Here is a 91,353-nt window from a genome sequence, read left to right as displayed (position 1 = left end):
GCAGGTTCAAATCCTGTCCCCGCAACCAAATGGTCCCGTGGTGTAGTGGTTAACATGCCTGCCTGTCACGCAGGAGATCGCCGGTTCGACCCCGGTCGGGACCGCCATTTTAATAAGGCTCGGTAGCTCAGTCGGTAGAGCAGAGGACTGAAAATCCTCGTGTCGGCGGTTCGATTCCGTCCCGAGCCACCATTTACTTTAATAAAATACGCCGGCTTAGCTCAATTGGTAGAGCAACTGACTTGTAATCAGTAGGTTGGGGGTTCAAGTCCTCTAGCCGGCACCATGTAAGTTTCGGAGGGGTAGCGAAGTGGCTAAACGCGGCGGACTGTAAATCCGCTCCTTCGGGTTCGGCAGTTCGAATCTGCCCCCCTCCACCATTTACATAGGGGCATAGTTTAAAGGTAGAACTGAGGTCTCCAAAACCTCCAGTGTGGGTTCGATTCCTACTGCCCCTGCCAAATATATTTACACAACATGGCGGTTGTGGCGAAGTGGTTAACGCACCGGATTGTGGCTCCGGCATTCGTGGGTTCGATTCCCATCAGTCGCCCCATTTTTATTTTAAAAATTATAAATAATCTAATGGATGCTTACATATAATTAAGTAAGAATTCGATGGGCTATAGCCAAGCGGTAAGGCAACGGACTTTGACTCCGTCATGCGCTGGTTCGAATCCAGCTAGCCCAGCCATTTTTGCGGAAGTAGTTCAGTGGTAGAATACAACCTTGCCAAGGTTGGGGTCGCGGGTTCGAATCCCGTCTTCCGCTCCAGTAAAATTTTATATGGCGGCATAGCCAAGTGGTAAGGCAGAGGTCTGCAAAACCTTTATCACCGGTTCAAATCCGGTTGCCGCCTTTTCTTTTGTGCCGATGTGGCGGAATTGGCAGACGCGCACGACTCAAAATCGTGTTCCTTCGGGAGTGTCGGTTCGACCCCGACCATCGGTATCACGAACGGCGTAATAAAAAGACTCTACACCAAATGTGTAGAGTCTTTTTATATTTTCATCACACTACAAAATAAGCATAAATAGTGTGTTGGTGAAATGGTAGAATTTTTTTGCTAAATTATGTTATATGATTCTAAAATTCGTAATAAACGTAGCAATTCATGTATAATATAACTTGTCGAAAGAACAAAATGATAGTGATTTATATTATGTCTGTAATATGAATCAAAAATGAACTTTTTATATTTCTTTAAAAAATGTGTTGAACACACATGATATTTCATATTAATATTTTTATGTAGATTTAAAACCGGAAAGAGAGTGGAAAGTATGGGTCGTAAATGGAATAATATTAAAGATAAAAAAGCATCAAAAGATGCAAATACTAGCCGTATATACGCGAAATTTGGACGTGAAATTTATGTAGCGGCAAAACAAGGCGAGCCAGATCCGGAATCAAACCAAGCGCTTAGAGTGGTATTAGAACGTGCGAAAACATACAATGTTCCAAGAACAATTATCGATCGTGCAGTTGAAAAAGCAAAAGGTGGTTCAGAAGAAAATTATGACGAGCTTCGTTATGAAGGGTTTGGACCAAATGGAGCTATGGTAATTGTAGATACACTTACAAACAACGTAAACCGTACTGCAGCTGATGTACGAGCTGCATTTAGCAAAAACAGTGGTAACATGGGTGTAAACGGTTCTGTAGCTTACATGTTTGATGCGACAGCTGTTATCGGCCTTGAAGGGAAAACATCAGATGAAGTTCTTGAGATTTTAATGGAAGCAGATGTGGATGCACGTGACATTCTTGAAGAAGAAGATGCTGTTATCGTGTATGCGGAACCTGATCAATTCCATGCAGTACAATCTGCACTTAAAGATGCGGGTGTTGAAGAATTCACAGTTGCAGAATTAACAATGCTTGCACAAAATGATGTAGAACTTCCTGAAGATGCTCAAGTACAATTTGAAAAAATGGTTGATGCATTAGAAGATTTAGAAGATGTACAACAAGTTTACCACAACGTAGACTTAGGAGAATAATACGATAGAAGTCCCTGTTCGTTTAACGAATAGGGGCTTTTTTATGAATATAATTAAGGTGAGGAATTAGTAAAGGTATTTTGGTGTAGACAGGGAATATGCTTATAGGGATATATGAAATATTCATTATTTCTAGGAGGCGTAATATGGAACATAAAACACCAAAGCATATTGTTGCTGTAGCAGGTTATTTAACAAATGAAAAAGAGGAAGTGTTATTAGCTAAAGTACATTGGCGATCGGATACATGGGAGTTACCAGGAGGACAGGTAGAAGAAGGAGAAGCGCTCGATCAAGCAGTTTGTAGGGAAATAAAAGAGGAAACAGGATTAACGGTGAAGCCTATCGGTATTACAGGAGTTTATTATAATGCTTCCATGAACATTCTAGCTGTCGTTTTTAAAGTGGCATATGTGAGCGGTGAAATAAAAATTCAACCTGAAGAAATACAAGAGGCTAAATTTGTTGCTTTAAATGAAGAGAACATAGATGAGTATATAACGCGTCCTCATATGAAATCCAGAACGCTTGATGCGATGAGAGCAACACATTTTATTCCGTATGAAACGTGGGAAGTGCAGCCGTATAACTTAATAGGAAGATTGTAAAGAAAAGAGTAGTCGATTTGAGACATAATCAAATCACTACTCTTTTTTGTATACTGTTTAAGAAAAAGGTCAAAATAATAATAGCGTTAGTATTGATTTAAAGAACGTTTGTTCTGTATAATATATGATATATTATGTACATTTAGATTACTAGATACTCAAAATTATATATATTTGTAGATGATATAATGAAAATAGAGCACTTTAATAGAGAAAGTATAATAGCCTTAAGGTGTAACCTGTTATGGGTTTAATATAATCTATATTCAATATTTCAGATGAATAGTAGATAAAAAAGGACTGTGATACAATACTTTTTTATCCCGCTATTTGCCGGGCAGCCAGATTGGTGGGGTCTGATGAAAGTTTCAATTTATACCTTACAATGATGTAAGGTACATGTAAGAGAAATCGATGGGATATTTTTTTACGACAAGGTATTCTTAAAGTAAGAGTTATACGCTGTGTGGAAAAGAGGTGTTCAAGATGAAAGAACGAGTATTATCTAGGGTGAACTACCATCAAAAAGTTGCATTAAATCCAATGACTAAGTTTTTTTATAAAGCCATTATTTTATTATTATTGTTAAGTTTTACGTTATTATTCATTGGAAATGTAATGATCGAGCAAAGTGATATTAGTAAATTGCATGTACCAGCTAAGTTAGAGGTGCCAGAATCATTAACACATGCATTTATTGCGACAGAAGATAAAAGGTTTTATCATCATAACGGTTTAGATTATATAGCAATTGTCAGAGCGTCTGTTGAGAATATAAAAGCTGGTGGTGTTGTGCAAGGTGGAAGTACAATTACACAACAGTTATCCAAAAATGCTTTTTTAACGAATGAACGTACATTTTCTCGTAAGTGGAAAGAGATTTTCTATACGAAAAAAATTGAACGTACATTTACGAAGGATGAAATTTTAAAATTGTATGTAAGTAATATTTATTACGGAGAAGGAGCATGGGGAATTGAAAAAGCAGCAAACCTATACTTCGGTAAAAAGGTAAGCCAATTAACGTTGGCTGAAAGTGCAATGATGGCTGCTGTAGTAAAGGCACCTGCTTATTACTCACCTGCACAAAATTATGATAAGGCCGTAGAGAGACGAAATGTCGTTTTGAGATTGATGGAGAAAGAAGGCTATATCAATCATGATGAGTATGTGCAAGCAGTTAGTGAGAAGTTAGTCATTCGGCATGATATAAAAACAGAGCAGTCAATGTTAAATAGTGCTCGTGAAAAAGCAGTAAGCTAAAGGAAGTTCCTACATAGGAGCTTCTTTTTTTGAATAAATTGTGACAAATTGTGACACAATATCGTCACAATTGTTGTATTTTTGTAATTTATGTGAGCGTGTTCATTGCGTGACAGATATAAGTATTGATATTATGTGTATTGTGTACAATGCTGTATACAGAATATGAAATTAAAGAGGAATGTATATGAAATCATCGAACAAACTCATGGCTCTTGGTATAGTTTTTTCCATTGCAGTATTGATTGTGATCGGAACGATTGCGTATAGCATCATAAATGACAAAAAAGATAAAGGGAATGAGATGTTTGCTTATTCCACACAACAATCTTTAGGGAAAGATGATGCTCCGGTTAAGGTAGTTGAATTTGGAGACTTCAAATGTCCCGCTTGTCGTACTTGGGATGTAACAGTATTGCCACGATTAAAAGAAGAGTATATTGATAAAGGTAAAGTGCAGTTATACTTTATTAATTTTCCGTTTATTGGGAAAGACTCTGATTTAGGTGCAGCAGCTGGTGAAGCAATTTATAAACAAGATAAAGATTCATTCTGGACTTTCTATGATGAGATTTATCAAAGTCAAAAGAAAGATACGGAAGAATGGATTACAGAAGAATTACTTCTTAACATTGTGAAAGAGAAGCTTCCGAAAGTTGATGTAGATCAATTTAAGAAAGATTTACACAGTAAAGAAATAAAAGAAAAAGTACGTAAAGATTCAGATCGTGCTCAAAAATTAAAAGTTCAAGGTGCTCCTTCAGTATATATAAACGGAAATCTTGCAAACCCTGATTTCGATAGTATGAAGAAGGCGATTGATAAAGAATTGAAAAAGTGATGAGCTACTCATCACTTTTTCGACTTTTTTCGATAAAATTCTTGCTTCCGCTTTTTTTACATGCTATACTACTTTACATAAGTTATTCTAATATCTTATATGTATTTCATATTTGCGGGTGTAGTTTAGTGGTAAAACAAGAGCCTTCCAAGCTCTGGTCGAGAGTTCGATTCTCTTCACCCGCTCCAAATTTTATTAAATGTTTTTCTATAAATTGTGATCAACGCAGTGTTTCGTTTCCGAGATAAACGAGGCATTGCGTTTTTTAATGTTTGGAAAACGTAATTGTATGCGAAAATAGAAGTAAAGAATAGTATTCCGAAAGTGAATTGCTAACTAATAGATCGTTACATAAAGGATGGATTCATCTGAGGAGGCGATTAGGAATGGATTTTGAACAATTAAAGCAAGATGTTATTGCGTATAGTAAAACGATTGGTATAGATAAAATAGGCTTTGCTAGTGCTTCACCATTTGAAGAATTAAAGCAGCGGTTAATCCAGCAGCAACAATTAAATTATCAATCTGGATTTGAAGAGCCTGATATAGAAAAGAGAACGAACCCACAGCTTCTATTACCTGGTGCAAAATCAATTATTGCGATTGCATTAGCGTATCCTTCAAAATTAAAAAATGCACCATTAAGTAAACGCGGAGAACGCCGCGGGATTTTTTGTCGTGCCTCTTGGGGACAAGATTATCATCTCGTTTTACGAGATCGTTTGCAAAAATTAGAAGCATATTTAATTGAAAAACTTCCAGATATAGAAGTTAAGTCCATGGTTGATACAGGTGAATTAAGTGATCGAGCTGTTTCGGAGCGCGCCGGTATTGGATGGAGTGGTAAGAATTGCTCTATTATTACACCAGAATTTGGTTCGTATGTATATTTAGGAGAAATGATTACAAATGTTCCATTCCCACCAGACCAGCCGATAGAAGATCAATGCGGAAGCTGTACAAAATGTATTGATATTTGTCCTACAGGTGCTTTAATACAAGGAGGACAGTTAGATTCGAAGAAATGTATTGCATTTTTAACACAGACGAAAGGATTCCTACCGGAAGAATATCGCGACAAAATAGGAAATCGTATTTATGGATGTGATACGTGTCAGACAGTTTGTCCGAAAAATAAAGGAATGGATTTTCATAATCATCCTGAGATGGAACCAGATCCTGAGTTAGTTAAGCCGTTATTAACACCGCTTTTAACAATTAGTAATCGTGATTTTAAAGAGAAATATGGAATTATGTCTGGTTCATGGAGAGGTAAAAAACCGTTGCAACGAAATGCGATTTTAGCACTTGCACATTTTAAAGAAGCATCAGCAATTCCAGATTTAATAGGTGTTATGAAAGATGATCCAAGACCAGTACTTCGCGGAACAGCAGCGTGGGCGCTTGGGAAAATTGGTGGAGACGGCGTCGGCGAAGCTATTGAAAAAGCGATGCAACGTGAGAAAGACGAAGAGGTTCTTCATGAAATGAATCGCGGACTTGAATTGTTAGCGCAGAAAAAAGAGTAGATAATATCTCCCTTTTTCATATTGTAATATGGGAGGGAGAAGAAATGGTTGTAAAAATAAATATTGAAAAGCAAGTCCAACAATTTTTAGCATATATAACAGAGAAACGAACAAATGTAGATGGTATTGCTGAAGATTTATTACAAATAGCAAAGAGAAAGAAACAATTATTTCAAAAGCGTAATGCAGAGATAGTAAAAGCAACTGCGGATGTTTCTTTTATGAGGCAATTAAATAATAGCAATCATCAAGAAATTGATTATCAAATACATTTTAAATATTTAATTAAGCATAAAGAATTATTTTATATTGAAGAGGAACAATTAAAACGAAGAGTTTGTTTAAATAATAGCCGGATAATAGGTGATTATGCTATTGAAGTGCCAGAAGCAGTTGGAATGAGTGAGACATTAGAAAGGGAAGTTACAAAAGAGAAGTACGGTTCCTATCAGTACAACCGTTTAGAGGCAGTTAAATATGCAGAGCGTTGGTGGGATGATCGAAACCCTGCATATCGTAATTTCCCTGATAATTGTACGAATTTTATTTCTCAATGTCTTCATACTGGAGAAGTACCAATGAATGGATATCCTAATATTCGTAAAGGATGGTGGCAAAGGGAGAATCAGTGGAGTTGGAGCTGGGCTGTTGCACACTCTTTTTATTGGTATTTGTCAGGTGCTACATCAGGACTTCGAGCTGAAGCTGTAGAAAGGCCAGAGGACCTTATTCTTGGTGATGTCATCGCTTATGATTTCGAGGATGATGGTAGGTGGAACCATACGACGATTGTAGTAGCAAAAGACGCAGATGGTATGCCACTTGTAAATGCACATTCAGCGAATAGCCGTCGGCGTTATTGGAACTATGAAGATTCTAGTAAATATACACCACAAATGAAATATAAATTCTTTCATATTATTAATGGGTAGAGATTTTTCGCTCAAGTGGTATAATACGTAGTAGACAAAAAACAGAGGTGAATATCGCGTGGGAGTACATGTTGTTTTATATCAACCAGAAATTCCAGCAAATACAGGGAATATTGCTCGTACTTGTGCAGCAACTGGAACAGAATTACATTTGATTAGACCGCTTGGATTTTCAACGGATGATAAAATGTTAAAGCGTGCAGGATTAGATTATTGGCAGCACGTGAAAATTACGTATTATGATTCAATTGAAGAGTTTTATGAGAAAAATAAAGACGGTGAATTCTTCTATTTAACAAAGTATGGCGAGAAAGCTCATACAGCGTTTGATTATAGCAAACGTGAGAAGGATTACTATTTTGTATTTGGAAGAGAAACGAACGGCTTACCAGCTAATGTAATCGAAGAAAATTTCGATCATTGTTTACGTATTCCAATGACTGATAAAGTGCGTTCATTAAATTTATCTAATACAGCAGCTATTTTAATTTATGAAGCATTCCGTCAACAAAATTATCCAGGATTAGATTTAGAAATTGTTTATTAAAAGTCGCCATATGGCGACTTTTTTTCTAAAAATAAAAATAATATGTAATCATACATTTAAAAAAGGATACATATTCATATAAAATGGGATATATGAATAAAAATAGATCAGACGGGTTGAGATAAATATGAAGGAACAATATAGTAATCAAAATACCTTTTTAAGTATGATAGATATGGATTTAATAAGAAGAGGATTATTACATGCTATTCAAGATTTAGTATTTATTGTTAAAGTTATTGATGATGAAACATTTACATATATTTATGTAAATAAGTTAGGTATGGATTATGCGAAGCTAAGTGAAGAATGTTATGGAAAAACTTTTGCAGAAGTATTACCGGAAGATACGGCGGAAATATTGCAAGTGCAATATGCAAAAGTAGCGAGCGAAGCGAAAGCACATACCTTTTGTGATGTAGTTAGTTTACCAACTGGTAATTTACATTATGAATCTTCACTTAATCCTGTATTTGATGAAGAAGGAGTATGTCAGTTTATTATTTGTATTACAAGGGATATCACAGCTCAAATAGAGGAGAAGATGGAGATAGAGGAAAAACAAATGCTGTTTAAGTCATTACTAGAATATAATAATGACTCCATCATATCTATAGATTCTATAGGAAGAATTACATATGCAAATCCAGCAACGTATGAAATATTTGGATACCGATTTGAAGAATTAAATAATAAGTTTATTTTTGAATTTATTAATAAAGAATATGAAAAAGATTTTCAAATTATATTTAAAGAAGCCATGCAAGGAAGGGCAAAGCAAATTGTTTCAAAGAAATATGTTCATAAAGAAGGGTACGAGCTCTATATTTCCTTGAGAACTATCCCGATTATTGTAAATGGTGAAATTGTTGGAGTATATATTGTTACAAGGGATGTTACAAAGCAAATATTAAATGAAATGAGAACGGAATATTTAGCTTATTATGATCAGCTAACAGGATTAATGAATAGAATTTCATGTACAAATAAGTTAAATGATTTTTTAAATGAGAAGGTAGCTTTTGCGTTTATCTTTATAGATTTAGATGAATTTCACCTTATTAATGATACGTTTGGTCATAAAGAAGGAGATAAAGTGTTACAAAAAGTTACAGAATGTTTAAGCAGTTTTCAAATACCCGGTATACACTTATTTAGAGAACACGATGATCAATTTGTTATGTTAATAGAAAATATAACGAAAGAACGTGTAGAGGGAGTTTCCAAAAACATACTGAAAAGGATTAGTGAACATTTTGTAATCGAAGAAGAGGACGTGTATTTAAGTGCTTCAATCGGAATTGTAATGGCTCCAACAGATGGAGAAGATGAAAAGATATTATTCCAAAGAGTTGATGCTGCTTTGGAAAAAGCAAAAGAAAAAGGAAAAGGGCATTATCATTTTTATTGCAGTGGGTTAGATTGTGAGCGTGAACAAAGATTTATAATAGAAAACCAATTACATCGTGCTATAGAAAAAAATGAATTCTTCTTATATTATCAGCCGCAAATTAATATTGAAACGAAAAAAATAGCTAGTATGGAGGCTTTAATAAGGTGGGAGAATAAAGAATTAGGATTTGTCTCTCCCAATCAATTTATTCCGCTAGCAGAAAGAACAGGATTTATTATTAAGCTTGATGAATGGGTAGTAAATGAAGTGTGTCGACAAATACGCGAATGGTTAAATAAAGGATATGAAGTTGTCCCAATTGCAGTTAATATTTCAGCCAGGCATTTTCGCTCTATTACATTAATAGAGATGATTACACGAGCTTTACATAAGTACAATGTACCAGCTCATTTATTAGCGATAGAGGTTACAGAAGGAGCCCTTATACATAAAGATATATCGAAAAGAGTATTGCTACAATTAAAAGAACAAAATTTAAAGATTCATTTAGATGATTTTGGTACAGGGTATTCATCTTTGAGTTATTTAAAAACGTATCCAATTGATACTTTGAAAATTGATCGTTCTTTTATGGAAGGTATACATGTAGATGAACGCGATACGAATATTACGGCTGCAATTATTCATCTAGCTCATACGTTGGAATTGAATGTAATTGCAGAAGGGGTAGAAAAAGCGGAACAAATACAATTTTTGAAGGAAAAGAATGTGAAGTTTGTACAAGGTTATTATTATAGCCGCCCTTTATCAAAATATGATGTGGAAAATGTGTATTATAAATAATCGATAAAAAAAGTGATGTGCTAAGAAGCACATCACTTTTTATGTGTACCGGGTTTATCATTGTAACCAGATGTAAAAATAGCTGTAAGAAATGTGAGTGATACACCTAAAATTAATAATAATTTCATACTAATATCCCTCCTATTTTTTCAGTTTACGAATCTGAAATATGAATCGAAATGTATGTAATGTTCTTGGAAGAAAAGAATTTATTTAAAGTGAATAGAGGTGTAAAAACTTTAATACCTATATTATACAGAATTTTCTTTGAATTTTGGAGAGAATTTTATAACACTACTGTATATTTCATTTTGATTTAAAGAATGTTTAAGGACATCCTAGCATACCTTTTATAATAATCCGATTGAACAAGGAGATGGGGGAGGAGCTATAATGGATATTCTAAAAAAAATTGAACAGCATCGAGAAGCAGAAGAACGCTTACAATGGGAAGGTACGTTTGCGGAGTATTTGGAGCTTGTGAAGGAAAGACCATGGGTGGCTCAAACAGCACACTCTCGCATTTACAATATGATAAAGGATGCTGGAATTGAAGAAGTTGATGGTAGAAGAAAGTATAACTTCTTTAGTAATCAGCTATTTGGGTTAGAGGATGCTTTAGAACGTCTTGTAGAGGAATATTTTCATCCGTCTGCAAAACGATTAGATGTTAGAAAACGTATTTTATTATTAATGGGTCCTGTTAGTGGAGGGAAATCAACATTAGTTACGATGTTGAAACGAGGATTAGAAACATATTCACGAACAGATCGAGGAGCAATTTTTGCAATTAAAGGATGCCCAATGCATGAAGATCCACTTCATTTAATTCCGCATCATTTACGAGATGATTTCTTTGATGAGTATGGGGTTAGAATTGAAGGGAATTTATCACCACTCAATGTTATGCGTCTAGAACAAGAATATGGTTCAAGAATTGAGGATGTAGTTGTAGAGCGTATTTTCTTCTCGGAAGATCGCCGTACAGGGATTGGTACATTTAGCCCGTCTGATCCTAAATCACAAGATATTGCTGATTTAACAGGCAGCCTGGACTTTTCCACAATCGCAGAATATGGTTCAGAATCAGATCCACGAGCGTATCGCTTCGATGGGGAATTAAATAAGGCAAACCGTGGGATGATGGAATTCCAAGAGATGTTAAAATGCGACGAGAAGTTTTTATGGCATTTATTATCGCTTACGCAAGAAGGGAATTTCAAAGCGGGAAGATTTGCTCTTATTTCAGCAGATGAATTAATTGTAGCGCATACGAATGAAACGGAGTATCGCTCTTTCATAGCAAATAAGAAAAATGAAGCATTACATTCACGTATTATCGTAATGCCGGTCCCATACAATTTAAGGGTTAGTGAAGAAGAACATATTTATGAAAAAATGATTCGTGAAAGTGATGTGTCCAATGTTCACATTGCACCACACACACTTCGAGTTGCAGCAATGTTTACGATTTTAACTCGTTTAAAGGATCCGAAGCGTCCGGATATTGATTTAATTAAAAAGATGCGTTTGTATGATGGAGAAACAGTAGAAGGTTATAATGCGATTGACGTAGAGGAGCTGCAACGAGAATATCAAGATGAAGGTATGAAAGGTATTGACCCTCGTTACGTTATTAACCGAATTTCTTCTACAATTATTCGAAAAGAGGTACCATCTATTAATGCATTAGATGTACTTCGCTCTTTAAAAGATGGATTAGATCAGCATCCATCGATTAGTAATGAAGACCGAGAGCGTTATATGAATTTCATCTCATTAGCGAGAAAAGAATACGATGAGATTGCAAAGAAAGAAGTACAAAAAGCATTCGTGTATTCATATGAAGAATCAGCGAAGACACTTATGGATAATTACTTAGACAACGTTGAGGCGTACTGCAATAAGTCGAAATTACGTGATCCGTTAACAGGTGAAGAAATGAGCCCAGATGAAAAGTTAATGCGCTCGATTGAGGAGCAAATTGGAATTTCAGAAAATGCTAAAAAAGCATTCCGGGAAGAAATATTAATTCGCATCTCTGCTTATGCACGTAAAGGAAAACGCTTCGACTATAATTCGCACGAACGTCTTCGTGAAGCGATTCAGAAGAAGCTATTTGCTGATTTAAAAGATATAGTGAAAATTACAACATCAACGAAAACACCAGACGAAAATCAGCTGAAGAAAATTAATGATGTTGTTGCACGTTTAATTGATGAGCACGGCTATAATTCTTCTTCAGCAAATGAATTATTACGCTATGTAGGTAGCCTGCTAAATCGATAGTTTGATAACAAAACGCTGTCTCTTGTATTTTGCGGGACAGCGTTTTATTATCCAGTCATATGTGTAAAGTGTCATACCTTGTCCAAATGTAATAAATTAAGATGCAATTTTATGAATTTATTGTCAATTATTTTTACAATATGCATATGATAGAGTAACCAACCATTCATACGAAAAAAGCCAACACAATACAATATGTTGCAAAGTGTAAATGTGTGCAACTATGCATTGTGTTTCTTTCTTATCAAAGGCTGAATGATTCTTTTCTAGTATGTGAGTGGCAAAATTTTGTTTAGGATGCTCGGAGTATTATATGAAAAACGTTATATATGTTTATGGGATGATTTTCGATGGGCAGTTACCTTTCATTCTAGCTGGTACAGTATAAAACAAAATTTCTAGCTTGCTGTTCATATAGGAAGACAATTACAGTAAGGAGGGAAAGAAATGGGTGAAGAAAACCAACCAAATTATACGATTTCACAGGAAAACTGGTCCCTCCATCGCAAAGGATATGACGACCAACAACGCCATCAAGAGAAAGTACAAGAGGCAATTAAGAATAATTTACCCGATCTTGTAACAGAAGAAAGCATTGTTATGTCTAATGGTAAGGATGTTGTAAAAATACCAATTCGTTCTTTAGATGAATATAAGATTAGGTACAATTATGATAAGAACAAACACGTTGGGCAAGGAAATGGTGACAGCAAAGTTGGTGATGTCGTTGCGAGAGATGGATCAGGTGGTCAAAAGCAAAAAGGACCAGGAAAAGGGCAAGGAGCAGGGGATGCGGCTGGAGAAGATTATTATGAAGCTGAAGTCTCTATTTTGGAATTAGAGCAAGCATTTTTCAAAGAATTAGAATTACCTAATTTAAAGAGAAAAGAAATGGATGAAAACAAGATTGAACATGTTGAATTTAATGATATTAGAAAAACGGGATTATGGGGCAACATCGATAAGAAAAGAACGATGATATCCGCATATAAACGAAATGCGATGCGTGGTAAAGCATCTTTCCATCCAATTCATCAAGAAGATTTAAAGTTCCGCACTTGGAATGAAGTATTAAAGCCAGATTCAAAAGCTGTTGTATTAGCGATGATGGATACGAGTGGATCGATGGGCATATGGGAGAAATATATGGCACGTAGTTTCTTTTTCTGGATGACGAGATTTCTACGTACAAAGTATGAAACAGTAGATATTGAATTTATTGCCCATCATACGGAGGCAAAAGTAGTTCCAGAAGAAGAGTTTTTCTCAAAAGGAGAAAGTGGCGGAACAATTTGTTCTTCTGTATACAAAAAAGCACTTGAGCTAATTGATAATAAATATTCACCAGACCGCTATAATATTTATCCATTCCATTTTTCAGACGGTGATAATTTAACATCAGATAATGCTAGATGTGTAAAACTTGTTGAAGAATTAATGAAGAAGTGTAATATGTTTGGATATGGGGAAGTGAATCAGTACAATCGCCACAGTACACTTATGTCAGCCTATAAAAATATTAAAGATGAAAACTTCAGATATTATATTTTAAAGCAAAAAGCAGACGTATTTCATGCGATGAAGAGCTTCTTTAGAGAAGAATCAGGAGAGAAAATGGCATAACCCCTTTTTGAGGGGTTATTTTTTTGTAAACTTTTTATTTTTTTAGTTGACAATGATAATGAAAATCATTATCATTTATTCGAGAAATGATTACATTTTGAATTATATATTTTGGAGGAGATGTAAAGTTGAAAAGAAATAAAAGAAAACATATAAATGCAATGATTATAGCGGCGACGTTATCACTTCCGTTTGCTGTTTATTCAACACCTGCTTTAGCGGCAGTAGCAATTGAGGCGAATAAAACGGGACAAGGTTTAGAAGATGGTACATATGACGCTGTTATTAAAGCGTATAAAGATAAAACAAATGAAGAGTCTATGGCAGCTGTTTATATAAAAAATCCGAAATTAACAGTTGAGAACGGAAAGAAAATTGTAACAGCAACGTTAAGTGATAGTGATTTCTTTCAATACTTGAAAACAGAGGATATACATACTCCAGGTGTGTTTCATGATGTGAAAGTAATATCAGTAGATAAAAAGAAAAATGGAACGAAAGTGATTCAGTTTGAAGTAGGGGAATTAGGAAAAAGGTATAATATGCAAATGCATATTTATATTCCGACAATAGCCTATGATAATAAGTATCAAGTACAATTTGAAGTAAATACATTGAATTTAGAAAATAATGTTCCAGAAGCACAAAAGGAAAATAAAGAGGATAAAGTGGATCAACAAGATGAAAATGGAAATGTAATATTAGATAAGCAATTACAAAAGCATATTAATAAATATAACTTGAATAGAGAAAATTTAGATACCCCAATAACTAAGGAAGATTTATTAAAAGTTAAATCTTTAATAGTCGTTGAAGCTAAAAGTAAAGGAATAAAAGACGTAAGCGGTCTAGAATATATGAAGAACTTAGAAAACTTAACGTTGGAAGAAGTTAAGTTAGAAAATATAAAATTTATCTCGAATTTGAGGCAATTGAAATCATTAAGTATAACCTATGGCGAACTTGAAGATATTGGACCTTTGGCTGAGTTAGAACATATTGAGAGTTTAAGCTTGAGAAATAATAAAATTTCAGATTTAAGCCCACTAAGTCAAATGAAGAAGATTAAATTGCTAGATTTAAATAGTAATTATATAAAAGATATTAAACCATTATTTACAGCGAAATCTTTAAGGACTTTGACTGTAGCAAATAATCAAATTAGTAATGCTAATCTTGCTGGGATTGAGCAACTGAAGAATGTGAAGAGTTTATCTTTAAGTAACAATGGACTTACTAATATTGAACATATTACAACAATGAAAAAATTAGTAGAGTTAGACCTTTCTAAAAATGAATTAGAAAACATCGAACCTTTATCAAGAATGTCTACTGTACAATCACTTAATTTAGAAGAAAACTATATTTCAGATATAACACCACTTAGTCAATTAACAAGTTTATATGATTTAAAGCTAGCGTCAAATGAAATTCGTGATGTTAGACCGGTTCAAGAGTTAGGAAAAAGAATGTACATTGACGTTCAAAGACAAAAAATCTTTTTAGATGATGTAGAAAAAGATAAGGAAGTTAAAATACCTATCTATAATTTACAAGGCGAGCCACTCGATACTATTCAATTAAAGAATGGAGATGGAATAGTTAATAATGGTTCTGTTAAATGGAGTACTACCGGTGAAAAAACATACGAATTTATATTAGATATAAAGCCAGAAGAAAATCGTATTAAGTTTAATGGAACAGTAATTCAAAATGTTGTTGAAAGGTTAGATGAAATAAAAGAGGATAATGAACAAAAGGAAAATGTAATTCTCGATAAAACTTTACAACAACATATTAATAAAGAGAATTTAGGTAGAGAGAATTTAAACGCTCCTATCACAAAAGAAGATTTATTACAGATTAAAAAATTAGAGATCCTTAAAGAAAAAGGAAAAGAGATAAAAGATATAACAGGCTTAGAATACATGATGAACTTAGAAAAACTCACTTTGGAAGGAGTAGGTCTGAAAAATATTGAGTTCATCTTAAACATGAAACAATTGAACAATTTGAATGTATCTCATAATCAAATTGAAGATACTACTCCATTATCTTCATTAAAAAATTTACAATGGTTAAATCTTACAGATAATCGTATTAAAGATGTGTCAGTTCTTGGATCAATGTTAGACTTACTTAGTTTAAAATTAGCTGAAAATGAGATTCGTGATGTAAGGCCGTTAATACAATTAGGCCAGTGGGGAACAATTGATGTTAGAAGGCAAAAGGTCATTTTGGATGATGCAGAAATAAATAAAGAAGTGAAAATACCTGTATATGATTTAGAAGGGGAACGAATTGAAAAGATTACGTTAAAGAGTGCAGGTGGAATGCTTACTGATGAGGGAATCATTTGGAGTACTCTAGGAGAAAAAATATATGAATTTGACTTGGATGCAGATCATTATGAGACGGGCATATTATATAGTGGCATCGTCATGCAGAATATAGTAGAAAAATTAATACCGAAAGAAGAAGTAAAAGAGCCGGAAAAAGAAGTTGAAGAAACAAAAGAAGAAGTGAAAGAAACGATAAAAGAAGTTGAAGAAGAGCAAGAAGAAGTAAAAGAGCCGGAAAAAGAAGTTGAAGAAACAAAAGAAGAAGTGAAAGAAACGATAAAAGAAGTTGAAGAAGAGCAGGAGGAAGTAAAAGAGCCGGAAAAAGAAGTTGAAGAAACAAAAGAAGAAGTGAAAGAAACGATAAAAGAAGTTGAAGAAGAGCAAGAGGAAGTAAAAGAGTCAATAAAAGAAGTTGAAGAAGAGCAAGAGGAAGTAAAAGAGCCAATAAAAGAAGTTGAAGAGGCGAAAGCTGAGATAAAAGGAACAGGAAAAGAAATTGAAGGTTCAAAAGACGCAGTAAATCAATCCACAGTAGTCCAAGAACAAAACGTGAATAATCAAGTTGTGAAAGAAAATAAACCAGTTGTTAATAAGCAAGAAGAAAGTAAGAAATCATTAGGAGCAACAGGTGGACAAGAGAATACCTCAACATTACTTTCAGGCATAGCGTTAGTTCTTTCAGCATTGAGTATGTTTGTATTTAGAAAGAGATTATTTAAGAAATAAAAAACGTTTTATTTTATTATAACGTAATATGATTATATGAGTTTTTAAGAAGACATTATCATGGCGATTTCATTTTGAAATATACTTATGATGATGTCTTTTTTAGAAGGAGATAAATGGAAAAGGTGTCGGAGAGCGGTTATTACAAGCTTCAATTCAATATATTTTCTCCTTCCAAGGGATGAGAGAGATAGAACTATGTTTGAATACGAATTATGATCGTGCGATGAAGTTGTACAAGAAAGTAGGTTTTGAGGAGAAGGCATGTTTACAACACTATATAATAGAGTGAAAAACCCTATTCGTATGAAAATTATATTTCATACGAATGGGGTTTTTTAATTTACTTTTTTCCTCATTTATCATGGATTTAGAAATGATTTGAGGTGCCAATCGTTACATAACCTTTTTTATTTTTTGCGGAACTTCTTTCGTTTGCAAATTAACATCTTCTTTTCGTAGCTCTTTAAAGAGTGAAGTAACCATAAGGACGACTACGATAGAAAATGGTAGTGCTGCGATGATCGCTGCAATTTGCAGTGCATTTAATCCTCCAGCTTGTAATAAAATAGCTGCGATGATCGCGATTGTTAATCCCCATATAAGTTTTAAACTATTTTTTGGTGATAAGCTTCCGTTACTCGTTTGCATAGAAACGACAAATGTTGCCGAGTCAGCAGAAGTAACGAAAAATGTGGCTACTAAAATTAACCCGATAATTGTTAAAAATGTAGAGAACGGTAGATGTGAAATAACAGCAAATAATCCAATCTCTGTACCATTTTTTGCGATTTCATCAGCTATACCAAGCGATTGGAACATTTCCATATGGATAGCGGTACCGCCAAATACTGCAAACCAAAATGTGCAGATGAGAGTTGGGACTAATACAACTCCAAAAATAAATTCTTTTATTGTGCGTCCTTTAGAAATACGGGCGATGAATGTACCGACGAATGGGGACCAAGAGATCCACCATCCCCAATAGAAAATAGTCCAATTTTCTATCCAAGAAGAAGATTTTTCATTAAATGCTCCTAAATTTAATCCCATACTAGGTAAAGCTCCAATATAAGAACCGAGTGTAGATGTGAAATATTTCATAATAAATACAGTTGGTCCTAAAAGTAAGAAGGAGACGAGTAATATACCTGCAAGAGAGAAATTTAAGTTACTCAAATATTTAATCCCACGATCTAAGCCTGTTTGTGCACTTGTTAAATATAAAACAGCGAAGATAGCGATAAGTACGAGCTGTGTAAGTAAAGTGTTATGAATAGAAGGGAATAAATAGCTTAATCCTCCAGCAATTTGTTGAGCACCAATCCCAACAGAGGGCACAATACCAAATACTGTGGCTAAAACAGCTAAAATATCGACTGTTTTTCCGATAGGAGAATTTTTCGATCGATTAAATAATGGAGTAACTGTAGCCCCAATTGTGCTACCTTTTTGTTTGCGGAATGTGAAATATGCAATTGTTAAAGCAACCATTGCGTATAGTGACCATGGAAAGAGACCCCAGTGGAAAAATGAATATTGCATAGCGAGCTTGGCGCTTTCCTCTGTACCTGCTTTTCCTGTTAGTGGATCTGTAAAGTGTGAAATCGGTTCAGCGATTCCATAAAAGAGGAGTCCAATTCCCATTCCTGCCCCAAATAACATGGATAGCCAAGATGGATAACTATACTTTGGTTTTTCTCCATCTTTACCAAGACGAATAGAACCGTACTTAGAAAATGCTAAATAAGCGGCTAAAATAATCATTGCAGTCATAAGTAGAGAGTAAAACCATCCAAATTTATTGAGGATAAATGAGTTTAAAGAAGATGTAACGCTTTGTAAATCATAGCCTTGTATCCAACTTGCTGGGGTAATTCCCCATATGATGAATAATGTTGTTAGCAAGATGGAGATATAGAATACACTGTTTTCTTTTTTTATCATAGAATCCCACCCTTGTTTAATAAAGTTAACAATTATATTAATCATAACAATTGAAAGGGTAATTGTCAAAAAATTCGATTTTTAACATGTGTAAAAGGACTGTTTAATCGCTAAAGATTCATAACTATTGGCGGCTAGATAGTGGGGAGATTGTTCACGATATGTACAAAATGTAAGAAGAAATAATATGAAATATTGCATTTTATATTGTTGCATCTAGATTTTATGTTAAATTCTTGGATGGAATATTAAAATAGGGGGCAAAGATATGAACAAGAAATCAAAGATCAATAAAGTGATGCTTAGCATTAGTACAATGGCTCTATCGCTGGGGGCAATTCAAACTCATGCATCAGCAGAAGAAAAGGTGCCATATAATGTATTGCATTCGAAACCAGTAGGAATTGAAAAGCCAGTAGATGAGATTGGACACGTTTCTAAAGCGGAGGAAATATTATCGTTTCAAGAACGGTTAAAAGTAGGAGACTTTTCACAACGACCAGCATCTATTCCGAACAAAGCGGCAGTAAAGCAAGTTAAAGAAAGCTATTCAATGGCTGATTTAAACAAAATGAATGATCAAGAATTAGTCGAAACGTTAGGTAGTATTAAGTGGCACCAAATTACAGACTTATTCCAGTTTAATGAAGATGCAAAAGCTTTTTATAAAGATAAAGGGAAAATGCAAGTCGTTATAGATGAATTAGCTCATCGGGGTAGTACATTTACGAAAGATGATTCAAAAGGAATTCAAACGTTTACGGAAGTGCTACGTTCAGCTTTTTATCTGGCATTTTATAATAACGAATTAAGTGAATTAAATGAAAGAAGTTTCCAGGACAAATGTTTACCTGCTTTAAAATCTATCGCAAAAAATCCAAACTTTAAGCTTGGTACAGCTGAACAAGATACAGTCGTATCTGCATACGGAAAATTGATTAGTAACGCTTCAAGTGATGTTGAAACGGTTCAATACGCAGCTAATATTTTAAAACAATATAATGATAATCTTCATACGTATGTAGACGATCGTATGAAAGGACAAGCTGTATACGATATTATGCAAGGGATTGACTATGATATACAGTCTTACTTAATTGAGGCTCGTAAAGAAGCGAATGAAACGATGTGGTATGGAAAAGTAGATGGGTTTATTAATGAAATAAATCGTATTGCTCTTCTAAATGAAGTAACACCAGAAAATAAGTGGCTCGTTAATAATGGAATTTACTTTGCGAGTCGTTTAGGGAAGTTTCATAGCAATCCAAATAAAGGTTTAGAAGTTGTTACACAGGCAATGCATATGTATCCGCGCTTAAGTGAGCCGTACTTTGTCGCAGTAGAACAAATTACAACAAATTATAATGGAAAAGATTATAGCGGGAATACAGTAGATTTAGAGAAAATACGTAAAGAAGGAAAAGAGCAGTACTTACCAAAAACGTATACATTTGATGATGGATCTATCGTATTTAAAACAGGAGATAAAGTATCGGAAGAAAAAATTAAGAGACTATACTGGGCTGCAAAGGAAGTAAAAGCACAGTATCATCGTGTAATTGGGAATGATAAAGCGTTAGAGCCGGGCAATGCAGATGATATATTAACGATCGTAATTTATAACAGCCCAGAAGAGTACCAGTTAAATAGACAACTGTATGGATATGAAACGAACAACGGTGGAATTTATATTGAAGAAACAGGAACATTCTTTACATATGAGCGCACGCCAGAACAAAGCATTTATAGTTTAGAAGAGTTATTCCGTCATGAGTTTACTCATTATCTTCAAGGGAGATATGAAGTGCCAGGTTTATTCGGAAGAGGAGATATGTATCAAAATGAAAGGTTAACTTGGTTCCAAGAAGGCAATGCAGAGTTTTTCGCAGGGTCTACTCGAACAAATAATGTAGTGCCGAGAAAGAGCATCATTAGTGGATTATCATCTGATCCTGCAAGCCGTTATACAGCAGAGCGTACATTATTTGCTAAATACGGTTCTTGGGATTTCTATAATTACTCGTTCGCATTGCAGTCTTACTTATATACGCATCAGTTTGAAACATTTGATAAAATTCAAGATTTGATTCGTGCGAATGACGTAAAAAATTATGATGCATATCGTGAAAATCTAAGTAAAGATCCTAAGTTAAATAAAGAGTATCAAGAGTATATGCAGCAGCTAATCGATAATCAAGATAAATATAATGTACCGGCAGTAGCAGATGATTATTTAGCTGAACATGCCCCAAAATCATTAACAGCAGTAGAGAAAGAAATGACTGAAATGTTGCCGATGAGAGATGCAAAAATGACAAAACATAGCTCCCAATTCTTTAATACATTTACATTAGAAGGTACGTATACAGGTAGTGTAACAAAAGGTGAATCAGAAGATTGGAACGCAATGAGTAAGAAAGTAAACGAAGCTTTAGAACAACTTGCGCAAAAAGAATGGAGTGGCTACAAAACTGTTACAGCATACTTCGTCAATTACCGTATAAATAGCTCAAATCAATTTGAATATGATGTAGTCTTCCACGGTATCGCAAAAGATGACGGAGAAAATAAAGCTCCAACAGTTAATATAAATGGCCCTTATAATGGACTTGTAAAAGAAGGGATTCAATTTAAAAGTGACGGCTCAAAAGATGAAGATGGAAAAATCGTTTCTTATTTATGGGACTTTGGAGATGGAAGCACAAGTGCAGAAGTAAATCCGGTACATGTATATGAAAGAGAAGGTTCATATAAAGTAGCGTTAATAGTAAAAGATGATAAAGGAAAAGAGAGCAAAAGCGAAACAACGGTTACGGTTAAAGATGGAAGTTTAACAGAATCAGAACCAAATAATCGCCCAGAGGAAGCAAATCGTATTGGACTAAACACTACTATAAAAGGTAGCCTTATCGGCGGGGATCACACTGATGTTTATACATTTAATGTAGCATCAGCGAAAAATATTGATATTTCCGTTTTAAATGAGTATGGAATCGGGATGACATGGGTACTTCACCATGAATCAGATATGCAAAATTATGCTGCTTACGGTCAAGCAAATGGAAATCATATAGAGGCAAACTTTAATGCAAAACCAGGTAAATATTACTTGTATGTATATAAATATGATAATGGCGATGGAACATACGAATTATCAGTAAAATAAGTGCCTTTCCAATGTATGTTTAACTTTACTTTTTGTGGAAAATAGTATATTATATAGATATATAATATATCGGTTATTTTCTAGGAGGAGCCTGTCACAATAGGCTTCTCCTGTTCTTTTTTAGAGGCCTGTACTGCAGGCTTTTCTTTAAAGAATAAATAACTGAAAATTAAGAACAATAATCTTTGAAAGAGGTGGGGCATACACATAACAAAAAAGGGATTGTTTAAGAGAGGGGGATAAGAAATGGTTTTGTTTGGTTATCCACTTGAGACAATTTATTTATACGGATTTATTATTGCTACTATACTCACTGTGATTTATATCTTTTTTGGGGATATATTTGAATCCATATTTAGTTTTGGAGGCGGATCTGTATCCGTTGTTACTTTATTACTTAGTTTTTTCGCTATGTTATGTGGACTTAGTTATATAGGAGAATATTTATTTTCCTTTAATAGTATTCTTATTTTCGTGGCTGCATTTGCTATATCCTTTATTGGTGTATTCATAATGAAAATATTAATTTTAAAACCGATTGCAGAAGCAGAACAAAATACTGTGCAACGTATGGATGAATTCATTGGTTGCAAGGGAGAAGTCATTACGACAATTCCTACAGAAGGATTTGGTGAAGTATTAATATCCTCCCAATTTGGAAGTAATGCAATTCCAGCTAAAACAATTGGGAAAAAAGATATTTCACAAGGAACTGAAGTTATTATTGAGGGAGTCCAAGATGGTGTTTTGCTTGTACAAAACATCGCTTATTCTTTAAAAAAACCAAAATTATAAGGGGGAATTCACATGACGATTCCATTAATTATTGGTGGAGTTTTACTCGCAATTTTAATTCTACTCATTTTAGTATTCATTACGAAGTATCGAACAGTTGGACCAGATGAAGCGTTAATTGTGACAGGGAACTGGCTTGGTGGTGGGAAAAATGTAGTGACCACTGATGATGGAAAGAAGATTAAGATTATTCGCGGTGGCGGTACATTCGTAGTGCCAATCATGCAAAGAGCAGAACCTTTAAGCTTACTAAATTACAAGTTAGAAGTGGGCACACGCGATACGTATACGAAGCAAGGTGTTCCAGTTACAGTAAATGGTGTTTCTATTATTAAAGTAGGTTCTACAATTGAAGAAGTATCGACAGCAGCTGAGCAATATTTAGGAAAAGAAACAGAAGAGTTAAAAGTAGAAGCGAAAGAAGTTTTAGAAGGTCATTTACGTGCGATTTTATCTTCTATGACAGTAGAAGATGCGTATAGTAATAGAGAGCAATTTGCTCAAAAGGTGCATGAAGTAGCTTCTACAGATTTAAAGAAAATGGGTCTTCGCATCGTTTCCTTTACAATTAAAGAAATTATGGATAAGAACGGTTACTTAGATGCACTTGGTCAGCCACAAATTGCGACGGTTAAGCGTGATGCAACAATTGCAAATGCAGAGCGTGAAAAGGAAGCTCGTATTGAAAAAGCTCGTGCTGAGAAAGAAGCGAAAGAAGCTGAATACCAACGTGATGCCCAAATCGCTGAAGCTGAAAAACATAAAGAATTAAAAGTACAATCTTATAAGAGAGAGCAAGAACAAGCTCGTGCAGATGCGGATCTTTCTTACGAATTACAACAAGCGAAAGCGCAACAAGGTGTTACAGAAGAGCAAATGCGCGTTAAAATCATTGAGCGTGAGAAACAAATTGAATTAGAAGAAAAAGAGATTGCGCGTCGTGAAAAGCAATACGATGCAGAAGTAAAGAAAAAAGCAGATGCAGATCGCTATGCTGTTGAGCAATCAGCGGAAGCAGAAAAAGTAAAACAAATTAAAAAGGCAGATGCGGATCAATATAAGATTGAAGCTGAAGCGAGAGCACGTGCGGAAGAAGTACGTGTGGAAGGTTTAGCGAAGGCGGAAATCGAAAAAGCGCAAGGTCAAGCAAAAGCGGAAGTACAAAAAGCACAAGGTACGGCGGAAGCAGATGTTATTAGGTTAAAAGGTTTAGCAGAAGCAGAAGCGAAACAAAAAATTGCAGAGGCATTTGAGTTATATGGCCAAGCGGCAATTATGGATATGGTACTTAAAATGCTTCCAAGTTATGCGAAGGAAGTTGCCAGTCCACTTAGCAACATTGATAAAATTACAGTTGTCGATACAGGCGGCGGTGGTAAAAATAGCGGCGCTGGAAAAGTTGCAGGCTATGCGACTGATTTAATGGCAACGATGCAAGAAACATTAAAAGCTTCTTCTGGTATTGATTTAAAAGAGTTATTAGAAGGGTTTGCTGGAAAAGGAGCAGTACAACAATTATCAAACGATAAACCGGTTGTATCTGTAGTAGAAGATGAGAAAAACGAAGTAGAAAAAGATAAAGAATAGTATAGTGGGAAGAACCTCTAGTAAGTGAGATACTAGAGGTTCTTCTGTGAATTATTCGAATAATGTACATTTTAATATATTGTTTTAATTATTTAATTTATATAGAATGAAAAGGGTATGTATTAATTCTTTAATAGAAAAAGAGATAAAGAGTTGATACATTTTAATCGTATAATTTATATAAAGAAATTAAATGTAAGGTAATTACATTTAAAACGGTATGGAGGGGTAGAAATATGCTTCAAGGGAAATTAAGGAGAACTAGTTTAAAAGCAAAGTTACTTGTATCATTTGTTATTGTTTTAATTCTTCCAAGTATTGTAATTGGTTGGACGTCTTATCAACAAGCGAAGACAAATTTTAATGAAACAATTTTACAATCAGCGGAAGATAACGTAAAGATTTTAAATAATGTTATTAATAAAGAGATAGACAGTAAAAAGGTAGACGCAGTATATTTTACAAAGTTATTTAATGGAGTAAGTTACGGAACTGATCAGCTTCAAAATGTGCAAAATAAATTAGAAGAATATAATAAGTTACATCCAGAAATAGAAGCAATTTATACGGGGGCTAGTACGGGACAATTTATTCAATCACCGTCTATTCAAATGCCAGATGGGTATAATCCTACCGAAAGAGATTGGTATAAAGAAGCAGCGAAAAAAAGCGGAGAAGTGGTTATCACAGCCCCATATAAGTCAAGTACAACAGGGAATATTGTTATTACAATAGCAAAACAAAATGAGGATAAGAGCGGTGTTCTCGGTATTGATTTAATTATTAATGATATTGTAAATACTTCAAAAATGGTCAATATCGGCAAAAAAGGATATGTAGCAATCTTCGACCAATCTAAACATGTAATAGCACATCCGACGATGAAACCGGGTGACAAAATAGAAGAAAAACTGGAGAAGGAATTGTACAAACAGGAAACAGGTGATTTTAAATTCAAACTCGATGGTGATGATCGCAATATTACCTTTATAACAAATAAGCAGACTGGATGGAAAATAGCAGGAATTATGCCTTCAAAAGAAATTATTGAAGCAGCTAATCCTATTTTCTATAAAACGCTAACTGTTATTGGTATTTCATTAATAATTGGTGGGATTTTAATTTACTTCATAATTGCTTCTATCATTAGTCCGTTAAAACAACTTGTTATATCATCGAAAAAGATTAGTGAAGGCGATTTAACAGAAACAATTACAGTTCATTCTAAAGATGAAATTGGACAGCTAGGAGAAAGTTTTAACGAGATGGCGACATCATTACATCAGGTCATTTCTAATATAAATACTTCAGCAAGTCATGTGGCGGCATCTTCAGAAGAATTAACAGCTAGTATGAAGCAGACAAGTGAAGCGACGGAACAAATTACACAAGCAATAGAGCAAGTGTCGAGCGGGGCTGAAATACAAACGAAAGAAGTTGAAGAAGGTGCAACATTATTAGAAGAAGTTACAGAAGGAATTCAGCGTGTTGCAGATAGTTCTTCATTAGTATCCACAGCATCGATGTATACGAAGAAAAAGGCTGAAGATGGTGGAAAGTTAGTTGAACAAACTGTGAATCAAATGCAATTAATCCATGAGTCTGTTTCACAATCAGATAAAGTTATTGTTTTGTTAGATGATAAATCAAAACAAATTGGAGCAATCCTTGAGGTGATTCAACATATTGCAGAACAGACAAATTTATTAGCGTTAAATGCGGCAATTGAGGCTGCGAGAGCTGGAGAGCAAGGAAGAGGATTTGCAATTGTAGCAGATGAAGTACGAAAATTAGCTGAGCAATCAGGACAGTCTTCTACGGAAATTGGAAAACTAGTGAAAGAGATCCAATTTGATATCAAGGAAACGGTAAGTTCTATGAAGCTAGTTGGGACAGAAGTACAATCAGGGCTTGTAGTTGCAAATGAAACGAAGCAAAGCTTTGCTGAAATATTGAAATCTACGGATGATACAGTAGTACAAATTGATAACATGGTAGGTGTAGCGAAGCAAATGACGGTAGATGCCAGACAAGTAAGTGCATCTATTAATGAAATTGCAGCTACGATTGAAGAAAATGCAGCAAGCGTTCAAAATATTGCTGGTTCCTCTGAAGAACAATTAGCTTCAGTAGATGAAATAAATGCAGCAGCAGTTCATTTATCGCAAATGGCAGAAGAATTACAAGAGATGATTGGTAAGTTTAAAGTGTAATAATGATTGTTAAGAAACGGGGTAATAATTTTACTTCGTTTCTTTTTTTATGAAGAGAAAAAGAAAGAAATATAGAGTAACCGTGTTATGATTAAGTATAATTAAAGAGACTGTATATTCTTTAAATTCTATCTTTAATCATGTTAGGGGAATGGTTTTGAAATTTAAAAAATTAAAACTCCAACCGAGAATCACATTAACTATTAGTACACTTATTCTTGTTGTACTTATGCTAACGAGTTATTTATTTTATTACATATTATCTGAAACGGTAGAAGAGCAAATTGGCAAAAGAGCTTTGCATGTTGCGAAAACAGTTGCTGCTATACCAGAAATCAAGGAAGCTTTTCAAACAGAAAATCCAGCTTCTATTATTCAACCGATTGCGGAAAAAATTCGAATTGATACAGATGCTGATTTTATTGTAGTTGGAAATAAAGAAGGGATTCGTTATGCACATCCTAGGAAAGATAAAATAGGAGAAGCAATGGTTGGTGGAGATAACAAAGGAGTTTTATTAGAAGGGAAATCTTACGTTTCGAAAGCAACTGGATCATTAGGCCCTTCATTACGCGGAAAAGTTCCAATCCATAATCAGGAAAATGAAATCATTGGTGTGGTATCTGTTGGATTTTCAATGGATGATATTCATGGAGCGGTAGAAGTGTATGGAAAGCGTGTGTTTTGGATTACAATAATAGGTCTATTAATTGGAGTAATCGGCTCTATATATTTAGCTGGCAGTATAAAAAGAATGATGTTTGGGATGGAGCCAGAAGAAATTTCATCTTTATATGAAGAGCATAGTACAGTGATTCAATCTGTACGTGAGGGGATTATTGTCATTGATCAACATGGCATAATTAGTTTAGTTAATCAAGCAGCCTATGATATTCTTTCGCTAGATGAACAACGAAATATTATTGGAGAATTTATTTTAGATATAATTCCTAATTCAACGATATTAGATGTACTTCAAACTGGTGAAGAACAGTTTGACCGCCAATTAAATATAAAAGGGCAGGCTGTTATTGCGAACCGTCTACCCATTAAAGTAAAGAATAAAGTAACTGGCGTTGTATCGAGCTTACGTTTGAAATCTGAAATGGATCAGTTAACAGCAGAATTATCTCAGACGAAGCAATATACAGAGGCATTACGAGCGCAAACGCATGAATATAACAATTTGTTGTATACGCTTTCAGGTCTTATCCAGCTAGAATTATATGAAGATGCTTTGGAGCTTATTCATAAGGAAACAGCGGTATATCAAGATTTTGTTCAATTTATTATGAAACGAATTCAAAATCCATGGTTAGGAGGGATTTTAATTGGATTCTATAATAGAGCAAGAGAGTTGAAGATTGAGTTTATGCTAGATAGAGAGAGTAGCTTAGACAAATTAAGCCCGCATATTGAGAGTAATTATGTCGTTTCTATTTTAGGAAATTTAATTACGAATGCATTTGAAGCGATTGAAAGAAATGAAGAACATGATAAGAAAGTAAGAATGTTTGTAACTGATATCGGAGAAGAAATAGTCATTGAAGTGGAAGACTCAGGACAAGGGATTCATGATGAGGTCATTACTAGCATATTCTATAAAGGTTTCTCGACGAAAGAAGGCGAGAAGCGAGGGTATGGATTAGCAAAAGTGAAAGAGTTAGTAGAAGATTTAAATGGAAGTATCGCAATCGAAAAAGGGGATTTAGGTGGTGCATTGTTTATTATTGCATTACCAAAAGAGAGAGGCGAATTGTAATGGGTGAGGAGATTGAAGTATTGATTGTAGAAGATGATATTCGAATTGCAGATATTCATCGTCGTTTTACTGAAAAGATTAAGGGATTTAAAGTAATTGGAACAGCGACGACTGGGGAACAAGCGAAAGAATGGCTAGATCTTGTGAAGCCACAGCTCGTTTTATTAGACGTGTACTTACCTGATATGCAAGGAACGGAACTTGTCACATATATTAGGCATAACTTGCATGATACAGATATTATTATGATTACAGCTGCATCGGAAACAGATGTAGTGAGACACGCCCTGCGGGGCGGAGTAACAGATTATATCGTAAAGCCACTTATGTTTGACCGATTTAAAGCAAGTTTGGAAAATTACCAAAAAAAGCTTGTGCAGTTAAAGAAAAATAACCAATTATCTATCGAACAAATAGAACATTTATGGTCTCAAAGAGGCGTAAAGGGAAATGAAATAGAATATGCCCCGAAAGGTATAGACCCCTTAACTTTAGCAAAAATAAAAAAGCATATGTTAACAGTGAATGAAGAAGGTATTACTGCGGAAGTGCTAAGCTCAATGGTCGGAGTAAGCAGATCGACAGCGAGGCGTTATTTAGAATATTTAATATCAGGAAAGAAAGTTCATGCGGAGCTTATATATGGGAGTGTTGGGAGACCAGAAAGAAGATATTTTCTTATTCCTTCATAATAAAAAACAGTAGAGGATATATGTCCGCTACTGTTTTTTTATTTTATATTGGAATAACCCCAATTAAAATTCCAGTAATCAACATGACCATTGTCGTTCCAACTGCCCACAATAAAGTAAAACGTTGATGTTCACCAAAATCAACCTTTGCCATCCCAACTAATAAATAAGTGGATGCAACAAGAGGGCTTAATAAGTGAACAGGTTGCCCGAGTAAGGAAGCGCGTCCCATTTCAGCTGCACTAATTCCATAGGTAGCAGCAGCTTTTGTTAAAATAGGTAATACTCCGAAGTAAAATGCATCATTGGACATGAAGAATGTGAATGGCATACTAAGAAGAGCTGTAATAATTGGTAGTTGTGGGCCAAGAGCGTCTGGTATAAGAGTTACTACACTTTTAGCCATTGCATCTACCATTTTTGTTCCTGATAAAATTCCAGTGAAAATCCCAGCGGCAAATACGAGAGAAACAACTGCTAATACGTTTCCTGCGTGAGAAGCAATACGCTCTTTCTGTTGCTCTAAGTTCGGATAGTTAATCATAACAGCAATAGCGAAAGCGATTGTAAATAAAACAGGTAATGGCATAACTTCTAGTATAAGACAGACAAGTAAGGTAGCAGTTAATAAAAAGTTAATCCATAGAAGTTTAGGGCGCTTATGAACAGCAGCTTCTACTGTTGCAGCTTGCTCATCTGTTGTTTGCATTTGTTTTAAATATTGTATATCCATAATTCCTAAACGTTTTCTTTCTTTTTTTCCAAGATAGTAAGCAACGAAAACTACCCAAAGTGCACCAGCAATCATTCCTGGTATAAGTGGTGTAAAGAGCTCTGATGCGTCTAGTCCAAGTGCACTCATAACACGAGCTGTCGGTCCACCCCACGGTGTAAGATTTGTCACGCCTGCACCTAACATAACAACCCCAGCTAATATAAGTGGATTCATTCCAAGGCGTTTATATAGTGGGTACATTGCGGAAACAGTAATCATATACGTTGTCGTTCCATCCCCATCTAATGAAACGATAATTGTAAGAATCGCTGTACCAACAACAATTTTTAAAGGATCTCCTTTTACAAATTTCAAAATCCTACTAATGACAGGATCAAATAAACCGCTATCAATCATAATTCCAAAATATAAAATAGCAAACATAAGCATAATACCAGTAGGTGCTAGTTTTTGAATGCCCTCTAACATCATAGGTCCCATGTTTGCATAAAAGCCTCCAATTAATGCGAACGTAATTGGAATTAATATTAATGCTACTAGTGCTGACATACGTTTCGTCATAATTAAAAACATAAAGACAAATACCATCGCAAATCCAAGTAGTGCTAACATGTAATCTCCCCCTCAAAAATGATTGCGCTTTCAAAATGAAATAAAAATTCAGAAAAAAGTTTTTTTGTTTATCATAAAAGCATTCATTCGAATGGTAAATAATTTGAAAAATAACATCATTAGAAGCATAATTTTTATTTTGGTCATTTTGTTCACGGTAGTTAATTTGAATTTTTAAAAAGTAAGCTGCTCTCCATAAGAATGGTAGAATAAGATGAAAATATTGAAGTGTGAAATAGGGAGTAGATTTTATATGAAAACAAGAATGGAAGAGATTTGTAGTTCTTATGAAGGAAAAGTAGAAGAGATTTTTGTTAATGAATCTTCTTACGTATATGAGTGGGAAAAATTAATGATGATCCGAAAAAATAACGGTGAACTTGAAAAGGTTGCAGTCGGCATCAGTGGAAATATAAGATTAGTAAATGTAGTTGTTGGGCAGCAAATTCATACAGATACATTATTAATTAAAATAGAAGATGATTTAGTAATTACAGGTTGTGAATGATGAGAGGTGTGTAGAGAGGACTACACATCTTTTTTGTTCCATATATTACAAAAGACACATCATTTTTTCACAAATCGCACACAAGTTTTTGATATGCTCCTTGTAGAAGATACGGTTAGGGAGGAAATACAATGAGAACAAAGTATGTGATGCTTGCTATATGCTTATTCTTTGTCTTTACAATTGTAGGATGTGGTAAGAAACAAGCAGAGGCTGTGGCAATTGATGAGAAGCATGATAAGTGTGATATTTGCCAAATTGGGGTAATGGATAATCAATTTGCAACAGAAATCATTTTAGAAAATGGAAAAGCATTAAAGTTTGATGATATCGGTTGTATGTATAAATGGATGGAGATTAATCCAGGTGAAAAGACGAAAGAAAAATTTGTTCGAGATTATGATTCGAAAGATTGGGTTTCGTTAGAAGACGCTACTTATGTATATGATAAAACAATTACAACACCAATGGCTTATAATGTCATTTCATTTAAAAACAAAAAAGATGCAAAGAGCTTTGTATCTAACTATAAGGGGAAAGTTCTCTCGTATAAAGAGCTAGCAGAGCATAAATGGGAAATGAATAAAGAAATGATGGGGAACACGAAAAAGGGAAATCACGGTGGGCATCATTAATACTAGAAAAAGACAACTGCATAGTTGTCTTTTTCTAGTATTATTCAGGTGCAAATATAGAAAAGGTGTAAAATTTTTAGAAGAACGGTTACAATGGAATGTAGTGACCTAAAGCAACCATGTATGTACTTTTTAGAAATGTATACAAATGCGGTGAAAACGTGCTAAACTAATTGCTTCATAATGCTAATGATGAGGCCATCAGGCGTATCATTCCAATAGGTTGAGAAACATCATATAAGTTTAAGATAATCCAATTAAAGAAGGAATATAAAGTGCTTATGGATAAATGTACTCAAGAAGAGTTATTGTATGTGATGGAGGAATGGTTAAGAAAACATTATCTTTCATAGGAGCTGTAGTTGTGAGAAAACAAAAAATTTTATTATGTATGTTATTAGGACTTTTAATGACGGTAGTAGCTTGCGATAAGCAAGAAGAGCCAGAATCGAAACCGGTTCATGTGAAAAACGAAAAGAAAAAAGAGAAGCATAAAGAACAGGAAGAATCTAAAGAAGAAAAAAGTATAAATTTAATGGACAAACAGTTGCTACTTTCTGCAACTCTTGGAGATACAGAAACAGCTATGAAGTTGATCCAAGATGGAGCGAATATAAATGTAGAAGGTGACAACGGAGAAACACCTGTCCTTGCAGCAACGTACCAAAATCATGTAGAGACAGTGAAAGCATTAATTGGTGCAGGTGCTAATATTGAAATTAAAGATGAGAAACAAAGTAATCCACTTCTTTATGCGAGTAGAGAAGGCTATACGGATATTGTAAAAGTATTAATTAATGCAGGAGTTAATACGAAAGAAACGACTAAGTCAGGTGGAACAGCACTTATTTCTGCATCTGAGCGTGGCCATGTAGAGGTCGTAAAAGAATTGTTAGAGCATACAGATATTGATGTCAATTATAAAAATGCTCGTGGTGGAACAGCTTTAGTAGAAGCAATTGTATTAGGAAATGGTAGTGAAAATCACAAGAAAGTAATTCAAATGCTTATTGACCACGGGGCAGATGTAAATATGGCCAATAAGGAAAATATTACGCCACTGCAATATGCTGAAAAAAGAGGTTTTAAAGATATTGCAAATATGTTGAGGGTAGCTGGAGCGAATGAAGTAGTACAGCCACAACCGCAACCGGTAGAATAACAAGTATGAAATAATCCCATTTAGATAGACAGAATGAAGAAGTCATTGAGTATGATGGATTCAGTAATGTGTATTTGAATGGGATTTTTGTTTTGGGCATGAAAAATAGATTATGAATGGTATATGGAGTAACTAAGGAGAATATAAATGAGGCTCTCAGAACTTGATTTAATAGCAATTCAGGTAGAGGTTTTATTTGTTCATAATCAAGTAGGAAAAATGAAATATGTAAATGAACAAGGAAATCCGAAAGCACCACGCTGTTTTCTTGGCAGAACTCGTAAAGGGAGTATAACGAGATATCATTGTGATCTGGATGATGAAACGGTAGGTAAGATTGAGAAATTAATTCGAGAACCTTCAAATCATATAGAGATAGCAAAGATTATCCATGTATTAAATGAAGAAAGAACAGTAAAAAATATTTGGATGGGCCCTGCTTTCATGTTCTCTAATAATTTACATAAGCCAACTAGAACAATACAGATAACAGAGAAGAATAAAGAGCTTTTGCGAGAAAATTTTCCTAATCTAATAGAACAGATGGAGTGGAGGCAACCTTACTTTGCAATTGTAAAAAATGAAAAGGTAGTTTCTATATGTTGCAGTGCTAGGAGTACACCTGTAGCTGCTGAGGCGAGTGTGGAAACTTTAGCGGAGTTTCAAGGGAATGGGTATGGTACTGATGTTGTTACAGCCTGGGCGATATCAATACAAGAAGAAAACCGCATTTCACTTTATAGTACTTCTTGGGATAATTATGCCTCACAAGAAGTTGCGAGAAAACTAAAATTGATTAACTATGGAATGAATTTGCATATTACTTAAATTTTAAAGATAGTTGTTTGCTGTTGGGGGTTATTCGTATATCTAGATTAATGTTAAGAAAATATGGTGAATATTAACATTCGATTAACAGCTAATTAACAATCTATCAAAACTGACTTAATAAATGCATACTATAGTAAAGGTAACAAAATAACTAGGGTAGAGAACATTTGAGAACACCCGCTTACATATAACGTGCCACTTTCTTAGGTGTGCTCTATTCCCTAGAGTTCAAATAAGGAGAAAGGTGTTCTATGTAAGTAGGTGTTTTTAGTTTGGATAAAAACAGAAAAGCTAGGTGGAATGAATGTTTAAAGAACCTTATATTGCGATGATAAAGGATTGGAAAGGATACAACACATACAAAAAATTACCGAAAACAGTTTTTCTTATGACGGGTTCAATGCTGGAGTTACCAGAGCGTGTATATGAATTACAGAAACATGGACATGATGTCTTTCTTCATTGTGATTTTATACAAGGTTTAAATACGAATACAGAGGAAGCACTTTTGTATATTCAAGACGTTATCGGAGCACAAGGTATTATTTCAACAAAAGGATCGACAATTCGAAATGCCAATAAAATTGGATTAAAAACGATCCAACGTATTTTTATTGTCGATACTTTATCTCTTACAAAATCAATTGAAAATTGTAAAACGACTAAACCGAATGCAGTAGAGATTATGCCTGGTATTATGCCTTCCATTATTAAGCAGTTAGCAGAGGAAATAGAATTTCCTATCATTGCAGGCGGACTGATTCAAACACGAGAAGATGCGGAAATTGCTATTCGTGCAGGCGCAAGTGCAATTTCAACGAGTCATTATGAAGTATGGATACAAGAAGAAAAAAGGAGTGCAACTTTGTGATTGAATTGAAAAATGTTTCAAAGGTATATAAAAATGCAGAAGAGACAGCGGTTAAGGGGGTATCGGTTCACATTAAAAAGGGTGAGTTTTTTGTTTTAGTTGGGCCTTCAGGATGTGGGAAAAGCACATTATTACGAATGATCGCTGGCCTAGAAGAAATTTCTTCGGGGGATTTAATTATTAATGAACGTGTTGCAAATGATTTAGAGCCGAAAGATCGTAATCTATCAATGGTATTTCAAAATTATGCACTATACCCACACTTATCTGTAGAAGAAAATATTTTATTTGGACTTAAGGTAAGGAAAGTACAAAAAGAAGAGCGGCAAAAGAGATTAATGGAAGCTATTGAAATGGTAGGGCTGAAAGAGTATGTGAAAATGAAACCAGGTCAATTATCAGGTGGACAAAGACAGCGTGTTGCGCTTGCTAGAGCGATTGTGAGCCAAGCACCGATTTGTTTAATGGATGAACCACTTTCGAATTTAGACGCGAAATTACGTGCGCAAATGAGAATTGAAATTAGAGAAATTCAGCAGCGTTTAGGAATTACAATGATTTACGTTACTCATGATCAAATAGAGGCGATGACTATGGGAGATCGCATCATGGTTTTAAATAAAGGAAGCATACAGCAAGTTGGAACACCGCTTGACATCTATAACGAACCAGCAAATGAATTTGTTGCAAGTTTTATAGGGTCTCCTTCGATGAATATAAATGATGGAGAAGTAAACAAAGAAAAAGGTGTATTACATATAGGGCAATTGCAAATTCCGTTATCTATTGGACAGTTAAAGCAATTACCAGAAGGAATAATTCGCATAGGCATGCGTCCTGAGCATATTGCCCTGTCTGAGGAAGGACAAGAAGTTACGCTACAATCTGTAGAAGTATTAGGCAACGAATCTATATTAAACTTCGCAATAAATGGAACAACTTGGAGTGCAAAAGTCATTGGACAGTTAATCCTGAACAAAGGTGACAAAGTAAAATTATTATTCTCACAAGATAAGTTATGCTTCTTTCATCAAAATACGAATGAACGATTAAAAGTGGTAGCTGAAGAAGAGTTGAAAGTGGTGGCGAAATAATGATTGAAGTAGGCAAGTTACCAGCCCAAGCAAAGGTGGCAAAAAAGAAGAATTTATGGAGTAGAACGAAAGATTTAAGAATAGGATTATTATTTTTAGCGCCATCTATTTTATTGTTCTCGATTTTTCTTTTTTATCCATTATTTAGGACGATTTACTATAGCTTTTATTTAACAGATATACACGGAGAAGCTAATCTTTTCGTTGGCTTAGAAAATTATCAATACTTATTTTCTGATCCTGCTTTCTACAAAAGCATAAAGTCAACTTTATTATTTGTTGTATATACAGTGCCTACGAGTATTATACTCGCTTTATTTCTTGCATTGATTGCAAACGGAAAGGTAAGAGGTATTGGGTTATTTCGAGTTCTGTTTTCTTCGACAATGGGAATATCAGTAGCTGCTAGTGCAGTGATTTGGTTATTTTTATTTCATCCAAGTGTCGGGTTATTCAATAATATATTAGCTTCTATGAATCTTCCTGCAATTGCATGGTTAACGAGTCCGGACTGGGCACTATTCTCTGTATCAGTTACAACGGTTTGGGTGAATACAGGATTTGCATTTTTAGTTATATTAGGTGGTTTACAAAATATTGATACGTCTTTATATGAGAGTGCATCTATAGATGGTGCTAGCTATTTATATAAGCTTCGTCGTGTTACATTACCGATGCTATCACCAACTTTATTCTTTATCGTGACAGTAACGTTAATTAGTGCGTTCCAAAGCTTTGGACAGATTGATATTTTAACGCACGGTGGACCAAATGATGCAACAAATTTAATTGTATATTCGATTTATAAAGAGGCATTTGTGAATCATCAATTTGGGACAGCAAGTGCACAAGCGATGGTACTATTTGTTTTCATTTTCATTGCTACATTACTTCAATTTAAGTTTGCTGAGAGAAAGGTGCATTATAAATGATCGTTAAACAGTGGAAACAAAATTTCCTGCTATACATGCTGCTCATAATTAGTGCAGTAATGGTATTTTTTCCTGTGCTGTATGCGTTTTTAATAAGCTTTATGACACCAGACGATATTCAAATGAGAAGGATATTTCCAACTCAATTTACTTTTGATAATTTCATTAATATTTTTCAGAAAGTACCACTTTTTACATATTTATATAACAGCTTAGTTGTATCGACAGTTGTTATGATTGGACAACTTATTGTGTCAAGCTTAGCGGCGTATGCTTTCGTCTTTCTTCAGTTTAAGGGAAGAAATCTTATTTTTTTCCTGTTTATTTCAACGATGCTTATTCCGTGGGAAGCGACGATGGTACCTAACTTTTTAACGATTCAAAACTTTGGCTGGATCAATAGTTTCGCTGGGATGACAGTGCCGTTTTTTGCAACAGCTTTCGGTATTTTCTTGTTACGCCAACATTTTATGACACTTCCGAATGAACTGAAAGAAGCTGCTTTCATTGAAGGGATTGGAAATGTAAGATTTTTGTTCAGCGTTGTAATTCCGTATTGTAAAACGAGTTTTATTACGCTTGGCGTATATAGTTTTTTAACAACATGGAATATGTACTTATGGCCACTTTTAGTGACCACTGATGAAAAGGTAAGAACAGTTCAAATTGGTGTGAAGCAGCTTCAATCTCAAGAAGTTGCAACTGATTGGGGAAGCGTAATGGCTGGCGTTACGGTTATCGTTATACCAACATTGATTCTATTATTTTTAGGACAAAAGCAATTACAACAAGGATTAACAAAAGGTGCAATTAAATAACTAAGAGAAGGTGAGATTAAAATGAGTCTAGTTAAAAAAGGTGCTGCTCTATTAATGGTAGCAACAATGGCATTATCTAGTGCTGCTTGTTCAAATAGTAAAACAGAGGGAAAACCTGAAGCACAGGCAAAAGTAGCACCAGTTGAAAAAAATGGTGATAAAACTGTAATTCGTTTTTGGCATGCGATGGGTGGAAAAACACAAGGTGTACTAGATGGGCTTGTTGCAGACTATAATAAGTCACAAAATAAATATGAGATAAAGGCAGAGTTCCAAGGGACATATGAAGAGTCTTTAACGAAATTTAAAACGATGTCTGCTACGAAAGAAGCGCCAGCTCTTGTTCAGTCGAGTGAAATTACAACAAAATATATGATTGATAGTAAAAAGATTACGCCAATTGATAGTTGGATAAAAAAAGATAAGTACGATACTTCAAAGCTGGAAAAAGCAATTACAAATTATTATTCAGTTGATGGAAAAATGTATTCTATGCCATTTAATTCATCTACACCAGTATTAATTTATAATAAAGATGCTTTCGCAAAGGCGGGCTTAGATCCAGAGAAAGCTCCAAAAACATATGCGGAATTGCAAGAAGCAGCGAAAAAGTTAACGATTAAAGAAGGCGGAAATGTAAAACAATATGGATTTTCAATGCTGAATTATGGTTGGTTCTTTGAAGAATTGTTAGCGACACAAGGCGCTTTATATGTAGATAATGAAAATGGTCGTAAAGATGCTGCAAAGAAAGCTGTATTTAACGGTAAAGAAGGACAGAAAGTATTTGGGATGCTAGATGAGTTAAATAAAGCTGGTGCACTAGGAAAGTATGGAGCAAGTTGGGATGATATTCGTGCCGCGTTCCAGTCTGGACAAGTTGCTATGTATTTAGATTCTTCAGCTGGTGTTCGCGACTTAATTGATGCATCTAAGTTTAATGTAGGCGTGTCATATATTCCATATCCAGAGGATTCGAAACAAAATGGTGTTGTTATTGGTGGAGCATCATTATGGATGACGAATATGGTTTCAGAAGAAACACAACAAGGTGCTTGGGACTTTATGAAATATTTAACGAAGTCAGACGTACAAGCAAAATGGCATACTGCAACAGGTTATTTCTCTATTAATCCAGATGCATATAATGAACCATTAGTAAAAGAGCAATATGAAAAATATCCACAGTTAAAAGTAACAGTAGATCAATTGCAAGCGACGAAACAATCTCCAGCAACACAAGGTGCTTTAATTAGTGTATTCCCAGAATCACGAGATGCAGTTGTAAAAGCATTAGAAGCAATGTATGACGGAAAGAATAGTAAAGAAGCGTTAGATGAAGCCGCCAAAGCGACAGATAGAGCAATTAGCATTTCAGCTCGTACGAGTCAAAAATAAGAGAAAGCCGTATCCGAAAAAGGATACGGCTTTCTTTAGGAGATAAGGGATCAAAAAAATGAAGAAGTCTTATCTCTTTTATATGAGTAAAGGGTCTAGAATGAATCTTGTCCTTTTCATTATTTGTTTAACTCCATTGCAACTTGTTTACCATTTACGAAAACCTCTGCCACTGCTACTAAAACTTCCATCACTTTTTTCATTTCTCATCTCTCCTTGTTTTTTGTTTCATTTCTTACTTTTAGTATAAGGAAATATAGCAATTGCAACTATCGAATTGAATGACAAGAGACTTACATTGTTGTAAGGATAATCGTTGTATCTGTAATAAATACGGTTTTAAAATACAATTCTGAAGTTTCTGTCGTTTTGAATTATAATTAGAAAGAGGGGTGATAATATGAAAAGAATTCTTGTTATTAGTGATATTCATGGCGAAATAGAAAAGTTCGAACAGTTATTAGAAGAAGCTCAATACGATGCAAAAAAGGATCAACTAATTTTATTAGGGGATTATGTAGATCGTGGTCCAAATGCACGTGCAGTAATTGAAAGGGTAAAAGAGTTAAAAGAAGATGGAGCCCTCGTTCTAAAGGGAAATCATGAAGATATGATGATTAAGGCGTTAACGACTGATGAGGAACGTTCATGGAACCATTGGGTAAAAAGGAATGGTGGAGATAAGACATTATATAGCTATGGATTTGTAGAAGAAGATATTGTAGTTAATGAGGAAGACTTCCAAAAACCAATTTTACAATCGCATGTTTTAGAAGATCATGTAAAGTTTATTCAAGAATTAGATCATTACATTGAAACAGAAGAGTACATATTTGTACATGCTGGTGTTGAGCCTATGAAACGAGTTTCTGAATGTGAACCATATACGTTAATGTGGATCCGTAATGAGTTTCATAATGGATATAGTGGCGAAAAGGTTGTTGTATTTGGCCATACGGAAACAAAAACGCTTCACGGTAGTGAGAATTGTGGCGTGTATTTTGGTAGTAATCGAATTATTGGAATTGATGGCGGGGCTGTGTATGGTGGTCAGCTAAATTGTTTGGAATTGCCAAGTAAAAAGGTATATGTAGTAAAAAATTGAAAGAGATAAGGGAAATCTTATTTCTTTCAATTTTTTATTAAGCTAAATTTAAGAAAGAGTCTTTATAATTAATCTTTAAAATTCTGTATCAAGAAAAAGTGTAGAAAGAACGAATTAAAAATGAAGTTACAGAATATAATGATATTCTTTTGTTAGGAAAAGCAGGAATGTGATTATAAATAGAATCGAACGATATGGTGGAAGGTGAGAATATGCGCTTACTCGTAGTAGAAGATAATGCTTCGTTATTAGAGTCTATCGTACAAATTTTGTGTGATGAATTTGAAGTAGATACAGCATTGAATGGAGAAGAGGGATTATTTCTAGCGTTACAAAATATATATGATGCAATTTTGCTTGATGTGATGATGCCAGAGATGGATGGTTTTGAAGTAATTCAAAGAATACGTGATGAAAAGATTGAAACACCAGTCCTGTTTTTAACAGCGAGAGATTCTTTAGAAGATCGGGTGAAAGGGTTGGATTTTGGCGGAGATGACTATATCGTTAAGCCATTTCAGGCCCCTGAATTAAAAGCGAGAATTCGTGCTTTACTACGCAGAAGTGGTAGTTTAACAACAAAGCAGACCATTCGCTATAAAGGAATTGAATTGTTCGGAAAAGATAAAGATGTTCAAGTAGATGGACAAAGTATGAAGCTAACATTAAAACAATATGAGCTTCTAGAGTACCTTGTTCAAAATAGCGGAAAGATTTTAATGAGGGAACAAATTTTTGATCGCGTCTGGGGATTTGATTCAGATACGACAGTAGCGATTGTAGAAGTATATGTACATCATTTACGTAAAAAATTAGAGCCATTCGGTTATCAGAAAGATATTCAAACCGTTCGAGGTATTGGATATATATTAAAAGAACAATGAAAAAGGGAAGCATGTTTCAGAAGACGCGTATTCGATTGACTATATTGAATTCATTAGTATTTATCATTTTGATAGGCGTATTAGGTAGTATCATTTATTCTTACACATATAAGCGTATTTATAGTGGAGTAAATGAATCGATAGAAAAAGCCGTTCAACATAGAAAAAATGCAGATGATAAAAAATTCCCTAAAAAAATTAGGGGATATCCTCCAATTGGGGATCCAAGGATAATGGAGTTAACTTGGATAGGAAACACAGTGGAGATAGGTGTTGAAAACGGTAAACGTCGTATTATCTTTGAAGACAATTTGGAAAAGTTTTCGCCAAAGAAATTAGGAATTTTGCAAGATATAGAAGTGCAAGGACTATATTTTAGGACGTTTGCATTTCAACAAGATGGAAAAATAGTTCAAATCGTACGCGATATAACAGCTGAAGAAGAAATGTTAAATACTTTATTTTTAATTCTTGTGATAGGTTGTAGCATAGGAAGCCTCTGTGCAATCGGTATCGGCTTTTTCCTAGCTGGTAGGGCACTCGTACCTATTCAAAATTCATGGGAAAAACAGCAGCAATTCGTTTCTGATGCATCACATGAACTAAGGACACCGCTTGCAGTTATTCAATCAAAAACAGATGTTTTATTCCAGTCACCATCCGCTACGATAGAAGAAAAAGCGATGGATATTTCTACAATTTCAAAAGAATGTAGGCGGTTATCAAAACTCGTTAGTAATTTATTATTGCTAGCACGCTCTGATTCTAATCAAATTGAGATGGATAAGAAAACATTTGAACTCGATAAATTGTTAGAAGAAATAGTAGCTCCATATAAGGAGATTGCTTCTTATCAAGAAAAAGAAATGATATTAAAAGTAGAACGTGGCGTATCTTTTATGGGTGATAGAGAGCGGATTCATCAAATGATGGTCATACTGTTAGATAATGCGATGAAGTATACGAACGAAGGCGGTCATATTCAAATCAATTGCACGCAAACGAGTAGTTCAATTCGTATACAAGTGAAAGATGACGGGATAGGAGTGAAAGAAGAAGATATTCCGAAATTATTTGATCGTTTTTATCAAGGGGATAAAGCAAGAAGTACGTCAGAAGGAGCTGGATTAGGTCTTTCAATCGCAAATTGGATTGTAGAAAAACATTACGGAAAAATATCAGTAGAGAGCAAATGGGAAGAGGGCACTTGTTTTGAAGTGATTTTCCCTAAACACCAAAGAATATAAGTGAGAAGACGATCTTGTTTTTACAAGGTCGTCTTTTTTTAAGGGAAAGTTAAGAAACTATTTTTAACATGTATTATATACAGAAAAGTTCGCCCTATAAAAAGAAGCGATTATAAAAAGGTATTTGAGTAGATTATATCGATCATAATGTTATTTCGATTATGAATAGGGAATGATGGAAAAGAAAGTGTAAGAGGGAGGAATTAATTTTGAAAAAGAAAATGATGATGGTATTCACTATTGGAGTAATGAGTTTAAGTATATTAGGGGGTGCCTCTCCTTCTGAAACATCAAAAGGAAAGACAGATTACACACAGCGCAGCAAAGAACAATTAAACAATGGAAAGATACATGCTGTGCATACAGAAGAAAAGGCGGAGAATTTAGGGATTGAAACGGCAGGGAAAGAACAAATTACGCTAGAAAAAGAAATCCATGAGACGGAAGTAGGAAGAGAAGCAGAACAGTTAGGAATTTCGATTGAAGGAAAAGATGTTGGAACTCTTTCAGAAGAAATCTATGAAACAAAAGTGAAGCAAGAAGCGTTAAAGCTAGGCATATCAATAGAAAATACATCAATTGTAAATTTGATTACTCAAATTAATACGATTAAAATTAACGATGAAGCGGATAAATTAGGTATTTCGACAAATGGAAAAGAAATAGAGGACATTGCAGAAGAAATCTATGGAACGAAAGTAAGAGAGGAAGCAGGCAAGTTAGGTATTTCACCAAAAGGAAAAGAGATAGAAGTGTTAGCGCAAGAAGTATACGAACAAAAAGTACAGGAAGAAGCAAAAGAATATCATATCGATTTGTATGGGAAAGATATATATCAAGTATTAAGTGAAATTAATGAACAAAAAGTGTTACAAATGGCAGATAAGCTTAATATCGATAAAACGAATATGAACACTCAAGAACTAGCAGAAAAAATAAAAAAAGATCAGCCTGAAAAAGGAAAAGAACTAAATTTTGTACCGGTAATTCGCACGGATGCTGACGCGTTTTATTCTTATTTAACGAACTAAGAAAGGCGTGAGAGTGATACGAAGGTTTAAGTGGTATATATGTATAGCATTACTAGCTATAGCGGTATGGAATGTATATACAAATGGAATTACAAAGTATATGGAAACGTTAACATTCTTCAATATACAAAGTGAAAAAGAAGCGGAGTTTAGTAATAATGGTGAAAAGGTCATTTTATCAAATGTACCTTTCATTCAGCAATTACCAGAGTTAGATAGAGGCTGTGAAGTGACGAGCTTAGCGATGATGTTACAATACGCAGGTATTACAGTGGATAAGATGAAATTAGCAAACGAAATAAAGAAAGTTGATTTTATGAACGATGGTGTACGTGGGAATCCGAATGAAGGATTTGTAGGAAATATTTATACCTTTTCTGAATCAGGATATGGTGTATATCATGGACCACTTTTTCAATTAGCGAAAAAGTATTTACCTAATAAAGCTGTGGACTTAACAGGGAAGAGTATAGAAGAGCTTTATAAGAGTGTAAAATCAGGGCAACCGGTAGTCATGATTACAAATGCAACATTTGCGCCATTAGATAAAGATGAATTTACTACATGGGAAACAAATAGTGGAGATGTTTCTATTACGTATAATGAACATTGTGTAGTACTTATTGGATATGATAAGGAATTTGTATATATTCGAGATCCTCTAAGTGATAGTTTAGATGTAAAAGTACCGAGAGAAAGTTTTGAAAAGGCATGGGTGCAAATGGGGAGTCAGGCGATTAGTTACATATAAGATGGGTAAATAAAAGGAAGGAGGCTGTTTCAGCCTCCTTCCTTTTATTTATTTTCTGTGGCATTGATTACAAACTGATCATAATATTTTTCATTCACGTATATATTTAATACCCATAATCCAGATGAAGGTAGTGACATAGTGAGTGGGAGTTCGGTTGTAGTAGAATCAATTGTATTTGAAGTAGTCCAAGTTGGTTTAGAAGTTTCTTGTTGAAAGAGTACGGGTGTTGGAGTTACTGATCCTTGTTTTAGTGCAATAATAGATAGTTTTCCAGTTGGCATTTCAGGATCTAAAAAGTACCACATCATTTCATTTTTTTCATTTGCGATAATAGGGCTATCAGCCATTGCGATTTTTTCTTCGATACCTTTTAAAGGTGTTTTTTCTTGTATGAAGGAGGGTGTTTCTTCCCAATTTACATCTTTTAAAACGCTAAGATGAAAGAAGGAAGGTGCATTAACTTGGGTGGATGACGTGGCGATAGCTTCTTTTTTAGGTGCTTCTGAATCAGGCTGCAATTGCGAGCATCCAGTGATGAGAAAGGAGAAAAGTAGCATAGTTCCAATTTTTTTCATGGTGTCACACTCCTAATTTTTACTGTTAGTGTAATTGTATTTGCCAGAAAGAGGGACAATTCCTTTAAAGTATAAAAAGAGGTCGTAAGTTTTGTACGACCTCTTTTGACATTTTTTATATTTGTTCAGTTGAAAAGGTTGGTTCTCGTTCTTTTTGAGGCATCGTTAAGAAAATAACAGAAAGAACGATACATACGCCGCCCAGTAATTGATACGCTCCAAATGATTCATTTAGCCAAGCGATTGAAACGATGGCTGCTACAAGTGGTTCAATGCTAGATAAAATACTAGTTTCTGTTGCAGCTAAATATTTAAGACTGCCAATATAAAGAAGGAAAGAAAGAGTGCCACTTATGATGATAAGAATAAGCATAGAAAAAGTTTTTGGTGTAAAAGTTTGTGAAAGCTGATTCCATTCAAACGAGCGATTACAAATAAGCAGGGCAATGCCGCCAATTAACATTCCCCAGCCAATTACTACAGTTGTTCCGCATTCTTTAATAAGAGAAGCTGGATGGAGGGTATAAAATGCAAATCCAATTGCTGTTAATAGGCCAAAAATAATGGCTTCTTTCGATAAAACAATATTTTCAATTGAACCGTTTGTAATAATAAAGTACGTTCCCGTTAGTGCAGTAATAATTGCGAGTAGTTGCATAGAAGCAGGGAATTTTCTTTGTCCAAATGCGACATAAATGGTAATAAAAACAGGACCTAGAAATTGAAATAATGTCGCTGTGACCGCATTACTAATATGAACTGTTTCGATAAAGGCATATTGCGCACCGAGCATGCCGAGAATAGAGAAAATAATAAGTTGTATAGAATGTCTAGAGTGTTTCCAAATTTGAAATATGTTTTGTTTCTTTATAAGTAAAAAAGATAAAATAAATAATCCCGCAAGCAACAAGCGAATTGTTAAAAAATCAATTGATGATACGTTAGTATGTTGAAATAGCCACTGAATCATCGGACCAGATAATCCCCATAAGGTAGCTCCTGTAATAATCATAATGAGTCCAATCCGTCTACTATTGTTCATAATCATGCATCTCCTCTCGAGTATTTGATTTTTTATGTGTGACATGATAAAAGGAATTATATATAACTTCTGGTACTGTAAAAAGTATCAGATTTTAGTTTTATTAAGGGGTCAGATATTATGTTAGAATTAACGCCTAATTTAAATATGAATAGTAAAAAGGCATTGTACGTGCAATTGTATGAGTATATAAAAAAAGAGATTAAGGATGGAACGATTTCCGCTTTTACAAAATTACCCGCAAAGAGAAAGCTGGCGAGCTATTTACAAGTGAGTAAGAATACAATAGAAGCGGCTTACGAGCAATTACTTGCAGAAGGTTACATTGAGTCGATATCAAGAAAAGGTTATTTTGTATGTAAATTTGAACAAATGATGGATGTAGAAGGAAGCGAAGCGAAAGTAGAAGAAGTATCGTTTCGGGAGGAGAACTATACATTTGATTTCACACAAACAGGGGTTGATACAAAAACTTTTCCGTTCACTATGTACCGCAAGCTTATAAATGATGTATGGCAGCCGCGTAATAATGATTTACTTTTTCTTGGACACCCTCAAGGAGAATTAAGCTTACGAGAGGAAATTGCGAACTATTTGTATGAATCTAGAGGTGTACGTTGTTCAGCTAGTCAAATTGTATTAGGTGCGGGAACACAAATATTAGTGAAGTTACTTTTTCAATTGTTGAAGGGAAGTAATTACGCTGTTGAAAATCCAGGGTACCATAGGAAAATGGTCGTTTTTGAACAGGGAGAAAAGAAGGTTCAAATGTTGTCTTTAGATAGGGACGGCATTTGTATGGCAGATTTAGAAAATAGCACTGCAAATGTTGTATTTGTAACTCCTTCTCATCAGTTTCCATATGGAATGATTATGCCTATTACGAGAAGGACGCAGCTTTTACAATGGGCAAAGAAAGAAGAAGATAGGTATATTATTGAAGATGATTACGATAGTGAATTTCGTTATTCAGGAAAGCCAATTCCGGCACTACAAGGGTTAGATACAGATGGGAAAGTTATTTATATGGGGACGTTATCAAAAGCTTTGTTGCCCTCATTACGGATGAGCTATATAGTATTACCGAAGAATTTAATTAAAAAGTATCAAAAAGAATATTTATTTTATACACAAAGTGTTTCAAGAATGGATCAAGAAGTGATTAGAAAGTTTTTACATGAAGGTTATTGGGAAAAACATATTCATAAAATGCGTGTCGTCTACCGGAAAAAGAGGGATCGACTTGTTTTTGAAATAGAGAAGTATTTCTCTAATCATGTTGAAGTGATAGGAGAAGATTCGGGATTACACATTTTATTAAAAGTACATAATGGAATGCGAGAAGAAGAACTCATTCAAGAAGCTGCAAAATATAGTATTAAAATATATCCTGTTTCTACGTACTATAAAGACGGTACTGCACCTGAAAATGTCGTTTTACTTGGGTTTGCGATCTTATCAGAAGAAGAAATTGCGAAAGCGATTCAACTATTAAATACAGCGTGGTTTAGAAAAAAGTAAAAAAACATCCTCATACATGAGAGGATGTTTTTTATTATTTATTTTCGTCTAAGAATAAGACCATATGCTCTTCGTCCCAATATTGTCCGTTATATTTTAATGAACGTTCTTGTACACCGAATGTTTTAAATCCTAATGATTCATAAAGTTTTTTTGCTCCATCGTTGCCAACAACAACATCAAGCATAACTTGTTCCACCTCTAAAGATTTAGCAAGCTCAAGACATTCTTTAATAAGTGCTTTCCCTGCTCCAAGTCCGCGTGCTTTTGGAGATACATATACAGAACCGATTTTAGCTTTATGTTCTTGTTTTACATATGGTTTCGTTTCCAGTGTTGCAACCCCGATTAATTTTCCATCTTTGAATGCGCCTAGCGTATAGTTTTCATCTTGTGCTAATTTTTGTGCTTTATATTCAATCGCACACTCTTTATTAATAATATCTTCATAAGAAGAGCTGAAAGCTTCAGGGTTTTGCTTTAAACCTTCTACACGAAGTTCTAAGTAAATTTCCGCTTCATCTTTTGTTAATACATGGATATCCAATTATATCACCCTCCAAATCTTTGACAAATGTATCTTTATTTTATATTGAAATAAGAATAATTTCAAAAGCTTAGCTTATATAAGCTGATTTTATGAACAAAATAACACCAGTAGTTTTTACTATTACTGGTGTTTTCACACACATATTATTCAAAAGGTAGCTCAATTATAAAGGTAGTTCCTACCCCTAATTTGCTTGTTACTAGAATGGCACCGTTATGCAATTCCACAATTTCTTTAGCAACAGCTAGCCCGATACCTTTTCCCCCAGTAGCTCTCGTTCTAGATTTATCAACACGATAAAAACGATCGAAAATATGCGGAATATCTTCTTCAGGAATACCTTCACCTTCATCTTGTACACTTATTGTAAAAGAATTTGTTTCAGCGAGTACGCGTATCGTAATAGTAGTGTTTTCTAGTGAGTGTTGATAAGCATTGTGTAATAAATTTAACATAACTTGTTCCATACGTCTTTCGTCTATGCAAACTTCTAAATCATCTTTGCAATATACATGAAGTTGCATTTGTTTATTTGTTAATGTTGTTTTTGTTTTTTCAACCATTCGTTCTAAAAATGGTCTAAGAAGTACTTTTTGTTTTTTTATAACAAATTGGTGTTGTTCTAATTGTACAAGCATAAATAAATCTTGGACGAGGTCAGTTACACTATCTGTTTCATCCTCGATGATTTGCAAGTATTCTTCTCGCTCTTCTTTCGTTAAAGTGTCTCTCTTTGCTACTTTCGCATAACCTTTCATATAGGTCAATGGAGTTAATAGTTCATGGGCGACACTAGCAAGAAATTCATTGCGTTCTTTTTTCATATAAGTTAGTTCACTGGACAAATCTTCAATCGTTTTTGCTAAGCTTCCAAGTTCATCATTCCGTTTAATACCTAATTGAATTGGCGTATTTAATTTTGACATTTTTTCTGTTGCCCTCTTCATTTTTATAAGCGGTTCTGTAATAACACGAGAAAAAACAAAGACAGAAATAGTCGTTAAAATAACAGTCAAAACACTAATGATAAGAAATTGGTTCATGAGTTTAAGTAACATATTTTCTAAGAAAGATGTTTTTAGTAACATATATAACTTTCCTTGAAACTCTGCTGTATTAAGTGAGCTTACAGTTGTGATGAATTTTGATTTTTTCCAGTTCTTTTCGACAACCAATCCGTTTGCTGGAATAGGTTCTGTTTTACATGTAAGCTGTTTTTGCATTGCTTTTGTTACAGGTTCTGAAGTGGAAATGATTTTTCCATTATTGTCCGTTATAATGATAGCTATATCAGAGTTAGCAATTGATTCGGATTCAACTAAGTGTTCAGCCTCATCCGCGATATCGAACTCTGGGTATATAGGACGGTTAGGATTTTTATTGTATTCAGCACGTTCGCCGTGTTTCTTTTCTTTAGCAAATGCACTCCACTTTGCGCGTTGTGTAATTTTGTTACTATAGCGATTACCTTTTTCTAAAAGAGCGAGTGTTTCCTCTTCAATGCGCATTTTAGAAATACTTTTGTAAAAAGATACGAAAGCAATTGTTTCAATGCATAAAGCTAATATTAAAAAGTATGTCCCGATTTTAAGTGAAAGTTTACTCATTTTCTCACCATACCTTATTCATAATAAAGGGTCAGTGGTATACTAGTTTCCACTGACCGAAGTAATTATTCACTTTTCCATTTATATCCGACCTTATAAACAGTTTCTAAGTAATTTTCAACTGGAAATCCTTTTTTACGTAATTTATCACGGATATTGCGAATATGTGAATCGATTGTTCTATATTCAATGTCTGTTTCATAACCCCAAATTTTTTCGATTAAATCATCTCGGCTATAAGCACGGTTTGTATTTTGTAAAAATAGTCCAAGTAACGAAAATTCGATAGGAGTCAGTGAGATTTTTTCATCATACACTGTGACAGTATGTTTCGTTTTATCCCACTCAATACCATTGAAGCTAACAAATCCATCTTTCTTTGTACGGCGTAATATAGCCTCAATTCGTGCAACTAATACATGCTCATTAAATGGTTTTGTAATATAGTCATCTGCGCCGATCGTAAGGCCTTTTACCATATCGTAATTTTGATTACGAGCTGTTAGCATAATGATTGGAACGTTGGAAATTTGACGGATTTGATAGCAAGTATCCCATCCATCCATATTTGGCATCATTACATCTAACAAAACAATATCGAAGTCTTTTTGTTCTATTAACTTTAGTGCTTCAAGGCCAGAGGTAGCTTTCATACAAAAATAGCCACGAGGACTTAAGAACAGATCTAATAATCGTAACATACGTTCTTCATCGTCTACTAATAAAATTTTCACCATAATCTTGTGCACCCCAAACTGTTCATTCTACTTGTATAGTTTACATGAAAATGATAAAAAACTCTTTTTATGTGATTGAGTGGAAGAGTGATTTCTCGCTCAGAGTAATTGACATAAAAAATGCACTAGTTTTGCACAACTATTTTTTATAATAGAAAACGTAGCGACACAAAATACCCTATGTTGCGACATAACGTCATGTCATTTTATTTATAAAATGACAATTCCATTCTATTGTGTATGTGAGATAGAGAGGGTTTTCGTATTCACCTCGCATCGGATAAGAAAAATTTCCTATCTCACACTTTTTTTAAAAGGAGATCATACACATGAATCCAAAAGAAGAAATTTCAAAAAAAGAAAAGCAAGATCGTAATACGGTTGTCATGTGCGTTGCCGTATCTATGGTTATTATTATAAGTTGTGTAAATAAAATTTTGGGGATTTTATAATATAAAAAAAGCTTATTGCTTCTTAAGAAGCAATAAGCTTTTTTCGTTGTTAGGGGGAGTATTTTTATATAATAAACCAAGGTAAAATTGCTAATCCAGAAGTTACAATTGCTGTAGTAAATATTAAAAGCATAGCTCGTTTGTTTTGTTTCATGTCACATTCTCCTCTACATATCAAGTACATGCGATCAGCGTGGGATGTAGTTCCCCACTGAGTAAAGTTTCACTTTATATTTTTAGTATAATGAATGGAAAGGTTTGGTACGATCGATAAAGGTGACATGAAGATTACATTGTTGTAATGAAAAAAGCATCTTTCTTAATAAAAAGATGCTTTTGGAAAACTAGATTGAAGTATTAATCATTTAAGAATAGAACCATATGTTCTTCGTCCCAATATTGACCGTTATGTTTTAATGAACGCTCTTGTACGCCGTAAGTTTGGAAACCTAATGACTCATATAATTTTTTTGCTGCATCGTTACCAACTACAACATCGAGCATAAGTTGTTCTACATGTAATTTATCGGCATTTTCAATAATTGCTTTAATAAGAGCTCGTCCTGCTCCAAGGCCACGTGCTTTAGGGGAAACAAAAACGGAACCGATTTTTGCTTTATGTTCTTGTTTAATGAAAGGCTTTGTTTCTAAAGTAGCAATGCCGATTAAATCGTTATCTTTGAAGACACCTAGAGTATACTTATCCGGATTGCTTAATCGTTTTGCCATAGCAGCTACAGGATCCTCATGTTTCAGAACATCTTCATAAGAAGAGCTAAAAGCTTCCGGGTTCTTCGTTAAACCTTCCATACAAACTTTTAAATATATTTCTGCGTCCTCTGTCGTTAATAAGCGAATTTCCATCGTTGTAACCTCCTTGGTTGATTTCAAATAAAGTGAACCTTTTATAAGATTGTGTATGTGTTTTGTGAGCAGTCTCTTTTAATTTGTAAAAGAATGAAAAGATATATGCTACAATGTTTTGTTTTTTAATATGTAATGAAATTATATATTAACTTTATTAACTATTCAAGTGTTTAATATATTACATTTTTATAACTAAAATAACTCCTCGATTGAGGAGTTATTTTAGTTATTCGATTGATAACCATCAATTCGATGTGGATGCGTGTAAATATTACAAGAGTCATTTCTAATAAATCCTACGACTGTAATGCCTAAATCGTGAGCGAGTTGCAATGCTAGTTTTGTTGGAGCGGATTTAGATAGAACAATTTCACATCCGATTTTTGAAACTTTGAGTAAAATTTCGGATGAAATACGCCCACTAAATGCAATGATTTTTCCTTTAACAGATATATCGTTGCGTAAACAATGTCCATATATTTTATCTAATGCATTATGTCTTCCAATATCCATTCTTGATAGGAGGATATTGTTTCGATCACATAGCGCGGTATTGTGAACACCGCCGGTTTGGCGAAAGGTAGTAGAAGATTGTTGTAAAGTATTCATTAAGTAAAAGCATTCTTCAGGAGTAATTTTTACATGTATATCATGTAAATCTTTTGCTTTTGCTGCATCGTTAGCGAAAATAAAACCTTGTCTACCTTTTCCGCAGCAGGAAGTGATGTATCGTTTATTATATAAATTTTGATAGAGCGGATTTATTTTTGATGATGTTACATGGACAATTCCGTTATCTTTTTGAACCCATAGTTCTTCAATATCTTTATAGGAAGAAATAATCCCCTCAGAAATTAAAAAACCAATTACCATATCTTCAATATAATTTGGTGTACATACGACTGTTACATATTCTTCACCATTCAATTTAATAGTAATAGGAGATTCTGTAACAATCTCATCAGTTTGTTTTGAAAATGTACCAGAGTGATAGCGTACAATTGTATAACTCTCTTGCGTAGGTCCCATATGAAATTCCCCTTTTATATGTATTTTCTCCCACATTCATCATAAAACATTGAAAAAATAAAAACATCTATTAGAAGGAAGGTATCAGATTATTTTGGTTATTATTGTATATATACGATATAATAGAAATGTAGAATAGTGAAATTTTCAAGCTTTCGTAGTGATACCTTATAAACATCTAGAATCGACTTCATAAGAAAAGTATTTAGGCAGGGCGTTTCAAAAATATGTACAGTAATTCATTTATGAAAACGGATTCACAAATGTGTTGTACAGTTGGTTGTAAGGAGAGGGGAAACTATGGCAGAACAGACAGTCCGTGTAACCGTAGATGGTAAAGAATTTTCAGCATCAGGTGAAAAGACGATACTACAATTATTTAACGAGAGTAATTTGGAACATCCTCAAATTTGTCATGTACCAGAAGTAGATCCAATTCAAACTTGTGATACGTGTATTGTAGAAGTAGATGGGAAGTTAATGCGTGCTTGTTCAACGCAAATAGAGAATGGTATGCATATTGAAAGACAGTCACAGCGTGCGAAAGAGGCGCAGACTGAGGCGATGGATCGAATATTAGAGAATCATTTATTGTATTGTACCGTATGTGATAACAATAACGGTAATTGTAAGGTTCATAATACAGTACATATGATGGGAATTGAAGAACAGAAATATCCGTATGAGCCGAAAGTAAGTGCTTGTGAAGTGGATATGTCACATCCGTTTTATCGGTATGATCCAAATCAATGTATTGCTTGTGGACAGTGTGTAGAAGTATGTCAAAACCTACAGGTTAATGAAACGATATCGATAGACTGGAGCTTAGATCGTCCGCGTGTTATATGGGATCATGGTGTAAGTATAAATGACTCATCTTGTGTAAGTTGCGGGCAGTGTGTAACAGTATGTCCATGTAATGCGTTAATGGAAAAATCAATGTTAGGTGAAGCTGGATTCATGACAGGGTTAAAACCAGATGTGTTAGATCCGATGATTGATTTTGTAAAGGATGTAGAGCCTGGATATAGTAGTATTTTAGCGGTTTCAGAAGTAGAGGCTGCGATGCGTAAGACGAAAGTGAATAAAACAAAAACAGTTTGTACATTTTGTGGTGTCGGTTGTTCATTCGAAGTATGGACGAAAGATCGCCATATATTAAAAGTGCAACCTGTTTCAGATGCACCGGTTAATGGTATTTCCACATGTGTAAAAGGTAAATTTGGATGGGACTTTGTAAATAGTGAAGATCGAATTACGAAGCCATTAATTCGCCAAGGAGATATGTTTGTTGAAGCTTCATGGGAAGAAGCGTTAGAAGTTGTTGCTTCTAACATGCAACATATTAAATCAGAATACGGCAGCGATGCATTTGGATTCATTTCTTCATCCAAAGTAACGAATGAAGAAAATTACCTTATGCAAAAACTAGCTCGACAAATATATGGAACGAATAATGTAGACAATTGTTCGCGTTATTGCCAATCTCCAGCAACAGATGGTTTATTTAAAACTGTCGGTATGGGCGGCGATGCTGGAACAGTGAAAGATATAGCTGAAGCAGGCCTTGTCATTATCGTTGGTGCGAATCCAACAGAAGGACATCCTGTACTCGCGACGCGTGTAAAACGTGCTCATAAATTACACGAGCAAAAACTGATTGTAGCAGATCTTCGTAAACATGAAATGGCAGAGCGTGCGGATTTATTTATTCATCCGCGCCAAGGTACAGATTACGTATGGCTTGCTGGTATTACGAAATATATTATTGATCAAGATTGGCATGATAAAAAGTTCATAGCTGAAAATGTGAAGAACTTTGATGAATATAGCACAATGTTAGAAAAGTATACGCTTGATTATACAGAAGAAATTACGGGAATTTCGAAAGAAAACCTGAAAGAAATGGCTCGTATGGTATATGAAGCAGATGGAACTTGTATACTTTGGGGAATGGGTGTAACGCAAAATACAGGAGGAAGTACAACATCTGCTGCCATTTCCAATTTACTGCTTGTTACGGGGAACTATCGTCGTCCTGGTGCAGGCGCATATCCATTACGAGGTCATAATAATGTACAAGGTGCTTGTGATATGGCGACATTACCAAACTGGCTTCCAGGTTATCAAGCAGTATCGGATGATACGCTTCGTGCTAAGTTTGAAAAAGCATACGGCACAACGATTCCGAAAGCACCAGGATTAAATAATATCGCAATGTTACTTGCGGCAGAAGAAGGAAAACTACGTGGTATGTATGTCATGGGGGAAGAAATGGCTTTAGTCGATTCCAATGCGAACCATGTGCAACATATTTTAGCGAATTTAGACTTCCTCGTTGTTCAAGATATGTTCTTATCAAAAACAGCTCGTTTTGCTGATGTTATTTTACCAGCGGCACCAAGCTTAGAAAAAGAAGGAACGTTTACGAATACAGAGCGACGTATTCAAAGATTATATGAAGTATTAAAACCACTAGGTGATTCAAAACCAGATTGGTGGATTTTACAAAAAGTTGCTCGTGCACTCGGCGGGGATTGGAATTACGAAAGTCCAAGTGAAATTATGGACGAAATCGCATCGCTTGCACCGTTATACTCTCAAGCAACGTACGATCGTCTAGAAGGATGGAATAGTTTATGTTGGGGTAGTCATGATGGTAGTGATACACCGCTATTATATGTAGACGGATTTAACTTCCCAGATAAACTAGCTCGTTTATCATTAGATGAATGGATACCACCAGTTGTAGCGCCAGATGAGTATGATTTACTTTTAAATAATGGACGTATGCTAGAACATTTCCATGAAGGGAATATGACGAATAAGTCGGCTGGTATTTTATCTAAAGTATCTGAAGTGTTCGTTGAAATTTCACCTGAGCTTGCTATAGAGCGCAATGTGAAAGATGGTGGTCTTGTAGAATTAGCATCACCATTTGGCAAAATTAAAGTACAAGCGCTTATTACTGAGCGTGTAACGGGGAAAGAGCTATACTTACCGATGCATGCAACGATAAATGAAGAAGCGATCAATATTTTAACTGGGACGGCAACAGACCTTTATACGTGTACACCGGCGTACAAACAAACGATGGTGAAAATGCGTGTATTACGTGAAAAAGGAAATCGTCCGTTACCATCTTCAAACCCGCGAGATAAAAAGCGTAATCCGCAAAATGGTGTTGAAATCGAGCAAAAATGGCAAAGAAAACAATACGTATCACTCGTGGACTAGGGGGCGGAGATAGTGGCGAAAGAGATTACTTTAATTAAAAAGAAAGTTGTAACAGAGGAAGAACAGAAACAGCAAGTAGCAGATGAACTTCTAAATGAGCTATCTAATAATCGTGAAGCAGTAGAAGAAACGATGCAGCTGTTAGCGCAGTTACAGAAGGCTGGAATATTAGATGCGGCGATTAGTTTACTTGCTGCTAAGGAAGATGTTTCAAAAATCGCTGTGGAGCAATTAAATCGTGAACCAGTTAAAAATGCACTTAACAACATGATGGGGGCGGGGGAAGCACTGTCCTCAGTTGACCCAGAAGTAACAAAGCAAATCACATCGAGTTTAGTCACTGGATTGCAATTTGCAACAGATGAATTAAAGAGTGGTAAAAAAACAAAAGTGATGGACTTCTTTAAAGTGTTAAAAGATCCAGATATCAATAGAGCCATCACATTCGGATTTAGCTTCTTGAAAGCATTTGGACAAGGGTTAGAGAAAAAATAGAGTAAGTGAAAAGTGATGGGAAGTAGCCATCACTTTTTTCATTGTATGTATAAGAGTGTTCATGTTAAGCGGAATATATTATTATTAAAGGGATGGGTTAGAAATGGAAATGTGGAATCCATCTCAAATATCGTTTTAGAATGTGGAGGAATATATGCAACACCGTAAAAGACTATCTATACCAGGAGTAATGAGACATTCCTTTCAAACTGTTAGATTTGCCTTTTGGAATGTGTTAACATTCCAACTTGCTTATAAATTGTTAGCAGCGATTGTGTTTATCCCACTTTTCGGTATTATTTTCAATAAGTTGTTGTACTTTGGTGGGTATGCAAACGCAACAAATGATGAGTTATTAGCATTTTTGAAAACCCCATACGGGATTTTGGCGATCGTAATTTTATCTATATTGGCATTGTTCCTGATCTTTACAGAGTTTGCAGTACTTATTATCATTTCATACTTCGCTCATAAAAGGCAAAAGGTGAGATTACGTCCGATTTTATATAAAACAGTAACGTATTTACCTTCTCTGTTTACATATTGCTTACCTGGCTTTGTTTTGTATGCAGTTGTACTATTACCACTATTAAGTATGGGATATAAATCTGCATTGATTCCTGAAATTCAAATTCCTAATTTTATTACAGGTGAACTATTTAAGACAACAATGGGGCAAGTTGGATATTATACTTTCTTTGCTGTAGTTGCCTATTTGAACCTTCGTTGGATTTTTGTTTTACCTATTATCGTTTTAGAGGAGAAGCCGTTCCGTACGGCAGCACGCAAAAGCGCAAACTTAGTAAAAGAAAGCTTCTTTAAAGTTTTGTTCTTTTTAGTAGGTTTTTTCATATCTGTAGGAATTGTTTTTCTTTTATGTGTAGGAGTTTATTTACTTTGTCTGTGGGGAGTATATGAATTTACAAACCCAGAAGGGACATTTGCACTACTAGCAGAGTCAACTATTTCAGTTTTCCTAACAAGTACATTGTATCTATTTAGCTTTATTATGACGCCGTTCTATATTATGGCGTTAACAAGATTGTATTTACAAAAGGTTCCAGTCGAAGATGTTTTATTAGAAGAAGGATTAGATTATTCAAAGACGAAGGCAGATAAATGTTTCTTCCAAAAACATCGTTGGAAATTTATTGGTGTATATATTGTAGGAATTATTACGGCGGGAATGGTTGTTGCTTTCATTGTTACCTTTATTACAAATACATATAAAGAACCGATTATTATGGCTCATCGCGGTTATATTTCAAAAGGTGTAGAAAATACGAAAGAAGCTGTGCAGGGAGCTATTGATGCGAAAGCAGACTACGCTGAAATAGATGTATTACAAACAAAAGACGGTGAACTAGCAGTTATACATGATTTGAAGTTGAAACGTCTTGCCAATGCTAACGTTCATGTTTCGGATTTAACGATGGAAGAGTTAAGGCAGCTTACCCTTAGTCAAGATGGTTTTTCAGGACAAATCAGTACGCTGGATGAAATCATTAAGTTGGCAAAGGGTAAAATCAAACTCAATATTGAAGTGAAGCTTCATGGGGGCGAAAAAGACTTTGTAAACAAAGTATTAAAAACGATTAAAGATAATGAATTTGAGAAGCAATGTGTTATTCAAACGTTACATTATCCGCTTATAAAAGAGTTTAAGCGTGCAAATCCAAATATAAAAGTAGGATATATATTATATGCAAGTAGAGCTCACTTAAAGAATGTAAAGGCTGATTTTTATGTAGCGGAAGAATACATGTTAAATAAGAAATTAGTAAAAGAAGCAAGGAAGTTAAATAAACCAATTTACGTATGGACGGTAAATGATATGGAAAGTTTAAAGGGATATTATAAATTGAACGTAGATGGTATCATTACCGATTATCCTGAATCGGCACGTGAAACAATTAAGATGTTAAAAGAGCAAGAAGAGGAAGAAAGTGATCTGTTTGATAAAATTACTGAAACGACAGATGATTTGTTTTCAAAATTATTTATAAGTTATCCAGCTGCTAGTTAAATGCTAGCAGCTGTTTTTTTAGGGAAAGAATATATCCCTAAAGTATTGTTTAAACTTATAACTGTATATGTATACGGCATCATTGGTATTTCTTACATTGTTACATTATTGTCGAATAATAAATGATTGCTGCTTATTTTAAAGGAGTATAATAAAAATAGAGTGATAGATAATGAGATGGAACAAAGAGGCTAATAGAATCAATGTTTAATATATTTACACTATTCTAAATATATAAACTTTAAAAATATGGTATGTTAGCGTTTTCATAACTTTTAAGTTATGCTAGAATAAGGACATAAGTTATTAATTATTACAAAAAGAAAAAAGACTTTCTTTTTTCTGTTAATTATAAGGGGGCATTTCATTATGCGTATTGGGGTACCAGCAGAAATTAAAAACAACGAAAACCGTGTGGCAATGACACCAGCAGGTGTTGTACATTTAATTCGTAACAATCACGAAGTATTCATTCAAAAGGGTGCAGGTTTAGGATCTGGTTTCACAGATGCTCAGTATGTTGAAGCAGGAGCGAAAATTGTTGATACAGCTGAAGAAGCTTGGAACATGGAAATGGTTATGAAAGTTAAGGAACCAATTGAAAGCGAATACAAACACTTCAGCGAAGGTTTAATTTTATTCACATACTTACACTTAGCTCCAGAACCAGAATTAACAAAAGCATTAATCGAAAAGAAAGTTGTTTCTATTGCATATGAAACAGTACAATTAGAAAACCGTTCTCTACCATTACTTGCACCTATGAGTGAAGTAGCTGGTCGTATGGCTGCACAAATTGGTGCACAATTCCTTGAGAAGAACAAAGGCGGTAAAGGAATTTTACTTGCAGGTGTTCCAGGGGTTAAACGTGGTAAAGTAACAATCATCGGTGGTGGACAAGCTGGTACAAATGCTGCTAAAATTGCAGTTGGACTAGGTGCGGATGTAACAATCATCGACTTAAGTGCAGAACGTCTTCGTCAATTAGATGACATTTTCGGAAACCAAGTAAAAACTTTAATGTCTAATCCGTACAATATTGCAGAAGCTGTAAAAGAGTCTGATCTTGTAATCGGTGCAGTATTAATCCCAGGTGCAAAAGCGCCAAAACTTGTAACAGAAGAAATGATTAAATCAATGGAACCAGGTTCTGTTGTTGTAGATATCGCGATTGACCAAGGTGGTATTTTCGAAACAACTGACCGTATTACAACTCATGATAACCCAACTTATGAAAAACACGGCGTTGTTCATTATGCAGTTGCAAACATGCCAGGTGCGGTTCCACGTACATCAACTCTTGCATTAACAAACGTAACAGTACCATACGCAGTACAAATTGCTAACAAAGGCTACAAAGAAGCTTGCTTAGGCAACTCTGCATTACTAAAAGGTATTAACACATTAGATGGCTATGTAACATTCGAAGCAGTTGCAGAAGCTCACGGTGTAGAGTACAAAGGTGCTAAAGAATTATTAGAAGCAGAAACAGTATCTTGCTAATACAAGCATTATACAAAACAAAATCGAACAATATATAAACCAACATGATAAGAGCTAAGAGTGAATATCTCTTAGCTCTTCTTGGCAAAAGGGGGCATACATCGTGGCCAACCTATTTAAAAAGAAATCCGTTACGCAATTGTTAGGGGAAAGTAAAAGTAAAACTTTAACGAAAACGCTAGGGGCATTTGACCTAACAATGCTAGGGATTGGTGCGATAATTGGTACAGGAGTACTAGTATTAACAGGATTAGTAGCAGCAAGAGATGCTGGTCCAGCAGTTATCTTTTCATTCATGATTGCAGCGATTGTTTGTGGATTTGCAGCGTTGTGTTATGCAGAAGTTGCATCTACACTTCCGGTTTCAGGTAGTGTGTACACATATTCATATGCGACAATTGGTGAGTTTATTGCCCATCTAATGGGATGGACATTACTATCTGTATATGTCGTAACAACTGCCGCAGTAGCAGGTGGATGGACAGGTTATTTTAATAACTTAGTGAGTGGATTCGGATTAGAAATTCCAACAGAGTTGTTAAAGATTCCATCACAAGGTGGGATCGTGAATTTACCAGCAGTAGTCATTACATTAGTTTTAACTTGGTTACTATCAAGAGGTACGAAAGAAAGTAAGCGTGTGAATAACATAATGGTATTAATTAAAATTGGTATTGTTATTTTATTCATTGCAGTTGGTGCGTTCTACGTACAACCAGAAAACTGGACACCATTTGCACCATACGGTATTAGCGGAATCTTTGCCGGCGGAGCAGCAGTATTCTTTGCTTTCTTAGGATTTGATGCATTAGCAACTTCTGCTGAAGAAGTAAAAAATCCACAACGTGATTTACCGATTGGTATTATTGCTTCGTTAGTTATTTGTACAATTATTTATGTTGTAGTTTGTCTCGTTATGACAGGTATGGTTTCTTATAAAGAATTAGATGTACCAGAAGCTATGGCATATGTATTAGAAGTTGTAGGACAAGATAAAGTAGCTGGTGTAATCGCAGTTGGAGCTGTAATTGGTATTATGGCTGTAATCTTTGCTTACATTTATGCAACGACACGTGTATTCTTCGCGATGAGCCGTGACGGTTTATTACCAAAATCATTTGCGAAAATTAATAAGAAAACAGAAGCACCAGTATTCTCAACTTGGTTAACGGGTATTGGTAGTGCTTTAATTGCTGGATTTATCGATTTAAAAGAATTGTCGAATTTAGCGAATATTGGAGCATTATTAACATTTGCGATGGTAGGTGTGTCAGTTATTATTCTTCGTAAAACACATCCGAACTTAAAACGTGGCTTTGTGGTACCACTTGTACCAACGCTACCGATTATTTCAATCGCATGTTGTCTATTCTTAATGTTTAACCTACCATTAACAACATGGATCTACTTCGGTATTTGGTTAGCAATTGGAGTAGTTGTATACTTTGTTTATTCGAAAAAGCATAGTCATTTAAAAGACGATGGAAGTTCGCAGGATAATTTAGAACAAGCTAATTAAAAGCTTAATTAAAAGGGATATAAGTATAGTAAGCCTTGTGCGTCTAGGGAGCGCACAAGGCTTTTTTCTTTTGTGCAAAGTGTACATCCTTTTTTGTATGAGAATGTAATGGATGCGGAAAATATGTGTAGATCTTTTAAAAATGTGAACGAAATGTTCAAAAAAATGTATGAGATTTTATTGACACATATGAATGGACGCTCATATAATAAAGGTATAAGATATATGAATGATTGTTCATATGTTCAAATAAAGAGGTGAGCTATAATGGCTGGAAATAAAGTAGAAACACCACAAGAGACATGTTCTCAAACGATAATTCATGAAGAAGTTGTTGATCAAGTAAAACAAACAATTCCAACGGATGAAAGTTTAAGTAAAGTAGCAGAATTATTTAAAGTATTAGGCGATCGTACACGTACAAGAATATTACATGCGTTATTTGAAGCTGAAATGTGTGTTTGTGATTTAGCGTATTTATTAGGAATGACACAATCATCTATTTCACATCAGCTTCGTGTGTTAAAGCAAGCGAAACTTGTAAAGAATCGTAAAGAAGGAAAGGTCGTTTATTATTCGTTAGCTGACCAACACGTAATTCATATCTTCGAGCAAGCGTTTGAACACGTAAACGAGGAAGAATAAATAGAACGCGAGGAGGGAGAACGATGGCTGAAGCATTAGTGAAAAAGAAACTGATGTTAGAAGGTTTAGATTGTGCAAACTGTGCAATGAAAATTGAAAAAGGCGTTGGGAATATAGAAGGAGTAAATTCTTGCTCTGTAAATTTCGCGACAAAAACAATGGTTTTAGAAACAGAGCAAAATAAAGAAAGCGAAGTTGTTACAGAAGCAAAACAACTCGTTACAAAATTAGAACCGCACATTAAAGTGCAAGAAGAAAAAAACACAAAAATGGCAAAAGAAGTGTTTATATTAGAAGGTTTAGATTGCGCAAATTGTGCTATGAAGATTGAAAATAAAGTTAAGGAAATGCCGACGGTTTCAGCAGCAACTGTTGATTTCGTATCAAAGAAATTACGAGTTGAAGTAGCGAATAAAAGAGAATTAGAAACGACTGTAGCCAATATAACAAATGTCGTTCAAAAGTTAGAACCAGATGTGAAAGTTGTTCGTGAAGAAAAGGGTGGTCATGACCATGGACATAGTCACGATCATGGAGAAGCAAATGTGAAAAAAATGGTAGGACGATTAGTGGTTGGCGGAATTTTGACAGCAATTGCTGCATTAGCTGGCTTACCACAAATGATCACAATTCCGTTATTCGTCCTTGCGTATGTATTAATTGGTGGAGATATCGTTTGGAGAGCAGTAAGAAACATAACTCGTGGCCAAGTGTTTGATGAGAACTTCTTAATGGCAATTGCAACACTAGGAGCTTTCGCAATTCAACAATACCCAGAAGCGGTTGCAGTAATGTTATTCTATCAAGTAGGAGAACTATTCCAAAGTATTGCGGTAAACCGTTCTCGGAAATCAATTACTTCATTAATGGATATTCGTCCTGATTACGCGAATGTAAAGATTGGAAATGAAACGAAACAAGTATCACCAGAAGATGTACAAATCGGCGATTATATTATCGTGAAACCTGGTGAGAAAGTACCGTTAGACGGAAAAGTAATTGAAGGAACATCAATGGTAGATACTTCAGCATTGACTGGTGAATCTGTACCACGTGAAGTTGAAATTGGAAATGATGTATTAAGTGGTTTTGTGAACCAAAATGGTGTATTAACAATTGAAGTTACAAAAGAATTTGGTGAATCAACTGTATCAAAAATTTTAGATTTAGTTCAAAATGCAAGCAGTAAAAAAGCGCCAACAGAAAACTTTATTACGAAGTTCGCGCGTTACTACACTCCAGTTGTAGTAATTACAGCAGCGATCATGGCGTTTATTCCACCACTTATTTTAGAAGGAGCTACATTCTCGGATTGGATTTATAGAGCTTTAGTGTTCTTAGTAATTTCTTGTCCGTGTGCGTTAGTTGTATCTATTCCTCTTGGATTCTTTGGAGGTATCGGTGGTGCATCTAAAAGTGGTGTGTTAGTAAAAGGGAGTAACTATTTAGAAGCTTTAAATGATGTGAAATATATTGTTTTTGATAAAACAGGCACATTAACAAAAGGTGTCTTCAAAGTTACAAAAATGGAACCAAGCGAAGGTATTACAAACGAAGAATTATTAGAGTATGCAGCATTTGCTGAAGTGTATTCTAACCATCCAATTGCACAATCGATTCGAAATGCATATGGAAAATCAGTTGATGAAAAAATAATCGATGATTATAACGAAATTTCTGGTCACGGTACAGTCGTAAAAGTACAAGGAAAAGAAATTTTTGCAGGTAATGCTAAATTAATGAGAAAAGAGAACATTACATTTAAGCAACCAGAAACAGTAGGTACATTGGTTCACGTTGCTGTAGATGGAAAATATGCAGGTTATATTGTTATCTCTGATGAGGTAAAAGAAGATTCAAAACAAGCAATTCAAAAGTTAAAAGAACTAGGTATTAAGAAGACAGTCATGTTAACTGGTGATGCAAAACCAGTTGGTGAAGCTGTTGGTAAAGAATTAGGTTTAGATGAAGTTCACGCAGAACTATTACCGCAACAAAAAGTAGAAGAGATTGAAAAAATTGATGCAGCGAAGCATGGAAAAGAAAAAGTTGCTTTCGTTGGTGATGGTATTAATGATACACCGGTATTAGCAAGAGCCGATGTTGGTATTGCAATGGGTGGTTTAGGATCAGATGCAGCAATTGAAGCGGCAGATATCGTTATTATGACTGATGAGCCTTCAAAAATTGCAACAGCTGTAAACATTGCAAAACGTACAAGACGCATTGTATGGCAAAATATTATCTTTGCATTAGGGGTAAAAGGATTAGTTTTACTACTTGGTGCTTTCGGTATTGCAACAATGTGGGAAGCGGTTTTCTCAGATGTTGGTGTGACACTACTGGCAGTGTTAAATGCAATGCGTGTACTACGAGTGAAAGATTTATAAAGTGAAACTTTAATCAGTGGGGGGCTTCATCCCCCGCTGATTATTAGCCTTCACCAATCGGGCTTTTACGGACAGTTGATCCCCCATCTAACGCCCTTGCTTTTGCTGCATTTTGGGGGTCTTACTGCCCGTTAATGCGGGATAAAAAAGAGGACGCAACCTGCGTCCTCTTTTTTAGGTTATTCTGTTGAAATTGACTCAATAAAATAATAACAAATATTATTTTGAAAATAAATAACGTAATATTAAAATTTACAAATAAAAAATATTTGTCTTGTTATTTTAATATATTTTTTACAAAGATATATAGCATTGAAGAAAACAGAGAAGGAGCAGCTTCTCTGTTTTATTTTTGTATATTTTTTTCAACTTGTTCTCGAACAGTTTGAATGTAATTCATTTTATGATCCCAGCATTCTTGACTTAAATCGACAGGGTACTCTTCAGGATTTAAAGTTCGCATATACTCTTCCCAAAATAACGCGAGACTCTGTTCATTGTATTTTTGAATATCCAATATGTCAGGTAGTTCATATGTTCTTTCACCGTTAACGAAAATGTCTTTATGCAGTTCGCGCGCTTCAAAGTTTGTTACAAATTTACTTATATACGTGTGAACAGGGTGAAACATTTTTAAGCGTTCTTCTTTTCCTGGCTCTTCACAATCTAATGCAATATAATCGCCTTCTGCATGATCATTAACTCGGTTGATAATGCGATAAATTCGTTTTAGTCCTGGAGTAGTGATTTTTTCCGGGTTAGATGAAATTTTAATTGTATCATTTAACTTTCCATCAGTATCTTCAATCGCAACGAGTTTATAAACAGCCCCTAATGCTGGTTGCTCAAAGGACGTAATCAATTTTGTTCCAACGCCCCATACATCAATTTTTGCTCCTTGAGATTTTAAATGCATAATGGTGTATTCATCTAAATCGCTAGAAGCAATAATTTTTGTATTTGTAAACCCGGCTTCATCTAGTAGTTTTCTTGCCTTTTTAGATAAATAAGCCATATCACCACTATCGAGGCGAATGCCATAAAAATCGATGCGATCCCCGAACTCTTTTGCCACGCGAATTGCATTTGGAACACCAGATTTTAATGTGTCATATGTATCAACGAGAAAGACACACTTTTTATGAGTTTCAGCGTATTTCTTAAAAGCAACATATTCATCGCGATAAGCTTGAACAAAAGAGTGCGCATGTGTGCCGGCTACAGGTATCCCAAAGCGTTTTCCAGCCCGTACGTTACTCGTAGATGAGAAACCACCGATAAAGGCAGCACGTGTACCCCAAAGGGCTGCATCGAACTCGTGGGCACGTCTTGTGCCGAACTCTAAAAGTTCATCGTTATTTGCAGCGTGCTTCATACGAGCTGCTTTCGTTGCAATTAATGTTTGGTAATTCACAATGTTTAACAAGGCGGTTTCAATAATTTGTGCTTCGCCGAGCGGTGCATCGACACGTAATAAAGGCTCGTTATTAAAGACAACTTCACCTTCTTGCATACTTCGAATCGTCCCAGTGAATTTCATATTTTGTAAATACTGAAGAAATTCTTCTTCAAATTGTAATTCTGCTAAATAAGCGATATCGCTTTCGGTAAAGCTGAAGTTTTCTATGTACTCTACAATTTTTTCAAGGCCAGCAAAAACAGCATAACCGTTCTCGAATGGAAGTTTTCGAAAGTATAAATCAAACACCGAGCGGCGGTTATGAATACCATCTTTCCAATATGTATAAGCCATATTAATTTGATATAAATCTGTATGTAAGGCATAGCTATCGTCTTTATAATAAGTCATCCCGAAAACACCTCCATAATTTGGTTATAGTATACCAATTTTTCACGGATCGTAGCAAAGAATAGATATGAAAGTATAGTCAAGAGGGAAAAAAATGAAATATTGCATATTTTTTAGAAAATTAACATTTATCAATTTATATTTCTCAAGATTTTATGTATTATTAAAGTAATGGGGGTAAATGAGAATGGAGGAGGACAATGCAACAAACATTAGAAAAAATAGGCAAACAAGTCTTTTACAAACGGCTACAGCAAAAAATGACACAAGAAGAATTATGTCAGGGCATTTGTTCTGTCTCATACTTAAGTAAAATCGAAAATGGAAAAATCGAAGCATCAGAAGAGATTCTACAATTGCTCTGCGCAAGATTAGAAATTGCCGTGACGGATTTGAGAGATGTAGAAGAAGATGTGAAGGGGAAGCTGGAGGATTGGCATAAAGCTATCGTCCATTTAGAAAGAGAACGCATTGAGCAAATATATGCTGATTTACAAGAACAAATGGAGCAAGTAACGGATTTTGAAATTATGAATTATTATGAGCTATTATATGTACGTTATCTTATGATTAAACGTGATATTGATAACGGAGTGGAAAGATTAAATAAATTAAAAAAAGGGTATAAAAAATTATCCCTGTTTCAAAAAATGTTATTCACATATAATGTTTCGTTGTTGAATTGTTTACAAAACAAATGGAAGATAGGATTAGAGAGTTTAATTGAAACAGAAAAAATGGCGAAAGAGCTAAATTATCATGAGAATGGTATTTATTATAATTTAGCATTAGCGTATAGTCATTTAGAAAATCCGTATAAAGCTCTGCATTTTGCCAACATTGCAATAGAGGGATTCCGTAGTGAATATAAATTCCGTAATGTGATAAACTGTCAATTTATTATTGCAATTTGTTTTGTAAGGCAAGGGCAGTACAAAGAGGCTTTGGATATGTACAATAGTATTTTACGTGAAGCGAGTTCGTTTTCTGAAAATGAGGTAATTATGAGTATCGCATTAAGTAATATTGCCGAAGTCTATGGTAACCAAAAACAATATGAAAAGGCTAAGGAATATTATTTGAAAAGTTTGCAATATCATCAACATGAAGATGATAATTACTTAGATACTTTATATCATACAGCATTACAGTGCATTCATTTAAAACAAATGGATGAAGCAAACCAGTGGATAGAAAAAGGTATCTCTATTGCTCAGCGCCATGAAAAGCATAAAAGGGTATTATATTTATTAATTATTTTACAATATAAATATTTCCGTACATCGGATGAATATAAGAAATTTCTAGAATTAGAAGCTATACCATTTTTTAAAAGTGAAGGTAATTTAGTGTATTTAAAACAAGTATATTTAGAAATTGCACATTATTTCGAAGGGATTCGTAACTTCGAAGAGAGTAGTCGCTACTATAAAGAAACTATTTCATTACTGGAAAAAGGGGAGGAGAAATAATATGAAAAAGTTGATGTTTTTAGGTATGGTAATTGGGGTTGTATTCTTGACACAGTTTATTGAACAGTATTCATCAAGACCAGATGTTTTGACGCAAGGAACACAACAAATAGTTGAAACAATTGAATCGTAATGAAAAACCCCCTTTCCAACCGGAAAGGGGTTTTTCAATATTTGTTCCTCAAAATTCTACAAAACTTGAGAAAAAAATTAATTGAATTTTTAGTATATTAATAGTGGAAACATAATGCTAATATGAAACTACTCTTTTTCAAAAAATAATTTATTAGGGGGAAGGTTCATGAAAAAGAAAAGTTTAGCATTAGTGTTAGCGACAGGAATGGCAGTTACAACGTTCGGAGGGGCAGGCTCTGCATTTGCAGATTCTAAAAATGTGCTCTCTACGAAGAAGTACAATGAGACAGTACAGTCACCGGAGTTTGTTTCTGGGGATTTAACTGAAGCAACTGGTAAGAAAGCAGAATCTGTTGTGTTTGATTACCTAAACGCAGCAAAAGGTGATTACAAGTTAGGGGAAAAGAGTGCGCAAGATTCTTTCAAAGTGAAACAAGTGAAGAAAGATGCTGTAACTGATTCAACAGTATTACGTTTGCAACAAGTATATGAAGGAGTACCTGTATGGGGTTCTACGCAAGTAGCTCATGTAAGTAAAGATGGTTCTTTAAAAGTATTGTCTGGAACAGTTGCGCCTGATTTAGACAAAAAGGACAAGTTGAAAAATAAAAATAAAATCGAAGGCGCAAAAGCAATTGAAATTGCGCAAAAAGATTTAGGGGTTACACCTAAATATGAGGTAGAACCAAAAGCTGACTTATATGTATATCAAAACGGTGAGGAAACAACATATGCATACGTTGTAAATTTAAACTTCTTAGACCCAAGTCCAGGAAACTACTACTATTTCATTGAAGCAGACAGTGGTAAAGTATTAAATAAATATAATAAACTTGATCATGTGACAAATGATGATAAGTCACCAGTTAAACAAGAGGCTCCTAAACAGGATGCGAAAGCAGTAGTAAAACCTGTAACAGGAACAAATAAAGTAGGAACTGGTAAAGGTGTATTAGGAGATACGAAGTCGCTTAATACAACGTTATCTGGCTCATCTTACTACTTGCAAGATAATACGCGTGGAGCAACGATTTTCACATATGATGCGAAAAACCGCTCAACATTACCAGGAACGTTATGGGTAGATGCGGATAATGTTTTCAATGCAGCGTATGATGCAGCGGCAGTAGATGCTCATTACTATGCGGGTAAAACATATGATTACTATAAAGCTACTTTTAATAGAAACTCTATTAATGATGCAGGAGCGCCATTAAAATCAACAGTTCATTATGGAAGTAGATATAATAATGCGTTCTGGAATGGCTCTCAAATGGTATACGGAGATGGTGATGGTGTAACATTCACTTCATTGTCTGGTGGAATTGATGTAATTGGCCATGAATTAACGCATGCTGTTACAGAGTATAGCTCAGATTTAATCTATCAAAATGAATCAGGAGCATTAAATGAAGCTATTTCAGATGTTTTTGGTACTTTAGTAGAATTCTATGATAACCGTAACCCAGATTGGGAAATTGGTGAAGATATTTATACGCCTGGTAAAGCAGGAGATGCGCTTCGCTCTATGAGTGATCCAACGAAATATGGTGATCCAGATCATTATTCTAAGCGTTACACTGGTACTAGTGATAACGGTGGGGTTCATACGAACAGTGGTATTATTAACAAACAAGCTTATTTATTAGCAAATGGCGGTACGCATTACGGTGTAACTGTAACTGGTATTGGTAAAGATAAGCTAGGTGCAATTTATTACCGTGCAAACACACAATATTTCACGCAATCTACTACATTTAGTCAAGCGCGTGCTGGTGCAGTACAAGCTGCAGCTGATTTATATGGTGCGAACTCTGCTGAAGTAAATGCAGTTAAGCAATCATTTAGTGCTGTTGGTATTAACTAACGATCTAAAGGATAGCTATTAATAAAATACCTCAAAAATAAAGAAGGAGCATATGCTCCTTCTTTATTTTTTTCTCCATTTTTTCCACAAATAAAACAATCCAATAGCGCCCGCGATTGTTACAATCCACTTCGCTTCATTTGTTCCGTTCATGACATGATAAGCAGAATATACTTCGATTAATAATGCCGGTATTTTACCTATTGTACTGGCAATACTGAAGGATAGTAATGACATTTTGCCTAGAGCTGCAAATAAAGTCACGATACTAGACGGAATGAAAGGAATGAGGCGGAACGATAGGACGAGTAGAAAGGCCTCTCTACCCTCTACATAAAGTAGGCGTTCTACCTTTGGATACTTATTTACTTTGCTGTGAGTGAATTTCTGAAGACCTATACGATAAATATAAAACGAGATAATAGCCCCTAACGCCTCACCAGCGATCGAAATAATAGTTCCATTTGCTACACCAAAGAGCTGTATGTTAATAGCGGTCAAAAAAATACTAGGGATAACACCTAAAAGACTAATGACTATGTTGATTAAGATACTAAGTGGAATTGCGATTGAATAATAGTCTGTTAAGAAGTTTTGAATTGTTTCAGCCATTGTTTAAAATCCTTTATCTTTTTTTGCATTACACCATATTTCCATTGTATAGGCAAGTACAAATTTACATAATGTAGGAAAACGTTGATAAAACACCATTAATATACCTTATATAGGTATTGGGTATATCTGATGAGGGGTATATTTCAATGACTTAAAAAAACACCAAATAAACCCTTTATTTAAAGGTTTTATTTGGTGTTTTTATAGGTATTTAAACTTGGGAAATAATTATAAAAACATAGGGGTATATTTATAAAAAGTCAAAAATAGCGGTTTTATGAAAAATAGATGAGGAATTTGAAAAATGTGTATGTTTTTTCGATGTGAAATTGACTTTTAGTGAAGTTACGATAATAATCATGAAAGAGGTGATATGATGAAACGAATAAGTAGTCTTTTCGTGAGTAGTTTATTGGCACTCATGCTGATCTTAAGTGGATGTGCAGGAAAAGAACAAAAAACAGAGAAACAAACAGGGAATCAATCGGCATCAGTAGAAAAAATTAGTGATAATATTTTAGATGAAATGGAAGGGCCACCTAAAAATGGTCATACGATTGAAAGACATGTAGGCAAATCAGAAGAAGATTTGAAGAATCGCTTGAAGACAGATAAAGTATCAGCAGCAAGTACATACTATGACAAGGAAACGGCGACGAAAGCTGTAAAAGATAGTTTGAAGCAGCATGATAAGGAAATTCAAGATTGGTTAAAAAATTCTAAAGAGGCTCGTCTCGTATTAAATACAACACATTCATTCCCGGTTGGAAAAACGGTAATAAAGAAAAATATGAATGTAAAAGACAAGTTAGTCAAAACTGTTACTGTTTTAGCGAGAGATAAGTCAGGGGATTTAGGATATAAGATCATTACTTCTTATCCATCTGATAAATAAGAAGGGGGAGTAAATATGTATACGACATTACAATATTTTTTCAAATCGTATTGTACGTTAAGTATCCATGAAGATGAAATAGTAGGCGTGATGGAAGAGTTTATAGAGCAAGAAGACGAAGAAATTGTTTTGAAATTACGCGATGAATTATTATATATGAAGAAAAAGGATGCTTGGGAAGAGGCGTGCGTATTAGCTGCGAAGCAAGGAAATCGTATGTGGTCGTTAGAAGAAACGAAAGACCATCTTGCAACCTTTTTAGTATTATTGCAAAAGAAAAAGGCGTGATCTACTCACGCCTTTTTCTTTTTGGAATTTGTTCGTTTAATAGTGTCTTATTGTTTTGGAGCGCTTTTATATACGCTTTTTGAAATTTGCCCATTAGATATTACTTCACCGTTTTGTGTAACTTTTTTATATGTAACTGCTGTTATTTTATCATTAGTCCTACTAATTACTTGAGAAGAAACTTCAACATTTTTACCAGTATTTGTGCCGAAAATACGTGTAGTAATACTACCTCCATTTGAAAACGCTTGAATATAAATATGATTGCCTGTATTGTTTTTAAATTTTAAATCTGGACCATAATCTGCTACTGCTGCATCTTGCCCAAGTGGCAAATAATTTACGGGCATAGAATGGTTGCTTCGAGAAACAATTCCTAAATCTGCTCTTAAAGCTGCGCTATATAAAGTACTACTCACTTGGCAAACGCCTCCGCCTGCACTTTGTATAACTTTCCCTTGTGAATATACAGCTGCGGATTTATAACCATGAGCAGCATCCGTTACGCCAACGCGGCCATTAAAACTAAATGTTTCATCAGGTGCGACAATCACTCCACTTAAAGTATTAGCTGACTTATTTACGTTAAAGGATTGATTCCCATTACGGCCAGCCATTGGAGTTGAATATTCAGCAATTACTTCTTTAATCCCCATTTTCTGTATATCTTCTGTAGAACGTTCAGGCTTTAATAGTGTAACGGGTAATGTAACGTCAGATGTGCCAGAAGTAATGGCTTGCCGCGTTAAATCAGTTAACTTTTCTTTATCGATTTTTTCTCCATTTTGGCTCTGGCTAATATTTACTGTAGTGCCTTCAATACTTAATTCTGCATTAACAGGATTTTTTAATGTTTCATTATATTTATCCTTCATAAAGCTTTCATAAGCAGTTGTATTTAATTGGGGTGTTAATTTATAGTCACGTTTTAATTCACCGTTCTCAGCTTGTTTCCGCATTTTGTAACGATTTATTGCGTTGCCTTCTTGTTCTTTAAAGATTTTGTCGATAATATCTTTTTCTTTATAATTTATCCCTAAATCTTTCCATGTGTAAGTTTGTTTATCGTTTTGGAATATGTACGTAAGTGATTTTTGATCTAATTCAGTGATTTTTTGATTAATAATAGCTTGAATATCTTTTTTATTTTTTCCATCGAGAGAAATACCTTCAAATGTAGTATTGGGTAATGCAGTAGTATCTAATTGATTATTTAGTTTGGATACATATTGATATCCGCCAACACCGCCAACACAAAGTAATATGCCTCCAGCAATTGCAGAACCGATCAGTATTTTACTTAGCTTCATTTATTTCCCCCCAGAAATTTTTGTATAAATATATGTATTACATTTTTTGTATAAAAATGATGAAAATAACATTATGTATGTACTAGTATACTATTATTTTCACTATGTGTGTAATGTTTTCATAAAAAATGTTACACTGTTGTAATAATTGTCTCTTTTTGTCACAATGTGTACGAAAAATATGTTGAAAATTATAATAAAAAGGCTGTCTAGAAAGTTCTAGCAGCCTTTTTATTATAATTTTTTATGTTCATTTTTATTCGTAACACCGAGATGTTCTTGTAGTGTTGTCGAAATCGTATTGACGCTTTTTTCGTTTGGAACGTAATAATAAATACCACCTATATATTTATCAGTACCTTCTACTTGCATTTTGTCCATTTTTAAATTGGAATTCATTGAATTTTTTGCAATTGTCATCATATCATCAAAAGTTAAATTTGTTTTTAAGTCTTTATCGACAGCGTCTAATAGACCACCGATCTTATTAATGGAATTAAGTGATAGTGCTTTTTGAGCGATAGCTTCTAAAACAAGTTGTTGTCGTTGACCGCGCATATAATCACTATCGATATGACGAGTTCTTGCTAGTGCCAGTGCTTCCTCTCCATTTAAATGTTGACGTCCCTTTTTAAGGTGAACTGCATCTGCTTCATCTTTACTATTTTGTTCTGTGAACTCCACTGGAACATCTACAGTAATCCCACCAAGGGAATCAACAATTTTGATAAAGGATTTAAAGTTGAATTTTACATAGTAGTCAACTGGAACATCTAAAAAGTTCTCTACCGTATCAATCGTGCTATCTACACCACCGAATACGTGCGCATGTGTAATTTTATCGTATTTATCACGTGATTTAATATAGACACGTGAATCACGTGGAATACTGACAAGCTTAACAGATTTATCGTTTTTATTAATGGTTGCAAGTAATAGTGCATCTGTACGAGTTGCTTTCCCATAATTTTTGTCCCTAATGTCACTTTCATCAACACCCATAATAAGTACGGAAATGTTGTCAGTCATAGGTTTAACGGCTTTTTCACGTTTGCTGGATTTGTCTCCGCGACCAAGTTCAGAATAGGCATTACTTAGAATTGATTTTGCTTTACTGTATATATGGAAGGAGTAGCCTCCTGCTCCAAGTGTTATAATCAGTAATGGAATAAGAAGGAACCAAAGTAGACGTTTTTTCTTTGAGCGTCCCTTTTTGGCTCGAGTATCTTTGTGCATATCGGATTTCATCATTTTTTCTCCTTTAAAACTATCAAAGTATATACATCTAGAAGCGCATTTAAACACATAAAAAATATTGTACGCTAAATAAAAGCGATTGTACATGTATAAAAAATAGATGTCTTGATTATTTATAAAGACATCTATTCGTTATTGTATACAAAAGATAGGGATAAGAAAATGATAAAATTTTACCTAATTACAACATAATGCTTACGATAATTGCAGATAAAATGCTAACGAGAGTCGCTCCGTATAGTAATTTAAGGCCAAATCTGGCAACGACGTTTCCTTGTTCTTCGTTTAATCCTTTTACCGCACCTGAAATAATGCCGATAGAAGAAAAGTTGGCAAAAGAGACGAGGAAGACAGAAATAATACCAACTGTACGAGGAGAAAGGCTATTAGAAATTTTACTAAGATCCATCATTGCTACAAATTCATTCGTTACAAGCTTCGTTGCCATAATGCTACCAGCCGCGACAATTTCAGAACTTGGTACACCGATAAGAAACGCAATTGGTGCAAAGACGTAGCCGATTAATTGCTGGAAAGTAATGCCGAATATAATGAGGAATAGATCATTAATGCAGCTAATTAATGCGACGAATCCGATAAGCATAGCACCGACAACGATAGCTACTCGAAAGCCATCTAGAATGTACTCTCCAAGCATTTCAAAAAAACTTTGCTTTTCGCCTTTTATTTCTAAAATATCTTCGTCATCCCTCACGTCGTAAGGGTTAATGATAAGTACGATAATAAAGCCGCTAAATAAATTGAGAACGAGTGCGGTTACTACATATTTAGGTTCGATCATTGTCATATAGGCACCTACGATAGACATAGATACAGTTGACATGGCAGATGCACAAAGTGTATAAAGACGGTGTTTTGGAATTTGAGCTAATTGTTTTTTGACCGTAATAAAAACTTCTGATTGGCCGACAATGGCAGATGCGATAGCATTGTAAGACTCTAATTTCCCAAGACCATTTATTTTGCTGAGGAAGTAACCGATCCAACGAATGAAAAATGGTAGTATTTTGAAATGTTGTAGTATACCAATTAAGACGGAAATGAAGACAATTGGTAATAAGACAGTAAGGAAAAAGGGCATTTCACCTTTATTGGCAAGGCCGCCAAATACGAAGTTTATACCATCAGCAGCATACTCGAGTAGCTTTGTAAACAAACTGGAGATGACCCGAATAAGTATGAGACCGATTTCTGTATTCAATAATAAATAGGTTAAAATTAACTGTATAAGAAGCATGATGAAAATAGGTTTAAATTTAATATGCTTCTTATTGTTACTAGCGATATAAGCAAGGAAGAAGACGACGATAAGTCCTAAGAAAAAGGTAATAAATTTCATAGTAAGCCCCCTAAAAGAGATATTCTGCTATATATGTTTTTCATTTCAAGGGAGAATATGCATCTTTGGTAAAGAAAGGAATAAAGAAGTCATGAATATAAGTAGAGTGCATCACGTTGCAATTATTTGTTCGAATTATGAAGTGTCAAAAGATTTTTATACTAGGATATTGGGTTTTAAAGCGATAAATGAAGTATATAGAAAGGAAAGAGATTCTTATAAGTTAGATTTATGTGTAGGGGGAGAGTATCAAATTGAATTATTTTCATTCCCAAATCCGCCGAAGCGCCCGAGTTTCCCAGAAGCGGCTGGACTTAGGCATTTAGCATTTGCTGTTACAAATATAGAAGAAGCCGTGCAACATTTAAGTCAATGTGGCGTTGAAACTGAGGCGATACGTATTGATGAGATAACCGGGAAAAAATTTGTTTTTTTCCAAGATCCGGATGGTTTACCTTTAGAATTGTATGAGGTTTGAAATTGGTGAATTTTATATAGGGTTGCTTTTGAGTAAATGAAGAAACTAAAGTGAAACTTCTTTTTTAAAGGAGGTGTCACTTTAGCTAAGAAAGCTAAAGGATATATGTGGATATTTTAAAATTACTGATGGTAGTCATTCTTATTGCATTAACAGGTTTTTTTGTAGCTGTTGAGTTTGCAATTATTAAGGTGCGTAGCAGTCGTATTGACCAACTCGTTAGTGAGAAACGACGAGGAGCATTGGCAGCAAAAAAAGTAACTTCAAATTTAGATGAATATTTATCAGCATGTCAGTTAGGTATTACCATTACCGCTTTAGGGCTTGGGTGGTTAGGCGAGCCGACTATAAAACATTTACTAGAGCCGTTGTTTTTAAAACTACACCTATCTTCTGCAATTGCAAGTACCGTTTCATTTATTATTGCTTTTGCAGTTATTACGTTTTTACATGTTGTTATTGGTGAACTTGCTCCTAAGACGTTCGCGATACAAAGAGCAGAGCAAGTTAGCTTATTATTATCGAAGCCACTTATTTACTTTTACAGAGTAATGTATCCGTTTATTTGGGCCTTAAATGGTTCTGCAAGGCTTGTAACAGGGTTATTCGGGTTACATCCGGCTTCTGAGCATGAAGTAGCTCATTCGGAGGAAGAATTACGATTAATCTTATCTGAGAGTTATGAGAGTGGAGAGATTAATCAAAGGGAATTTAAATATGTAAATAACATTTTTGAATTTGATAATAGAGTAGCAAAAGAAGTTATGGTGCCTCGTACGGAAGTTGTAGGTTTATATGAGGACGAACCATTTGAAACACATATTAAAATAATCGCACAAGAAAAATATACGAGGTATCCTGTATTTGGTGAAGATAAAGATGAAATCATTGGAATGGTTAATGTAAAGGATTTATTTATTCGTTATATGGATGGTAATCGGGACGAGGAGTGCTCGATTATGCCATATACAAGGCCGGTCATTGAAGTGCTAGAAAATATTCCAATTCATGATTTACTATTACAAATGCAAAGAAAACACATTCCATTAGCTGTGTTGTATGATGAATATGGTGGTACAGCTGGGATTGTTACATTAGAAGATATTTTAGAAGAAATTGTTGGGGAAATTCGAGATGAATACGATGAAGATGAACACCCGCCTATAGAGCATATAAGTGAAGGGTGTAAAATCGTAGAGGGGAAAGTGCTTATTAGTGAAGTAAATGATTTATTTGGCATACACTTAATCGCTGATGATGTAGATACAATTGGTGGGTGGATTATGGTACAAAAGCAAATCGTTGCTGAAGGAGATATTATTGAAAAACACGGCTTTTCTTTTAAAGTTCTGGAAAAAGATATGCATCAAATTAAACGAGTGGAAATAAAGAAGGGAGAAGAATGATTTTCTATAAAAGGTATATATAGAAAATTAAATGTTTGCGCTTTCAAAAAAGGTACTATATAGTGAAGGTGGACACTGAAAAATTCTTCTGAATGATACTCGTATTTTTAGAGGGCGAATTTTTTAAATAGGGATTTAGAATGAAAAGTATAGGTGATGAAAATGATAGCAACGAAGGATATACGTATAGAAAAAGATTTTTTAGGTGAAAAGGAAGTACCAAGTAGATCTTATTACGGTGTACAAACATTACGTGCGGTAGAAAACTTCCCGATTACAGGATATCGCATCCATCCGTCACTCATTACGGCAATGGCAATTGTGAAAAAAGCGGCGGCACTTGCAAATATCGATACTGGTTACTTAGCGAAAGACATTGGGCACGAAATTGCGGAGGCAGCGCAAGAAATTGTTGATGGGAAATTCCATGATCAATTTATCGTAGATCCAATTCAGGGCGGTGCTGGAACTTCTATTAATATGAATACAAACGAAGTAATTGCTAATCGAGCGTTAGAACGTATGGGATATGAAAAAGGCGAGTATGCAAAAATTAGCCCAAATACGCATGTAAACATGGCTCAGTCAACGAATGATGCGTTCCCAACGGGAATTCATATTGCAACTCTTATGATGTTAGAAGAACTTCTTATTACAATGGAAGAACTTCATGCTGCTTTCCGTGCAAAAGCAAACGAGTTCGATCACGTCATTAAAATGGGACGTACGCATTTACAAGATGCTGTTCCGATTCGTCTTGGACAAGAATTTGAAGCGTATAGCAGAGTGCTTGCGCGTGATATAAAAAGAATTAAACAATCTCGCCAACATTTATATGAAGTGAATATGGGGGCGACAGCTGTTGGTACGGGATTAAATGCAAACCCTACCTACATTGAACAAGTGGTTAAACACTTACGAACATTTAGCGGATTCCCACTTGTTGGTGCAGAGCATTTAGTTGATGCAACACAAAATACAGATGCATACACAGAAGTATCTGCAGCGTTAAAAGTATGTATGATGAATATGTCTAAAATTGCGAACGACCTTCGTATTATGGCATCTGGTCCACGTGTTGGATTGGCGGAAATTCAATTACCAGCTCGTCAGCCAGGTTCATCTATTATGCCAGGTAAAGTAAATCCTGTTATGGCAGAAGTAATTAATCAAGTTGCTTTCCAAGTAATTGGTAATGATCATACAATTTGCTTAGCGTCAGAAGCAGGACAATTAGAGTTAAACGTAATGGAGCCTGTGCTCGTATTTAATTTAATTCAATCTATTAGTATTATGAATAACGGATTCCGTGTATTCCGTGAATATTGTATTAAAGGAATTACAGCAAATGAAGAACTGCTGAAACAATATGTTGAGAAAAGTGTTGGAATTATTACAGCAGTTAACCCTCATATTGGTTATGAAGCAGCATCACGTATTGCACGTGAAGCAATTGAAACAGGAAAATCTGTTCGGGAGTTATGTTTAGAACATGGTGTACTGACAGAAGAAGAATTGGATATTATTTTAGATCCATTCGAAATGACGCATCCTGAAATTGCTGGAGCTTCTTTACTAAAGAATAAGAAGATGTAATGTAAAAAACACCGATCCATTTGGATCGGTGTTTTATTTTAAAAGATATTAAATACAGCATTTAATTGAAGTAAGCTAATGATAGCTAAGAAGATTAGACTGTATTTCATTGCTGTTTTAAATAAGGCAGATTCTTTACCAACTAGTCCAACTGCTGCACAAGCAACTGCTACAGATTGAGGTGAAACCATTTTTGCCATTGTACCACCTACTACGTTTAAGGCAACAAGAGTAGAAGGAACGATGTTTAATTGATCTGCAGTTACTGCTTGAAGCGGTGCGAATAATGAACCACTTGATACTACTGATCCTGTAATGAATACGCCGATCCATCCTAAGATTGGAGAAAGAATTGGGAATGCATTACCAGTAGAAGAGAATGCAAGTCCAAGTGTAGATGACATACCAGAGTAGTTTTCTACGTAAGCTAACGCGATAACGCTACAGATTGTATATACTGGAGCTTTTAGCTCTTTCATTGTTTCAACCATTAATTCTTTAACCATTTTACCTTTAACGCGGTACACGATAAGTGAAACGATAATTGCTAATACAATTGCAGTAGTTGTAGATGAGAATACATCAAATTTGAAAACAGCTGCGAAAGGTGTATCAGCTTTTGTAATTGGTGTAGTTTTCATAACAGCATTATGAAGACCAGGGAATTGAATGTTAAATACTAAGTTTGCTAGTGCACCATCCGGAGCAAATAACGCTTTAATTGGTTTTAAATTAAAGATTGTTACGAATGCAGTTAAGAATACGAATGGAGACCAAGCATATAAAATTTGATTGAATGTATGAGATTCTTTTTCTTCTTGTTTTTCTTCTTTAGTAGAAGATTTTGGCTGCCAAACACGTAAGAATAATGCAAGAGAGATCATACTTACAACGGCTGCGAAAATATTAGTAAGTTCTGCACCTAAGAAGTAAGTTACAACGAACTGAGTAATTGCGAAAGAAATACCACTTACAAGAATACCTTGCCAAGTTTCTTTAATACCTTTAATTCCATCGACCATTGAAACAAGTAAGAAAGGTAATACAATACTAATGAATGGTAAAATAAGAACAGTTTGACGACCGATAGTTAATGCATCAAGTTCAGTTAATTGTGCTGGTACTGTAACTGGGATACCCATAGCACCCATAGCACCACCAGCGATATTAGCTACTAAACAAATACCTGCTGCTTTTAATGGGTTAAAGCCCATACCTACAAGTAGTGCAGCTGTAATAGCAACTGGAACACCTAGACCAGCTGCGCCTTCTAAGAAAGCACCGAAAGAATAAGCAATTAATAATACTTGTAAACGTTGATCATTTGTAATACTTGAAATGCTATCACGAATGATGTTGAATTGTTCTGTTTTAACAGTTAATTTGTAAAGGAAAATTGCTGCGATAACGATAGTACAAATTGGGTAAAATCCGGATAAAATACCGAATCCGGCAGATGCTACAGCTACTGTTGCTGGCATTTTATAAACGAATATAGCAAGAATAATAGCGACAATCACACTGTAAAGCCCAGCGATATAACTTTTCATTTTCAGTCCCATTAAACAAATGATGAAGCAAAAAATTGGAAGTGCTGCGATTAGAGCAGATAACCAAATATTGTTTAATGGGTCATAAATTTGTGTCCAAGTACTCATAATAATGACAACTCCTATCTATTTTATGTGAAGAAATTCACATTATTTGTGAAACTATTCACAATCAACTTACATGCTTAGTATATTCTCCTTCAACACTATTGTCAACGTAAAAAAGTATAATTATTCCATAATAGTGTTAAAAGAACTGCTTTGTTCATAAAGTCGACAAAAAGCCCACTCAAATCTATTCGAGTGGGTGAGATAAATTATTTGCATATTCTTTTCTTGTAGTTGTTTATACATTATTGATACTACAGCTCTATAGTAGAGAACGTCTTTGTATCGAATATAGAGCTGCAGAATGTACCGTTTGTCCTATTTGATCAAGTCAGGGGTGGGACAGTAAATATACTTAATAGGAAGTGTTCCATCATAGTTCAAGCGATTGAATATTAATTAAAAAGTAATAAGTTAATATTTAATGTTACGGCAGCTCTTTTTACTGAAAATTCCTTTTAGCGTAACAAAGAGGTTAAATATAACCCAAATACGTTACGATAGGTTATCAATTATAGACGATATTTTACAATATCATTACTGCACGTTGCAATGAGGTGAAAATATAACAAAAAGCTTGATAAAACAACGTTTGCAAGCAAAGTATTTGCAGTCCGTTGTTTTGCTTTTTCGTTATATCATATAGTATAATATTCAAAATCAGCAAGGAATTTTTCCTGAGTTCTTTGTTGGTTAAGGTGGAAAAAATTTTCAGCTTTATAGGTTGATAAAGTTATGTCGTAACAGGAAATATAAGAACAGATATATAAATAAATAAAAAGAAAATAAAAACGAAAATGAGGGGAACTTTATGAGCCAAAATCAATTCGAATGTCATATTTCAGAAGAAGATGTACAAATGTTAAGAGCGTTAGCGCATCCGTTGCGTCTACGTCTAGTAATGGAACTAATGCAACGTGGAACTTGTAATGTAACACAATTACAGGAAGTGCTAGAAATTCCACAATCAACAGTTTCACAACATTTAACGAAATTAAAACAAAATAAAGTAGTACGCTTTGAACGACGAGGACTAGAAGTGTATTATCAAATTCATAACGATAAAGTAAGTGAAGTAGTAAAAACATTATTTTCTTAAAATTTGAATATTATGGAAAAAGACGTATGGGACCTACGTCTTTTTTTATTTGTCAGAAAGGTGACATGAGAGAAAATGTTGGAATGTAAGGAAGAAAAGGCTATTAATTAACATGCTGCGATATGGAATATATTCTAAAGGGAAAAGAAAAGATAGAAAGGAGTGTAGCAAGTAAAAGGAGGAATGGTAGTATGGATGTAAAACGTGTGAAACAAATTTTATCTTCTTCAAGTAGAATTGACGTTACATATGAGGGCGTACCAGTATGGATTGAGAGCTGTGACGAGCAGAGCGGGGTTGCTCAAGTGTATGATGTATCTAATCCTGGAGAAAGCGTTCACGTGAACGTGACGGCTTTAGAGGAGAAGTAATAGAAAAGACGCTTCTGATTTTAGAAGCGTCTTTTTTTGTATTATTCCATCATACTCGCAACTTTTTTAGAGAAGAGAAGGAGTACAAGTCCTAAGACGATAACGATAATACCGATACTTGCAAATACTTCAAGGTATCCTAATGATTGTGTAAAGGAAGCAAGTTTACCTGCTAACCAGTTAGCCATACCCGTACCAGCTAACCATACCCCCATTAGTAATGATGCTAATTTTACAGGAGCGATTGCACTTACCATTGATAGACCGATTGGTGATAAGAATAACTCACCAATTGTATGGAAGAGATAAGTGATAACGATGAATAATAAGTTCGCTTTTACAGTTATATCTGCTTCACTACTTCCAGTTTTTAGAACTGCTAATGTTAAAACAAGATAACCTATACCTAGTAAAATCATACCAAATGCCATTTTTGTTGGCACGTTTAAATCACCGCGTTTTGTTTTAGAAAGTTTTAACCATAGCATAGATACAAATGGTGCAAGTAGTACGATGAATGCTGGATTAACGGATTGGAACCAAGATGTTGGAACTTCCCAACCGAAAATTGTACGATCAACAAATTTATTTGTATAAAGTGTTAAAGAACTACCAGCTTGTTCAAAGCCTGCCCAGAAGAATACTACGAAACAAGTTAAAATTACAATTGCCCAAGTACGGTTTTTCTCTTGTTTTGTTAAAGGTTTCTTTTCGATTACAGGTTGATTTTTTGATTTTTTACCGACAACTGTTGTTCCTGCTTTACCAAGGTAACGAGGAGCTAATAAGTTGAAAACAATTTGCCCAATAATCATACCGATACAAGCTGCTAAGAATCCGTATTTATATCCCATAACGATAACGCCATTAGCGCTTGTTTTAAAGAAATCTTCTGCTAAAAATCCACAAATAAGTGGAGCAAAGAAAGCACCTACGTTAATACCCATATAGAAGATAGTAAATGCACTGTCACGACGTGAATCATTTTCACCATACAATTCACCTAACAGTGTAGAAATATTTGGTTTGAAGAATCCATTACCAATAACTAATAGTATTAATCCAAGAAATAGTCCTGTTTTTGTATTCATTGAGAATAGTACAAAGTTGCCGATTGCCATAATAATTCCGCCGAGAGTAATGGCATGACGTCTTGTGATATAATGATCCGTTAGCCATCCGCCTATAATTGGCATGAAATATACTGCCGCTGTAAAAGTACCATATAATTGCACTGCGACTGCCTTATCAAATCCTAACCCACCACTAACAGCAGCAGTTGTTAAATAAAGAACTAAAAGGCCACGCATTCCATAATAACTAAATCTTTCCCACATTTCTGTTAAGAACAACAAATACAACCCTGGTGGATGTTTTTTTGGTGATTGTTGCTCTCCAGCTTTGTCTAATTTTAAAGCTGCATCCATTTTTGTTTCCCCCTAATCCTGTATAACGGATATTTATGTAATCATTTTAATTTACAAAATATTTAGAAGTCAATAGAATTATATGGAAATAGAAAGAAAATTTCTAAAAAAGTTCTATTTTACTTCGACCGTTACTGTATTTTGCCCTGAAAACGAGATGATAAGCGTTTTCAAATGTAATAATTGAATTCTAAAAGAAAATAAAATAGTGATTAATCAGAAAATTTAGATTAAAATATTTATTCTGATATAGAGAAAATATATTCTATTTACTTTTATAATATAACATATTGGGAATAAAAATACAAAACGAAATAATGTGACATTTAAGTGGATTGAAAAATAACCAGCTCCACAGAAGGGGAGCTGGTTAAGGAAATACTATTTAACAAAGCGTTTTTCGATATCATCTAATAGTAGGTTAGCAGCCATTACACCGCCAGCAGTATTCCAAATCACATCGTCAACTTTGTATGCTTTATTATTTTTCACTGCATTTAAATTTTTAAATAGTGGATCATTGATATATTCTTTTTCTAATTCAGAGCCTTTTTTCTCGTTTCCTTTATCGAATGTGAAGTAGAACAATACATCGCCATCCATTGCAGAAATACGTTCTTTAGATACGTTACGCTCTGCGAAGTCATCTTTATTTTGATCGCCAGGACGTTTAAATCCAAGTTCTTTTAAAATAACACCAGAGAATGTATCACCATGATAAATACGAACATCACCAGGCATGAAGCGAACCATAGAGATTTCTTGATTTACTTTATCACCTAGTTTGGCTTTTAAATCTTTCATACGTTTATCGTAATCAGCTAAAACCTTTTGGCCTTCTTTTTCTTTATTTAATGCTTTCGCATAAAACTTGAAGTTATCTTTCCATTCACCGCGTAATGTTTCAGAGAACACAGTAGGTGCAATTGCTTTTAGTTGCTCGTACACTTTTTCGTGACGCATTTTGTTACCGATAATTAAGTCTGGTTTTAAAGAAGCGATAGTTTCTACGTTCACTTGTCCTTCATCACCAACAACTTTTACATCTTTCATTTTATCTTTAATATGTGGATACCATGGATCACCAGTCCAAGACTTTACAGCTCCAACTGGTTTCACACCTAGTTCAAGTAAAGCTTCAGTTCCTTCGTTTGTTAAAATAACTACACGTTTTGGATTAGCAGGAACTTCTGTTTTACCCATTGCATGTTCCACAGTAATCATTTCTTTTTTCGTATCTTCTTTTGATTCGTCTTTCGTATTTGATTTTCCACAAGCACTTAAAAGTAATGAAAAGGCTAATAAAAATACAAATACTGTAAACGATTTCTTTCGCATGAAATTCATTATGTACCCCCTACATATTGAGAATTTTTTTCAATAGCAAGCATGATATTAAGCCTTTATCTTTTGATTGTCAATACATATGGTGAAAATAATTCTCATTTCCGTTGACAATGAGAATTAAGTTGAAATACACTTACAACGTATCATTATACATTGAAGGGGAAACGCTGCATGTTATTAAAAACAAATCAAGCAAAATGGATTGGATTATTTGTTGGAATCATTGCAGTCATTACTTGTATTTGGGGAAGTATTATTTTCGGATATACAAATACGAGTTGGAAATTAGCGTTAGATGCTTTTTTCCATTTTAATGGGTCCAATGAACATATTATTATTCAAAATGTGCGTCTACCAAGAGCATTAATTGCAGCGAGTGTTGGTGCTAGTTTAGCCATTGCAGGTTGCCTTATGCAAACTTTAACGAAGAATCCACTTGCTTCTCCAGATTTTATTGGATTAAATTCAGGTGCTGCTTTCTTCATAGTTGTAGCAATTGTTATTTTTTCCGTGACATCACTATCAGCTTTTACGTGGATTGCCTTTTTGGGGGCAGCAGTTGCAGCTGTACTTGTATTTGCTTCTAGTTCTTTAGGAAAAGAGGGGACAACGCCTCTTAAATTAACATTAGCGGGGGTCGCAATTAGTGCGTTATTTTCATCGTTAACACAAGGATTACTTGTTTTAAATGAAAAGGCGCTTGAAGAAGTATTATTTTGGCTTGCCGGATCTGTGCAAGGAAGAAAGTTAGAAATTTTACAATCTGTATTCCCGTATTTATTAATTGGCTGGATTGCATCTATTATGATGGCAGGGAAAGTAAATACATTAATGATGGGGGAAGACGTTGCAAAAGGACTTGGGCAAAGAACAATTTTAATGAAATCATTCGTGTTACTTATTATTGTCCTGTTATCTGGTGGTTCAGTTGCGGTCGCTGGTCCGATTGGATTTATTGGTATTGTTACCCCGCATTTTGCCAGATTTCTGGTTGGAGTAGATCACAGATGGAGAATACCGTATAGCGGCTTGTTAGGTGCAATACTATTGATTTTAGCTGATATAGCAGCAAGATATGTCATTATGCCACAAGAAGTACCAGTAGGAGTTATGACAGCATTTATTGGTGCGCCGTTCTTTATTTATATTGCACGTAAGAGAGGGCTTAGCAAATGAAGAAGTATATTCCGTTTCGTATAGGAAAAGGCGGGCTCTCGTTTTTAATGTACAAACGAGCTTGTCTCGTCTTATTCAGTTTACTAGTTGTTTTAATAGGATTATTTTTTGCGAGTGCAGGTATGGGAGACATGAAAATTGCTCCTTATGATGTATGGCAAGCAATCACTGGAAATGGCGATGCGATGTCCAATATGGTTGTAAATAAGTTTCGTATGCCGCGTATTTTAATTGCTATCCTTGTAGGAATCGCACTTGCTGTAGCAGGATGTATTTTACAAGGGCTCGTTCGAAATCCACTTGCTTCTCCGGATATCATCGGGATTACAGGTGGTGCAAGTGTTACAGTGGTATTATTTTTAGCTATATTTAGTGATAAAAATAATGCGCTAACTGTAAGCATTCATTATATGCCGTTAGCAGCTTTTATTGGGGCAACGATTGTAGCACTTTTTGTATATTTATTTGCATGGAGAAATGACGGATTATCACCGATTAGTCTTGTTTTAATTGGTGTTGGTTTTTGGGCATTAACGAAAGCGGCAACGACTTTGTTTATGTTGTTAGCGCCAATTTACCAAGCGAGTCAAGCGAATGTATGGATTACAGGCACTGTTTATGGTTCTTCTTGGCAAAACGTCATGGTACTTGCGCCGTGGGTTCTCATTTTAACGGTAATATCATTTATAGCTGCTAGACATTTAAATGCGCAAGAGCTAGGGGATGATATTGCGGTAGGGCTTGGTGTTCCTTTAACGAAGTCACGCATATTTATGTTATTACTTAGTACAGCTTTAATTGGTGGAGCAGTTGCCTTTGCTGGTGGAATTGGATTTGTCGGTTTAATGGCACCTCATATTTCACGAAGACTAGTTGGTTCTTTATACGGTGCATTACTCCCGGTTGCGGCTATTGTCGGTGCAATTTTAGTACTTGCTGCAGATTTAATTGGGCGTACAGTTTTCACCCCACTTGAAATTCCAGCAGGGGTATTTACATCAGCAATTGGTGCACCTTATTTTATTTATTTACTTTATAAAAGTCGGAATTCATAAAGGAAGATGAATATGCAAAAAGCATTGGAGACGAAACGTTTGACGTTGTCTTACGGTGAAACAATTATTATTGATGAGTTAAATTTAGAAATTCCAAAAGGTGAAATTACCATCTTTATCGGTTCTAACGGTTGTGGGAAATCGACCTTATTACGTTCACTAGCTAGATTATTAAAACCAACAGCTGGTGACATTTTGTTAGATAATCAAGTCATTCAAAATATGCAAACGAAGCAAATCGCTCGTCAAATGGCAATTTTACCGCAAGGACCGCAAGCGCCAGAAGGGCTTACAGTATTGCAACTTGTAAAGCAAGGACGTTATCCGTATCAAACATGGCTGAAGCAATGGTCAGAAAAAGATGAGGAAATGGTACAGAAAGCACTTGCAGCAACAGGTATGACAGAATTTGCTGAGCGTGATGTGCATGCTCTTTCAGGTGGACAACGACAACGTGCTTGGATTGCAATGACGCTTGCGCAAGATACAGATATTATTTTATTGGATGAGCCTACTACCTATTTAGATATGACTCACCAAATTGAAGTGCTAGATTTATTATTCGAATTAAATGAAACAGAACAAAGAACAATTGTTATGGTACTACACGATTTAAATTTGGCCTGCCGTTATGCAGACAATATTGTAGCCATTCAAGATAAACAAATATATGCACAAGGTAAGCCAGAAGAAGTAGTAGATGAGAAGCTAGTACGTGATGTATTCCGAATGGAATGTCAAATTAGTACGGATCCGTTATTTGGGACGCCACTTTGTATCCCGCATGGAAAAGGAAGACGTGTACGTAAAGAAGTTGCTCATGCAATGAGATAAAGAAAAAGACGATGAGGAAATCATCGTCTTTTTTATTTTCGGCAAGAGAATAAGAGAAAGAGGGGAATACGTAAACGACGTTCATATTCTTCCACGCTTTGAAAATAAGTTTGATCTGGTGTAGCTTCTTTTAAATTTGTAATTGTAAATCCAGCTTGTTGTAATAGTGTAAAATATTCTTCCGTTGTACGATGATATTTAATAACTTCTTGATCAATCCAAGGTTCAACCCGTTTGCCTAGTTTAAAGTAATCATCGACAAGCCAACTCGTTCTTTTTCCGCTCGTTTGCAAGCTTTCAAATGAAGAGGTAATAATAGGGTGTTGAACGCTAAAAGTAAAGGTTCCATTTGTCTTTAAAGTTTCGTACACATTTTGAAAAATGATAGTAAGATGTTCGATATAATGTAAGGCGAGTCTAGATGTTACTAAATCAAAAGTAGAAGGAGGGTATGTGTAGTCTTTGAGGTTTAAAAAATGAACGGCGCCATTTTTGTTTTCTAGTTGTTTTTTAGCTTTTTCATACATAAGTTCGGAGCCTTCAATACCGGTGTAAGAGTGGCAGTCTTTTTCTAATAATTCCTTGCCAAATTTTGCGTCCCCACAGCCTAAATCGAGAATTTTCTTTCCTTTCACATCACCAATGAGTTGAAAGAAGGCTGGTTTTTCAAGTGATTCATTTGGGCTATTTTCTCGGTATCTTCGTTTCATATATTGTTCAAAAAAAGCTTCGTTATTATATACATCAGATTCAGTAAATGCCATGATTGAAGCCCCCTTACATATTTTTTTTATTCTACCAAAAATGAAAAGTAAATGATAGATTTCTTGTAATGAATCATATATAATCTAGAATTGTAAGCGGTTACTTTAAACTATTTTTCTATAATAAATTCTGAAAACGTGTTAAGCTAGTAGAGGGATTATTAGAACTATTAAGACAATAATTCGCTTACATGAACGATGGGAGGCTTCACGATGTCTAGTAAAACACTTGCGAAATTTTTAGAAGAAAATTTAGAGGATTTAAAATCAAAGGGGCTTTATAACGTAATTGATCCGCTCGAAAGTTCAAATGGACCGATCATTACAATTGGCGGAAAAGAATATATTAACTTATCTTCAAACAACTATCTTGGATTAGCAACAGATAGCCGTTTGCAAGAAGCTGCAATTGGTGCAATTCATAAGTACGGCGTTGGAGCAGGAGCGGTTCGTACAATTAACGGTACTTTAGATTTGCATATTAAATTAGAAGAAACAATTGCAAAGTTTAAACATACAGAAGCAGCAATTGCTTATCAATCAGGATTTAATTGTAATATGGCAGCGATTTCAGCTGTTATGGATAAAAATGATGCGATTCTTTCAGACGAGTTAAACCATGCTTCTATTATTGATGGTAGTCGTCTATCAAAAGCAAAAATTATTGTTTATAAACATTCTGATATGGAAGATTTACGCCAAAAAGCAATCGCGGCGAAAGAATCAGGACTTTACAATAAATTAATGGTAATTACAGACGGTGTCTTTTCAATGGATGGAGATGTTGCAAAACTACCAGAAATTGTTGAGATTGCGGAAGAATTAGATTTAATGACATACGTAGACGATGCACACGGTTCAGGTGTACTTGGTAAAGGGGCAGGAACTGTAAAGCACTTCGGTCTGTCTGATAAAGTTGATTTCCAAATTGGTACATTATCAAAAGCAATTGGGGTAATTGGTGGATATGTAGCAGGGAAACAAAACTTAATTGACTGGTTAAAAGTTCGTTCACGTCCATTCTTATTCTCTACAGCATTAACACCAGCTGATGCTGCAGCTTGCATGAGATCAATTGAAATCTTAATGGAAAGCACAGAGTTACACGATCGTTTATGGGAAAATGGTCGCTATTTAAAACAAGGGTTAAAAGAACTTGGCTTTAACATCGGAGAAAGTGAAACGCCAATTACACCTTGTATTATAGGTGACGAAGTATTAACACAAGAATTTAGTAAACGTCTAAATGAAGAAGGCGTATATGCAAAATCTATCGTGTTCCCAACTGTAGCTAAAGGAACAGGACGTGTTCGTAATATGCCAACAGCAGCTCATACGAAAGAAATGTTAGATGAAGCAATTCGTAAGTATGAAAAAGTAGGGAAAGAAATGGGCATCATTTAAGTAACGACATCTTTTGAATAGCTTGCAAATGAGGAGTGGGGAAAATGAAAAAAATTCTAGTAACCGGTTCTTTAGGGCAAATTGGTTCTGAACTAGTAATGAAACTTCGTGATGTATACGGCGCATCAAATGTTATTGCAACAGATATTCGTGAAACAGATAGTGAAGTAGTAACGTCTGGTCCATTTGAAACGTTAGATGTAACAGATGGACAAAAACTACATGATATCGCAAAGCGCAATGAAGTAGATACAATTATTCATTTAGCAGCTTTACTTTCAGCAACAGCAGAAAAAAATCCGTTATTTGCATGGAATTTAAATATGGGCGGACTTGTAAATGCATTAGAAGCAGCTCGTGAATTAAACTGTAAGTTTTTCACGCCAAGTTCTATCGGTGCATTCGGTCCATCAACACCGAAAGATAATACACCACAAGATACAATTCAACGTCCTACTACGATGTATGGGGTAAACAAAGTAGCAGGGGAATTATTATGTGATTATTATCATCAAAAATTTGGCGTTGATACGCGCGGTGTACGTTTCCCAGGCTTAATTTCTTACGTAGCTCCTCCAGGAGGCGGAACAACTGACTATGCAGTTGAAATTTATTATGAGGCGATTAAAAAAGGCACATACACCTCATACATTGCAGAAGGAACATACATGGATATGATGTACATGCCAGATGCTTTACAAGCGATCATTTCATTAATGGAAGCTGATCCAAGTAAGTTAGTGCATAGAAATGCATTTAATATTACAGCAATGAGCTTTGAGCCAGAGCAAATCGCAGCATCAATTCGTAAACACATTCCGACGTTTACAATGGACTACGCTGTAGATCCAGCTCGTCAAACAATCGCTGATAGTTGGCCAAACTCTATTGATGCAACAGCAGCAATGAAAGAGTGGGGCTTTAAAGCAGAATACGATTTAGACAAAATGACAACGGACATGTTGGCTAAGTTAAAAAAAAAGCTCACAGCTGAGTTAGTGATGAATTAATAGGAAGGGTCGATTCTTAGGAATCGACTCTTTTTATTTGTATTTTAGGAATATACAAATAATTACAAGTGTGATAGAATGAGTTAATTTGTGTGTAAAGGGGAGACAGGGAATGGAGAAATGGGAGTTAGCAAAGGAAATTTACAATACGTCACGTTTAACGGGAACATTTAAACTTCGATCAGGACAAGTATCAAATCAATACTTTGATAAGTACTTATTTGAATCTAATCCAGCATTGTTAGTAGAAATTGCTAAGCAATTGAAAGAGCTCATTCCTCCTGAGACAGAAGTGCTCGCAGGCTTAGAGATGGGAGGAATTCCAGTAGCAACAGCATTATCTTTACAAACGGGTATACCAGTTGTATTTGTAAGAAAAGAAGCGAAGAAGTACGGTACATGTAAGTTAGCAGAAGGCGTTAATATTACTGAGAAAAATGTTTGTGTTGTTGAAGATGTTATTACGACAGGTGGTCAAATATTATTAAGCACGAAAGATTTAAGAGAACTAGGTGCGAAGGTACATCATGTTTTAGGCGTAATTGAACGAACAAAAGAGGGAAGAGAAAACTTATTAGAAGATGGCTTACAGCTACATTCTTTATTTACAATGGATGAGTTAATTGAAGGAGAAAAGGAACATGCAAAGGGTTGATGTCGTATACGCACTAATACATGACGAAGAAACAGATAAAATATTAATGGTACATAATGTAGAACAAAATGTTTGGTCATTGCCGGGTGGGGCTGTTGAAAAGGGTGAAACGTTAGAGGAAGCTTTAGTAAGGGAAGTAAAAGAAGAGACAGGTTTAACTGCTGTGGCAGGTGGACTTGTTGCGATTAA

Annotated in this window: 75 protein-coding genes, 11 tRNA genes and 2 pseudogenes (1 of these 88 cut by a window edge); 70 read left to right on the top strand and 18 right to left on the bottom strand. The window is 34.9% G+C overall.

Going from position 1 to position 91,353, the window contains the following annotated elements; genetic code table 11:
• The first annotated feature begins 31 nt into the window (after nt 1-31).
• The 23 genes and pseudogenes from ACTFNE_RS24080 to ACTFNE_RS23970 all read left to right on the top strand — a co-directional run.
• Nucleotides 32-107: transfer RNA gene (locus ACTFNE_RS24080), tRNA-Asp, on the top strand.
• Nucleotides 108-116: 9 nt separating this feature from the next.
• Nucleotides 117-192 (top strand) — tRNA-Phe (locus tag ACTFNE_RS24075).
• A gap of 18 nt (nt 193-210) precedes the next feature.
• Nucleotides 211-286 (top strand) — tRNA-Thr (locus tag ACTFNE_RS24070).
• Nucleotides 287-296: 10 nt separating this feature from the next.
• A tRNA-Tyr gene (locus ACTFNE_RS24065) sits at nt 297-380 on the top strand.
• 7 nt (nt 381-387) lie between these two features.
• Nucleotides 388-461: transfer RNA gene (locus ACTFNE_RS24060), tRNA-Trp, on the top strand.
• Nucleotides 462-480: 19 nt separating this feature from the next.
• A tRNA-His gene (locus ACTFNE_RS24055) sits at nt 481-556 on the top strand.
• 63 nt (nt 557-619) lie between these two features.
• Nucleotides 620-694: transfer RNA gene (locus ACTFNE_RS24050), tRNA-Gln, on the top strand.
• Between the two features lie 5 nt (nt 695-699).
• A tRNA-Gly gene (locus tag ACTFNE_RS24045) sits at nt 700-774 on the top strand.
• A gap of 14 nt (nt 775-788) precedes the next feature.
• Nucleotides 789-859 (top strand) — tRNA-Cys (locus ACTFNE_RS24040).
• A 10-nt stretch (nt 860-869) separates the two neighbouring features.
• Nucleotides 870-951, top strand: a tRNA-Leu gene (locus ACTFNE_RS24035).
• Nucleotides 952-1,283: 332 nt separating this feature from the next.
• Entirely contained in the window at nt 1,284-2,003 is a 720-nt protein-coding gene (locus ACTFNE_RS24030) for a YebC/PmpR family DNA-binding transcriptional regulator (protein ID WP_046198952.1), read from the top strand.
• Nucleotides 2,004-2,149: 146 nt separating this feature from the next.
• Nucleotides 2,150-2,611, top strand: coding sequence for an NUDIX hydrolase (locus ACTFNE_RS24025; protein ID WP_046198951.1), 462 nt, complete (start codon nt 2,150-2,152; stop codon nt 2,609-2,611).
• A gap of 486 nt (nt 2,612-3,097) precedes the next feature.
• A complete protein-coding gene (locus ACTFNE_RS24020; RefSeq protein WP_046198950.1) occupies nt 3,098-3,874 on the top strand; it encodes a transglycosylase domain-containing protein in 777 nt (258 codons plus the stop codon).
• 187 nt (nt 3,875-4,061) lie between these two features.
• Entirely contained in the window at nt 4,062-4,715 is a 654-nt protein-coding gene (locus ACTFNE_RS24015; protein WP_000842720.1) for a DsbA family protein, read from the top strand.
• A gap of 114 nt (nt 4,716-4,829) precedes the next feature.
• Nucleotides 4,830-4,903, top strand: a tRNA-Gly gene (locus ACTFNE_RS24010).
• Nucleotides 4,904-5,101: 198 nt separating this feature from the next.
• Nucleotides 5,102-6,244 (top strand): tRNA epoxyqueuosine(34) reductase QueG, encoded by a 1,143-nt coding sequence (gene queG, locus ACTFNE_RS24005; protein WP_000345218.1) that lies wholly within the window; start codon nt 5,102-5,104, stop codon nt 6,242-6,244.
• A 44-nt stretch (nt 6,245-6,288) separates the two neighbouring features.
• Entirely contained in the window at nt 6,289-7,176 is an 888-nt protein-coding gene (locus ACTFNE_RS24000) for an amidase domain-containing protein (RefSeq protein ID WP_046198949.1), read from the top strand.
• Between the two features lie 58 nt (nt 7,177-7,234).
• Nucleotides 7,235-7,723, top strand: a complete 489-nt coding sequence (trmL, locus tag ACTFNE_RS23995; RefSeq protein ID WP_000538147.1) for a tRNA (uridine(34)/cytosine(34)/5-carboxymethylaminomethyluridine(34)-2'-O)-methyltransferase TrmL — start codon at nt 7,235-7,237, stop codon at nt 7,721-7,723.
• A 127-nt stretch (nt 7,724-7,850) separates the two neighbouring features.
• Complete coding sequence (locus ACTFNE_RS23990) at nt 7,851-9,920, top strand: sensor domain-containing protein (RefSeq protein WP_000664307.1); 2,070 nt, start codon at nt 7,851-7,853, stop codon at nt 9,918-9,920.
• Nucleotides 9,921-10,313: 393 nt separating this feature from the next.
• Nucleotides 10,314-12,209 (top strand): PrkA family serine protein kinase, encoded by a 1,896-nt coding sequence (locus ACTFNE_RS23985; RefSeq protein WP_000353281.1) that lies wholly within the window; start codon nt 10,314-10,316, stop codon nt 12,207-12,209.
• Nucleotides 12,210-12,656: 447 nt separating this feature from the next.
• Nucleotides 12,657-13,832: a sporulation protein YhbH gene (yhbH, locus tag ACTFNE_RS23980; protein WP_000503505.1), complete on the top strand. Its 1,176-nt coding sequence runs from the start codon at nt 12,657-12,659 to the stop codon at nt 13,830-13,832.
• A 128-nt stretch (nt 13,833-13,960) separates the two neighbouring features.
• Nucleotides 13,961-16,900, top strand: coding sequence for an NEAT domain-containing protein (locus ACTFNE_RS23975; protein ID WP_439998407.1), 2,940 nt, complete (start codon nt 13,961-13,963; stop codon nt 16,898-16,900).
• Between the two features lie 121 nt (nt 16,901-17,021).
• Nucleotides 17,022-17,192 (top strand): annotated as a pseudogene (locus ACTFNE_RS23970) (GNAT family N-acetyltransferase); the annotation flags it as partial.
• A gap of 104 nt (nt 17,193-17,296) precedes the next feature.
• Here ACTFNE_RS23970 and opuD read toward each other — a convergent pair.
• Nucleotides 17,297-18,847, bottom strand: coding sequence for a glycine betaine transporter OpuD (opuD, locus tag ACTFNE_RS23965; protein ID WP_000591587.1), 1,551 nt, complete (start codon nt 18,845-18,847; stop codon nt 17,297-17,299).
• A gap of 268 nt (nt 18,848-19,115) precedes the next feature.
• Between opuD and colA the strand changes: the two genes are divergently transcribed.
• The 7 genes and pseudogenes from colA (at nt 19,116) to ACTFNE_RS23930 (ending at nt 29,062) form a co-directional block, all read left to right on the top strand.
• A complete protein-coding gene (colA, locus tag ACTFNE_RS23960) occupies nt 19,116-22,013 on the top strand; it encodes a collagenase ColA (protein ID WP_071727031.1) in 2,898 nt (965 codons plus the stop codon).
• A 246-nt stretch (nt 22,014-22,259) separates the two neighbouring features.
• Nucleotides 22,260-22,808: an NfeD family protein gene (locus ACTFNE_RS23955; RefSeq protein ID WP_000242441.1), complete on the top strand. Its 549-nt coding sequence runs from the start codon at nt 22,260-22,262 to the stop codon at nt 22,806-22,808.
• 12 nt (nt 22,809-22,820) lie between these two features.
• Nucleotides 22,821-24,395: a flotillin family protein gene (locus ACTFNE_RS23950; protein ID WP_000155015.1), complete on the top strand. Its 1,575-nt coding sequence runs from the start codon at nt 22,821-22,823 to the stop codon at nt 24,393-24,395.
• A 236-nt stretch (nt 24,396-24,631) separates the two neighbouring features.
• Nucleotides 24,632-25,669, top strand: a pseudogene (locus tag ACTFNE_RS23945) (HAMP domain-containing protein); the annotation flags it as partial.
• The gene (locus ACTFNE_RS23940; protein WP_370513233.1) at nt 25,661-26,608 is read left to right on the top strand and encodes a methyl-accepting chemotaxis protein; all 948 of its coding nucleotides are present in this window, start codon (nt 25,661-25,663) and stop codon (nt 26,606-26,608) included. The pseudogene ACTFNE_RS23945 and the gene ACTFNE_RS23940, both read left to right, overlap by 9 nt.
• Before the next feature lie 151 nt (nt 26,609-26,759).
• Nucleotides 26,760-28,370, top strand: a complete 1,611-nt coding sequence (locus ACTFNE_RS23935) for an ATP-binding protein (RefSeq protein ID WP_082112707.1) — start codon at nt 26,760-26,762, stop codon at nt 28,368-28,370.
• Nucleotides 28,370-29,062, top strand: coding sequence for a response regulator (locus ACTFNE_RS23930; RefSeq protein ID WP_000503473.1), 693 nt, complete (start codon nt 28,370-28,372; stop codon nt 29,060-29,062). Before ACTFNE_RS23935 ends, ACTFNE_RS23930 begins: the two co-directional genes overlap by 1 nt.
• 43 nt (nt 29,063-29,105) lie before the next feature.
• On the opposite strand, the gene ACTFNE_RS23925 is transcribed toward ACTFNE_RS23930, so the two are convergent.
• Nucleotides 29,106-30,410: a CitMHS family transporter gene (locus tag ACTFNE_RS23925; RefSeq protein ID WP_000880454.1), complete on the bottom strand. Its 1,305-nt coding sequence runs from the start codon at nt 30,408-30,410 to the stop codon at nt 29,106-29,108.
• 253 nt (nt 30,411-30,663) lie between these two features.
• Here ACTFNE_RS23925 and ACTFNE_RS23920 point away from each other — a divergent pair, with 253 nt between their 5' ends.
• From ACTFNE_RS23920 to ACTFNE_RS23855, 14 genes are all read left to right on the top strand, one after another.
• A complete protein-coding gene (locus ACTFNE_RS23920) occupies nt 30,664-30,918 on the top strand; it encodes a hypothetical protein (RefSeq protein ID WP_000857644.1) in 255 nt (84 codons plus the stop codon).
• Between the two features lie 131 nt (nt 30,919-31,049).
• Nucleotides 31,050-31,553: a nitrous oxide reductase accessory protein NosL gene (locus tag ACTFNE_RS23915; RefSeq protein WP_001259405.1), complete on the top strand. Its 504-nt coding sequence runs from the start codon at nt 31,050-31,052 to the stop codon at nt 31,551-31,553.
• Between the two features lie 289 nt (nt 31,554-31,842).
• Nucleotides 31,843-32,715 carry an ankyrin repeat domain-containing protein gene (locus tag ACTFNE_RS23910; RefSeq protein WP_000287348.1) on the top strand — a complete coding sequence of 291 codons (873 nt, stop codon included), beginning with the start codon at nt 31,843-31,845 and terminating at the stop codon, nt 32,713-32,715.
• A gap of 147 nt (nt 32,716-32,862) precedes the next feature.
• Nucleotides 32,863-33,543, top strand: a complete 681-nt coding sequence (locus tag ACTFNE_RS23905) for a GNAT family N-acetyltransferase (RefSeq protein WP_270705923.1) — start codon at nt 32,863-32,865, stop codon at nt 33,541-33,543.
• Nucleotides 33,544-33,850: 307 nt separating this feature from the next.
• The gene (locus ACTFNE_RS23900) at nt 33,851-34,417 is read left to right on the top strand and encodes a glycerol-3-phosphate responsive antiterminator (protein WP_000472009.1); all 567 of its coding nucleotides are present in this window, start codon (nt 33,851-33,853) and stop codon (nt 34,415-34,417) included.
• Complete coding sequence (locus tag ACTFNE_RS23895) at nt 34,414-35,511, top strand: ABC transporter ATP-binding protein (protein WP_000571386.1); 1,098 nt, start codon at nt 34,414-34,416, stop codon at nt 35,509-35,511. Before ACTFNE_RS23900 ends, ACTFNE_RS23895 begins: the two co-directional genes overlap by 4 nt.
• A complete protein-coding gene (locus tag ACTFNE_RS23890) occupies nt 35,511-36,443 on the top strand; it encodes a carbohydrate ABC transporter permease (protein WP_000573563.1) in 933 nt (310 codons plus the stop codon). Before ACTFNE_RS23895 ends, ACTFNE_RS23890 begins: the two co-directional genes overlap by 1 nt.
• Nucleotides 36,440-37,261: a carbohydrate ABC transporter permease gene (locus tag ACTFNE_RS23885; RefSeq protein WP_000635931.1), complete on the top strand. Its 822-nt coding sequence runs from the start codon at nt 36,440-36,442 to the stop codon at nt 37,259-37,261. The genes ACTFNE_RS23890 and ACTFNE_RS23885 overlap by 4 nt, the downstream gene beginning before the upstream one ends.
• Before the next feature lie 21 nt (nt 37,262-37,282).
• The gene (locus ACTFNE_RS23880; RefSeq protein ID WP_046198943.1) at nt 37,283-38,659 is read left to right on the top strand and encodes an ABC transporter substrate-binding protein; all 1,377 of its coding nucleotides are present in this window, start codon (nt 37,283-37,285) and stop codon (nt 38,657-38,659) included.
• A 400-nt stretch (nt 38,660-39,059) separates the two neighbouring features.
• The gene (locus ACTFNE_RS23875) at nt 39,060-39,764 is read left to right on the top strand and encodes a metallophosphoesterase family protein (protein WP_046198942.1); all 705 of its coding nucleotides are present in this window, start codon (nt 39,060-39,062) and stop codon (nt 39,762-39,764) included.
• A 212-nt stretch (nt 39,765-39,976) separates the two neighbouring features.
• Nucleotides 39,977-40,648, top strand: coding sequence for a response regulator transcription factor (locus ACTFNE_RS23870; RefSeq protein ID WP_001238613.1), 672 nt, complete (start codon nt 39,977-39,979; stop codon nt 40,646-40,648).
• A gap of 11 nt (nt 40,649-40,659) precedes the next feature.
• The gene (locus ACTFNE_RS23865) at nt 40,660-41,895 is read left to right on the top strand and encodes a sensor histidine kinase (protein ID WP_052737382.1); all 1,236 of its coding nucleotides are present in this window, start codon (nt 40,660-40,662) and stop codon (nt 41,893-41,895) included.
• A 209-nt stretch (nt 41,896-42,104) separates the two neighbouring features.
• Nucleotides 42,105-42,926: a hypothetical protein gene (locus tag ACTFNE_RS23860; RefSeq protein WP_046198940.1), complete on the top strand. Its 822-nt coding sequence runs from the start codon at nt 42,105-42,107 to the stop codon at nt 42,924-42,926.
• Between the two features lie 13 nt (nt 42,927-42,939).
• The gene (locus ACTFNE_RS23855; RefSeq protein WP_046198939.1) at nt 42,940-43,677 is read left to right on the top strand and encodes a C39 family peptidase; all 738 of its coding nucleotides are present in this window, start codon (nt 42,940-42,942) and stop codon (nt 43,675-43,677) included.
• Nucleotides 43,678-43,721: 44 nt separating this feature from the next.
• On the opposite strand, the gene ACTFNE_RS23850 is transcribed toward ACTFNE_RS23855, so the two are convergent.
• Nucleotides 43,722-44,255 carry a DUF4871 domain-containing protein gene (locus tag ACTFNE_RS23850; protein ID WP_000719664.1) on the bottom strand — a complete coding sequence of 178 codons (534 nt, stop codon included), beginning with the start codon at nt 44,253-44,255 and terminating at the stop codon, nt 43,722-43,724.
• Nucleotides 44,256-44,370: 115 nt separating this feature from the next.
• Nucleotides 44,371-45,297, bottom strand: a complete 927-nt coding sequence (locus ACTFNE_RS23845) for a DMT family transporter (protein WP_046198938.1) — start codon at nt 45,295-45,297, stop codon at nt 44,371-44,373.
• A gap of 120 nt (nt 45,298-45,417) precedes the next feature.
• Here ACTFNE_RS23845 and pdxR point away from each other — a divergent pair, with 120 nt between their 5' ends.
• The gene (pdxR, locus tag ACTFNE_RS23840; protein ID WP_000891902.1) at nt 45,418-46,818 is read left to right on the top strand and encodes a MocR-like pyridoxine biosynthesis transcription factor PdxR; all 1,401 of its coding nucleotides are present in this window, start codon (nt 45,418-45,420) and stop codon (nt 46,816-46,818) included.
• A gap of 34 nt (nt 46,819-46,852) precedes the next feature.
• On the opposite strand, the gene ACTFNE_RS23835 is transcribed toward pdxR, so the two are convergent.
• From ACTFNE_RS23835 to ACTFNE_RS23825, 3 genes are all read right to left on the bottom strand, one after another.
• Complete coding sequence (locus ACTFNE_RS23835; RefSeq protein ID WP_000351212.1) at nt 46,853-47,365, bottom strand: GNAT family N-acetyltransferase; 513 nt, start codon at nt 47,363-47,365, stop codon at nt 46,853-46,855.
• A 146-nt stretch (nt 47,366-47,511) separates the two neighbouring features.
• A complete protein-coding gene (locus tag ACTFNE_RS23830; protein WP_046198937.1) occupies nt 47,512-48,975 on the bottom strand; it encodes a sensor histidine kinase in 1,464 nt (487 codons plus the stop codon).
• 65 nt (nt 48,976-49,040) lie between these two features.
• The gene (locus tag ACTFNE_RS23825; RefSeq protein WP_270705930.1) at nt 49,041-49,712 is read right to left on the bottom strand and encodes a response regulator transcription factor; all 672 of its coding nucleotides are present in this window, start codon (nt 49,710-49,712) and stop codon (nt 49,041-49,043) included.
• A gap of 329 nt (nt 49,713-50,041) precedes the next feature.
• On the opposite strand from ACTFNE_RS23825, the gene ACTFNE_RS23820 reads away from it, so the two are divergent.
• A complete protein-coding gene (locus ACTFNE_RS23820) occupies nt 50,042-50,164 on the top strand; it encodes a hypothetical protein (protein WP_001068392.1) in 123 nt (40 codons plus the stop codon).
• A 357-nt stretch (nt 50,165-50,521) separates the two neighbouring features.
• Here ACTFNE_RS23820 and ACTFNE_RS23815 read toward each other — a convergent pair whose 3' ends face one another.
• On the bottom strand, nt 50,522-51,028 hold the full coding sequence (locus ACTFNE_RS23815; RefSeq protein WP_000405875.1) for a GNAT family N-acetyltransferase: 507 nt from the start codon (nt 51,026-51,028) through the stop codon (nt 50,522-50,524).
• Nucleotides 51,029-51,253: 225 nt separating this feature from the next.
• Nucleotides 51,254-52,060 carry a formate dehydrogenase accessory sulfurtransferase FdhD gene (gene fdhD / locus ACTFNE_RS23810; RefSeq protein WP_000529214.1) on the bottom strand — a complete coding sequence of 269 codons (807 nt, stop codon included), beginning with the start codon at nt 52,058-52,060 and terminating at the stop codon, nt 51,254-51,256.
• 300 nt (nt 52,061-52,360) lie between these two features.
• Here fdhD and fdhF point away from each other — a divergent pair, with 300 nt between their 5' ends.
• From fdhF to ACTFNE_RS23775, 7 genes are all read left to right on the top strand, one after another.
• Complete coding sequence (fdhF, locus tag ACTFNE_RS23805) at nt 52,361-55,297, top strand: formate dehydrogenase subunit alpha (protein ID WP_000840655.1); 2,937 nt, start codon at nt 52,361-52,363, stop codon at nt 55,295-55,297.
• Nucleotides 55,298-55,309: 12 nt separating this feature from the next.
• Nucleotides 55,310-55,792 carry a DUF1641 domain-containing protein gene (locus ACTFNE_RS23800; RefSeq protein ID WP_001040528.1) on the top strand — a complete coding sequence of 161 codons (483 nt, stop codon included), beginning with the start codon at nt 55,310-55,312 and terminating at the stop codon, nt 55,790-55,792.
• 154 nt (nt 55,793-55,946) lie between these two features.
• Nucleotides 55,947-57,818, top strand: a complete 1,872-nt coding sequence (locus tag ACTFNE_RS23795; RefSeq protein ID WP_001164743.1) for a glycerophosphoryl diester phosphodiesterase membrane domain-containing protein — start codon at nt 55,947-55,949, stop codon at nt 57,816-57,818.
• A 369-nt stretch (nt 57,819-58,187) separates the two neighbouring features.
• Nucleotides 58,188-59,321: an alanine dehydrogenase gene (gene ald / locus ACTFNE_RS23790; protein WP_001219742.1), complete on the top strand. Its 1,134-nt coding sequence runs from the start codon at nt 58,188-58,190 to the stop codon at nt 59,319-59,321.
• Nucleotides 59,322-59,424: 103 nt separating this feature from the next.
• Complete coding sequence (locus ACTFNE_RS23785) at nt 59,425-60,840, top strand: amino acid permease (RefSeq protein WP_001284878.1); 1,416 nt, start codon at nt 59,425-59,427, stop codon at nt 60,838-60,840.
• Between the two features lie 267 nt (nt 60,841-61,107).
• Nucleotides 61,108-61,485 carry an ArsR/SmtB family transcription factor gene (locus ACTFNE_RS23780; protein ID WP_000918377.1) on the top strand — a complete coding sequence of 126 codons (378 nt, stop codon included), beginning with the start codon at nt 61,108-61,110 and terminating at the stop codon, nt 61,483-61,485.
• A gap of 23 nt (nt 61,486-61,508) precedes the next feature.
• A complete protein-coding gene (locus ACTFNE_RS23775; protein ID WP_046198935.1) occupies nt 61,509-63,875 on the top strand; it encodes a heavy metal translocating P-type ATPase in 2,367 nt (788 codons plus the stop codon).
• Between the two features lie 346 nt (nt 63,876-64,221).
• Here the strand turns inward: ACTFNE_RS23775 and ACTFNE_RS23770 are convergent, their stop codons facing one another.
• Nucleotides 64,222-65,685: a nicotinate phosphoribosyltransferase gene (locus ACTFNE_RS23770; RefSeq protein WP_000222900.1), complete on the bottom strand. Its 1,464-nt coding sequence runs from the start codon at nt 65,683-65,685 to the stop codon at nt 64,222-64,224.
• 200 nt (nt 65,686-65,885) lie between these two features.
• On the opposite strand from ACTFNE_RS23770, the gene ACTFNE_RS23765 reads away from it, so the two are divergent.
• The 3 genes from ACTFNE_RS23765 (at nt 65,886) to ACTFNE_RS23755 (ending at nt 69,159) form a co-directional block, all read left to right on the top strand.
• On the top strand, nt 65,886-67,157 hold the full coding sequence (locus tag ACTFNE_RS23765; RefSeq protein ID WP_270705933.1) for a tetratricopeptide repeat protein: 1,272 nt from the start codon (nt 65,886-65,888) through the stop codon (nt 67,155-67,157).
• 1 nt (nt 67,158) lies between these two features.
• Nucleotides 67,159-67,290, top strand: a complete 132-nt coding sequence (locus tag ACTFNE_RS23760; RefSeq protein WP_000735750.1) for an NprX family peptide pheromone — start codon at nt 67,159-67,161, stop codon at nt 67,288-67,290.
• 168 nt (nt 67,291-67,458) lie between these two features.
• Nucleotides 67,459-69,159 carry a M4 family metallopeptidase gene (locus tag ACTFNE_RS23755; RefSeq protein ID WP_046198933.1) on the top strand — a complete coding sequence of 567 codons (1,701 nt, stop codon included), beginning with the start codon at nt 67,459-67,461 and terminating at the stop codon, nt 69,157-69,159.
• Between the two features lie 63 nt (nt 69,160-69,222).
• Here ACTFNE_RS23755 and ACTFNE_RS23750 read toward each other — a convergent pair whose 3' ends face one another.
• The gene (locus tag ACTFNE_RS23750; protein WP_000852206.1) at nt 69,223-69,771 is read right to left on the bottom strand and encodes a TVP38/TMEM64 family protein; all 549 of its coding nucleotides are present in this window, start codon (nt 69,769-69,771) and stop codon (nt 69,223-69,225) included.
• Nucleotides 69,772-70,150: 379 nt separating this feature from the next.
• Between ACTFNE_RS23750 and ACTFNE_RS23745 the strand changes: the two genes are divergently transcribed.
• Entirely contained in the window at nt 70,151-70,669 is a 519-nt protein-coding gene (locus ACTFNE_RS23745) for an RNase A-like domain-containing lipoprotein (protein ID WP_000822717.1), read from the top strand.
• Nucleotides 70,670-70,684: 15 nt separating this feature from the next.
• Nucleotides 70,685-70,957, top strand: coding sequence for a hypothetical protein (locus ACTFNE_RS23740; protein ID WP_046198932.1), 273 nt, complete (start codon nt 70,685-70,687; stop codon nt 70,955-70,957).
• Between the two features lie 47 nt (nt 70,958-71,004).
• Here the strand turns inward: ACTFNE_RS23740 and ACTFNE_RS23735 are convergent, their stop codons facing one another.
• The 3 genes from ACTFNE_RS23735 to ACTFNE_RS23725 form a co-directional block, all read right to left on the bottom strand.
• On the bottom strand, nt 71,005-72,267 hold the full coding sequence (locus tag ACTFNE_RS23735) for a VanW family protein (protein ID WP_000777346.1): 1,263 nt from the start codon (nt 72,265-72,267) through the stop codon (nt 71,005-71,007).
• 234 nt (nt 72,268-72,501) lie between these two features.
• On the bottom strand, nt 72,502-73,515 hold the full coding sequence (locus ACTFNE_RS23730; protein WP_046198931.1) for an LCP family protein: 1,014 nt from the start codon (nt 73,513-73,515) through the stop codon (nt 72,502-72,504).
• Nucleotides 73,516-73,705: 190 nt separating this feature from the next.
• Nucleotides 73,706-74,884, bottom strand: a complete 1,179-nt coding sequence (locus ACTFNE_RS23725; RefSeq protein ID WP_046198930.1) for a NupC/NupG family nucleoside CNT transporter — start codon at nt 74,882-74,884, stop codon at nt 73,706-73,708.
• A gap of 91 nt (nt 74,885-74,975) precedes the next feature.
• Here ACTFNE_RS23725 and gloA2 point away from each other — a divergent pair, with 91 nt between their 5' ends.
• From gloA2 to aspA, 3 genes are all read left to right on the top strand, one after another.
• Nucleotides 74,976-75,362, top strand: a complete 387-nt coding sequence (gene gloA2, locus ACTFNE_RS23720) for an SMU1112c/YaeR family gloxylase I-like metalloprotein (RefSeq protein ID WP_046198929.1) — start codon at nt 74,976-74,978, stop codon at nt 75,360-75,362.
• Nucleotides 75,363-75,469: 107 nt separating this feature from the next.
• Nucleotides 75,470-76,768, top strand: coding sequence for a hemolysin family protein (locus ACTFNE_RS23715; protein ID WP_046198928.1), 1,299 nt, complete (start codon nt 75,470-75,472; stop codon nt 76,766-76,768).
• Nucleotides 76,769-76,930: 162 nt separating this feature from the next.
• Nucleotides 76,931-78,364: an aspartate ammonia-lyase gene (gene aspA / locus ACTFNE_RS23710; protein WP_046198927.1), complete on the top strand. Its 1,434-nt coding sequence runs from the start codon at nt 76,931-76,933 to the stop codon at nt 78,362-78,364.
• Between the two features lie 38 nt (nt 78,365-78,402).
• On the opposite strand, the gene ACTFNE_RS23705 is transcribed toward aspA, so the two are convergent.
• A complete protein-coding gene (locus ACTFNE_RS23705) occupies nt 78,403-80,022 on the bottom strand; it encodes an L-lactate permease (RefSeq protein ID WP_000109110.1) in 1,620 nt (539 codons plus the stop codon).
• 811 nt (nt 80,023-80,833) lie between these two features.
• On the opposite strand from ACTFNE_RS23705, the gene ACTFNE_RS23700 reads away from it, so the two are divergent.
• A complete protein-coding gene (locus ACTFNE_RS23700; protein WP_000081427.1) occupies nt 80,834-81,121 on the top strand; it encodes an ArsR/SmtB family transcription factor in 288 nt (95 codons plus the stop codon).
• 191 nt (nt 81,122-81,312) lie between these two features.
• Nucleotides 81,313-81,492 carry an acid-soluble spore protein H gene (locus tag ACTFNE_RS23695; protein ID WP_000382683.1) on the top strand — a complete coding sequence of 60 codons (180 nt, stop codon included), beginning with the start codon at nt 81,313-81,315 and terminating at the stop codon, nt 81,490-81,492.
• A 41-nt stretch (nt 81,493-81,533) separates the two neighbouring features.
• On the opposite strand, the gene ACTFNE_RS23690 is transcribed toward ACTFNE_RS23695, so the two are convergent.
• Both ACTFNE_RS23690 and ACTFNE_RS23685 read right to left on the bottom strand, forming a co-directional pair.
• Nucleotides 81,534-82,919 (bottom strand): peptide MFS transporter, encoded by a 1,386-nt coding sequence (locus ACTFNE_RS23690; protein WP_046198926.1) that lies wholly within the window; start codon nt 82,917-82,919, stop codon nt 81,534-81,536.
• Between the two features lie 381 nt (nt 82,920-83,300).
• Nucleotides 83,301-84,266, bottom strand: coding sequence for an ABC transporter substrate-binding protein (locus tag ACTFNE_RS23685; protein WP_046198925.1), 966 nt, complete (start codon nt 84,264-84,266; stop codon nt 83,301-83,303).
• Nucleotides 84,267-84,437: 171 nt separating this feature from the next.
• Here ACTFNE_RS23685 and ACTFNE_RS23680 point away from each other — a divergent pair, with 171 nt between their 5' ends.
• The 3 genes from ACTFNE_RS23680 to ACTFNE_RS23670 are packed head-to-tail and all read left to right on the top strand — an operon-like array spanning nt 84,438 to nt 87,331.
• Nucleotides 84,438-85,442, top strand: a complete 1,005-nt coding sequence (locus ACTFNE_RS23680; protein ID WP_046198924.1) for a FecCD family ABC transporter permease — start codon at nt 84,438-84,440, stop codon at nt 85,440-85,442.
• Nucleotides 85,439-86,497: a FecCD family ABC transporter permease gene (locus ACTFNE_RS23675; protein WP_046198923.1), complete on the top strand. Its 1,059-nt coding sequence runs from the start codon at nt 85,439-85,441 to the stop codon at nt 86,495-86,497. The genes ACTFNE_RS23680 and ACTFNE_RS23675 overlap by 4 nt, the downstream gene beginning before the upstream one ends.
• Before the next feature lie 12 nt (nt 86,498-86,509).
• A complete protein-coding gene (locus ACTFNE_RS23670; RefSeq protein WP_046198922.1) occupies nt 86,510-87,331 on the top strand; it encodes an ABC transporter ATP-binding protein in 822 nt (273 codons plus the stop codon).
• A 32-nt stretch (nt 87,332-87,363) separates the two neighbouring features.
• Here ACTFNE_RS23670 and ACTFNE_RS23665 read toward each other — a convergent pair whose 3' ends face one another.
• Nucleotides 87,364-88,095, bottom strand: coding sequence for a class I SAM-dependent DNA methyltransferase (locus tag ACTFNE_RS23665; RefSeq protein WP_046198921.1), 732 nt, complete (start codon nt 88,093-88,095; stop codon nt 87,364-87,366).
• A gap of 213 nt (nt 88,096-88,308) precedes the next feature.
• Here ACTFNE_RS23665 and ACTFNE_RS23660 point away from each other — a divergent pair, with 213 nt between their 5' ends.
• From ACTFNE_RS23660 to ACTFNE_RS23645, 4 genes are all read left to right on the top strand, one after another.
• Nucleotides 88,309-89,499 carry a glycine C-acetyltransferase gene (locus ACTFNE_RS23660; RefSeq protein WP_000095906.1) on the top strand — a complete coding sequence of 397 codons (1,191 nt, stop codon included), beginning with the start codon at nt 88,309-88,311 and terminating at the stop codon, nt 89,497-89,499.
• Between the two features lie 44 nt (nt 89,500-89,543).
• Nucleotides 89,544-90,509 (top strand): L-threonine 3-dehydrogenase, encoded by a 966-nt coding sequence (locus tag ACTFNE_RS23655; RefSeq protein WP_000723139.1) that lies wholly within the window; start codon nt 89,544-89,546, stop codon nt 90,507-90,509.
• A 112-nt stretch (nt 90,510-90,621) separates the two neighbouring features.
• The gene (pyrE, locus tag ACTFNE_RS23650; protein ID WP_000417029.1) at nt 90,622-91,164 is read left to right on the top strand and encodes an orotate phosphoribosyltransferase; all 543 of its coding nucleotides are present in this window, start codon (nt 90,622-90,624) and stop codon (nt 91,162-91,164) included.
• Nucleotides 91,151-91,353 carry the start of an NUDIX hydrolase gene (locus tag ACTFNE_RS23645; protein WP_001189954.1) on the top strand. Its footprint extends 220 nt past the window's final position, so only the first 203 of its 423 coding nucleotides appear in the window; its start codon is at nt 91,151-91,153; its stop codon lies beyond the right edge, outside the window. The genes pyrE and ACTFNE_RS23645 overlap by 14 nt, the downstream gene beginning before the upstream one ends.

Origin of the sequence: Bacillus cereus group sp. MYBKT111-2, from assembly GCF_051915205.1 — a bacterium.
Lineage (GTDB): Bacteria > Bacillota > Bacilli > Bacillales > Bacillaceae_G > Bacillus_A > Bacillus_A paranthracis.
Note: the sequence above shows the minus strand (reverse complement) of the source record. Positions and strands in the feature narration are given on the sequence as shown.

Coding starts and splice junctions, on each gene's coding strand:
- ACTFNE_RS23755 (WP_046198933.1), top strand. CDS start 67,459: ATGAAAAAGAAAAGTTTAGCATTAGTGTTAGCGACAGGAATGGCAGTT.
- ACTFNE_RS24000 (WP_046198949.1), top strand. CDS start 6,289: ATGGTTGTAAAAATAAATATTGAAAAGCAAGTCCAACAATTTTTAGCA.
- gloA2 (WP_046198929.1), top strand. CDS start 74,976: ATGAATATAAGTAGAGTGCATCACGTTGCAATTATTTGTTCGAATTAT.
- ACTFNE_RS23675 (WP_046198923.1), top strand. CDS start 85,439: ATGAAGAAGTATATTCCGTTTCGTATAGGAAAAGGCGGGCTCTCGTTT.
- ACTFNE_RS23775 (WP_046198935.1), top strand. CDS start 61,509: ATGGCTGAAGCATTAGTGAAAAAGAAACTGATGTTAGAAGGTTTAGAT.
- ACTFNE_RS23795 (WP_001164743.1), top strand. CDS start 55,947: ATGCAACACCGTAAAAGACTATCTATACCAGGAGTAATGAGACATTCC.
- ACTFNE_RS24025 (WP_046198951.1), top strand. CDS start 2,150: ATGGAACATAAAACACCAAAGCATATTGTTGCTGTAGCAGGTTATTTA.
- ACTFNE_RS23725 (WP_046198930.1), bottom strand. CDS start 74,884: ATGAAATTTATTACCTTTTTCTTAGGACTTATCGTCGTCTTCTTCCTT.
- fdhF (WP_000840655.1), top strand. CDS start 52,361: ATGGCAGAACAGACAGTCCGTGTAACCGTAGATGGTAAAGAATTTTCA.
- ACTFNE_RS23825 (WP_270705930.1), bottom strand. CDS start 49,712: ATGGTGAAAATTTTATTAGTAGACGATGAAGAACGTATGTTACGATTA.
- ACTFNE_RS23900 (WP_000472009.1), top strand. CDS start 33,851: ATGTTTAAAGAACCTTATATTGCGATGATAAAGGATTGGAAAGGATAC.
- ACTFNE_RS23915 (WP_001259405.1), top strand. CDS start 31,050: ATGAGAACAAAGTATGTGATGCTTGCTATATGCTTATTCTTTGTCTTT.
- ACTFNE_RS23950 (WP_000155015.1), top strand. CDS start 22,821: ATGACGATTCCATTAATTATTGGTGGAGTTTTACTCGCAATTTTAATT.
- ACTFNE_RS23705 (WP_000109110.1), bottom strand. CDS start 80,022: ATGAGTACTTGGACACAAATTTATGACCCATTAAACAATATTTGGTTA.
- ACTFNE_RS23820 (WP_001068392.1), top strand. CDS start 50,042: ATGAATCCAAAAGAAGAAATTTCAAAAAAAGAAAAGCAAGATCGTAAT.
- colA (WP_071727031.1), top strand. CDS start 19,116: ATGAACAAGAAATCAAAGATCAATAAAGTGATGCTTAGCATTAGTACA.
- ACTFNE_RS23770 (WP_000222900.1), bottom strand. CDS start 65,685: ATGACTTATTATAAAGACGATAGCTATGCCTTACATACAGATTTATAT.
- ACTFNE_RS23750 (WP_000852206.1), bottom strand. CDS start 69,771: ATGGCTGAAACAATTCAAAACTTCTTAACAGACTATTATTCAATCGCA.
- ACTFNE_RS23740 (WP_046198932.1), top strand. CDS start 70,685: ATGTATACGACATTACAATATTTTTTCAAATCGTATTGTACGTTAAGT.
- ACTFNE_RS23700 (WP_000081427.1), top strand. CDS start 80,834: ATGAGCCAAAATCAATTCGAATGTCATATTTCAGAAGAAGATGTACAA.
- ACTFNE_RS23745 (WP_000822717.1), top strand. CDS start 70,151: ATGAAACGAATAAGTAGTCTTTTCGTGAGTAGTTTATTGGCACTCATG.
- fdhD (WP_000529214.1), bottom strand. CDS start 52,060: ATGGGACCTACGCAAGAGAGTTATACAATTGTACGCTATCACTCTGGT.
- ACTFNE_RS23845 (WP_046198938.1), bottom strand. CDS start 45,297: ATGAACAATAGTAGACGGATTGGACTCATTATGATTATTACAGGAGCT.
- ACTFNE_RS23875 (WP_046198942.1), top strand. CDS start 39,060: ATGAAAAGAATTCTTGTTATTAGTGATATTCATGGCGAAATAGAAAAG.
- ACTFNE_RS23955 (WP_000242441.1), top strand. CDS start 22,260: ATGGTTTTGTTTGGTTATCCACTTGAGACAATTTATTTATACGGATTT.
- ACTFNE_RS23910 (WP_000287348.1), top strand. CDS start 31,843: ATGTACTCAAGAAGAGTTATTGTATGTGATGGAGGAATGGTTAAGAAA.
- ACTFNE_RS24020 (WP_046198950.1), top strand. CDS start 3,098: ATGAAAGAACGAGTATTATCTAGGGTGAACTACCATCAAAAAGTTGCA.
- ACTFNE_RS23780 (WP_000918377.1), top strand. CDS start 61,108: ATGGCTGGAAATAAAGTAGAAACACCACAAGAGACATGTTCTCAAACG.
- ACTFNE_RS23870 (WP_001238613.1), top strand. CDS start 39,977: ATGCGCTTACTCGTAGTAGAAGATAATGCTTCGTTATTAGAGTCTATC.
- ACTFNE_RS23865 (WP_052737382.1), top strand. CDS start 40,660: ATGTTTCAGAAGACGCGTATTCGATTGACTATATTGAATTCATTAGTA.
- ACTFNE_RS23925 (WP_000880454.1), bottom strand. CDS start 30,410: ATGTTAGCACTACTTGGATTTGCGATGGTATTTGTCTTTATGTTTTTA.
- ACTFNE_RS23685 (WP_046198925.1), bottom strand. CDS start 84,266: ATGAATTTCATGCGAAAGAAATCGTTTACAGTATTTGTATTTTTATTA.
- pdxR (WP_000891902.1), top strand. CDS start 45,418: ATGTTAGAATTAACGCCTAATTTAAATATGAATAGTAAAAAGGCATTG.
- ACTFNE_RS23680 (WP_046198924.1), top strand. CDS start 84,438: ATGTTATTAAAAACAAATCAAGCAAAATGGATTGGATTATTTGTTGGA.
- ACTFNE_RS23735 (WP_000777346.1), bottom strand. CDS start 72,267: ATGAAGCTAAGTAAAATACTGATCGGTTCTGCAATTGCTGGAGGCATA.
- ACTFNE_RS23990 (WP_000664307.1), top strand. CDS start 7,851: ATGAAGGAACAATATAGTAATCAAAATACCTTTTTAAGTATGATAGAT.
- queG (WP_000345218.1), top strand. CDS start 5,102: ATGGATTTTGAACAATTAAAGCAAGATGTTATTGCGTATAGTAAAACG.
- ACTFNE_RS23890 (WP_000573563.1), top strand. CDS start 35,511: ATGATTGAAGTAGGCAAGTTACCAGCCCAAGCAAAGGTGGCAAAAAAG.
- ACTFNE_RS23660 (WP_000095906.1), top strand. CDS start 88,309: ATGTCTAGTAAAACACTTGCGAAATTTTTAGAAGAAAATTTAGAGGAT.
- ACTFNE_RS23940 (WP_370513233.1), top strand. CDS start 25,661: ATGGCGACATCATTACATCAGGTCATTTCTAATATAAATACTTCAGCA.
- ACTFNE_RS24030 (WP_046198952.1), top strand. CDS start 1,284: ATGGGTCGTAAATGGAATAATATTAAAGATAAAAAAGCATCAAAAGAT.
- pyrE (WP_000417029.1), top strand. CDS start 90,622: ATGGAGAAATGGGAGTTAGCAAAGGAAATTTACAATACGTCACGTTTA.
- ACTFNE_RS23985 (WP_000353281.1), top strand. CDS start 10,314: ATGGATATTCTAAAAAAAATTGAACAGCATCGAGAAGCAGAAGAACGC.
- ACTFNE_RS23765 (WP_270705933.1), top strand. CDS start 65,886: ATGCAACAAACATTAGAAAAAATAGGCAAACAAGTCTTTTACAAACGG.
- ACTFNE_RS23920 (WP_000857644.1), top strand. CDS start 30,664: ATGAAAACAAGAATGGAAGAGATTTGTAGTTCTTATGAAGGAAAAGTA.
- ACTFNE_RS24015 (WP_000842720.1), top strand. CDS start 4,062: ATGAAATCATCGAACAAACTCATGGCTCTTGGTATAGTTTTTTCCATT.
- ACTFNE_RS23880 (WP_046198943.1), top strand. CDS start 37,283: ATGAGTCTAGTTAAAAAAGGTGCTGCTCTATTAATGGTAGCAACAATG.
- ACTFNE_RS23665 (WP_046198921.1), bottom strand. CDS start 88,095: ATGGCATTTACTGAATCTGATGTATATAATAACGAAGCTTTTTTTGAA.
- ACTFNE_RS23695 (WP_000382683.1), top strand. CDS start 81,313: ATGGATGTAAAACGTGTGAAACAAATTTTATCTTCTTCAAGTAGAATT.
- ACTFNE_RS23655 (WP_000723139.1), top strand. CDS start 89,544: ATGAAAAAAATTCTAGTAACCGGTTCTTTAGGGCAAATTGGTTCTGAA.
- ACTFNE_RS23885 (WP_000635931.1), top strand. CDS start 36,440: ATGATCGTTAAACAGTGGAAACAAAATTTCCTGCTATACATGCTGCTC.
- ACTFNE_RS23670 (WP_046198922.1), top strand. CDS start 86,510: ATGCAAAAAGCATTGGAGACGAAACGTTTGACGTTGTCTTACGGTGAA.
- ACTFNE_RS23935 (WP_082112707.1), top strand. CDS start 26,760: ATGGTTTTGAAATTTAAAAAATTAAAACTCCAACCGAGAATCACATTA.
- ACTFNE_RS23730 (WP_046198931.1), bottom strand. CDS start 73,515: ATGAAATCCGATATGCACAAAGATACTCGAGCCAAAAAGGGACGCTCA.
- ald (WP_001219742.1), top strand. CDS start 58,188: ATGCGTATTGGGGTACCAGCAGAAATTAAAAACAACGAAAACCGTGTG.
- ACTFNE_RS23905 (WP_270705923.1), top strand. CDS start 32,863: ATGAGGCTCTCAGAACTTGATTTAATAGCAATTCAGGTAGAGGTTTTA.
- ACTFNE_RS23850 (WP_000719664.1), bottom strand. CDS start 44,255: ATGAAAAAAATTGGAACTATGCTACTTTTCTCCTTTCTCATCACTGGA.
- aspA (WP_046198927.1), top strand. CDS start 76,931: ATGATAGCAACGAAGGATATACGTATAGAAAAAGATTTTTTAGGTGAA.
- opuD (WP_000591587.1), bottom strand. CDS start 18,847: ATGATAAAAAAAGAAAACAGTGTATTCTATATCTCCATCTTGCTAACA.
- ACTFNE_RS23930 (WP_000503473.1), top strand. CDS start 28,370: ATGGGTGAGGAGATTGAAGTATTGATTGTAGAAGATGATATTCGAATT.
- ACTFNE_RS23690 (WP_046198926.1), bottom strand. CDS start 82,919: ATGGATGCAGCTTTAAAATTAGACAAAGCTGGAGAGCAACAATCACCA.
- ACTFNE_RS23760 (WP_000735750.1), top strand. CDS start 67,159: ATGAAAAAGTTGATGTTTTTAGGTATGGTAATTGGGGTTGTATTCTTG.
- ACTFNE_RS23815 (WP_000405875.1), bottom strand. CDS start 51,028: ATGGAAATTCGCTTATTAACGACAGAGGACGCAGAAATATATTTAAAA.
- ACTFNE_RS23830 (WP_046198937.1), bottom strand. CDS start 48,975: ATGAGTAAACTTTCACTTAAAATCGGGACATACTTTTTAATATTAGCT.
- yhbH (WP_000503505.1), top strand. CDS start 12,657: ATGGGTGAAGAAAACCAACCAAATTATACGATTTCACAGGAAAACTGG.